Raw genomic sequence first — 101,726 nt, 5'->3', positions numbered from 1 at the left:
ATCACTTAGAAGTTATAGCTCCGTAAGCAACATATAATATGTTATCACGATTAGAATTAAATAACAAGCGTTTTTCAAAAACATTTTAATTATTTATTTCCTCACTCATTACTGAGCTACTCGCTTGCGACAACTTTACTAGTATACCAACTTACAATAGCAGATACAAGGACTTTCTGAAAAAGATTCAAAAAAAGAAGACCCGCGACACAAATCCGTGTCTGCGGGTCTTCTCTTGTTATTAAGCGTATAGTTTAGCAACTTGTTTTTGTAATTCTGGATGTGCTAAGAATTCATCATAGTTTGTTTCGGCACGATCAACTAAACCGTTAGCTGAAACTTCAATGATGTGATCTGCAATTGTTTGAATAAATTGGTGATCATGAGATGTAAAGATCAAAGCACCCTTGAAATCGATCAAGGCATCATTCAATGATGTAATTGATTCCAAATCCAAATGGTTAGTTGGATCATCTAATAGTAAGGTATTTGATTTTTGAAGCATGATCTTAGATAGGATACAACGAACCTTTTCCCCACCAGAGAGAACATTAATTTCCTTCGTTACTTCATCCCCAGAGAATAACATTTTCCCTAAGAAACCACGTAAGAAGGTATTGTCGTCTTCACCCTTAGCGGCAAATTGACGTAACCAGTCTAAGATAATGAGTTGATCATCATTAAAGGCTGAGTTCGTATCTCTTGGTAAGTATGATTGTTGACTCGTCACACCCCATGTCACTGTACCACTATCTGGTTCTACTTCACCAGCTAAGATTTGCATTAAGACAGCTGTCGCAACGTCATTTCGTGAAACGATTGCTGCTTTTTCGTCTGGCTTAACTGAGAAGCTGATGTTATCTAACACTTTAACACCATCGATTGTTTTTGAGACGTTCTCAACCCGTAAAAGGTCATTTCCCAATTCGCGTTCGAAATCGAACTTAATGAATGGGTATTGACGTGAAGAAGGTTGGATGTCTTCTAATGTAATCTTCTCTAATTGCTTCTTACGAGAAGTAGCTTGTTTTGATTTTGAAGCATTAGCACTGAAACGTGCGATAAAGTCTTGTAATTCTTTGATTTGTTCTTCTTTTTTAGCATTAACGTTTGATTGTAACTTAGCTGCCAACTTACTTGATTCTAACCAGAAGTCGTAATTACCAACAAATGTCTTGATGCGACCAAAGTCCACATCACACATCATTGTACATACTTGGTTTAAGAAGTAACGGTCATGGGAAACAACAATAACGATATTCGGGAAGTCAGCCAAGAAGTTTTCTAACCATTCAACTGAGGCACTGTCCAAACCATTAGTTGGTTCGTCCAATAATAGGATATCAGGTTTGCCAAAGAGCGCTTGACCAAGTAAAACCTTAATCTTTTGCCCTTCCATCAATTCACTCATCTTCACATGGTGTAAAGATTCATCGATACCTAAAGCTTGGAGTAATTGAGCAGCTTCTGATTCAGCATCCCAACCATTCATTTCAGCGAATTCAGCTTCTAGATCAGCAGCCTTCATCCCATCTTCTTCAGTGAATTCAGCTTTAGCGTATAGGGCATCCTTAGCTTGCATCACTTCATATAACTTCTTATGACCTTGGATCACGGTCTCTAACACTTCAAATTCTTCAAAAGCGTAGTGATCTTGATTCAAACTCGACATCCGTTCATTAGGGCCCATTGAGATGTGGCCTGATGATGGTTGTAATTTACCTTCTAATAATTTTAGAAAAGTTGACTTACCTGCACCATTGGCACCGATCACGCCATAACAATTTCCAGGTGTAAACTTCAAATTAACGTCTTCATATAACTTACGCCCAGAAAGCGTTAAGCTCATTTCACTAACAGTTATCACTTGATTCCCTCACTTTTCTTTCATGACTCTAAAAAGCCAACCGTTTCATGTGAAACGGCTGGCTTTCTACCATTGACAATATATGCTTAACTCTAACATATCTAATGACTAGTTATCAACCAGGCTATTTGACCTTAGCAATCTTACCCTGTTGAATATAGACGCTTAGAATCCCGATATCGGCTGGGTTCACCCCACCAATCCGACTTGCTTGTGCAAGTGTTTCGGGTTGAATTTTTTGTAATTTTTGACGACCTTCTGTTGCAAGACCTTCAATTGCGTCGTAATCGATATTGGCTGGAATCTTCTTGGCTTCCATCCGTTTTAACTTCGCAATCTTAGCCTTTTCCTTATCAATATATCCTGCGTATTTGACTTGGATTTCAACTTGTTCCACAACACGGTTATCGATTCCTTCAACCGCTGGAATGAATTGAATTAAATCAGCATACTTCACTTCTGGTCGTTTTAAGAAGTCACTGGCTAAAACACCATCTTTAAGTGGCGCTTCACCCTTAGCAGCTAAAAAGGCTTGGATTTCTGGCGTTGGTTTTAAGCGAATCTTTTCTAAACGTGCTAATTCAGCTTCAACCGCTGCTTTTTTCACTTCATAACTGTCAAAACGGTCATCATTGATTAAACCTAATTCATGACCCTTTTCCGTTAAACGTAAATCAGCATTATCGTGACGAAGCATTAAACGGTATTCCGCACGTGAGGTTAATAGACGGTAAGGTTCCTTAGTACCCTTAGTAACCAAGTCATCGATTAAGACCCCGATGTAAGCTTCACTTCGATCCAAGATGAATGGGTCGCGGCCCGTTTGTTTAAGGGCGGCGTTAATCCCGGCCATCAAACCTTGACCAGCAGCTTCTTCATAACCTGAAGTGCCGTTCATTTGGCCAGCTGTATAAAGATTTTCAACCACTTTAGTTTCAAGGGTTGGTTTTAATTGCCATGGTTCAACGACATCATATTCAATCGCATAACCAGGGCGCATCATTTGGGCATTTTCTAACCCTTCGATAGAATGAATCATTTTGTGTTGGATTTCTTCTGGCATTGATGTTGAGAAATCACCAACGTAGTATTCTTCTGTTTCGCGGCCTTCTGGTTCCAAGAAAATTTGGTGGCGAGGCTTATCCGCAAAGCGGACGATTTTATCTTCAATTGATGGGCAATAACGTGGGCCGACACCTTCAATCACACCGGTAAACATTGGGGCGCGGTCGAGATTATCGCGAATCACTTGATGCGTCGTATCATTCGTGTACGTCATCCAACAAGAAAGTTGGTCTTTCAAATAAGCACTATCAGGTGTTTCGAAACTAAAGTGGTTCGGTTCCTTATCCCCTGGTTGTTCTTCCGTCTTTGAAAAGTCGATCGTTGTGCCGTCCACTCGTGGTGGTGTCCCCGTTTTAAAACGCGTCAACACAAAACCGTTATCTTCAAGACTCTCTGAAAGTTTAATAGAAGGAATTGAATTATTAGGACCTGATGAATACGTTAATTCACCAATGATAATCTTGCCTCGTGAGGCTGTTCCGGCTGTTAAAATCACACTGTCAGCACTGTAACGAGCACCCGTGTTAGTCACAATCCCTTTGCAGACACCGTCTTCAACGATCAATGATTCAGCAATGCCTTGACGGAGTGTTAAGTGCTCCGTCGTTTCGATTGTCCGTTTCATTGTCCGGTGATAGGCATGCTTATCAGCTTGGGCGCGTAATGCGCGGACAGCTGGGCCTTTACCTGTATTTAGCATCCGCATTTGGATGTAAGTCTTATCGATATTGCGGCCCATTTGACCACCCAAGGCGTCAATTTCACGGACCACGATGCCTTTTGCCGGGCCACCCAATGATGGGTTACATGGCATAAAAGCCACCATATCTAAGTTAATCGTTAATAATAATGTTTCGCGGCCCATTCGTGCAGCAGCTAATGCCGCTTCGGAACCCGCATGGCCGGCACCAACAACAATCACGTCGTAGTGCGCTACGTCATATTCTCGCATGTTTTGTTCTCCTTTAATATGGTTCAAGACCTATTTACCTAAACAGAATTGGCTAAAGAGTTCCGTAATCAATTCATCTGGTGCTGAATCCCCGGTAATCTCACCGAGCTTGTCCCAACAGTTGGTCATATCGATTTGGACGAGGTCAACTGGCATGCCAGCTGCAATCCCGCTAATAACTTCATCTAATGATTGTTGTGCTTGGTTTAATAAGCCAATTTGACGGGCGTTGGTAATCATCACCGTACTTTGGCTATTTTCAATCCCACCGAAGAAGAGTTTGGCGATTTGGGCTTCCAAATCAGTCACCCCTTCACTCGTTAAAATTGACGTTTGAATCACTTCATCCGCACGAACTAATGTTTGAAGTTCATCTAAGTCCAATTGATTAGGTAAGTCAGTCTTATTTAAAATAATGATCCGTTTCTTATCAGTTGTCGCCGTGATTAGTTCGCGATCTTCAATCGTTAAAGGTTCGCTTTGGTTTAGGACCAATAAAATCAAGTCGGCTTTGGTAATTGCTGCGCGACTTCTTTCGACCCCAATCTTTTCAACCTTATCTTCGGTATCATGAATCCCCGCCGTATCAACCAGCTTCAATGGTACGCCGCGGACGTTAACGTATTCTTCCAAAACATCACGGGTCGTTCCAGCAACATCCGTCACAATGGCTTTATCTTCATGTAAAAGATGGTTTAACAAACTTGATTTACCGACGTTTGGTCGCCCAACGATGGCCGTTGCCAACCCTTCACGCAAGACTTTGCCTTGTTGCGCTGTTTGGAGTAATTCACCAATTCGCCCTTTAACAAGTTCAGCTTTTTCAAGTAAAATCCGGGTCGTCATTTCATCCGTATCGTATTCGGGATAGTCAATGTTAACTTCGACTTGCGCCAATACTTCTAAGATTTCTTGGCGTAAATTCTTAATGAGATGCGTTAAGCTCCCATCCAATTGATCAACAGCAACTTGCATTGCCCGGTCAGTCTTGGCCCGGATAAGATCCATCACAGATTCGGCTTGGGTTAAATCAATCCGCCCGTTTAAAAAGGCCCGCTTCGTGAATTCACCTGGTTCGGCCATTCGTGCACCGTAACTCATCAATAGTTGCAAGATTCGGTTAGTCGCCACAATCCCACCATGACAATTAATTTCAATCACATCTTCGCGCGTAAATGTTTTAGGCGCTCGCATGACAGAAACCATGACTTCGTCGACCACCGCATCCGTTTTAGGGTCAATAATATGGCCATAATTAATCGTATGGCTCGCCACTTTATCGAGATCCTTGCCGCGATAAACCCGTTTAATGATGGCTAAACTGTCATCTCCTGAAAGACGCACAATTGAAATTGCCCCCTCACCAGGTGGTGTTGAGATCGCCGTAATCGTATCAAATTCTGTGACTGTCGTTGGCATTATAAAAGCTTCCTTCCTAAAATAGCTGCATAAAAAAAGCGCTTAGCGTCCACCCCTCCCGTCATTGCGTAAGGGGTGGACAAAGCACTTTCACTACTTTATCGATATTTAATTAGTTTCATTATACACGATTTCTATCGACCGTCAATTGACAAGTCTTAAAAAGAACGGGCTGATTCAACCACAATTACCCGGCGATCGCCGCGCCCTTCTGAGTGAGTTTGGACGTGACGGTTGTTCGTTAAATAGCCATGAACAATCTTCCGTTCAAACGCTGGCATTGGCTCTAAAGTGACCGCCTTACCAGTTGCGACCACTTCTCTGGCCGCCTTATCCGCTAAATGTTTAACAATTGTCGCTCTTCTTTGCCGATAATCGCCAATATCCAGCATCATCAACTGTTTTCCCTTGGTGTGATGATCGTAATACGTTTGCGCTAAATATTGGAGCGCATTGATCGTCTTCCCGTGTTTGCCAATCAGCAAACCTTCCTTAGTCGTCTTTAAATGGAAGATGACTTGCTTGTGTTCTTTTGTAACGGTCATCGTAACCGGCGTGCCAATCTGTGCTGTTATGTCGGTAATGTATTGCTTTAAAGCTTCGATCGTCGCCTCACGACTCTGACGCATTGGGGCCTTTTCTGGCTGATCTGCTGGTTCAGTTGCCACGTCTTCAACGCTTGGTTGTTCCGGTTCAACTGGGGTTGGCTCAGCGACCGTTATCGGATTTAACGTAACGATTGCTGGTTGCTTACCAAAACCTAAAAAACCTTTCTTACCTTCTTCAAGGACATCAACTGTGACCTTATCACGCGTTAATTTTAACGCTGCTAACCCCGCATCAATTGCGGCTTGAATATCCTTACCTTCAAAAGTTGGCATTTTTAAACCTCCGCTCATTAAGCGTCAGTTTGTCACTGGACGCTTATTTTTATCTAATATCAGTATAACATGCCCGCTTTTTAAGCGACACTTAATCTAAATCGGTAGCGGTTAGTTCTAAAAAGAGCGCCACATCTTGGGCAATCGAGTCCGCCGCTGCTTGCCAAAATGCCGGTTGCATCAAATCAACGCCTAAGTGTTTTTGCGCCAATTCTTCAGTACTCATATTGGCTGTGTCTTGCAAGAGTGCGATATAATCCGCTTCAAAGTGCGGCACACTTTGCGCCTTGGCGTAAATTCCCATTGAAAAGAGATATCCAAATGTATACGGGAAGTTATAAAATGGCACATCATCAAAGAAGAAATGTTGTTTGTCCGCCCAGAATAATGGGTCATAATCCGTTAGCGCATCCGCATAGGCTTCCTTTTGGGCGCTCAACATGATGCCTTTCAAATCGTCAGGCGTTAGTAGTCCTTGTTGCCGCATTTCATAGAAACGATGTTCAAATAAATAGCGCGCATGAATATTCATAAACATATCGATGGCGTTCGTTATTTTTTGATCGAGTAAGTTAATCTTCGTTGCGCGATCTTGTGCTTCATTGACCGTTGCGTCGACCACGATTAATTCCGCCAACGTCGAAGCTGTTTCGGCGACGTTCATCGCGTAATCTTGGCGCCAGCCAGGTAATTGATTAATCATCATCGTATGAAAGCCGTGCCCTAATTCATGCGCCAAAGTCGAGACGCCGCCGGGTGTGCCATCATAGGTCATGAAAATTCTAAAATCATTCGTCTCGGGTAAATCGGTCATGTAGCCACCCGGTTGTTTACCCGGTCGATCTTCCGCTTCAATCCACTGCTTTTCAAATGCCGTTTGTGCGACGGCTGCCATTTTCGGACTGAAATCCCGGAAATGCGCAATGATAAATTCAGCAGCTTCGTCATACGATTTTTTAGTCATCTGGAAATCATCAACAACGACCGGTGCCCAAGTATCTTGCCAAGCTAACTGCTTTTTACCCATTAAAGCGGCCTTCCGGTTCAAAAAAGCAACCAGTGGTGCTTTATTTTGGCTGACTACCGACCACATCGCATCCAGTGTGGCTGGTTGCATCCGGTTATATTCCAGCGGTTTTTTCATAAAGTCGGTGGTCCCATGAGCTTGGTAAGTCGTTAATCTAAAACCAGCTAGGTGATTCAAGGTATCCGCCAACATTGGTGAGAAACGATCCCAAGTTTGTTGCCAATTTTTAAAAACCACTTCGCGAACTTTAGAATCTGGATCTGATTCAAACTTATTTTGAGCCTGCCCAGCTGATAAGGTTTGATCTAAATAAGGAATCTGGGTTTCCGCAACGATCGTATCGTAGTGATCACTCCAGCCTTGCAAACCATCGAGTGCCAATTGATCCAATAATTTTTCGGTTTGTTCATCTAATAAGTCCGCCCCTTGCTGGCGTTTTTCCCGTAGGTTGAACTGAATCGGCGCAAAGGCTGGTTGGCTGACTAATGTTTCGAATTGTTCAACAGTCAAGGCCACCAATTTTTTCGTCAATAAGACATCAATTTGACGGGCGGTATTTTGCAATTGATTAATCCGGTCCATCATGGATGCCACTTGTTGGTTGCGTTCGTCAACCGATTGAATCATGTTGACAAAACTGCCCGTTTGCTTCAACCCGGATTCAATTTGTTGTAATTGCATCGTGATGGCCTGCATTTGTTCAAAGGCTGGTTCATCAAACACAAATTGCCAGTCACTTGTCATTTTTAAAACAACCGGAATCTGTTGCCCCAATGCTTGGAGTCGATTTTCTAAGGCTGGTGAGGCTAAGCCCCCTTTAAAAATGGTTTCTAAATCCCATTGTTCTGAGTAAGTCATATCCTTGCCCTCCGCTTTTCAACTATTGCGCCTATTATAACGAATTTTAACGACCAGTGCGACGATTTTAAACGGCCGCCTACTAGACATTTAATTTAAATCTGTTATATTAGCGATGTAAGCAGATACATAACTGCTAGGAAGGCGATGCTGAACATGACCATTGAACAAATACCAGCCAACACATTGGCAGATTTAGCCGCATTATTAAATAGGCGTGAAGTCCCTGACGAAATCATGGCGACCGGACCAGAATTGATCCAGTACGGTCAACATCTCAAGGCTAGCCAACTATCAGATGAAGCCCACCTCGGCAGCGATCTAGGTGGTGCCGGTCTTTTAACCCTTATCGAACAAGCTAACACGGCGTTTTTCGATCACTTTCATCTCTTTGGTGATGCAGCCCCGATCGACACCAAATTAACGCGCAAAGTGGTCACGCTCTATCATCTAAAACCAATTGATGACCAGCACTTCTTATTCCGCTTGAAGCAGTTGGATTATTAAAACACAAAAAAGACCGACCAGCATAAAATGCTGGTCGGTCTTTTAATTTTAAAATTAACGTTTTTTCGTTGCTTTCTTACGTGCTTTAGCAAGTGCTTTTTCCCGATCACGTTTAACTTGTTCTTTAGCTTCACGTTCCCGACGGATCTTGAATGGATTTTGAATCACCATTGTTTGACCAACAGAAAAGGCATTTGTAACTACCCAGTAAATTGAAACGGCTGACGCAATGTTCATCGCCATCACGAAAATCATGATTGGCATTACCCAGAGCATTGCGGTCGTTGTGGCATTCTTCGTTGGTTGTGACATCATCGTTAAATATGATGTGGCAAACGTAAAGACGGCCGCCAAAATCGCCATAATAAAGTACGGATCAGCTTTACCAAGTTGCATCCATAAGAATGACCCACTCTTCAAAGCAGATGTCCGGTAGATGGCTTGATACAAGGCAATCAAGACTGGCATTTGGACCAATAATGGTAAACAACCAATCACAGGATTGACCCCTGCTTCAGCGTAAAGTTTCTGTGTTTCTTCACGTAATTTTTGTTGTGTTTCAACATCTTTAGAAGCGTATTTCTTTTGAAGGGCTTGAATTTCAGGTGCCACTTCTTGTTGCTTCATCATTGTCTTACTTTGCCACCAAGTTAATGGCAAAATAATCAACCGGATAATAATAGTAAAGGCAACGATGGCCCAACCATAACTACCACCAAAGATATCAGCTAACCACAACAGGAATCGTGAGAAGTTATAAATAATATAGTGATCCCAGAAACCAGTGCTAGCACTGCTAACAGGTGCAGTACTACACCCAGCAGCAATTAGCATAAATAAGAATAAACTAGCGACTAATAATAGTCGTTTGCGATTTTTTGAATTCACTCTCAATCCCTCACTTATTCAGAAGCAGAATCTGCTTCTTCCTTTAATAACTTAGCTAGCTTGAAGACATGGATTAAATTTTGTTTTGTTTCTGCCATCGTTAATTGGTTAGCGCCACGTCTTGCGATCACCAAAAAGTCAACGGGTTGCAACAAATCTGGTTTCAACTCCGTAATACTTTGGCGAATATAACGTTTCACCTGATTACGCATCACTGCGTTACCCACTTTTTTACCGACAGAAAGACCGACTCTAAAATGTTTTTGACCAGGTTTATCTAAGCGGTAAACCACAAAATTGCGGTTGGCCACTGATTGACTTGCATCAAAAACCGTTTGGAAATCTTGTTCTTTTTTAACACGGTACGACTTTCTCATAATTCACTCCGGCATTTCTATTAATAAATTGAGGATAATAAAAAAACCACTGAAGCATCAGTGGCCTATGCAGATAATACTTTTCTGCCCTTAGCACGGCGTCTTGCAAGTACCTTGCGACCGTTCTTAGTATTCATACGTTTCATGAAACCATGAACACGTTCTTTATGGCGTTTCTTTGGTTGAAATGTTCTCTTTGTAGTCATTAATCTGGCACCTCCTAATTGACTATGTCTATTGTTTTCTTATCTGAGAAACAACTGGCGGCAATAACCACCTATGACATTCACTAAAATATAATAGCATATTTCTATAGAAGTTAAAACACTTTCTGTAAAAAAATTCGTTAAATTTGGTTGTCCACAGATCTGAAAAATTTTGTTTTTCTTGTGGATAACCTGAATAGTCGATTTTAACATAATTTTTATCCCCAGCAAACCTACCAGAGTTATCCAGAGAATCACAGGGTGTTTATTAGTTATCCACACCTGTTTTTAACGTTGTGAATAAGTCTGAAGAACCCGCACTATGAAAGCGTCTATTTTCAATTCGTTTTTGTGGATAACTCTAAAATTGCTGTGTATTTCTCAGTTGTCCACACCCCAGAATAAAAGTTATCCGCCTCGTTGTGGATGAGTGCATAACTTTTTATTTTTATCCTGTGGATTTTGTTCTTGTTGTGGAAAACTTTTTTTTAGAATGCTAGAATGTATTTAGTCTTTCTTTATTGAGTATTTTTCAATAAAGTGGTGATTTTATGTGAGGAGGACACGCTACATGCCTGATCTTCAGGAACTTTGGAATTATCTGCAAGAAAAATTCCAAACCGATCTAACCACGGTTGGCTTTAACGCTTGGATTAAAACCGCTAAGCCGCTTGCTTTTAGAGCTAACGAACTACTAATTGAAGTGCCTTCTGTCTTGCACAAAGAATACTGGGAAAATAACTTGGCGACTAAAGTCGTTGAAGGGGCCTATGAGTTTGCGGAAATCGAGCTGACCCCTATTTTTGTGTTACCTGGTGAATCTGACAACTTAACACCGCTTGAACCAGAAGAAGAACACGTTTTAACGAAGGCTGAAACACCAACCTTTTTACGTGAAACGCATTTAAATAGTAAATATACATTTGATACGTTTGTCACTGGGAAAGGCAATCAAATGGCCCACGCTGCGGCGTTGGTGGTTTCCGAAGAACCCGGTGTCTTATACAATCCCCTCTTCTTATATGGTGGTGTTGGTTTAGGTAAAACCCATTTGATGCAAGCAATTGGTCACCAATTACTCGAATCAAAACCCGAAACGAACGTTAAGTACGTGACGAGTGAGGCTTTTGCCAACGATTTTATCAATTCGATTCAAACGAAGAATCAAGAGAAATTTAGACAAGAATACCGGAACGTCGACCTTTTATTAGTGGATGATATTCAATTTTTCGCTGATAAAGAAGGAACGCAAGAAGAATTCTTCCATACATTTAATGATCTCTATAATGATAAGAAACAAATTGTGTTGACCTCTGATCGCCTCCCAAATGAGATTCCCAAGCTGCAAGAACGCTTGGTTTCTCGGTTTAAATGGGGGTTACCAGTCGATATCACGCCACCTGATCTTGAGACGCGAATTGCGATTTTAAGAAATAAAGCCGATGCGGAACATCTGGAAATTCCAGAAGATACGCTCAGTTATATTGCTGGGCAAATCGATTCCAACGTTCGGGAATTAGAAGGCGCACTCGTGCGGGTCCAAGCCTATGCAACGATGCAAAACGCTGAGATTACAACCAGTCTAGCGGCCGACGCGCTCAAAGGCTTGAAACTCAACGGTAAATCTAGTCAGCTCTCGATTGCCAAGATTCAATCGGTGGTTGCTAAATATTACAGCTTAACCGTTGCTGATCTTAAAGGTCGCAAGCGGGTCAAAGAGATTGTGTTGCCGCGCCAAATCGCAATGTACCTTGCTCGCGAAATGACCGACAGCTCATTACCTAAAATTGGCCAAGAGTTTGGCGGTAAAGATCATACGACCGTCATGCATGCTCATGAACGGATTAGTCAAAGTTTGACAACCGATCAAAACCTAAAAGATGCCATTTTGGATTTAAAGAACACAATGAAGTCTTAAAAATGGGTTGTGGATAAAGGTAAAAGTTATCCTAAGGATTTCTCACATTTTATCCACAGGTGGAAAACTATGAGATTCTTGGCTTTCAATACTTATCCACAGGTTCCACAGGCCCTACTACTATTACTTTAAAATCTTTTAATATATATATAATATTCACCCTCGGAGGTAGCACCTATGAAATTTTCAATTAACCGCGCCCTATTTATCAAAACGCTCAATGATGTGCAACGGGCCATTTCAGCTAAAACAACGATTCCGATCCTAACAGGGCTTAAACTTGTTCTATCGCAAGAAGGCTTGACGCTAACCGGTAGTGATGCGGATATCTCAATTGAAGCAACATTGTCAGCCTCAGATGAAAAAAACCAATTAGTCGTCGAAGAAGTTGGCGAAATTGTGTTACCAGCACGTTTCTTTAGTGAAATCGTTAAAAAATTACCAGAAGATCAGATGCGAATTGCAGTTGGAAATAATTTCCAAACAACAATTCGCTCCGGTAAATCAGAATTTACAATCAACGGGTTAGACGCTAATAGTTATCCACACCTTCCTGAAATTGCAGGGCAAAATACATTTAGCATCAGCACTGATGTTTTGAAACAACTCATTCACCAAACCGTCATCGCTGTTTCTAATCAAGAAAGTCGCCCAATCTTAACTGGGGTCCACTTGGTCCTAGCCAATGGCGAAATGTTAGCCGTTGCGACTGATAGCCATCGTTTAGCACAACGTAAATTAACAGTTGCGCTTCCAAATGATGCCAATTATGACGTCATCATTCCTGGTAAGAGTTTGGTAGAACTTTCAAGAACGCTTGCGGATGATGCCGAAGACGTTGAAATTCGGATTGCTGAAAACCAAGTCCTCTTTAAAGCTGGCAACTTAGCCTTTTATTCACGCTTATTAGAAGGTAACTATCCTGATACAGCACGTTTAATTCCAACTTCATCAAGTACCCAAATCGAATTTAACGCGCCAGTCTTATTGGCCGCTATCGAACGGGCGTCATTGTTATCCCATGAAAGTCGGAATAACGTTGTCCGTTTAACACTCGACACAGAGGCTAACACAGCGATTATTTATGGTAATTCACCAGATGTGGGGAATGTTGAAGAAGCCCTTCAATTTGAAAACCTCACGGGTGAATCCCTTGAAATTTCATTTAACCCTGACTACATGAAGGATGCCTTGCGTTCATTTGGCCAAACAACAATCGTGATTAACTTTACGGCTGCTTTACGACCATTTACGTTGGTTCCAAGTGAAGATCAAGAACACTATATTCAATTGATCACACCAGTCCGGACATTCTAAAATTAAATAACAACTCAAAAACGCCTCGATGAGAGGCGTTTTTTTGTGAACTAGAATTAAAATAAATTCGGTTACAGCGATTTAAGATATTTCTAGTAGGAGAGGGGTAATTTTGTCAAAAACGCTGAGAAAGCATTTTAACCATGTTTATTTGTTTTTAGTGCTAAAAAAGTCTATAATTACTAGGTATAACGGATCGTTATTTTTCCAGTAATTAATATCGTTAAGAATGGTGGGTTAATATGACACAAGAAATTAAACTTGAGGCTGAATTCGTCACATTAGGACAACTCCTAAAAGAAGCCGGCATTATTGAAACGGGTGGCAAAGCCAAATGGTTCCTAAGAGAAAATACGGTTTTAGTCAACGGCGAACCTGATGATCGACGTGGCCGGAAGTTATATCCAGAGGATGTCATTGAAGTCCCAGATAACGGCCAATTCATCGTTAAACAACAAGAAAGATTGTAGGCAGCTATGTATCTAAGCGAACTACAACTGAATCATTATCGTAATTATGAGTCAGTTGATGTGCACTTTTCACCGGATACGAACGTCTTGATTGGTGAAAATGCGCAGGGGAAAACGAACTTACTAGAAGCAATCTACGTTTTAGCCTTGGCCCGCTCACATCGCACGAATACCGATCGCGAATTAATTCAATGGCATGAAGATTTCGCTAAAATTACCGGCTTGGTCCAACGTTCTGCAGGGAAAACCCCGTTAGAACTCGTTTTAAGCCAAAAAGGTAAAAAGGCGAAGGTCAATCATTTAGAACAGGCCAAGTTATCACAATATATTGGTCAGCTAAACGTCGTGTTATTTGCGCCGGAGGATTTAAACATCGTTAAGGGTTCGCCCGCTGTGAGACGTCATTTCATTGATATGGAATTCGGGCAGATGAGTAGCAAGTATCTCTATAATATTTCGCAATACAAATCAATTCTGAAACAACGTAATCAATATCTTAAGCAACTCCAACGGCGCCAAGCCAAGGATCTTGTTTATTTAGGTGTTTTATCGGATCAATTAGCGGCTTACGGGGCGGAAGTGACCGTGGCCCGGCGCCAGTTTCTCCAACAAATGGAAAAATGGGCCCAAAAATTGCATCAGGAGATTACGAAGGATCGGGAAGTCTTGACGTTTAAATATCAAAGTCAGATTCCAGAAGAACAATTGGATCAAAGTGTCGAAGAATTCTATCAACAATTTCAAACCTTGTATGAGAAACAACAAATCCGTGAGGTTGAACAAGGCACGACGTTGATTGGTCCCCACCGCGATGATGTTCAATTTTTAGTCAACGATAAGGATGTGCAGGCCTTTGGTTCCCAAGGGCAACAACGGACAACCGCGTTGAGTGTCAAATTGGCCGAAATTGACTTGATGAAGGCCCAAACCGGGGAATACCCGATTTTATTACTGGACGATGTGTTGTCGGAATTAGACGATTTACGCCAAACACATTTGTTGAAGACGTTCCAAAACAAGGTCCAAACATTCCTCACGACAACCAGTTTAGAGAATGTTAAAAAAGAAATTATTGCGACGCCGCGCGTGTTTACAGTCACCAACGGGGTCGTCACAGAAGAACAAGTAGAATAGTTGGCATAATAAGACGATCAAATGGAGGTATTTTTCTTGGCAGATGATCAATTGAACAAAGAAACAGAAGCCCAAATTGAGGCAAAAGAAGAACGGGCCAAATCTTATGATGCGAGCCAAATTCAAGTCTTAGAAGGACTCGAAGCGGTTCGTAAACGACCAGGGATGTACATTGGGACAACGAGTTCTCAAGGGTTACATCATTTGGTTTGGGAAATTATTGATAACGGGATTGATGAAGCGCTCGCTGGGTTTGCGACTGAAATTAACGTTGTCGTTGAACCTGATAATAGTATTACGGTGACCGATGATGGCCGGGGGATTCCAGTTGGGATTCAAGCTAAAACGGGTAAATCAGCGCTAGAAACCGTCTTTACGATTTTGCATGCCGGTGGTAAATTTGGCGGCGGCGGGTACAAAGTTTCTGGTGGGTTGCATGGTGTTGGGGCCTCAGTCGTTAATGCCTTGTCAACCGGATTAGATGCCGTTGTTACACAAGGCGGCAAGCGTTATTACATCGATTTCAAACGTGGGAAAGTTCAAACACCAATGAAAATGATCGGCGACGCACCCGAACATGAACATGGGACTAAAGTCCATTTCGTGCCAGATCCTGATATTTTCACGGAAACGACAATCTATGACGATAAAATTTTAACGACTCGGATTCGCGAATTAGCATTCTTGAATAAGGGCTTAAAATTGACGTTTACCGACAAACGGGCTGATACCCATGAAAAACTTGAATTCCACTATGAAGGTGGGATTAAGAGTTACGTTGAATTCTTAGACGAAAAGAAGGAAACACTCCTTGATGAACCAATCTATGTTGAAGGTGAACAAAACGGGATTACCGTTGAAGTGGCGCTTCAATATACGAATGATTATCGGACCAATTTGTTAACATTTGCCAACAATATCCATACCTACGAAGGTGGGACGCATGAATCCGGCTTTAAGACGGCTTTAACGCGGGTCATTAACGACTACGCAACAAAGCAAAATATCTTCAAAGCAAGTGATGCAAACCTTTCAGGGGAAGATGTTCGTGAAGGGTTAACGGCTGTTGTCTCAGTTAAACATCCAGATCCTCAATTCGAAGGTCAAACTAAGACGAAGTTAGGCAATGCGGATGCTCGTTCAGTTACTGATCGGATGTTCTCAGATCACTTTACGAAGTTCTTGATGGAAAACCCATCAATCGCTCGTCAAATCGTTGATAAAGGCTCATTGGCGGCCAGAGCACGCTTAGCTGCTAAACGCGCGCGTGAAGTTACACGGAAGAAAAATGGTCTTGAAATCTCTAATTTACCTGGTAAGTTAGCTGATAACAGTAGTAAAGATCCTGAAATCTCAGAATTATTCATCGTCGAAGGGGATTCTGCCGGCGGTTCAGCGAAATCAGGTCGTTCACGTTTAACGCAAGCTATCTTGCCAATTCGTGGGAAAATCTTGAACGTTGAAAAAGCTAGCATGGAAAAAATCTTAGCGAATGAAGAAATTCGGACGCTCTTTACGGCCATGGGAACAGGCTTTGGACAAGAATTCGATGTCGAAAAGGCCCGTTATCATAAATTGATTATCATGACCGATGCCGATGTCGATGGCGCCCATATCCGGACGTTATTATTGACGTTATTCTATCGTTACATGCGCCCAATCGTTGAAGCTGGCTACGTCTATATCGCGCAACCACCTTTGTACCGGGTTAAACAAGGTAAGATGATGCGCTATATCGATTCTGATGAAGAATTGCAAGATGTCTTAGGCACCCTACAACCAAGTCCTAAACCAGAAGTACAACGTTACAAAGGGTTAGGTGAAATGGATGCCAGCCAATTATGGGAAACAACGATGGATCCTGAAAACAGACGGATGCTCCGCGTTAACGTGGAAGATGCTGAAGAAGCGGACCAAATTTTCGAAATGTTAATGGGTGATCGTGTTGAACCAAGACGCCTATTCATCGAAGAAAATGCCGTATACATGGATCCAAAGAGTATTGATGCGTAGTAATCTACTGATCAATGAAGACTGACTGAGAGGGGTTTAATAGATTAATGGCAAACGAAAATGGCCAAGATGGTCGGATTGAAAACGTCAATTTATCTAAAACAATGCGTAAATCATTCCTTGAATACGCAATGAGTGTCATTGTTGCCCGTGCTTTACCAGACGTTCGTGATGGTTTAAAGCCCGTACAACGCCGTATTTTATACGGGATGAGTGAATTAGGGGTTACCCCTGAAAAACCTTATAAGAAGTCCGCCAGAATCGTTGGGGACGTTATGGGGAAGTACCATCCACATGGTGATTCAGCGATTTATGAAGCAATGGTGCGGATGGCACAAGAATTTAGTTATCGTTACATGTTAGTTGATGGTCATGGGAACTTTGGGTCTGTCGATGGTGATGGCGCGGCTGCGATGCGTTATACCGAAGCCCGGATGAGTAAAATGGCTGTTGAAATGTTACGCGATATCAACAAAAATACAATCGATTATGTGCCTAACTACGATGAATCAGAACGCGAACCCGCTGTTTTACCAGCGCGCTTCCCGAACTTGTTAGTCAATGGGGCAACCGGGATTGCGGTCGGGATGACGACCAATATTCCACCGCATAATTTGGCTGAAGTGATCAGTGCCATCCATATTTTGATGGATAATCCTGATGCAACAACCGCCGATTTGATGGATGCTTTACCAGGACCTGACTTCCCAACTGGTGGGTTAGTAATGGGTAAATCTGGCATTCGTCATGCGTATGAATCCGGTAAAGGGACGATTACGTTGCGGGCCAAAGTCGATGTTGAAGTTAAGAAAAACGGTCGCGAACGGATTATCGTGACTGAAATTCCTTACATGGTCAACAAAGCAAAATTGGTCGAAAGAATTGCCGAATTAGCACGGGACAAGCGTCTTGAAGGAATCACCGATTTAAACGATGAATCTGATCGCGACGGGATGCGGATTGTGATTGATGTTCGCCGTGATATGAGTGCTTCAGTGATTTTAAATAATCTCTACAAACTCACACCATTACAAACCTCATTCTCATTCAACATGGTGGCCATCGTTAACGGTGCCCCAAAAGTCTTAAGCTTAAAATCAATTCTTGAACACTACTTAGTGCATCAAGAAGAAGTGATTCGTCGTCGGACTGAATTTGATTTGAAGAAAGCCGAAGCAAGAGCCCATATCTTGGCCGGTTTGCGAATTGCATTGGATCATATCGATGCTATTATTCAAATCATCCGGAGTTCAAAGACTGGCGATACCGCTAAAGTCTTGTTGATGGAACGTTATGACTTATCTGACAAACAAGCCCAAGCTATTTTGGATATGCGACTCGTTCGTTTAACCGGTTTGGAACGTGACAAAGTTGAAAATGAATACAATAATTTGATGGCGTTGATCACTGATTTGAAAGATATCTTAGCCAAACCAGAACGGATTAAGAAAATTATTTATGATGAATTGTTAGAAATTCAAAGTAAATTTGGCGACAAACGTCGGACTGAATTATTGGTCGGCGAAGTCCTCAGTATCGAAGATGAAGACCTAATCGAAGAAGAAGATGTAGTGATTGCCTTGACGCATAACGGCTACATCAAACGCTTGCCAGCGAGTGAATTTAAAGTTCAAAATCGTGGCGGCCGTGGGATTCAAGGGATGGGTGTTCACGATGATGATTTCATCGAACACTTAATCTCAACTTCAACGCATGAAGTGCTCCTCTTCTTTACGAATACTGGGAAAGTTTACCGTGCTAAAGGGTATGAAATTCCAGAATACGGTCGAACAGCCAAGGGGATTCCAATTATTAATCTCTTAGGGATTAATTCGGATGAACGCGTTCAAACTGTGGTCAATATCGGTAAGGAAGTCAAGCCTGAACAAGCCTTGTTCTTCATTACCCGCTTAGGGACGGTTAAACGAACGGCCGTTGGCGAATTTGCCAATATCCGGAGCAACGGTCTGAAAGCATTGACCTTGCATGAAGATGATGAGTTGAGTAACGTCTTAATGACTGATGGTCAACAAAACATCTTTATCGGGACGCATAATGGTTACGCCGTTTCCTTCAGTGAAACAGCCGTTCGTTCAATGGGTCGGACAGCAGCCGGCGTTCGTGGGATTCGTCTACGCGAAGGCGACTACGTTGTTGGTTCTGACTTGTTGATTCCGGGCCAAGAAATCTTAGTGATTTCTGAAAAAGGTTACGGGAAACGAACAGCCGTTAGCGATTACCCAATCAAGGGTCGTGGTGGTAAAGGGATTAAGACTGCCAATATCACTGAAAAGAATGGCCCATTAGCCGGGATTGCAGCAGTAACTGGTGAAGAAGACATTCTCTTGATTACTGATACCGGCGTCTTGATTCGTTTCAAGGTGGCTAACGTGTCACAAACCGGTCGGGCAACACTTGGTGTGCGCTTGATTCGTGTGGATGACGAAGCGAAGGTGGCAACAATGGCCAAAGTCGAAGCTGAACCAGATGAACCTGAAACACAAAATGCAACGACTGAACCAACAGTGCCAACTGAAAATGTAACGGACACTGGCTTAGCACAAGTTGATGATTTATTAGCCCGTGCTGAAGAGAATCAAAACGAACCAAATAACGACTAATTTAAAAAAATAAAAATCGTTTTTGCGTAATTACACTTGTAAGGATTAACAAGCGTGTTAGCAAAAACGATTTTTTTAAGTTTGTATTTACGTGCTATTTATGATAGACTTTTATCTTGTGAGTATCTGTGATTTAGGCACAGGGTCTAAATCGTGAGGCTAATAGTAATATTAGTCAGTTACTCCTTGTTCTTACACAGGTAAGAACCTAAAGTCCATAAGGAGGTGAACAGTCATGGCTCAATCAAAATACGAAGTTACTTATATCATCTCAACAACACTTGATGAAGAAAGTAAAACAGCCCTTGTCAACCGTTTCGACGGCATCTTAAAAGACAACGGTGCTGAAGTGGTTGATTCAAAAGACTGGTCAAAACGTCGTTTAGCTTATGAAATCAACAATCAACACGAAGGCATTTACCATATCGTAAATGTTTTAGCTGATAATGATGAAGCTTTAAACGAATTTGATCGTCTAGCTAAGATTGATGGCGCAATTTTACGTCATATGATCGTTAAACGCGAAGACTAATTTTGAATTGTAATATTGAATAGAGGGGAGCTGACAGAATGATTAATCGAGTTGTACTCGTTGGTCGGCTAACACGCGATGTTGACTTACGTTACACTTCTAGTGGTGCTGCAGTTGGGACTTTCTCAATGGCAGTTAACCGTCAATTCACGAACGCTAACGGCGATCGTGAAGCAGACTTTATTAATTGTGTCATTTGGCGTAAATCAGCGGAAAATTTCGCTAACTTTACTAAAAAGGGCTCATTAGTAGGGGTTGATGGCCGTCTACAAACTAGAAATTATGAAAATCAACAAGGTCAACGTGTCTACGTGACTGAAGTGGTTGTCGATAATTTCTCATTGTTAGAATCACGGACAACAACAGAGCAACGGCAAGGTGATGGCGCAAGTCAGAACTTTAATAGTAATCAAAGCAATGGTAGCCAACAATCTGGATTTACCAGCCCTCAACAAACGGGTAACGCACCAGCCGCAAATAACACTCAAGCCGATCCATTTGCAAATAATGGTCAAGCGATTGATATTTCGGATGATGACTTACCTTTCTAAAATAAACTGTTTTGGAAGGAGGAACTTTCAATGGCTCAACAAAGAAGAGGCGGCAACCGTCGTCGTCGTAAGGTTGATTTCATCGCTGCTAACCACATCGAATATATCGACTACAAAGACACTGATTTATTGAAACGTTTTATCTCAGAACGTGGTAAGATTTTACCTCGTCGGGTATCTGGTACAAGTGCTAAGAACCAACGTCGTTTGACAATTGCAATCAAACGCGCACGGATCATGGGCTTATTACCATTCGTTACAGAAGACTAAAAATTAATTTTAGAGTCATCAACCAAGTTCACTTGGTTGGTGACTTTTTTAGTTTCCAAGAGGCGAACATGGGATTAAATTGCGGGCTGAGAGCGGTTTTTAATTGGTATTTGTGCTAGAATAAAGTATGATTCTTTAAGATTTAGTAAAGAACCAAGTTGTTCAAATCAAGATGTGCTGCCTAAAATACTTGTTTCTTTAGAGTTAAGGAGTTTACATGAAAAATAAAATTAAGCAATTAAAATTACCGCAGTTTTTAGATGATGCGCGCTTGCGGATGGTGGCCCTAGTCTTATTAGGGTTGACCGCCGTCAGCCTGATCTTTGCAGCGATGTTAAATTGGCTCATCGCTTTGATTTTGTTCGTGCTCTTAATTGGGACCTTAATCACCGTCTTGTACGCGATTGAGACGGTCACGGAAAATACTGCCAAGTATGTTTCGGATTTGTCCTACCGGATTAAACGGGGCGAACAAGAGGCCTTAATCAAGATGCCAATCGGAATTTTGCTCTACAATGAAAAAGGCGAAATTCAATGGACCAATCCTTATTTACAACAATACTTGGGGAATAAGGAAGTCCTTGGAAAAACGATTAAAGAAGTCGATCCGGAATTGGCCGAATTAGTCGTCCAAAATGAAGATTCCAACGAAACTAAGCTCGTTCACTGGGGCGATAATCAATTCCAGATTATCATTCAAGAAAGTATCGGGGTGGTTTACCTTCTCGATATCACGCGGTATGCGGCTATTGAAGATCGTTATGAAGACGAACAGGTTGCAATCGGCCAAGTCTTTTTAGATAATTATGACGAAATCACCCAAACAATGGATGATCAAGCTATTTCTAATCTGAATAACTACGTCACTAACGAGCTCTCTCGGTGGGCTAATCAGTTCCAAATGTTCTTAAAACGGGTTGATGATGATCATTTCTTCGTCCTCGCCTACGCCAAGTCGCTCCACGCGGCTGAAAAAGAGAAGTTTAAGATTCTCGATGAGATTCGTGAAGAAACTTCAAAACAAAACTTCCCGTTAACCTTGAGTGTTGGCTTTGCCTATGGGGAATCTGATTTAGCCGTTTTAGCGACGACTTCTCAGAGTAATTTAGATTTAGCTCTTGGCCGTGGTGGTGATCAGGTGGTCGTTAAGGCTAACGATGGTCAAGCCCGGTTCTACGGTGGTAAAACGAACCCGATGGAAAAACGGACTCGAGTGCGTGCGCGCATGATTTCGCAAGCCTTACAGGAAGTTTTCAAGCAGGTCGATTCAATTTTTGTCATGGGGCATATTCGACCTGATATGGATGCGCTCGGTGCGTCCTTTGGGATTCGACGGATTGCTGAAATGAACGGCAAGAAATGTTATGTCGTGGTTGATCAAAATAATATTCATACCGATATTCAACGTTTGTTGGAAGAGGTTAAGGGTTATCCGGAAATTGCAGTCGAAGTCCTTTCCCCTGAAGAAGCAGTGGAAAAGGCAACGGCTAACAGTTTATTAGTAATGGTTGATCATTCCAAACCATCGATTACGATGGCGCCTAAATTGTATGAGAAATTGGCGCAACGGACAATTGTGCTTGATCACCATCGTCGGGGGGAAGAGTTCCCAGAAAACCCAATGTTGGTTTATATCGAACCCTACGCCTCTTCAACGTGTGAGTTAGTGACTGAAATGTTTGAATACCAACCACAAAACGTGGCCAACATTAACAAGTTTGAAGCAACCACGATGTTAGCCGGGATTACGGTTGATACGCAGTCGTTTTCAATGCGGACCGGGACGCGGACGTTTGATGCCGCTAGTTATTTGCGGTCTGTCGGAGCGGACGCATCAATGGTCCAACATCTGTTAAAAGAAAACGTCGATAATTATATTCAAAAGAATCATTTGATTGAAACCATTGAAATGGTTGAGGACAATATGGCATTATGTATGGGGGAAGACAATCGCAGTTATGATCCCGTCATTGCAGCTCAAGCAGCTGATACGCTCTTGTCGTTATCCGGCATTGAAGCGGCCTTCGTTATTGTGAAACGCCCAGACGGCATGATTGCCATCTCGGCACGCAGTTTAGGGGACGTCAATGTTCAAGTGATTATGGAAAAACTGGGTGGCGGTGGTCACTTATCCAATGCGGCAACCCAATTGAAGGATGCGACGGTTTCAGAAGCCAAAGCTAAGTTATTAGCCGTTCTGGCCGAATTATTTGATCCAGAAGAAGCGGAAGAAAACGCAACTAACGATTAATTAAAAAGGTGGTAAACGTAATGAAAGTTATTTTTTTAGAAGACGTACGCGGTAAAGGTAAAAAGGGCCAAGTGAAAGACGTGCCAGATGGTTACGCACAAAACTTCTTAATTAAAAACGGTAAGGCTAAACCAGCCACAACAGCCGCTGTCAGTGCTTTAAAAGGCCAACAACACGCTGAAGCTAAGAATGCCGCTGCCGAATTAGCAGAAGCTAAGGTTTTAAAGACGAAGATTGAAGACGATAAAACAATTGTTGAAGTGAAGTCTAAAGCTGGCGAAGACAGCCGTTTATTCGGTTCAATTCCAAGCAAACAAATCGCACAAGCCTTAGAACAACAATACAAAATCAAAGTTGATAAACGTAAAATTGATTTACCAGAACCAATCAAAGCGCTTGGTTATCGCAATGTTGACGTCCGGATTCACCCAGATGTAACAGCGACAATCCGGGTGCACATCGTCGCAGAATAAATTTTTTAATTATCCAAAAGACCGTGATTGCAATCAAAGTCACGGTCTTTTATTATGGTGACAGGTTGTATCTGGAGAGAAATTTAAGTAAACTAGATGCAATAACGCAAACAAGCCAAAAGGAGATAAAATGGTGAATAATGAACTAATCGAACATACGCCACCGCAGAATAATGAAGCGGAACAGGCGGTTTTAGGCGCTGTTTTCATTAATAGCGACGCATTAGTTGAAGCGATGGAATACGTGACTGCCGATGATTTCTATCGTAAGGCGCACCGCCTAATCTTCGAAACGATGGTTGAACTAAATGAACGGGGCGAAGGCATTGATGCGGTGACGATCAAGAGTGAACTTGATGCCCGCAATCAATTGGAAGATATTGGTGGGATTGGCTATTTGGCTGAATTAGCCGATGCAGTACCAACCGCAGCCAACGTAGTTTATTACGCGAAGATTGTCTCTGAAAAAGCGATGCTTAGACGCTTAATTCAAACGGCACAAAATATTGTCGCCAAGGGTTACGCGCAAGATGAAGACGTGACGGATATTTTGGATACGGCTGAACAAGAGATCATGGCGGTTTCTGAACAGCAAAATAAAGCCGGCTTCAAATCAATTTCAGACGTCCTAACCACGTCGATTGAACATATCGATAAGCTCTATCAAGAAGAAGAAAGTATTACCGGTCTTTCAACGGGCTATCCAGACCTCGATAAGATCACGGCTGGGTTGCATGAAGATGAATTGATTATCTTAGCGGCTCGTCCTGGGGTTGGGAAGACCGCCTTTGTCTTGAATATCGCACAAAATATCGGCAAAATGACCAACGAAAACGTCGCTATTTTTAGTTTGGAAATGGGTGCCGAACAACTGGTTAACCGGATGTTGTGTGCAGAAGGCAGTATTGATGCCAACCATTTAAGAACCGGTCAATTAGAAGAATCAGAATGGCAAAATCTGATTATTGCGATGGGCAGTTTGTCGAAAGCCAATATTTATATCGATGATACACCCGGCGTGAAAATGGCTGAAATTCGGGCTAAATGTCGGCGTTTAGCGAAGGAAAAAGATGGTATTGGCCTAATCGTGGTCGATTACTTGCAATTGATTGAAGGTTCCGGTCAAGAAAACCGGCAACAAGAAGTTTCAGCAATCTCTCGGCAATTGAAAAAGTTAGCGAAGGAATTACGGGTTCCCGTAATTGCCTTATCACAACTTTCTCGTGGCGTGGAACAACGTCAGGATAAACGACCAGTATTATCTGATATTCGTGAATCAGGATCAATCGAACAAGATGCCGATATCGTGGCTTTCTTGTATCGTGATGATTATTATCGTGATGAACCAGGTGAAGACGGCGAGGATGGTGGCAGCCAACCAGCACCAGATCCGGAAAATGCGGATGTCGGTGAGGTCGAAGTAATTATCGAAAAAAACCGGGCCGGCGCACGGGGCACGGTAAAGCTGTTATTCGTTAAAACCTATAATAAGTTCTCGTCAATATCGTATTCGCAAGGTGAATACTAAAAGAGTGCGTTTGAGACGGTTTGACTTTGAGCATTAGCACAGCTCGGTGAATAACTACTGTAGGCAGTTGTTTGACAAGTGACGCTAAGCGCAAAAGTCAGTTTCAAAAAGCACGTTTAAATAAAGAGTGCGTTTCAGGTGTTTATATTGTGAAGGCTTAACCTAGTACCGTGAATAAGCGACGCAGTCGATTGTTTGCGGGACGTAGTTAACCGCAACAATATGCCTGAAAAAGCACGTTTAGATCAAGAGTGCGTCGTAACCCTCAGTATATGGGGTACAGAACACATTTTAGATAGTACGAAAAAAGCGTCAGACAAAAATTAATTTGTCTGACGCTTTTTATATGCTTATTGTTGATGTTTTGCTTCAATTAACGAGCGGTAGTTAACAAGGAGGTTTAAGATCACCGCTGTTAAACTGCCGACAACTAAGCCGTTACCAAGAATGGTTTGGACACTAGCTGGTAAAGCTTGTAGTAAGGTTGGGTGAATGGCAATCCCAAGGCCCATACCGATTGAAAGGGTTGCGACTAAGAGGTTACGGTTGTCTTCAAGATCAACCTTGTGGAGCATTTTAATCCCTTGAATCCCAACAATCCCAAACATGACGACCATTGCGCCCCCTAAAACTGAGGTTGGAATAATCGTGGCAACCGCACCAATCTTAGGTAAGAGACCCAAGAAGATGAGGAAGAAAGCTGAATAGTAAACAGGTTTCTTTGTTTTGATGCCTGATAATTGCACAATCCCAACGTTTTGAGAGAAGGTTGAATAAGGGAAGGTATTGAACAAGCCACCTAAGATTGCGGCTAATCCTTCAGCGCGGAAGCCGCGTTTTAAGTCATTACTTGTGATATTACGACCGACGATTTCGCCAAGTGCGAAGAAAACACCGATTGATTCAATCATCGTGGTTAAGGCTGCCAATGACATAGATGCGATTGACGTCCATTCAAACCGTGGTGTACCGAAGTAGAAGAGTTCTGGTAGTTTAAACCAGCTAGCTTGGCCAACTGGATCAAGTGAAACCAATCCGACAGCAGCGCCGACTAATGTCCCACCGATAATGCCGATTAAAATTGCAATTTGTTGAATGAAGCCGCGGCCCCAAATACTAAAAATTAAAATCAGAACAATCGTTGAAAAACCAGCGATTAAGTTTGGGACGCTCCCAAATGACTTAGCAGTAATATCGCCACCACCAAGATTTTGGAAGGCAACGGGAATTAAAGTGAAGCCGATTAAAGTAATTAATGAACCAGTAACGATTGGTGGGAATAACCAGCGTAAGCGGGCAACCACACCAGAAATTAAGAGGATGAAGACCCCAGCGCCGATAATACTACCGTACATGACGTCAATCCCTAATTGACTGTTAGTCCCGATAGCAGTTAGTGGACCGACGTATTCGACCGCACAGCCCAAGACGACGGGTAAAGCAATCCCGGTTAAAGGTGTTCGTTTCAATTGGAGTAACGTGGCGATCCCACACATGAAAATATCGACAGAGACAAGGTAAGTCATCTGTGCGGCGTTAAAGTGAAGTGCTGCGCCGACTAATAATGGAATCAGGACGTCACCAGAATACATTGCTAGAAGATGTTGCAGGCCTAAAATGGCCGCTTTAATATGAGAAAGCTTTGGAGCTGGTTCAATAGTACGTGCTGAGTCGGACTGGAAATCTGCCACAGGTGTCCCTCCATATCTATAGGTTAAAATTTATTTAATATCCAGTTTAGCACACGCTTTGGGCGACTTCAATTAGAATATGACTAAAAAACGAATATAATAATCGCATAAACTAGCGATAGTTCGCCTTTAAATGATAGGGTAGTCGCCACATTCTGATAAAACTGCTTACTTACTGAATGTTAAAACGAATAACACTGTAAAATGTTCCTAATATTCGGAAAAAATTTGTTCCACATGAAACGGAATCGATTGATGGCCGTCCCTTGTTTTTTAGACTTACTTACGTTAAACTAAATTGTATACGTGAAACAATAAATGTTCCACAGATTCAGCATACAATTAAGCTAGTAATAAGAGGAGAAGCAATGACACCAAAGACATTTGTCGCGACATTGAAAGAACATCAAATTGATGTTTCACAAAAACAATTAGACCAGTTTGAGATTTATTTCGAACGGTTAGTGGCTACCAATCAAAACGTTAATTTAACGGCGATTACAGAAAAAGAAGCCGTTTATTTAAAACACTTTTTTGATTCGGTCGCACCAACCTTATACTTGGAATCATTGAGAACGATGCCCCTCAATATTTGTGATATCGGTGCCGGTGCCGGGTTCCCATCATTACCGATGAAAATCTTGTTCCCTCAATTAAAGGTGACGATTGTTGATTCATTAAATAAACGGATTCACTTCCTAGAAGAATTAGTAGCCGAATTAGGGTTAACTGATGTGACACTCGTGCATGATCGGGCTGAATTATTCAGCCAAGTTAAGCGCCCATATCGCGAACAATTTGATATGGTGACAGCTCGTGCGGTCGCCCCAATGAACGTTTTAGCGGAATTCTGTTTACCCGCTGTTAAAGTGGGTGGGCAGTTCGTTGCTTTAAAGGCGAGTCAAAGTGACACTGAATTAGCGGAAGCCGCTTTTGCAATTGAGACGTTAGGTGGTCAGTTAAAAGAAGATATCGCGTTTAACTTACCCGAAACTAACGATCCCAGACATTTAGTAATTATCGATAAGGTTCAATCAACCCCAGATAAATATCCACGGCGCGCGGGTGTGCCGGTTAAAAAACCATTAATGGCTAAGGAGGAGAAATAATGGCAATTTCATTTTTTGGTAAGAAAAAAGAAGAAACAAGTTCAAGTGTTAATCAGGTGGTAATGGTACCAGTTGCTGCGATCGTACCGAACCGTTTCCAACCACGGAAGGTTTTTAATGCCGATCACATTGGTGAATTGGCAAGCACCATCGAACAACATGGTTTATTACAACCAATTGTTTTAAGAGAATATGAAGATCAAAAGTTTGAAATCATCGCTGGTGAACGGCGTTTTAGAGCCATTCAAACCTTGAAATGGGCTGAATTACCAGCAATCGTCCAAAAGATGGATGATCATGAAACAGCTTCAATGGCCTTGATTGAAAACCTCCAACGGGAAGAATTAACGGCAGTTGAAGAAGCAGATGCTTACCAAAACCTCATGAAGTTAAACGGTTTTACACAAGCTAGCTTGGCTGAAAAAATGGGTAAGAGCCAATCATTTGTCGCTAATAAATTACGACTATTGAAACTCTCACAACCAGTTCAAGAAGCCATCATGAATCATGAAATTTCAGAACGTCATGGCCGGAGTTTGTTGAAATTAGATGAATTCAATCAACAAATGGTCTTACACCAAATCCTAGCGGAACAATTAACGGTTAAGGATACAGAAGCCCTAGTCGCTTCAATTATTAACCCAGAACCAGCCGTTGAAGAAGAAGTGGCGGATGTTGAAGAAGAACCAGCAACCATTGAAGAATCAACAGAAACACCTAAAAAGGCTGGCAAGAAGAAGGCGCCTAAGAAAGAAATGACGACAGCTGACACGAAAGTGGCCGTTAATACCATCAAAAAATCAATCGAATTGATTGAACAAAGTGGGATTCCAGTTTCAGCAGTCGAAGACGATCAAAAAGACGTTTATCGGATCACAATCGAAATTCCTAAGAAATAGGGAGGCACATTATGGCGCATGTTATTTCAATTGCAAACCAAAAAGGTGGGGTTGGTAAAACAACAACGACCATTAATTTAGCGGTTTGTTTAGCAGATGCGGGTAACCGAGTGTTAATCATTGATTCTGATGCACAAGGTAACGCAACGAGCGGTATCGGGATTCAAAAATCACAAGTTGAAAAAGATATTTATGATGTTTTAGTCGATGAAATTCCAATTAAAGAAGCAATTTTGAAAACAAATCATCAGCACGTTGATATTGTGCCGGCAACGATTCAATTAGCCGGTGCAGAAATTGAACTAACGGCCCAAATGGCCCGTGAAATGCGTTTAAAACTTGGTTTAGAAGCCGTTTTAAACGACTACGATTACGTCTTGATTGACTGTCCACCTTCATTAGGACAACTATCAATCAACGCCTTTACAGCTAGCAATTCAATTTTGATTCCAGTCCAAAGTGAATATTATGCGCTAGAAGGCTTGAATCAATTATTAAATACGGTCCGTTTGGTGCAGAAGCATTTTAATCCGAACCTTGCAATTGAAGGGGTCTTATTAACGATGTACGATGCCCGGACAAACCTAGGGGCCCAAGTGATTGAAGAAGTGCGCAAGTACTTTGGCGATCGCGTTTACGATACAATTATTCCACGCAACACACGATTAGCGGAAGCACCCAGTCATGGGGTTTCAATCATTGATTACGATCCTAAATCTCGTGGGGCTGAAGTTTATCAAGAATTAGCCAAGGAGGTGTTAGCAGCTAATGGTCAATAAAAATGGTAAAGGACTCGGTCGAGGACTCGAAGCTGTTTTTTCAGCATTTGAGGGACCAAATAAGAATCGTGCGGATGAACTCGTTGAAGAGCTTGCCCTCGAGGATATTCGTCCTAATCCTTATCAACCACGTAAAACGTTTGATGAAGCGGCACTAGCGGAACTTGCTGCTTCCATTAAAAAATCAGGCGTTTTCCAACCGATTATTGTGCGTAAAAGCATTAATGGTTACGAATTAATCGCTGGCGAACGTCGTTTCCGTGCTTCTAAATTAGCTGGCAAAACTACGATTCCAGCGATTACCCGTCAATTCGATGAAGAAGCGATGATGGAAATTGCAGTCTTAGAAAACCTTCAACGGGAAGATTTAACACCGCTAGAAGAAGCGCAAGCCTACGACACCCTTTTGAAGAAGTTAAACTTAACGCAAGCTGAAGTGTCAGAACGCTTAGGCAAGAGTCGCCCTTACATTGCCAACTACTTACGCCTGTTGGGCTTACCAGCAGACGTTAAGCAATTGTTGCAAGAAGGCCAACTCTCAATGGGACAAGCACGGACGCTTTTATCATTGAAGAAAAAGAGTCAAATTAGCGCCCTCGCCAAGCGGACGATTGCCGAAAGCCTAACGGTGCGTCAATTAGAACAACTCGTCAACCAAATGAATCAAACCAAAGCGGCTAAAGTTGCTAAGACTAAGATTAAATCACCTTACATTCAAGCGAGTGAAAACCAATTAGTCGATAAATTCGATACCAAGGTTAATATTGCGATGAACAGTAAGGGCCGGGGTAAAATCGAAATTGATTACGGCACGGTAGAGGATTTAAACCGAATCTTGGCTTTACTAGATGTCAATATTGATTAGATTAAGGAGACATTTGTAATGTATGCATTAGGCGATCTCGTTCAGATGAAAAAACAACATGCCTGTGGCGCCAATCGTTTCGAAGTGGTCCGCTTAGGAATGGATATTCGAATTAAATGTATGGGCTGCGGACACGCGGTCTTATTACCCCGCCGGGAATTTGAAAAGAAGCAAAAGAAAGTGTTGGTTGCAGCTGCCGATGTTGATACAACAACGGAACCACATTATCAATTGTTGTCAAAAGGTCCCAATCAAACTAATTTTTAACGTAAAGGAAAGTGTAAAAAACTATGTCATTAACTGCAGGAATTGTTGGGTTACCCAACGTCGGAAAATCAACTTTATTTAACGCCATTACTAAGGCCGGAGCCGAAATGGCGAACTACCCATTTGCGACTATCGATCCTAACGTTGGGATGGTTGAAGTGCCTGACAAACGTTTAGACCGGATTCAAGAAATCATTCCCGCTAAGAAGATTGTCCCAACGACTTTTGAATTTACCGATATCGCCGGGATTGTTAAGGGCGCTAGCAAGGGTGAAGGTTTAGGGAATAAATTCTTGGAAAACATTCGCCAAGTGGACGCTATCGTGCATGTTGTTCGTGCTTTTGACGATGATAATATCACGTCTGTAACGGGGACTGTTGATCCGTTAGACGATATCGATACAATTAACCTAGAACTTAGCTTAGCCGACTTAGAAAGCGTCACAAAGCGTTATGCGCGTGTTGAAAAGATTGCCCGCACTAAGGACAAGGAAGCTTTGGCTGAATTCGAAGTTTTAAAGAAAATCAAACCCGTTCTTGAAGAAGGTGGCTCAGTTCGTTCAATCGAATTTAACGAAGACGAAGCTAAGATGGTTAAAGGGTTCTTCCTATTAACCTCAAAACCAGTCTTATACGTTGCCAACATCGCTGAAGATGCAATGGGCGATCCTGATAGCGTTGATTACGTTAAACAAATTCAAGATTTTGCAGCTAAAGAAGGCGCAGAAGTAATTGCGATTTCAGCAAGAACTGAAGAAGAAATTGCCTCATTAGATGACGCTGATAAAGCTGAATTCTTAGAAGCAGAAGGCGTTACTGAATCAGGTTTGGATAAATTAATCCGTGCTTCATACCACCTATTAGGGCTTGCAACCTTCTTTACCGCTGGTGGCAAGGAAACCCGTGCTTGGACTTTCCGTCAAGGCATGAAAGCCCCACAAACTGCCGGTGTGATTCATTCCGATTTCGAACGAGGCTTCATCCGGGCAGAAACAGTCTCATTTGCTGATCTTGACCAATACGGTTCAATGCAAGCTGTTAAAGAAGCTGGTCGTTTACGTCTTGAAGGTAAAGAATACATGGTCGAAGACGGCGACATTATCGAATTCAGATTCAACGTTTAATTTGAGGAGGAGAACAATTGGCTAAGACAGAACCAGCAGTAGAAACAGAGCAAGTGGATGTTGACGCGCTCAGTAAACAATTAAGTAAGAAAAACGCGGACTATTTATTTAAATTCAAGCGTGCTTTAAAAGAAGAAGATGTTTCAGACGAAAAACAAGCTGAAATGCTTGCTGAAATGTTACCCGAAATGCTTGAAGCACAACACAAAGGACAACCCGCAACGCAAATTTACGGGCCAGTCAGCACGAAGATTAATCAATTGTTACATGCGCCAAAAGCACCCGTTAAAACGAGTTTACAATTACAAATGCTGGATAATGCTTTGATTTTCTTGATTATGTATTTAGCTTTCAACGGGATTGCAGCGCAATTTTCAAGCAAGAATTCAAATGCAATGATTGGGATTACCTCAATCGTGATTACAGCTGCGATGGCCGGCGTTATCATGACTTATCCAATGCGCTATACACAAATGCCTAAGGAACAACGCCCACCATTCTGGAAGATGGCGTTAATCGTTGTCGGTTTAACCTTGGCCTTTGTCGCCGCGTATGGTGTGACAATCTTAATTCCAGGTTTCATGAACCCAGTCTTACCAGCATGGATTCAAATCGTGATTGCGGCATTATTAATCGTAGTCCGCATCTATATCAAGCGTCGTTATAAGATTACCGGCACTTTCTTCGGGTAGTATTGCCCGGGAAATTAAAAAGAGGGAGACAGATGAATGATTAGTATCGAAGAACGCCAATTTGGCGCCGTCAGCACGTTAATTGTGACGCCGGGTGGGCAAGAACAAATCTTGTTACCAACGGTATTTGTCTATCACGGTTGGACGCATCGGAAGGAATCTGAATTGATGTTGGCTAACTTTCTCGCTAAAGCAGGTTTTCGGGTTGTTTTACCGGATGCTAAGTATCATGGTAAACGTCACGGTAGCCAAATGTTTTCAGAATTAATGTTTGAATTCTGGCAGATTGTGATGCAATCAGTCGATGAATTTGGCCCATTAGTCGCTGCATTACAAGCGGAAGCCTTAGTTGACCCAGAACGGATTGGTGTTACTGGGACATCAATGGGTGGGATTACAACGGATGCTATTTTAGCTCGTTATCCCAACGTTAAAGTCGGTGTTGATAAGATTGGCTCACCAATGCCGGTTGCTTTTGCCAAATGGCAAACCAGTCAATTACCACAATCGATTCAAGAACGGTACCAAAATCAAATTGAAACGACACTCGCAGATTTAGCAGAATATGATTTGGCATTAAATGCTGAGCGCTTAGCGGGTCGCCCACTCCATTTTTATCACGGGACCGCTGATCCAATGGTGCCCTACCAATTTACTGCTGATTTCATCACGCAGATTACTGAAGATGAAACACCGGCAACAAAACAAGTTACATTGACGACTGAAAATAATGGTCAACATAAAGTATCTGACGAGGCCCAACTGGACACCGTCACATTTATGCAGGCCCATCTGAAATAAAAAATAGCTAGCGATTGGCCGATGTCGGTTTAATCGCTAGCTATTTTTATGCAAACAAAAAGTCGGTCTTGGGGGGACCGACTTTTTGCAGATCCGAAGATCTAAAAAGGAGTAAGGGTTTTACAGATTATTTTGGGGGGATAATCTGTGCGGTGAAGCCACGCTTCACCGGTATTTTACTTTGGAGGAGTAAAATGAAAAAGTTAAGTAGTATGAGTATAGAAAAGTATCGCTTTTCTATACTCATAACTATAATGGGGAAATGTGAAGATTCTGTGAAGCGCACTTTATAGATTTATGAAAAAAAGAATAAGGAAAGTTTAAGGTAAAAATAGTATGCTAAAATAAAGTATATTCAAAGGGATTGAGGATGAGAATCGATGACAAAAGGAACAGTTTTATTTGATTTAGATGGTACGATTGCCGACTCACAAAAGGGCATTATCAATGCCTTAGAGTACATGATTGAAGAATTGGCCTTGCCAACGCAAACGACGGCCCAATTAATTAGTTTTATTGGCCCACCACTTAACGAAACAATCATGAGAGTCTTTGGTTTAGATGAAGCAGCGACGCAACAGGCGATTAAAACATTCCAAGAATATTATGCGCCTAAAGGCTTATATGAAAATGAACTTTATCCAGGCATGCACGAAACATTGGCAGCCTTACAAGCACAAGATTTACAATTGGCGATTGCAACGTCTAAACCTGAACCTTTTGCCAAGAAGATTATCGACCACTTAGAGTTAACGCCTTACTTTAGCGGTGTCTACGGTGCAAGTGTTGATGAAACAACGCGGGTTAAAAAAGCGGATGTTATCACTTATGCGTTGGCAGAACTTGGTTTATTAACGAAGACCGAACCACTCTTGATGGTCGGCGATCGTCAAAATGATATCCTTGGTGCCAAACAAAATGAAATGGCGGCTGTTGGTGTCAGTTATGGTTTCGGGAGTATCGCCGAACTGAAAAAAGCCGGTGCGGTCCAAATTGTGACCCAACCGACTGATTTAATTACGACGTTACCCGCTAATTTGAAGCTCTAAGCGTGTTTTTGCGCATTAGCGACTAATAACATGTAGATTCGGCCAACATCACGTGAGCTACCGCGGAGTTCGTAATCCGCGATGAAGGGGACGTTAAACTGTTCGGCATAGCGTTTAGCAGTTAAGCAATATTGTTCGTTGAAATTACGATTGCCACTGCCAATCACGCCGTAACATAAATCAGCATTATGCCCATAAGCGATATATTCGCCTAAGCTGTTGGTCATCAATTCTTTGACGCCGTTATCGATACCATTGCCGCCATCTAAGTATGTGGGCACAAAAGCGTAAAAGGGTTCTGTTTCATCCTTAAAGGGGGTTGCATCTGAAATCTCAGTTAATGAAATAGTAGGCAAAGCCGGGTTAGTGGTATGTTGTTGTTGCGCATAGTCTTGTAAATCGGAAACAAAAGAACGGGTATTACCAGCTAGTGAAATATATAAAATGGATAGATTAGTGATCATTGAAGTGCCTCCTGTGAACGATACTATATACTCACTGTAGCATTTAATAATTGATATGCCTAGTCTTAAAATTTAAGGATAACTGTGAAATCGAAAGGAAAAATACGATGACAAATATGAGTCGACTTGATCAAACGCCAAAGACGACAAGACCGAATAAGGGTCTCAGCCGTTTTCTGACTTTTTTAATTTTTTGCTGTGCCTTCTTCGGGATTGGCGGCATCATTTTAAATCAAACAGTCTTAAAAGAATCATTCACCCAAGAACAACTTAATCAGCCGAAGACCTTGAAACTCGTGACAAACGAATTCAATACAGTCTTATTAGATGCGGCGCAAAAAAATGGCTTACCGCAATCGGTTCAAGTCCAATTGCTCTCAACTGCAGACGTTAAAACGGATATGACTAAGACCGTTAAGAACATCTATGCGTTCAAAGATCGGCCATTAGATAGTGATCAAATGGTTGAACAAATGGCTGGGAATTTAACAGCGGCGATTCCCAGCAACCCCATTGAACAAGCTTTAGTCAAAACGGCGGTGGCGGCTGTTCAACCACCATTGAAGACTTATTTAAATGATCAAATTCAAACGCCTTATTTGGCACCAATGGTTTCTGAATTGGCCATCATGACAAGTGTCGTTAACATAGGGATGTGGATTGCGATTATCATGGGGATCGTCTTATTAATCGTCCAATATGCAGTCAGTGGGAAGTTCCGCTACCTATTCGGGAGTTTGGGCGCAGCACTTGCTTGGAGTGGCTTATTCCTCCTCTTAGGGACTGAAACGGCCAAATTCAGTGGCTTAATTGAAGAAGTTGCCCAACGTGCTGGTGAATTCAATACTGTCATTATTGACTACGCCACAAGCGTCTTGGATTACGCTTGGCAAATCAGCCTGATCACATTGGTTTGCGGGGTTGTTTTGTGGATTCTAGCGAAGATTTTCCAGAAGGTTCGTTAACCAAAAAAAGGTGTGAGGACGAAAGTGACTTTCGTTCCCGCACCTTTTTTTATTTAATAAGCCGTGATGACAATTTAGTGGTCGAGATAATTGGCCATGTAGATCTGTTGTAGTTCGTACCCTTGTTGGGCGATATCAGCGAGTAACCAGTCTTCATCTTTGTCGATTAAACTTAATGCATCGACGTTGATTTGCCCATCCATAATCAGTGGGTATTTGATTGTTGCGTCGCCTTTTTGGGTAATCGTCAGTTGGCCGTTTTGTTCTAGAATTGCTCGTTGAACGGTCCGAATATCGCTAATCCCGGCAATTCTGAGTTTAAAAGCGAGATCTTAGGCTGACAAGCTGTTTTTGGCAGCTGTTTGGGCATCGATGTGGCCATTAGTGATAATCGTTTGGGGAACGCCGATCACCCAACGTTTAATTCGTTGATTATGTGTGGTTAGGAATTTCATGGTGAAGACAATTAGCGTCCAGATTAAGAGCACGAGGAAAAATTGGATAAACGAGATATCGGCGTTATAAATCATACCGCCGACAATCCCGCCGAGGACGTAATTTTGAAGTTGATCGATCCCACTGGAAGGGGCTAAGTTACCCTTACCAGAGAGGTTAATTTGTAAAACGAGGCAGAAAAAGCCGAGAATAAGTTTAATTGTGATATCTAAATAAGATGGCATGTGGCTGACTCCTTATTGTTGGTAGGTTATTTTAGGGTTGATGACTTGTGCTTTTTTTAGTTGGTAACTGGTAAAATTATTGTCGAAAACCACTTGATAGTAGTGCTGATGAATTTTGACGACCATATTTTGTTGAAGCGAAGTGGCATTAACGGAAACCGATTTGACCGGTACTTTCTGTGCCTGAGCAATGCTCTTCATGAACTGCGTCATTTGTGCTTGTTGTGAGTGCGCAGTATTGAGCTGTTCCACTCTTGTATACTGAATACCACCGAGCAAAACGCCGACTAAGACGAAGATAATCAAGAGGTCCCGATATTTTGAATCGGACCGGTGACGTAGGTATTGGACAAAGAAAATGAGAATTAAACTCCCAACGAGCAGTGAGAGTAATATTTTGAAATAGAACTCGAAATCATTTTGATTGATGAAATAAGAATAACGATAAAAAAGCATCGAAACGCCTCCTGGATAGATAAGTACTATAACTATTGTAGCACACTCACTGTGAGCATATAAATTGTGTAAAATCTAAATGGTGGTAAGCTAAACGTATGAAAGGGATGATTAATATGGTATTAAAAATAACAGCAGCAGCTCAAGAGAAGATTCAAAAACAGATGACGACTGATCAAGCATTATTACTCGACTTAAATGACGGTGTCGGCCCCTTCTCAAAGGTTGGTTTTTGTTCATTAGATACTGATTTTCGTTTATTAATTGTACCAAATGATGCGGATCTAAAGAGCTATACAGAAACGTTTGACTCGGAAATGGGCCCTATTCACTATAAGGCATATACGGCCGACTATTTTGACGGTCACGAGGTCCTCGATTTAGATGAAAAACGCCAAGTATTAACCTTAGTTAATAACAGCGGTGTCGTTGATAATCGGGTGCCAATTATCGTTTTTGATCATGAAAAAATAACAGAATAGGGACTATTTTAAAAAGCAGTGTCCAAAGGCGACACTGCTTTTTGCTTGCTTGTTATTTCAGGATTAAGGTGGGATAATGGCAAGAAATAGTGTTACAAAGGAGTCTTACATGAAAACGGCAATTGTAACAGATAGCGCCGCTTACCTTGATCCTCAGGTTGCGCAAGCCAATCAAATCATCGTTGTACCGATCACGGTGATTTTTGGTCAACAAACTTATTTAGAAAATATTGAAATTTCAACCACTGAATTTTACGAAAAAATGCGCACCACCGATAAATTACCAACTACGTCCCAAATTACAATGGGGCAAATGCAGATGGTTTTTGACCAACTGATCGAAGATGGTTTCGATGAAGTCATTTGTATTCATTTATCGAGTGGGATTACAAGTTTTATCAATAACCTGCAAGCTTATGCTCGCCAAGTCGAAGGTATTAGAGTTTATCCATTTGATTCGAAAGTTACGAGTGCTGGCGAAGCTTTCCTAGCATTAGAAGCAGCGCGGCTAGTGGCCCAAGGCGAAGACGCTGAAACCATCATGCCTAAATTGGCTGCTTTGCGGGAGACAATCGGTGTTTACTTCGTCGTCGATGATTTGAGCCATCTGATGCGGACCGGGCGGATTTCTAACGGGGCCGCCTTTGTCGGCAACTTATTACGGATCAAACCAATTTTAAGTTTCGATACAGCTGGCAAAATTGTTGCGTTGACCAAGGAACGGACGAAAAAACGAGCCTTTCAAAAAGTGTTAACGGATTTTGAAGCAGCCGTGGCCGCTGCTGATTATCCGATTCGCGCGTGCGTGATCGACGGGAATAACCCAGAAGAAAGTGCGCAGTGGGTTGAGACGCTGACGACCAAATTCCCAGGGATGCCAATTGAAACCAGTCATATCGGACCAGTTGTTGGGGTTCACACTGGTGAAAAGGTGATGGGCATTATTTGGAGCCGCGATTATCTAATTTAAAGCGATTAAAAAGGCATCGACAATTATGTCGACGCCTTTTTTGACTTTTAAAGTGTTGTATCTGCACGTTGTGGATTGACGGAAACTTCAAACCAATCAATGTAACCACGGTTAAATTCAGCGACCGTTAAATCGAAGCGGTCAATTGAAACAACGGAATCTTGATGTAAGTTAGCGAAGTTTTCCAAGACATAACCGGCAACGGTTACGCTATCTGATGCTTCAAAGGCTTCAATATCTGCCTTGAAGAAGCGTTCAAAATCGTAAAGCGTTGTTTTACCGCTAACGCGATAACGATTGTCATCTTCTTTGATGATATATTCATCCGAAACGTCATCGATTTCATCTTTGACAGTCCCGAATAATTCTTCGTAAATATCTTTATCGGTGACAATCCCACTCGTCCCACCGTATTCGTCAACAACGACTACAATCGGTGTTTGTTTATTAATCATTTGCGTTAATAAACTATGGATTGGTGTTGTTTCGGGAACAGAGATGATTGAGCGAAGTAATTTGCTAACGCGGATTGAATCATCGACTTGTGCTTGGCGCACCAAGTCGTAGGCGTAGACGTAACCGAGAATTTTATCTTTATCATTTTCAGCGACCACTGGGAAGCGACTAAATCCTTGTTGGAGATAATCCTTAACAACGTCTTTGACGGTATCCGTAATATCGACGACGTATAAACTAGTCCGATCGACCATCACGTCTTTGGCAATTCGATCGTTAAAATCAAAGGCCCGTTGCATGTAAACTAAATCGTTACGATCCAATTCACCACCGGTTACGGCATTTTTAGAAAGGCTGATGATTTCAGCTTGTGATAAAACATCGCTACTTTCGTCAGCAGGTGCAAAACCGATCAGTTTAACAACGCCGTTTGCGGAAACATTTAGTAACCAGACAAATGGGTAGAAAATGATGTGACAGTAATGAAGTGGCTTAGCTACAGCCATCAACATCTGCATTGGGATATCGATACTGATATTCTTCGGTACAATTTCAGTGAAGACAACTTCTAAATAGGTTAGGACTAAAACACCGGCCACTGCGCCGATAATGTGCAGGCCGCTCTCAGAGACAAGATGCGTCAAGCCTAATAAGTCAACTAACACTGTTTCGACAGTTGATTCACCAATCCACCCTAAGATAATCCCCGCAACACTGACCCCAACTTGCGTGGTTGAAAGATACTCATTGAGATTTTGAGTCATCTTAAGGGCGAGTTTTAATTTTTTAGGACTACCATTTCCGGAATGAATCGCATCTTCTAAGGCACTTGGACGTGTTTGAACGAGTGCGAATTCTGCAGCAACGAAAAAAGCTGCTAGAAAGAAGGTAACGAGCATGACGAACAGATTGGTAAATATCTGACCACTTGACAATATAATTCCCCATTTCTTAAATCATTAATGCTATCTTACCATTTTCGAACGTTCAACGGTAAATAACGCCGGTCATAAGTCTGATTTTCTGATATATCATAATGAAAATACCATAATTAATGGTGGAGGTAAACTAAATTTTGTAAACGACATTTTTTAATTAAAGGCTGTTCATATAAAAAGAGCAAACGACGTGTCAATTCACGCGGCTGCTCTTTAGAGAGAGTATCTTTAGAATGTTGCTGTATCAGGATCTTTGGCTTTACCAACAACACCGTCGAGTTGATCGATAGTTTGCATATCTTCAGGTGTTAATTCGAAGTCAAATAGTTGCGTATTTTCTTGAATGTAGTTGGCGTGAACTGATTTTGGTAATGGTAAGAAACCGTGTTGCAATGACCAGCGCAGTGCAATTTGTGGGATTGAGCGTTGGTACTTAGCAGCGAGGGTCTTCATTTCTGGCACATCAAAGATTTTACCAGTGCCAAGAGGGCTGTAAGCTTCTAATAACATACCGTTATCGCGTGAGTATTGCACCGTTTCAGCTTCCAATTCACCAGGTGCTAAGAAGATTTGGTTCACCATTGGTTGCACCTTAGCGGTCTTTTTCAAGGCTTCTAAGTGGTGTGCACGGAAGTTGCTGACACCAATTGCCTTGGCTTTGCCAGCATTGTAGAGTTCTTCCATTGCCCGCCAAGTTTCAGCATTGGCTGTTTCCCAGTTATCACGGAAATCAATTGGGTTAGGCCAGTGAATCAATAATAAATCGACATAGTCGGTTTGCAATTTTTGAAGTGATTCTTCGAAAGATTGCATTGTTAAATCGTAGCTGTGATTAGCGTTCCAAATTTTAGTTGTTAAAAAGAGGTCCTGGCGTGCCACACCACTTTCTTGGATGGCAGTGCCGACGCTGGCTTCGTTTTGGTAAGCTTGGGCAGTATCGATGTGGCGGTAACCCGCTTCAAGTGCTGCCTTAACTGATTTAATAGCTGTGTCGCCATCTGGTGTTTGCCAAGTTCCAAAGCCGAGCACGGGGATTTGAACGCCGTTTGCTAACGTATAAGTTGTTGTTAATGTCGTCATTTAAAAAGCACTCCTTCTTGAACAGAATTGATTACAGGGTTAATTTTACACTTTTGGTTTGTTTTTGAGTAGGAAAGTGCTTTTTATTGCCCGAGAAATGTTGCCGTTTGTAACGCTAATAATCGTTTTTGTAAAGCGGGATCGAGGGCGTAGAGGTAAAGACCGTTGCGGGCCCGGCTCATCAAGACGTAGAGACTATTGAGGATGATTTGAGTCTTAATCTGGGTTGGATTATCAAAGCGATTGGCACCGGCAAAAGCCGCTTGATCCTCATAGTATTCCGGTTTGATCAGTAAGCAATCTTGTTGTGGGTCATAGCCAATTGACGGGCCTAAAATGACGCCGGCATAGTTTAAATCGAAACCTTGTATTGTATAAACCGAACCAACTTCATCAATACTATCTTCACGTTCCGCCCAATAAGTCTTGGCGGTTGGTTGATACCGATCCCAGCGTAATTTGAAATGCGGGGCACTTACGTAATGGTCGTGCGGGTCATTGAGTGTTGCTGGAAAATCATAGGTTGCCAGTAACCGGGCCAAACCACTGTCTTGATTACGTTGGCGAATAGCGGCGTACAGTTGGGCTGCGCTGCGTCTGCAAAAATTTTGAATTCGAAATGTGGATCTTGGGGTAAGGACTCGATTTGCTGCTTGTGAAAGGCTTGTAACCAAGATTCAACCGAGGGATTTGCTTGAATTCGGAATTGATGGTGTAGCTGTGCTAATTGATAAGGCCCGGTTTGGAGTTTAGCGAGTAGCTGTTGTTGTTGCCAATAACTTTTGACCTTAAGGACCTGTTGTTCATCAAAAATGAGAATCGTGATGCGACTGTGCTTGCGAATCTCGTCTAACTGATTATCCTGTCTGAAGTGGTTATAAGGATCGCTGTGCGTCAATAAGAGGTGCGCTTCATCGACTAAAACGATATCGGCGCGGGTCTCTTGTTTGCTGGCCTGGTTGATAAAAGTTGTCGGGCGTTGAAAGTCTTTTTTCAAGAGCGCGTTAGTTGGTTGAACGTTATTTTGGTAGAGTTTCAACATTTCTGGATGATTAACCAGTAATTTGTTGTTGGTTTGGTACAGCGGTGAAGTCGGCGTTTTACGTGCAAGTTCTTGGAGTGTCGAGAAGACGCTGTTTAAAATCACACTTTTACCGGTTCCTGCGGCACCTTGAATTAAGAAGGTGGCGTGGTCCGCATCACGATTTTGTTCACAAAATTGGATAATTGCGATTTTGAGTTGCTGTTGCTCGGTAGTAAGTTGATTAGCCGGGCGTGTCAATTTGTAGAGGGCGCTGTTTTGGCGCTGAGCATTAGGCAAAAATAGGACTTCTTTCTAAATAACGTGATAAAAGAACCCCTGACAATGTATGCCAGAGGTTCTCTAGTAGTGATTAATCGACAAAGACTAATTGGAATTCGTGTTTTGCTAGGTCGATATTGACTGAGACGTGGCGGTTTAAGTCGGCCACAATTTGGTGGGCAAGGGTGACGCGTTCTTCGAAGCTCTGTGCATAGGCTTCAAAAACGGTACCTTTAAAATTAAAGTTTTCAGTGATAAAAATGGCATCGGTCACAAATAGCAGATTATTTTCATCGTGGCGTGAACCAGCTTTTAAGGTTGTGTCGATGTAATGATACAAGTCGGTTGGATCGAAGTTTAACGGTTTTTCCAAGATTGGTTTGATTTGAAAGCCAGCTAAATCGTCAACCATCTGCGCATTGAGCGTCACTTGTGTTAGAGCTTGATATAATTTCATAATAGACACCTTCCTTATTGTGAATTAATAAGCCAAATTTGATTGGTTAACCTTATTATAACATTTTGGGAAACGCTAGCGTGAGTCATAACCTTAGCGTGCTGCTTTAGGCCGGTAGAGCACAAAATGAACAAGCAAGGCGGCGATTTGGCAGCCAAGCGCTAGATAACAAACAGCTGCCCAACCACCGAGACTCCAAGCAAGAGCGCCGAAAAATGAGCCGGAAGCCCCACCAATGAAGTAGGCAAACATGAAGACCGTGTTATTACGACTGCTGGTAGCTTCGCCTAAGGCTTGGACCCGCGTTTGGTTGGACACCTGACCACACTGATTACCAACATCTAATAAAACGATCCCGAGCATCATAACTGGCAAATACTGTCCCCAGAAAAGGAATAAGAGGTAACTGACAGTCATCATCAAGAGACCAACTGCGATGATAAACCGCGGCGTCTTTTGATCGGCAAAGCGGCCAATCACAGGGGCTGCAAGCGCACCGGCTGCACCGAGAATGGCTAATAAACCAACGGTGCCACTGCCAAGATGATAAGCAGGACTTGCCATGTAAAAGACGAGGGTTGACCAAAAGATGCTGAGGGTCCCAAACATGAAGAAGCCGTTAATGGCCGCTTCGCGTAAAAGTGGTTGGGTGCGCACTAAACCAGGTAAGGAACTGATGGTTTGCCAATAACTAGGCCCGTTTTTGGGACGCGAATCTTTAGGTAATTTGACGGCCGCTAAGATAATCAGGCAGCCAATCGCAATGACGGCTAAAAGGTAAACCCAGCGCCAATTGACGTAGCTACTGATAATGCCACTGAAACTCCGAGAAAGTAAAACCCCCATTAAGAGGCCACTTAAAATCGTTCCGAGCACGGCGCCGCGTTTTTGGGGTGCCGCTAAAACGGCTGCATATGGAATGATAATTTGTGGGACGACTGAGGTTAAGCCAATCAGTAAGCCGGAAAGTGCGAATAAGATGAAGTTCGGCGCTAAAAAGGCGACTAACAAAGATAGTAGCGATAAAATCAGCATCCGAATGATTAAATGGTAACGACTCATGACATCGCCAAAAGGGACGATTAATAATAAGCCGAGGGCATAACCGACTTGAGTTAACATCGCGACCGTGCCAATGGCGCCAGTGTTAACGTGGAAGGTTTGGGCCACCAGAGATTGAATCGGTTGAATATAATATAGATTAGAAACCGCAACCCCCGTGATAAAAGCCATTAAAAGAATCAACGGTTGTGTGAGTTGCGTCTGTTGTTGCTTATTTTGCATGTGCTAAGGAGCCTACCTCTCTTCAAAACGTTCATTGAGAATTAATAATGCTTTGTGAAACTCGACTTGGGCTTCAGGTTCTTCTTCTTTATCAGCGGCTTGTTGCAAGAAGTCTAACATCTCCGGCGTGACATCTCTGACCAATTGGCCTAGTGCCCACGCCGCAGTCCCGCGAATAACGGGTCGGGGATCGTTATCGATTAATTGCAATAACTGGGGAATCGCAGTTCGATCTTTGACGTTGGCAAGCGCGATAATGGCGTTGCGCTGGATTGGTTTCTTTCCTCGCCACGAACCAGATAAGTGACCGAATTTAACTTTGAATTCTTTATTGCTGATTGTTAGCAATGGTTGTAACTCTGGCATTACTGCTTCTGGGTCGGGTTCCATGTCAGGATGGAAATGGAAGTCCTTGCCTTTATTAAAAGGACAAACTTGTTGGCAAATATCGCAGCCATAAATCACGCTCCGGATTTTAGGGCGAAATTCTTCTGGCATAAAGCCTTTTGTTTGCGTTTGATAAGAAAGGCACCGTGTCGCATTTAACCGACCGTCACCTAATAGGGCGCTAGGCGGACAATAATCGATACAGCGGGTACAGCTGCCACATTGGTTGGCCATAGGGGTATCAGGTTCAAACGGAATATTGGTAATGATTTCGCCGAGATAGACGAAAGACCCGAATTCAGGGGTAATCAATAATCCGTTGAGGCCGATAAAACCAAGGCCGGCGCGTTGTGCAACGGCGACGTCACTCAATTCGCCCGTATCGACCATTGGTTTGAAAGTGACTTCATCATCCTCATCGGCAAGTTCTTTGATCGCGTCGATTAATTGGGCCATCTTGTCCCGTAAGATATCGTGGTAATCAATGCCCCAAGAAGCCCGTGCAAAACTACCGCGTTTGGCACCTGTTCTGGCGGGTTTATTGTGAATCTTGGTTGGATAAGCAAGCGCGATGGCGATAATTGATTTGGGTTGGTCGAAAATCAATTCAGGATAGAGGCGTTCTTCCAGTACTTTGTGTTCAAACCCGCTGGAATGGCCATTTTTCTTTTGTTCGATTAAGCTGGCCTCTAAATAGTCAAAAGGCGCCGCTGAGGTAAAGCCAATTTTATCGATGCCAATTTCTCGACTGGCTGCGATGACTTGTTCTTTTAAAGTTGGCATAATGGGACTCCTTATTTGTTTCGGTTACATTAAGTAAATTTTTTGTAAGTCAGTTAAATCATGATTGGTTAGTTGTAATTCAGTCTTGAGGTAATTTTGAATTGTGCCGGATTCTTGGCGAATCGCCATTTGGGCGGTTTGGAGATAATCCAAGTGAACGGTCAATAAGGATTGAACGCTTTGGTAAATGCCTTGATCGGCCGTCTTTTGTTGGAGGCGCTGTAAGGACTTCTGCACAAAATCAGCCGATGCGAGGTTAGTGAGCAGGTAATCAGCTTGAATCGTCTCTGCGGGCACATTAAGGGCACTGAGTAAGAAGACAGTGGCCATGCCGGTCCGATCTTTGCCAGCCGTACAGTGGAAAAGGGTTGTTTGATGATCTTGATCGTTGGCGAGCAGTAATTCAAAAAAGCGGCGGTAAGCTTGCTTAGAATGGGGCTGATTAATCAAATTGTCATAAACCTTTTGCATCCGAGTGTGGCCGCTGAGGGGGTCCTTGCTAAAGAGTTGATAGAGTTCATCCTGACTCGCTGAATTGGCAGTTTCGTCAACAGCAAAAACAGGGAGGAATTCGTAAGTCGTATTGGCGGGTAATCGATCGGGCGCTTTGGCTTTTTCATCTTCAGAACGCAAGTCAATATCATAGCGCAAACCGTATTGATCAAGATAGTTTAAATCCGCATCAGTGAGATGGGCTAAGTTGGCTGAGCGCAGTAATTTATGCCATTTAAGCGTGCGGCCATCAGTCGTTTGATAGCCACCTAATTCTCTAAAGTTATGGCCTTTTTCGAGTGGTAAAATCCGTTGTGTCATCTCTAAAACCTCCCTATTTTCTCATAGATTTATTGTAGCATATTTATTATTGACATGACTGTCACTTGTCAAGCGTGTAGGAAAGCTCGTATGATAAGAAGAAAAGGGCGGAGACGGATAAATGATTACCTATTTCGAAATACAGACGACCGGTGAGATTCGTGAGAGCCGCTCGGAAAAAGCGGCCAATTGGATTCACTTTGAAGATCCTAGCAAGCATGAGATGCAGCATTTTGCGCGGAAGTACCATTTGCCACGCATGTTGTTTGAGGTCGCCCAAGATATCAATGAAGTGGCTCGGTATGAAACGTTTACGACGGAAACGGGTGAAACTCTCAGTCATATTTGCTTGTTAGTACCGGTCAAAACCCATGATTCTGAAAAACATGCTGAATACATTACGCGGCCGTTTTCATTTATCATCAGTGGGCAAACCTTACTGACAGTTGGGCACCAACAAAGTGAATTGGTGGCCGAGATGCAACGGATTACGGGAACTGATCAACAGGTCGAAAGCATTGTGTTACAGAGTATCTCGTTGATTTACCAACGCTATTTGACCGCTTTAGATGTGGTCGCCCAACAGATTCATCAGTTGGAGAAAAACGTCCATATTTCGACGCGGAATCAAATTTTATACGCACTCAAAGCACTTAAAAAGAGTGTCGTTTACTTGGATTTGGGTTTAAAAAGTAATCAGCAGAGCTTACCGCAGATTAAAGAGACGGCGTTATTTGAAGAAGTGGCTGATCAAAAAGATCGTCTTTACCGCATCGATTTACAGTTTGCTAAATCAGATAAGGCGATTACGACTTATCGCGCTTTGTTAGAACAATTAAGTGATTTATTATCAGATATCATTTCCAATCGTTTGAATAACATCATGAAGACGTTGACGTCGATTTCGATTGTTTTAACGGTCCCCACCATTATTGGTGGTTTCTGGGGGATGAATGTGCCAGTGCCGCTAACGCATAGTGGTAAGGGGTTTATCCTGCTATTGGGCTTATCGGGAATTGTGAGTGCCTTGGTTGGCTGGTGGCTGAAGAAGAAGGATTATTTTTAAAGGATACACTTAAGAAAACGCTATTCTTTTTGCTTGAATTGTCCGCGAAAGCGGTATATTCTTAATGTAGTATCATTGTGACATTGTGCATAAAGAGAAAGTGAGATGAACAGCATGGTTCAAGAATATAAGAGAATATTAGTACCAGTTGATGGTTCCGAAGAAGCTGAATTAGCCCTTAATAAGGCAGTTCAAGTGGCTAAGATGAATCACGCTCAAGTAGATATTTTAAATGTATTAGATACGAAACAATATGCAGGGAGTTATAGCGGCATGCTTTCTGGAGATGCTATTTTCCAAATCTCAGAAGACGCACAAAATTATCTCAATAGTTTGAAATATGATATTCAAACCAATGATAATTTGATGGACGTTGAAATTCACGTCCGTTTTGGCAATCCGAAGAATGTCATCGCACGTGATTTCCCATCAGAATACAAAACAGATTTAATTATGATGGGCTCAACCGGGTTGAACGCTGTTGAACGGATGTTAATGGGTTCTGTCACAGAATACGTTAACCGGACAGCGATTTGTGACGTGTTGATTGTGAAGACTGATGTCAATAACAATCCCTACAAAAAATAACTTTAAGTAATCAAAAAAGCCATGACAGCACAAGTTGTCGTGGCTTTTTAACGTACTTTAATGTAGAAGGGAGTCGATGAACATGGCAAGCGATAATTGGATGAATGCGACAGCAGAGCTGTTAACCTACTACGAACAAGAATGGGGCCAACCGGAACACGATGACCAGTGCTTATTTGAACTATTGTGTTTGGAAACCTACCAAGCGGGTTTGAGTTGGCAAACGGTGCTGGCAAAACGGGCGGCTTTTAGAACTGCTTTTTACCAGTTTGAGATTCAAAAAGTCGCGCAAATGACGACGACTGATATTGACCGTTTATTACAAAATCCAGCGATCATTCGCAACCGGCGTAAGCTAGCAGCAACGGTGAATAATGCGCAAGTTGTTTTAGCAATTCAACAAGAACAGGAAAGTTTTGCGCACTATCTGTGGGATTTTGTTGACGGGCAACCAATCGTTAATCGACCAAAAACGTGGGCAGACGTCCCTGCACAATCAGCATTATCGGTTGCAGTGAGCCGGGATATGAAGCGGCAGGGCTTCCAATTCGTTGGTCCAGTGACGGTTTATTCTTACTTGCAAGGTGCGGGTTTAATCGACGATCATCCCCAGCATCTGAAGGGATAGACTGTCCCTTAAATCGCGGATGGTGTATGATGATAGGGAAGATTAAAAGTCTATTTTAGATAATTTAAAGGAGTACACAAAAATGGCACAAGATAACGTTCGCCAATTAGCGGATTGGTTAGAAGAAAACATGACGGCAATTATTGATCGTAAAGTTAGCCTCAATGTTTCAGAAATTTTTGCAGTATTAGATAGTTTTGGTGTTTTGAATAATCCAGTAGCAAAATACTTGGATATTACAGAAGAAACTTACTATCAATCTGAATCAGACCATAAATTAACCTTATCAGATGACCGTAAATTATTGATGGATGTTACTGACCGGATCATGGTAACCCACGTTGATGGTATTTTAGCCGATAACAAAGTTAACTTTGAATACAGTCACGAAGCTGTTTATGAAGATCAATACTTAGTGAAACGCGACTTAGAAGTCCTCACTTACGGCTTAGCCGTGATTGGCGCTGTTGCGGCTACTGTTAAACATAACCTCATTCAAGCGGACCTTTCTAAGGATGCTGTCTTGAGTTTGGCACTTGCTGCTCAAAATATTGCGAACTGGCAAGCAAATCAATAGCATACAAACGGAGTTGGGCCAAAAATCACTTTTGGCCCAACTTTTTTAATACCCGATAGTTGCTAAACGTGTGCTATCAGTCATATCCTTGTGGTTAACGTCGAATGGCAAACGATTGCTGGTGCAATCATTCACCATTCTTTGTTAATCCTCAGGATATCCCCGACTGATAGCACACTCTTTTTTTATTTATCATAAATTAAGCGGTTTCTAGTGAAAAAAAGCAGAAAATATGGCATGATTAAACAGTAAATAAGAGTTGAGGAGCTGTTGAATAAATGACAAAAATTGCAATTGCCGGTTCTGGTGCAATGGGCAGCCGTTTTGGCTACATGCTACAAGCAGCCGGGAACGATGTCGTCTTACTAGACAATTGGGTCGAACATGTTCAGGCAATTAATACCAAGGGGTTAACGGTAGCGATTGCGGGACAAGACGTGCAACACGTTCAAATTCCAGCAGCCTTACCCACAGCGATTAAAGACGTTCAAGATGTGATTATCATCTTCACGAAATCGATGCAATTAGGGGCGATGCTACAATCGATTAAACCGCTGATTGGTGAGAAGACGAAGGTCGTTTGTTTATTAAATGGCTTGGGTCATCCCGAAACAATTGAACGCTACTTACCCAAACATAATATCTTCGTCGGCATTACGTTGTGGACTGCTGGTTTAACCGGTCCTGGGGAAATTAGCCTTAGTGGTTCCGGCAGTGTTGAACTTCAAAACGTGGCCCCAGAAGCCAAAGGTGCCGCTGAAGAATTAGTCGCGATGTTGAGTGCCGCTGGTTTACATGCGACCTATAGTGCTGATGTCTTGTTTTCAATTTGGCGCAAAGCTTGTGTGAATGGCACCTTGAATAGCCTCTGTGCTTTATTGGATTGTAACATTGCCCAACTCGGTCGGACGAGTCAGGTCAACTCATTACTGGCTTCGATTGTGGCTGAATTTTCAGCAGTGGCAGCGACCGAAGCGGTTGATTTGGATGTGCCAACAACGATTGCGCATATCGATCAATTATTTGATCCCACCCAAGCTGGCGAACATTATCCATCGATGCACCAAGATTTAATCCAACACCATCGTTTAACGGAAATTGATTACTTAAACGGCTACGTTGCGCGCAAGGGCCAAGAACGTGGCATTCCAACGCCCGTCAACCAATTGATTACCCAACTTGTGCATACTAAAGAAGCACTCGTCATCGAAAAATAAAGGAGTCCTTAAAATGACAGAAAAACAACCTTTAAACATTGAAGTCACTTCAATGCACTACCAAAAACTATTAATCGCGATTGATGATGATGATCCAACGTCATCAAAACGCGCTTTTAATTACGCTTGTACCGTCGCTAAGATGTACCAAATTCCAATGGGGATTGTCAGCATCTTAGAAACCGGCGATTTAAATATCTATCAATCACTCTCACCAAACGTGGTCGCTAAACGACGGGAAGAAATCGCCGCAGACCTAGATATCTTCGTTCAAAAGGCCCAAGAATTTGGTGTCCAAGAAGTGACACCAATTCTTGGTGAAGGCAATCCAGGCCACGTGATTGTCGAAGAAATCATTCCTGAATTCAAACCAGATCTTGTCATCTGTGGTTCGAAAACAAAACCTTCAAAACACTTAATTGGTACGCATGCGAGCTACTTATCTAAATATGCACCTAGCTCAGTAATGGTTGTCCGTTAAGAATCTAAAAGCACCCAAATAATTTTTATTTTGTTTTGGGTGCTTTTTCGATTAGAATAGGATTATCAGGAGGCAAGACTATGCTAGAATGTCCACAATGTCATATTAAATATGGTCGCAAGCTGCAGCAGTGTCCAAATTGCGGTGCGGCTGCAATCAATCACGAAACGACTCAAGCCAAACCAACCGCACTCAAGTATCACCAATTTTTACAGGTGAGTTGGCGGCAACCGCTACAAACACCATGGCGGTGGGTTAATCCCCAATTTGGCTGGGTAACTTTTGCCATCTTATTGCTGGTTAATACGGCGACGATTAGTTTATTGATGGCGGGCTGGTCCGAACAAGTCGGGGCCGTGGCCGGTGTCACTGGCACGCAAGTGATTTTACGGCAGCCAGTGGCGTTGTGGCCGCTTGAATTACGCCTCTTTTTAATCCAACTGGGTGGCTTATTAGTTCTGATAGGAACCGGGTACTTACTGAAACGGTATCTTTTAAAACAAAAAAATTTGCGCTTTGACCGCTATTTAACTGAAATCAGTGCTTACGGGAGCTTCGTCTTATTACTAACGATGGCGGCCTTGTTGGTTACTTTTGTGGCTGGCTTGATGGCGCTATGGTTAGTTGTCATCTTACTGGTGTTGAGTTATCTCTGGGTGAATATGGCGATTGTTGTGAGTTTAATCCGACAACCAATGGCGGGCTTCGATCAATTTTACACGGTCATCCTATTTGAAATTATTGTTCACTTGCTATTGCTTGTGATGAGCAGTCAGGTCGTTATGATGGGCCTTGCGAACCTCTTTTAAAAATAAAAGTGCGTATTTTGGTACACTTTTTGAAAAAGGGACTAATATAGAAAGTGTAATAAGAAATATTTAGGAGGCTTTTGCAATGGCAGTAGGTACAGCAACATTGGTTTTAGATATGAAGATGTCAGAGGCATTTGACTGGAGCGACGATGCAACAATCGTGAGAGAAGCATTATGGGACCACTACATGGAATCAAATGGTCACAATACGGATCAAACAGTTGCCGCAATGAAACCTTACCTCAGCATGAGCGATTCAGAAGTACGGACTAAAGCTGAAGCACTTTTAAAAAAATAACTGAAGACAAAAAAAGTCGCCGTGAACAAGCAATTGTTCATAGCGACTTTTTGATTGGATGAAGTGTGTGGTAGCACACACTTTTATTTTAGACGTTATACATATAAGCACGTGTCATTGGTAAATCACGGGCGCTAGCGCCTTTAGAAACGAGGTATTGAATAACATCGATATTACCAGATTCAAAAGATGAGGCACAAGCTTGGAGATAGAGATCCCACATTCTAACGAATTCAAGACTCGTTTGTTGTTGGATTTCATCACGGTGTGCGTTGAAATTGGCATCCCAAATTTCCAACGTCTTTTGATAGTGCCGACGTAAAGGTTCCATGTCAGCGATTTGTAAACCGGCATCGACAATGTGTTGCGTATTTTCAACCAAGCCTGGCACATAGCCACCTGGGAAGATATACTTGTTGATCCAGGCGTTCTTGGCGCCGCCTTGTTGACGCGTAATGCCGTGAATAAGGGCCACGCCATCGTCTGTTAAGTAATCCGCAACATCTTTGAAGTATTCAGCCAAGTTTTCTTGACCAACATGTTCGAACATGCCGACACTTGTAATGTAATCAAATGGGGCGTGTTTTAATTCACGATAATCGACAAGTTCAACGGACGCAACGTCACTGAGGCCTTCTTCGTCAATTCGTTGTTGAACAAAATTATATTGTTCTTGGCTTAAAGTAATGCCGACAACTTTTAAGTGATATTCCTTAGCGGCGGTTAACATCAATGTGCCCCAGCCACAGCCGATATCGAGCAATGTCCGATTAGGTTGTGGATTGAGTTTTTGTAGAATATGGTGCACTTTGTTGATTTGAGCGGTTTCTAAATCATCTGTTGGTTGTTCGAAATAAGCACAAGAATAAGTCATGGTTTTATCTAGCCAAAGTTGGTAGAAATCATTTCCTAAGTCGTAGTGACTTTGGATATCCTTTTTGCTAGCTTTTTCTGAGTGTGATTGTTTAGGTAAAAAGTGAATGTAACTGTGACTGCGCATAAAACTCTCTGAGCTGTTATAAGCGGCTGTCAGTAGTTTTTGAAGTGGTGCGTCACCTTTGCCTGTCACCTCAATATCGCCTGCCATATAGGCTTCCCCTAAGGCTAATGAGGCGTTGCTGGTTAGTGATTTGATGGGGATGAGTTTTTTAAAAGTAATTGCTATTTCAGGCTCTCCGGTTCCGTAGACGTCAGTACTACCATCCCAAAAGTGGACGGCGACTGGAAAATCAAAAGAGTGTTGTAGTAGTTTCTTATAAAAAGTTTTTTCTAACATTCCGAAAATCCTTTCTAGGAAAAAATTTTTAATACCAAACTAGTATACGTTTATTTTAAAAATTATGTAAGTCATAACACTTATGTAAGGTTAGATTTTTCATTATTCAATTAACGCGAAGTGTTGTAAAATGATGATATGTTTTAGATTAGGGAGGAAAACGTGTGACTTTATACCAACGATTTGTAGCGAACGAACAATTACGGCGCCTAGTAGTTCTAATGGGGATGATTGGTGTTATTTTTGCGGTTCGTTCAATGATGAATATCATCTTGTTGACGTTCATCTTTACTTTTTTAGTTACCCAATTGGTGCGCCACGTGCAGCGTTATGTTCGGATACCACCAGCCGCGGTGGTTGTACCACTCTACATTTTAGTGATTTTATTGGTCTATCTCGGGGTAACCATTTATGTGCCACAAATCGCTAAACAAACGATTAAATTAGGTGAAAGTGTTTATAATTTTTACCAGAGTCCATCCTTTGATGCCAATAAATTCATGCAACTGATCAGCCAATACATGAAACAGTTTAATTTGACCGACCAGTTAAAGCATGGTGTTTCAACCTTGGTTAACTATATTACCGGGATTGGTACGATGGGCGTGACGATTGTCTTGTCGTTTATCCTCAGTTTCTTTTATACGATTGAACTGGATAAGTTACCACAATTTGGTGGGCTCTTCTTAAAGAGTACCTACGGTTGGCTTTTCCGAGATATTGCTTACTTTGCTAAAAAATTCGTGAACACTTTTGGTGTTGTGATTGAAGCGCAAATCTTTATCGCGGTCGTTAATACGGTCCTCACAACGATCACATTGACGGTGATGAAGATGCCTAATATTCCGAGTTTGGCAATTATGATTTTCTTATTATCAATGGTCCCAGTGGCGGGTGTGATTCTGTCATGTATTCCACTATGTATCATCGCTTTTTCAGTGGGTGGTGTGCAGTATGTGATTTATATTCTGGTGATGATTACCGTCATTCACGCGCTAGAAGCTTATGTCTTGAATCCGCGCTTTATGTCGAGCAAGACACAACTACCAATTTTCTTCACCTTTGTCGTTCTCTTTGTCGCTGAACGTTTCTTAGGCACGTGGGGCTTGATTGTTGGGTTACCAATTTTCACGTTCTTCTTGGACGTCTTAGGGGTTAAAACAATTAAAACGAAATAAAAAAAGGACCCGGCATTTAGCCGAGTCCTTTTTGATTAGTTTAGTGTACTACTGATTTATGAAAGAGATTCGGGGCGGGTTAAGTTACTGTCGGCAATGATGACAGCGAGTTGATTGAGATCAACTTGTAATTCAGTCGCGATGATGAACAACGCTTTTAATGAAGGGGCAGCGCCTTTTTCCCAGCGGAAAATCATGGAGCTACTGACCTTAATATTGTATTTTTGCGTTAATAAATCGGCTAGCTGCCGCATCGTAAGATTCCGTGAAACCCGCTTATCATGTAATAGTTGTCCAAACATTAAATTCACCTTCTTACTCGCAATAAAAACTATAGTACTAAGTATATGACAAAATACGCTAAAAAGTTAACACTTTCGTACAAAATCGTTAATTGACAAGTTTATCTAGATGACGTAATATTCCTAATGTGGAGCAAAGTTTGAGAATATTCATTTGGGGGTGCCAAATTTGGCAGGAAAACTTTTCGTGCTATCAGGATATTTAAAGGGTCGTGACATCAAGCAGCAGGAAGTTGCTGATGTTTTAAATAAAACGCTAACAACTGCTAACCGTAAGATTCGCGGTAAAATTCCGTTTACCGTCAAGGAAATTCAGTTGCTACACGATCAGCTAGATGTGCCGATTCTAATCTTCTTTGAATCTTAGTTCCTAAAGAGGAATAATTAGATTAGGATTAAGCGGGGGTACCACTAGTATTTAATAATAAAAAAACGATAAGCCCTCAGGCTTATCGTTTTTTTTTAGAAACTTATTATTTTTCATTAAGTAAAGCTAATTTACCATTCACAATCATTTCGCATAAATCAGGGTAGCTAATACCAAGAACTTCTGCTTCTTGAGGAATTAATGATAATGGTGTCATACCAGGTAATGTATTGCCTTCGATGACGTATAAGCCAGTTTCAGGACTCCAGAAGAAATCGATGCGGGCGTAGTTGGTTAAACCAAGCGCGTGCATGGCATCAAGCGCCATTTGTTTCATGGCTTCGTGAACATTATCTGGTAAGTTGTTAGGTGGTGTGACGAATTTCGTCGTGTTACCTGTTACGAATTTGTGTTCAAAGTCATACCAACCGTCATTGACTTCAATTTCAATGGCTGGTAATGGTTGTTCGTTAATGACACCCAGTGAGAATTCGCGACCCTTGATGAATTCTTCGATCAAGGCTTCGTTATCAAAACGCAAAGCATCTTCGACAGCTGGTTTTAATTCAGCTTCGTTGTGGACGATATGTGTCCCAACACTTGAACCACCATTACTTGGTTTAACCACAACAGGGTATTCAAATGGCATTTCTGGCATTGGTTGATGACGATAAGCAGCGACAAAACGTGCTGTTGGAATGTTGTTGAAGAGTAAGATTTCTTTAGAAACTTTTTTGCTCATTGTAATACCAGCAGCTAATGTGTCACTACCAGTATAAGGAATTTCAAAGACATCGAGAACCGCTTGAACTTTACCGTTTTCGCCATCGCCACCATGGAGTGCGAGGAATACGATATCAGCAGTTTTACAAATTTCTAAGACATTCGGACCAAATAGTTGTGTTGAACCATCTTCGCGAAGTTTATTGATGTCGTCATCTGTTAAAACTTCATCATCAATATCATAATCTTTTTCAACGGGATCAGATGAATAAAGAGAGTCGATTGTGGCACCATCTTTCAATTCATTCCCTAAAAAAAGATCGACAAAGGCAACATCATGTCCTTTTGTTTGTAGTGCATGGGTAATCTTGTGTCCGGACGTTAGTGAAACGTTACGTTCAGTACTACGACCGCCCGCTAAGACAACAATTTTCATATGAATCTACCTCCGAGTATTTTTGGAACCTTAAGTATAGCATAAAACGCTTAAGGCGGGAATTAAAATGCTAAATTAGGGCGGTTAACTATTTTGCGTTAGCACTCGCAATGAAAGAGTGCTAATTACTTGCATTAGACGACTAACGCGTTAAAATAGAATTGTAATTAAGATAAAGAAAGGAAGTTTTAGAGATGGCAAACGAATTAATGGATCGTCGTCAAGATTGGTTAGACAGTTTAGTAGGTGATGACTTTTTCAAGAATTTCGGCAAACAATTCTTTGCAATGTCGCCTGAAACTGACAACTTGTTGAAAACAGACGTGAAGGAGACCGATAAGGATTATCAATTAACGGTTGATTTACCTGGGCTCAACAAGCAAGACATCCACGTCGATTATCAAAACAATACGTTAAAGATTAGTGCAAAACGGGATAGTTTTAACGATCACAGCGACTCAGAAGGAAACTTGATTCAAAGTGAACGTCACTATGGCCGCTTCAGTCGTCAATATTATTTACCAGAAGTTGATCGCCAAGGAATTAGCGCGAAATATGAGGATGGCGTTTTGCAATTAGTCTTACCAAAAATGGCTGAAGATACACAATCAACAAGCCAAATTGAAATTCAATAATGATTATCTAGGAGTCGCCGATTTTTGTTGGTGACTCTTTTTTTATGGCAATAATAATAATGCGTTTTCGTAAGGGATATTGTATAGTTAAAGTGGTTAATAAATGTTGAGGAGGCAGTAATATGCTAACGTTAACGCATCTTGAAAAAAGTTTTGGGGCGATGAAAGCTGTAGATGATGTATCGTTTACCGTTCAACCAGGCGAAATATTAGGGCTTATTGGGCAAAACGGTGCTGGTAAGACGACAACTTTTAGAATGATATTGAATTTTTTAACACCGGATAGCGGGACGATTTTGTGGCAAGGGCATGCATTTACCAGTCGTGACTACGATCAATTAGGTTACCTGCCAGAAGAACGGGGCCTCTATCCTAAGATGACCGTTGAACAACAAATTTTATATTTTGCGCAGTTACGCGGGCGGACCGCGGCGGAAATTAAACCACAAATTGACGAGTGGTTAGCGCGTTTTGCTGTTAAGGGCCAACGTACTGATAAGATTAAGGATTTATCCAAGGGCAATCAACAAAAGGTGCAACTGATTGCGACCTTAATTCATAAACCAGCGCTCATTATTTTAGATGAACCATTCAGTGGGTTGGATCCTGTAAATGCTGGTTTATTAGAAGATGGTATTTTATGGTTGAAGTCGCAAGGCTCGGCAATTATTTTTTCGAGTCATGATATGACGAATGTTGCCAAGATTAGTGACCGGATTGTCATGTTGCGCAATGGGCAAGTCGTGTTATCCGGAAGTGTCGATGAAGTACGAGCCCAGTTTGGCCGCACGAAACTCTTCTTGGAATCACCGTTAACGCAATCTGAACTGGAACAAATTGAAGGTGTTTCACGTGTAACACGCCACGGTCACCAGTTTGAATTGACGCTAGCTGACGAAGCGGTTGGCAAAGAGATTTTCGAACGCGCGACGCAAGCAGGTTATATTCCAGAATTTAGTCAACAAGCGCCTAGTCTAGACGAAATATTTAGATTGAAAGTGGGTGAGCAACATGACTAAATTTAAGATTATTTTTAAACAGGTTTTCTTTAAAAATATTAAAAGTCCGGCCTATATCATTATGATTATCATGCCAATTATTCTATTAGGGGTCGTCCTAGGGATCGGTAAATTGATGGACCAATCCACCGAACCAGCTAAGATTGCGGTTCTCAGTCAACAACCAGCTGAACAAGCAGCCTTGCAACAAATGAGAGGGCAAGATTACGTCATTGATACGCAAATTAAGACGCAACCGCAAGCAGCTCAAGCGTTGAAACAAGAAAAAATTGATGGTTATTTAATCATTCAGCAAGGCAATAGCCAATATTTTGAACGGAAAGATAGTCGTGATTTTGATCCGAGTGGCATTCAAAATCAGTTGAATGAAATGAATATTGTGACCCTTGCGCGGCAAGCTAACGTCCCGGCGGACCAAATTCAAAAGTTAATGACACCGATGACGGTTAAATCCGTGACCGTTCAGTTTGAAGCTGGGCAACAAAAAATTGATCAATCTAATCAAAAACAAGTGGGAGAAGGCATTTCATTAGCGATTACAGTCTTAATGTTTGTCTTTATCGTTAATTACGCGGGGATTATCGCACAGGAAATTGCGACTGAAAAAGGCTCGCGTATTATGGAAATCATTCTCTCAAGTGTCTCGGCGACAACTCAATTCTTTGCTAAAATTGCCGCTGTATTAGCATTAGTTTTAACCCAGATTGTCTTTTACATCCTAATTGGAGTGGCGGGTTATCACTACTTAAAACAACAATTACCATTATCGGCGATTTTAAAGCAAGTCGGACCGAACCTCTGGACACCACCGGTTTGGTATGCGATTAGTTTCCTAATTGTCGGCGTTTTACTCTACACAGTGATTGCAGCAATGCTAGGGTCTGTCGTTTCGCGAATGGATCAGGTGCAACAAGCCATTTCACCGTTATTAATCCTCAGTACAATCAGTTATATGTGCGGGTTTATCTTAACGACGCGTTCGGATATCGGCTTTTTAAAAATCCTGAGTTACGTACCGCTCTTTTCACAAATCATGTTACCGGTGCGTTTTGCTAGTGGTGACTTAACTGCAACAGCAGCCACGCTTGGTCTTGGCTTAGCGATTATCACGTTGATAGGCCTTACCTATTTAGCACTGATTATCTATCGCATGAACATTTTGGTCTATTCAGACAAGGGCGTGATGCGCTCATTTATGCGGTCGTTTGCAATGTTGAAGGCGGAAAGACAAAAATAAAAAAACGGTCGGAATCTTCTTTTAGAATGATGCCGACCGTTTTTGATTGCAATCGTTATCAATAATTAAAGCGCTTAGACTACCGGAAAGTAGGGCATCAATGGTAGAATTGAATTAGAATCTGATTGAGGAGGATGACAATGACAAACGTTCGAATGCAAGATGATTTTTACACGGCAGTGAATCAAGAATGGTTAAAAACAGCCGAAATTCCAGCTGATAAACCAGCAACCGGTGGCTTTGTGGCCCTGGTGGATGAAATCGATCAACAATTAACGACCGATTTTAAGCAACTTAAACAAACGGATAATGCGTTATTACAACACTTTTTAGATTATTATGCCCTAGCGGCCGACTTTAAAACTCGTGATGAACTCGGGATTAATCCGATTTTACCGTTTATTGCACGTGTCCGCTCAATTAACAATTTAACAGAATACAATCAAGGCTTGGCAGACTGGGTATTATCAGGCCTACCAACACCTTTTGGCTTGTCAGTGGATGCCGATATGAAAGATACGGCACACCACGCGCTCTACGCTGAAGCGGGGAGCTTAATTTTACCTGATAAAACGTACTACAATGAGGGGAACCAAAGTGCCGAACAGTTATTAGCAGTCTTTACCGACATGATGGTCCAACTATTACAAAAGGTTGGCTTTGCACCGGTTGTCGCGACTAAAACGGTTAAAGAAGCGTTGGCTTTTGACCGCTCACTCGCACCATTTGTGAAGAGCGCCGAAGAAGCCGCGGATTATGCAAAGCTGTATAATCCTAAACCACTAAGCGACTTTATTGCACAACAACAATCAATTGATTTCAAACAACTTTTCAGCCGCATTTTGCCAGTCCAACCTGATAAAATTATCGTGACTGAACCCGTTTATTTTGAACAATTAACTAAATTAGTCAACGATGATAATTTTGCCCAATTTAAGGCTTGGTTACTCGTAATGACCATTCGTGATTGGAGTGGTTACTTAAATGAAGAAATGCGCCAGATTAGTTCAATTTATAGTCGCGCATTATCCGGTAGTAAAGAGGCGAAGCCCCAACAAAAGAGCGCCTATTACTTAGCGCTCGGCATGTTTAATCAAGTCGTTGGGGATTACTATGGCCGTCGTTACTTTGGGGCAACTGCTAAGGCAGATGTCGAAGCCATGGTGAAAAAGATGATTAGTGTCTATCAAAATCGTCTTGAACAAAATGATTGGTTGACCGCCGAAACCCGTGAAAAGGCGATTGTGAAACTCAATCATTTAGGGATTCATGTTGGCTATCCAGAAAAAATTGCACCCATCTTTGAAAAATTGGTGACTGTACCCCAAGCTGATGATGGCACGTTATTTGAGAATACAGCTGATTTCATTCGAACGATTGAAACGGAAAATTTTGCTAAATTAACCCAACCAGTCGATCGTGCAAAATGGGAAATGGGCGCGGCGACAGTCAACGCCTACTATTCACCTTCGAAAAATGTGATTGTGTTCCCAGCAGCTATTTTACAAGCCCCATTTTATGGTTTGCAACAAAGCAGTAGTGCTAATTATGGTGGGATTGGAGCGGTTATTGCCCACGAAATTTCACATGCTTTTGATAACAATGGTGCACAGTTCGATGAATTCGGGAACTTGCATAATTGGTGGCAAGCAACTGACTTAGATCATTTCAAGACGCTATCACAAGCAATGATTGCCGAATTTGATGGCTTAGCATTTGCTGATCAAAAGGTGAATGGCAAGCTAACCGTTTCGGAAAATATCGCTGATGCCGGTGGCTTAAGCTGTGCGCTAGAAGCGGCTAAAGGTGAAGATGATGTTGATTTGGAAGCCTTCTTCGTTAACTGGGCAACAATTTGGCGGATGAAAGCCACACAACAATATCAACAATTACTATTAAATATCGATGTCCACGCACCAAATACCTTGCGGGCGAACGTCCAAGTTCAAAATCTAGCGGATTTCTACACTACTTTTGACGTTCAATCTGCAGATAAGATGTATTTAGCACCGGATAAACGCGTCACAATTTGGTAAATTAAAAAAGTGCGTTTGAAACGGTTTGGCTTTGAGCATTAGCACAGCTCGGTGAATAACTGCTGGACGCAGTTGTTTAACGAGTGACGCTAGGCGCAGAAGACAGTTTCAAAAAACACGATTAAAAAAGTGCGTTTGAAACGGTTTGGCTTTGAGCATTAATGTCGAGTGTCAAAGTTTAGAAATCAAAAAGAGGTGCATCACAAATTTATTTTGTGGCGCACCTCTTTCATTGGAAATGGGGGATTTTGAATGACAGAAAAAGAACGAATGGTTAACGGTCAGATTTACCGTGCAAATGATGCGGAACTACGGGCAGATATGAAACGGGCCCGTGTTTTAACGCGTCTTTTTAACCAAACTACGGAAGAACAACAGGCTTACCGCCGCGAATTGACGCACCAATTATTCGCTCAAAGTGGCGCCGATTTATACATTGAACCACCGTTTCGAACGGATTATGGGTGTCAGACGACAATCGGTCAACGCGTTTATATGAATTATGATTGTATTATTATTGATGTCGCGCCAGTCACAATCGGAGATAATGTTTTCTTTGGCCCCCGAGTTGGTCTATACACCGCTGGTCACCCAATCTCGGCACAAGGCCGGCGTGATGAGTTAGAATATGGCAAACCAATCACAATTGGCAACGATGTCTGGCTGGGCGGCAATACGGTCGTTAATCCGGGTGTGACAATTGGCAACAACGTCGTGATTGGTTCCGGATCAGTGGTCACAAAAGATATTCCGGATAATGTTATCGCAGTCGGGAATCCCTGTCGCGTATTACGACCAATTGATCAAGTCGAAGAGGATTACTGGGCCCGCGAAAAAGAACAGTACTTTGCAGAAATCGCTAACGATTAGTTTTCCGATGACCTACAACTTGAGCGATACAGCATAAAATTAACCAGAGGCAGATCATCAAAAGAACGGTTGTTCCTAGGGGGAAATCAAAGTGCTGCAAGCCATAATAAGCAATTGCCCCTAAAAGCCAACCACTAAAGTTGACGGCGATTGGCAATCGACGGTAGAAATAATTGAAGAAGACAATCGTGTAGAGTGGTGTGAAGGCTGCGCTAATGAGTGTGAGAAAGAGTTCATATTTGAAGAGTTGTTGATTAGCGATTAAGCCCAACCCAATCAATGTGACGACGATCCCTAAGCCATTTTCTGAATAACGGATTTTAGGGAACAGGTTTTTGAGATTAACGCCAGCAGAATAGGCATCCAAAAAGGTCGTCGTAATGGTCGAGAAGATGATGATAAATAAAATTAAAAAGCCGAAGCGACTAGTTGCTAGAAACTGATTAAAATCAGTATAGCCAGTCGTAATAATGGTTAAAAAGCCTAAGAAAAACATCATTAGACTACCAAGAAAGTAGCCGCTAGTACTCCATAAAGAGAGTGCTAGTGGCTTTTTTGAATCCTTGGTATAATCCGCAATTAATGGTAACCAAGAAAGGGCCATCGCAATACTGAGCTCGATGGCAGCCCCAAAGCTCAGTGGATTGGCACTCAGATGAGTGGTGTGACCAGCAAATTGACTGAGTTGCCAAAAAAGGCCCAGGCAAGCAACCACTAAGAGCAATACGATGGAGTTGTTTAGCTTGAAAAAGAATTGCGTTTTAATTGCCAACCAGAAAATAATTAAGCCAGCCACGATAATGGCATTCATCAGATAACTGAGGTGAGTCAGCTTGAGTTGCTGCATGGCTTGGGCGGCATTAGCAATCATGATGCCAGTCCACCCAATTAATTGAATGACGTTTAAAATCGCAAAGAGGATAAAACCGATTTTACCGTAAATTGGGTCTGTTAACTCAATCGCGTTTTGATGACGCGTGCCACCGAGAAAACTAGCCGGTAATAGCAATAAAAAGGCACCAATCAGGTGACCAATGATAATGGCTAGACTGCCTTTGACGAGACCAAGGGGCGCAATGAGTGTCCCAGTGATGATTTCCGCAATTGAAATAGCCGCTCCAAACCAGAGTAGGAATTGATTATGATTAACTTTCATGATTATTCCCTTCTGAGCTCTGCCAAGGTTGGTTTAATAGTTGGATTGCTTGGGGAATATTTTTAGCCTGTGTAATAGCAGAAATCACGGCCGCCCCCGCAACACCGGTCTCAGCAACTTGTTGGCAGTTTTTTAAACTAATGCCCCCAATTGCGACAACCGGTAACTGGCTGAGTTGCGTGAATGTTTTTAGTTGTGCTAAACCGAGTGGTGTTTTGGCATCTTCTTTAGAATTCGTCGGAAAGATGGGGCCTACACCAATATAATCGAGCGCCGGTTGTTGATGACTGCTTAGGATTTCTTGAGCAGTATGACAGGATAGCCCGGTAATTAGGCCGTGTTGCTTGGCAACTTCAATTTTAGGCCATGGTTGATCAGATTGCCCAACATGGAGTCCGTCTGCTTGCAAATCTAAAGCTAATTCTAAGCGATCATCGATAATAAAAGGCACGTGATAAGTACGACAAAGTGCTTGCGCCTTTTTGGCGTAGTCGGACCGCATTGCGTCAGTTGGTAAGCTATTTGGGCCCTTATCTCTGAATTGAAAGCAAGTAATCCCAGCTTGTAAAGCCTGGTCAAGTATAGGTAAAAAGTTTTCTCGACCAGTATCTTGTGTACCAGCCACTAAATAAGTTTGGAGTATTTCCTGGGCAATATTAGTCATGTTCAACCTCCTGATAAGCCCAATGATTTGTGGGGCCGTGACCGTGGCCGACTGCAATTGGATTGGCAATGGCCGCTTGAATGAAGGCTTTACTAATCTGAATGGCTTTTTTGAGTGGGACTTGTTTAGCTAGCTCGGCGGTTAGACAAGCCGAGAAGGTGTCACCAGTGCCGTGGGTGCGAACGGTCGCAATCCGTGGTGTGTTTAACCAGTCGTCACTACCATCAGCGTAGAGAACGTAATCACAGGCTTGGTCACTATTATCGAGATGGCCACCTTTAATGATGATATTTTTAGCACCCATTTTTTGCAGTTGCGTTGCGGCGATTTTAAAATCGGCAGTTGTTTGAATTTTTTGACCGGTTAACACCTCTGCTTCTGGTAGGTTAGGTGTTAAGACAGTTGCCAAAGGTAAGAGTTCTGATCGTAAGGTGTCAATGGCGGAGTCGGCTAGTAGAGAGGCACCACCTTTTGCAATCATAACCGGATCGAGTGTTAAGGGGCCAAAGTCGAAGCGCCGGAGGTTTTGGGCAACGACGGCGACGTGCTCAGCATCGGCGAGCATGCCTGTTTTACAGGCTCGGATCTTAAAATCGGCTGCGAGCGATTCAAACTGTTTGGTGACTAGTTCGAGCGGTAGCGGGAAGCTATCTTGAACGCCAATGGTATTTTGGGCCGTAATTGCGACGACCACGTTGGTGGCAAAGACGTGGCGTTCTTGGATGGTTTTAATGTCGGCTTGCATACCAGCACCGCCACCACTATCTGAACCGGCGATTGTTAAGGCTTGTGGGAAATTATTCATGAGTTAAGACCTCCGTGACTTGTGCATGGTTTTGAATCTCAGTTGCTGTAATGTTAAATAAACGGTCTAATAATTGCGGATAAAAAGAACCAGGTAAAGGCGTTGGCATTGCTTCGGCGACTAATTGCCCGGCAACGGCAAAGGTCGTTGCTGCGTCGATGGCCGCTTGATAAGGATTGTCAGGACTAACGGCGACAAATGCGGCGCAAAGACCAGTTAGCATATCGCCAGAGCCGACGTGGACTTGGAAAAGTGGCGTGCCATTGGCAACTTTAGTCGTGTGATGACCATCAGTGATGATATCGGTTGGACCTGAAAGTAAAATGGTTGTTTGCTGTTTTTTAGCAGCTGTTTGAGCAATTTTTACGAGATCAATTTCGCCATTGCCTGCATCAATACCATTAGCTTGCCAGTCTAAACCAGCTAGATAAGCAATTTCCCCCGCATTTCCGCGGATAATTTGGGGTGCTCCCAATGCTAAGAGTTCATCGATAATTTTCTGACGATAATGAATTGAACCGACTGCGACCGGATCGATGACGACTGGTTTAGCTTGGCGATAAGCTTCAGCCATTAAAGTCTTCATTTGGTGAATGGGTTCAGCGGATAGTGTCCCAATATTGATGCTGAGTGCCTGCGCAATAGCGACCATTTCTGGGGCCTCTTCAGGATCACTAGACATGATTGGAGATGCACCGATTATATTTTGAACATTGGCGACTTGATCGACCGTGACGCTGTTGGCAACGTTGGTGATAATCGGGTTAGCTTGTTTTATCTGGTCTAACAGTGTCTTTGACATGCAAAAAACCTCCCTTAAAATCAAAAAAACCACTTTTAGATGCACGAATGCATAGAAAAGTGGTGTTGGTTTAATAGAGAAAGGCACTTTCCTACGCAAGTCTGAACTTACAGGTTCAAAGGGATCAGGTTGTACAAACCTATCTCAGTTCTTCTAAGAACACCCCTAGTGCAAAGCGATTAAATTGTACCTTCAGTATACGTCAAATCATTATTTTTGCAACCGTTTTAATTTCAAGGCAATAATTAATGCCGTTATACGGTATAGACCAAAATATTTTCGAATTAAGAAACCGCTTTATTCCGTGACCTTAAAGGTCTATACCGACTATTAAGCGCTTGCTTATCGTTTGCATTAATGATTTAATATTGTTAACGAAATAAATGAATGAATGGAGAACACCTTATGAAGAATTACTTACAACGAATGGGTCGTTCATTAATGTTGCCTGTTGCTGTATTACCAGCAGCCGCAATTTTGATCGGGATTGCTAACTGGGTTGGCAATGGCGATTCAAATGCAAACGTCTTTACAATTTTCCTAGCAGCTGGTGGCGGCGCAATTTTAAACAACTTGCCATTATTATTTGCCGTTGGTCTAGCCCTAGGGATGTCTAAGGATCAGGATGGGGCAGCCGCACTTGCTGGTTTAGTCGCTTTCTTAGTCCCTAAGACCATTTTAGCACCTGCCTCAATTCAAGCGATGCAAGGTTTATCAGATATCGCTGAGGTGAATCCAGCCTTTGGTAAAATCGAAGGTAATGTTTTAATCGGGATTATCGCCGGTTTAATTGCAGCTGCAATGTACAATCGTTTCCACAACGTGAAGTTGCCAATGGCGCTTTCCTTCTTTAGTGGGAAACGTTTGGTGCCAATTATGGCCGCAACAGCAATGATGGTTGTTTCAGCAATCTTGTACTTTGTTTGGCCAGCTGTCTTTACTGTTTTAGTATCATTTGGTGAAGCAATTTCAAAACTAGGCTGGGTTGGTGCCGGTTTATACGGTTTCTTCAACCGTTTATTGATTCCAACTGGTTTACATCACGCCTTGAACTCAGTGTTCTGGTTTGATGTTGCTAACATTAACGATATCGGTAACTTCTTGGGCGGTGCGAAATCACTTGCTGCCGGAACAGCCGTGATTGGTAAAACAGGGATGTACCAAGCTGGTTTCTTCCCAGTCATGATGTTTGGGTTACCTGCTGGTGCCTACGCAATTTACAAGAACGCTCGCCCAGAACGTCGTAAAGCAACAGCTTCATTGATGTTAGCTGCTGGCTTTGCGTCATTCTTTACAGGGGTCACAGAACCACTTGAATTCTCATTTATGTTTGTGGCATGGCCACTCTACGTTCTACATGCAGTATTCACAGGGATTTCATTAGCCGTTGCTGCTTTCTTCCACTGGACAGCCGGCTTCGCATTTAGTGCTGGTTTAGTCGATTATGTTTTAAGTTTGAAAAATCCAGTTGCCAACCAACCATTGATGTTATTGGTTGAAGGCTTAGTCATGGCAGTTATTTACTACTTCGGTTTCAACTTTGCCATCAAGAAATTCAACTTGATGACACCGGGTCGCGAAGCAGATGATGCTGTTGATGAAGATACTGCCGGTGTCGAAACAGATGCTACTGATGACAAATTCATGATTCAAGCAAAACGGATCTACGCTGCAATCGGTGGTAAAGACAATATCAAAGTAATCGATAACTGTACGACTCGTTTGCGTCTACAATTAGAAGACACAGCCAACGTTAACCAACCGGCTATTAAGGCCGCTGGTGCCGCTGGGATTAACGTCTTAGACAAAACCAATATTCAAATTATTATCGGAACAGAAGTTCAATTTGTGGCGGATGCCCTGAAAGAACTTTATAACCACAACACACCAATCGCAACCAGCGCACCAGAACCAGCTGCTGCACCAGTTGAAGCCCCTGTTGATAGTGATATTAACTCAGGTGAGACAGATGTCTTTTACGCAGTTGCAAACGGTGAATTGATTGATATTGAAAATGTTGATGATCCAACTTTTGCACAAAAGATGTTAGGTGACGGCTACGCAGTCGTACCAACTGATGGCAAGATTGTCGCACCAGTTGATGGGACAATCATGACGATTTTCCCAACGAAACATGCGATTGGCATTAAGACGACTAATGGTTTGGAAGTCTTAGTCCACATGGGAATTGATACGGTTGAATTAAACGGTGCACCTTTTGAAGTCGCTGTTGAAGAAGGCCAAACAATCAAGCATGGTGACTTACTGGCAACCGTTGATCTTGATCAAATCGTTGCAGCTGGTAAGCAAACAGCGATGATGGTGATTATTACAAACATGCCAGCAGTTGCTTACATGAAGTTCAATAATATGGGCCAATCAGTCCAAGCTGATACAGTTGCCGTAAAAGCAACCACTAAATAAACAATCAAAAAACGCCTGACGAATTAAGTTCGTCAGGCGTTTTTGTGTGGTATAAATCATTATCCAAATAGGTTTTTAAAGAAGTTGCCAATACTATCGAATAATTTTTGAATGAAGTTACGGTTACTTTCAGTGTTTAATTTGTCGAAGACATTCTTAGCATTACTTTGAATGTTATCCATTAATTTACCGGCTTGGTTCTTAAAATCATCTGATTTAAGCGCACCAGAATCTTGAATTTTAACGAGTAAGTTAATGATTTGTGTCTTTTGGTTATTGTTGATGATTGTTGTAAGGTTATTTTGTTCTAATTGATTATTAACGATGTTGGTAATTTGGTTAACGGTTAGGTTATCACCCTTGTTAGCCATGTCTTTTTTAGCACCTGTTACGGCGTTGTTAAGTTGTGAATCAGTATAGCCGTCAGTGCCTTTGTTAGCTTGGGTAATATCACTGAGGGTGCTCATTTCGTCTTGAGCGGCGGTAACTTGTGATTGATTTAAGGTTTCACCATTTTCCGCGAAAGCGGCGTAAACGCCGGCGAGCGCACCAGAACCGTCAATTGGTACGGCAGAAGTAACGTAGATCGTCGCGTTTGTGACGCCGGCGGTTAACGCTGCGTTTTTATATTGGTTCGCGGTAATTGTTGTGATATTGTTGCTGCCGTTAAAATCGACAATCTTAACGTTAATCCCGGTATTGCTATTATTTTTTTGAATCAACGCACTAGAATAAACGTTGGAATCCGCGTTAAAAGTTTGTTGATTTTGATCGAGATATTTAACGAGGGTTGAACCGGTGACCGTTAATTCATCAGAATCGGTGATGTTAGCGGCGTTTTGAAGCGTTGAGAGGGTTTCTGATTTTTGCGTACTTGAAAGACTTGTTCCGAGTGTTGCGACTGGTTTATCCCAAGCATTACTGTCGGCAAAAACGCTGTGGGCGCTGAGACCTAAAATAGCCGTCATGACGATTGGGAGAATGTATTTGAGTTTATTAAACATAATCGTAAATCCTTTCTCAGATATAAGATACTTTCATTATAGCTAATTTAACAGGGAAAGTATCTTAATTTGCTAGACCTTTAGAATTAAGCGGTGTTTTTAATTATTTTTTAAGGGATGATCTGCTTGTGGTTGAACCAAACTCATTTCTTGGGTCTTGGTTAACTTCTCATAAAAGAGTTGGGGCTTTTTGAAAAGCCACGATAATAGGAAGTTACCCGTAAATAAGACGGGTGGTAAGGCAGCCAGACCACCCAGTAGAAGGTAGATATCTAAATGCGTTTGGCCGCTAGCAACCAAGGCATCGATGGTGATCCGCCATAATTGGAAACTAGGTAGGATGATAAAGAACAGTAAAAATTGGCGACTGAATATCCGCCAAGCAACGGCATTTTCGGCGGTGATTTTTAACCTCAAGAGCGATTTACCAGGTGTCTGTCCCCGCCAGAGGACGGGCAGTAAGACGAAGTAGAGTCCGTTTTCTAAACAATAGTAGAAAACATCATTACCAAAAGTTGGTAGTTTTAATAAACGCCAAATCGCTGTAACAATCATGCCAATCAGTGTTAAGAGACAGTAATCGATTCCCAGTGCTAATAAGCGACGGAGATAACCAACTTTTTGGCCGTTGATGTAAGCCGCTTGATCAAGTGCATCACGAGTCGGCAAGAAATAGGTTAATAAGGGTGCTAAGCCAAAGCCGATGAGTCCGCCACTCGTGTTTAGCAGTAGATCATCAACATCGAATAACCGATATGGTCGGGGGTAAATGCCATAGAGTCCTGACAGCTGGGTTAATTCGAAGAATAATGTGAGGCCAAAACTTAATAATAGGGTCTGTTTGAATGATGTCCGGAAGAAGTAACGAAGGTAAACACCAAATGGAATGGTTAAAACGATATTAAAGAGTGGTTGAATCGTCGCCGCTTGTTTTAGGGTTGCAAGATAGGTTGCCGGTTGATTCCAAACCCAGTGTGTCGTGTTAATAAATTCGCGGACAAAGGTGAACGGCACTAGGTTATAACGCGGGGTCGTCAAATGAGCGACGACTGATTTTGGTGGTAAGGGGAGTATAATGAGACAGTAGGCGGCTAATAAGTAGAAGATAAAGCTATAAATCACTAAGCTTCGCCAAAAGGTTAGTGCGCCAGAACGCCGGTAATGATAGATTAAAACCGGAATTGTGAGGGCGATTGCGACAAACGGAAAAATCGTCGCTGCGGTGATGATATTATCGAGATATAGCATTAGGCAACTCCTTGAAAGATTAAGATGGTTTAATTGTAGAGGGCAAGTTGGTGGATGTCAAAACCGTAATTATTGTTCGTGTTTAAAGCGCTGTATTAACGTTGTGTAATCATCATTAGGATTTAAAACGTTAATCAGGTAGTGTTTATTAATAAAGTTCGTGTTTTCGGTTGATTTCAAATAGCTGAGTTGGTACAATAGCTTTTGTGAGTTTAGTACTTAAATATCAGGTTAAGACAATTAACTTGAATAAAGGGGTTTATTCATATGACATCTGCAGTAGTAGTTGGAACACAATGGGGCGACGAAGGTAAGGGAAAAATCACCGACTTTTTAGGTCAGAATGCTGACGCAATCGCTCGTTATCAAGGTGGAGACAATGCAGGCCACACCATCAAATTAGGCGAAGATACTTATCATTTACAATTAATTCCATCTGGGATTTTTAACAGTGACAAGGTCAGCGTCATCGGTAACGGGGTTGTGGTTAATCCTAAATCACTCGTTGGCGAATTACGTGGTTTAGCTGACAAGAATGTAGATACAAGTCAATTGAAATTATCAGATCGGGCCCACGTCATCTTGCCTTATCACATTAAGCTAGATAGCTTACAAGAGGCCGCTAAGGGTGATCAAAAGATTGGAACGACTAATCGTGGGATCGGCCCAGCTTATATGGATAAAGCAGCTAGAAGTGGTATTCGTGTGGCTGATCTATTAGATAAAGATTTATTTGCAACTAAATTAAAACAAAACTTAGCTGAAAAAAATGCCTTATTTACAAAGATTTATGAAGTTGAAGCTCTAGATTTCGACTCAATTTTCGAAGAATACTACCAATATGGTCAAGAATTAAAACAATACGTTTGTGATACATCTGTTGTTTTAAATGATGTTTTAGATCAAAAGGGCAACGTCTTATTCGAAGGGGCCCAAGGTATTTTATTGGATATCGACCAAGGGACTTACCCATTTGTAACTTCTTCAAATCCTGCCGGTGGCGTTTCAACTGGTTCAGGGGTCGGCGCTTCACGGATTGATGAAGTGGTCGGGGTTGCTAAAGCCTATACATCACGTGTTGGTGATGGCCCATTCCCAACTGAATTATTCGATGAAACGGGTGATTTCATTCGTCAAGCAGGTCACGAATACGGCACTGTTACAGGACGTCCACGTCGAATTGGTTGGTTTGATACAGTTGTGCTTCGTCATTCTAAACGGGTGGCTGGCTTAACGCAACTTTGTTTAAACTGTGTTGATGTTTTAACTGGTTTGAAGACGTTGAAAATCTGTGTCGCTTACGAATTAGACGGTGAACGCATCGATCGTTACCCAGCAAGCTTGAGCGAATTAGCACGTTGTACACCAATCTATGAAGAATTACCTGGTTGGGATGAAGATATTACTGGCGTTAAGACACTTGAAGAATTACCAGTCAACGCGCGTCGGTATGTTGAACGCTTGCAAGAATTGGTTGATTTACCATTAGCCACATTTGCAGTTGGTCCCGATCGTGATCAAACCAACATTTTAAAAGCAATCTGGTAAGCACAGCCTAAAAAAGGGTACAAAAAAAGAGAATGCAAAGTTCGTTTTCGAAACGCGTCGTTAAACGCGCCAACAAACTTTCATTCTCATGGGTTTGGCACCAGTCAGTATTATACACACATTACCACTAAAAAGATAGTGGGAAAATTAGTTGTTTTAGAGGAGTTATTATGGGAAAAGTAAGTCGGTTCTTCGGTATCGAAGAACAACATTCAACGGTCCAACGGGAAATTCTAGCCGGATTCACCACGTTTATTTCAATGGTTTACATTTTATTTGTTAATCCAAGCGTTTTGGGTGCTTCAGGGATGGATAAAGGGGCCGTTTTCGCGGCAACAGCCTTAGCCAGTGCCATTGGGTGTTTCTTGATGGGCTTGTACGCTAAATATCCAATCGCAACAGCCCCCGCACTTGGGATTAACGCGTTTTTTAGTTATTCAGTAGTCATTGGGATGGGTGTTTCATGGCAAACGGCGCTCGCAGGTGTGTTTGTCGCTTCATTGATTTTCATGGTAATCACTATTTTTAAATTACGTGAAATCATTATTGATGCGATTCCGCGCGATCTTAAATTAGCAATTTCGGCCGGGATTGGGATGTTTGTGGCTTTTATCGGCTTACATGGTGGTGGTTTAATCGTCGCCAATAAATCAACAGTCGTGGGTCTTGGGGACTTCTCACAAGGCACGACTTGGTTAACAGTTTTTGGCTTGATTATTACAATTATTTTAATGGTTAAAAAAGTACCAGGTGCGATTTTTATCGGAATGGTCTTAACTTCTATTTTAGGGGCCGTAACGGGTTTAATTAAGTTACCAACCCATTTTGTTGCTGCTGCACCTAGTTTAAAACCAACCTTCTTAGCTGGTTTGAATCATGTTGGGGATATTAATACGGTTCAAATGTGGGTGGTTGTCTTGACGTTCTTATTAGTGACGTTCTTCGATACAGCTGGCACCTTGGTTGGATTAGCCGAACAAGCTGGTTTCATGAAGGACAACAAGATGCCACGTGTTGGGAAAGCCTTGATGTCAGATTCTTCAGCAATGTTGGCTGGTTCACTCTTGGGGACATCACCTGTTGGGGCCTTCGTTGAATCATCAGCCGGGATTGCCGTTGGTGGTCGGACTGGTTTAACAGCAGTGGTTACCGGGATTTTATTCGTCTTCAGTTTATTCTTCTCACCACTTTTAACGGTTGTGACGTCACAAGTAACGGCGCCCGCTTTAGTAATTGTTGGGGTGCTAATGGCGCAATCATTGAAGAAAATTGACTGGGAAAAATTGGAAATCGCGATTCCAGCTTTCTTAATCGTTTTGGGGATGCCTTTAACTTACAGTATTTCAGATGGGATTGCTTTAGGGTTTATCGTTTACCCAATCACGATGATTACGGCTGGTCGTCGTAAGGAAATCCATCCAATTATGTACGTGCTCTTTTTCGTATTCGTAATCTTTATGTATATTCTAAACGTCGGTTAATACGACTTAGCGGTTGGTCCTGTGGATCAGCCGCTTTTTTGTTTCTTAATTTTTGGATAAAGGCGCGGCGTTTAAATTGTTTATTTGGTGTGAATCGCTTAAATTAAAGAGGAGGTGAGTGACATGAAAATTCAAATCCTATTTTTGAAATTAGTTTGTGGCTTAGCCAGCTTACCGCTAATCTTTATCGGGTTGATTGGGCCACGGTTAACGCATAAAATTGCGCAGAACTTCCCCCAAATTCCGGGTGGCTTGTGGTTGGTCGTTCTCTTGGTTTATGGGTCATTGATCCTGGCACTTTGGGGGTTGTACCAACTCCAACGAATTTTACGCGAGGTCGATCTAGTCGGTCATTTTGGACAGAAGACACAACAAGCCCTCCGCCAAATTCAAAAAGTCGCCAGTATCAATGGCGCGGCCTACCTCTTGAGCTTACCGTTATTCTATTTAATTGCAGTCAGACAAGCGACACCGGGTGTCATGTTGATTGGCCTAGGGTTAGTTGTTATCTCACTGGCAATTGCGATTACCGCTAATTTATTTCGAAATTTAATGCATCCGGCAATTATTGTGGAAAAATAAGACTTTTTAAAATGAGTAACCGCTTTGAGATGTGATACAATAAAATAAATCAGTAGTAAAGGGGATAAATTGTTGTGCAAAAAAAGACGAAGAATCGGCTTATTAATAGTCTGCTAGCACTTTTATTGCTCATTGGTTTAATACTTGTTTTTATTGGCCCAATTCGCAATCAAATGGTTAAATCAATGGCTAATCGCCGGATGAATACGGTGACGGCCGCTCAAATTAAGAAAAACGAACATAAAAAGGCTAATTTTGATTTCAATAGTGTTAAAACACTCGATACAAAGCAAATCGTCAGCGCCGCCGTTAAGGGCGATGTGATTGTTTTAGGGAAGGTTGCGGTTCCGAGCGTCGGAATTGCATTGCCGGTCATGAAGGGCGTCTCAGAAGCAACAATGGCCCAAGGCGGTGGTACGATGAAGCCTGACCAGAAGATGGGGGCCGATAATAACTACGCCTTAGCAGGTCATTCATTTACCAACATCTTTTTACCATTGGAAAATGTTAAAGTCGGCGATATGGTTTACCTAACCGATTTACAAAATGTCTATTCATACCGCGTAAACGTTAAAAAATCGATTGCCCCTGAAGAAGTCAAAGTAATCGATGATGTCCCGGGACATAAAATGGTCACCTTAATTACCTGTGATCAAACGGTTCGTCGTTGGTGCGTCCAAGGCGAATTAGTGAAGACTGAAAAAGCGAATAAAACCAACTTAAAAGTATTTGGCTAATTAAAAAACAAAGACCCCAGTGTGGTAAATACCGCAACTGGGGTCTTTTTGTGTATCACCAAAAGGGTGTATTTTGTTCCGCAAAATGGAACAAAATACACATCGATTTCGTCTAAACCGATAGTCACCAAACCTATTTCAATTTGGTCGTGAAAAAATTATATTGTAAGCGTAGTCAAAAGAGATTAATTAGGAGATGGCCAATATGAAAAGAGATTTTATCGATACAAAGGATTATACACAAGCAGAAATTCAATATTTAATTGATTTAGGATTGCAAATTAAAAAGGATATCAAAGCTGGTGACTATCCACAATTATTAAGCAATCGCACATTAGGGATGTTATTCGAAGAATCATCAACTAGAACACGGGTATCATTTGAAACAGCAATGACCCAACTTGGTGGGCACGCCCAGTATTTAGCACCTGGTCAAATTCACCTTGGCAGTGCTGAAAGTGAATCATTAGGCGACACCGCAATTGTTTTATCACGATTAGTTGATATCTTGATGGCCCGGGTTGCAACACATGACACAATCGAAACAATTGCAAATGCAGCCACAGTACCTGTTTTGAACGGGATGACTGATTACAATCATCCAACACAAGAAATCGGCGATATCATCACAATGGCAGAACATTTACCAGCTGGTAAGAAGTTAAGCGATTGTAAAGTCGTTTTCGTCGGGGATGCCACACAAGTCTGCGTTTCATTAATGTTTGTCGCTACTAAGATGGGCATGCAATTCGTTCAATACGGACCAAAAGGCTATCAAATCAAACCAGAAACATTAGCAATCGGTCAAAAGAATGCTGAAGTTTCAGGTGGGAGTGTCTTAATCACAGAAGATACCGATCAAGCAATGAAAGATGCTGATTTTGTTTATACAGATGTTTGGTACGGTTTATATGAATCACCACTTTCATATGACGAACGGATGGCAATTTTCTATCCTAAATACCAAGTTAACGATGAATTGATGGCTAAAGCTGCTAAACATGCTAAATTCATGCACTGTTTACCAGCTAACCGTGGCGAAGAAGTGACAGATAGTGTGCTTGATTCAGATGCTTCAGTTGCTTGGGACGAAGCTGAAAATCGTTTGACAGCTATGCGCGCATTACTTGTTTATCTCATGGCACCAATTATCGATTATTCAGATGACACATTAAACAACTTAAAAGATCCAGTATTAAAAGACTTATTAAATAATCGAATCGATTCAACCAAATAGTCAGTAGACAATAGTTGATCAATAAATGAGGGTGACAATATGGAAAAGAAAAAGTTTAAACTATTTGATGCCGTATTAATGTCAGTAGTCGTTGTCTTAGTCGTTGAATCGGCTGCACCAGCTGCCGCAATCGGACCATCGCAATTCTTCTGGTGGGGTGCCTTATTACTGCTTTTCTTCTTACCGTATGGCCTAATTTCTGCGGAATTAGGGACGACATATGATGATGAAGGCGGCATTTATGACTGGGTTAAACGTGCTTTTGGTCGCAAATGGGGCGGAAGAGCAGCCTGGTTATACTGGATTAATTTCCCCATCTGGATGGCAAGTTTAGCTGTCTTATTCAACGAAGTGCTAGCACAAATTTTTCAGATTAAGATAGCGACGCCTGTTGGGATCATTATTGAACTAGTCTTTATCTGGCTTGTCACACTCATTAGTTGTTATCCAATTGCTGATAGTAAATGGATTTTGAATTTAGCGGCGGTTGCTAAAGTGGTCATTATGCTTAGTGTTGGGGCACTTGGTATTTACCATGCTGCCACGCAAGGATTAGCTAATGATTTCTCTGGGACAGCGATGTTGCCTAAGTTTGATGCGACAAGTCTCGGGTATATCTCAGTTATTTTGTTTAACTTCTTAGGTTTTGAAGTGGTTGCAACAATGGCTAGTGATATGGAAAATCCCAAGAAGCAAATTCCCCAAGCCATTATTTGGGGCGGCGTCTTGATCGCGGTCTTCTACTTATTCGCTGCTTTCGGGATGGGCGCTGCAATTCCAAGCAGTCAACTATCGACATCTGGTGGTTTAATGGATAGTATTTTATTATTGGTTGGACATCATAATTGGTTCGTGGTTTTAATCGGCATTCTCTTTATGTACACACTAGCAGCCAACTTGATTTCTTGGTCGGCCGGTGTTAACTATGTTGCATTATATGCTGCTAAGAACAATGATTTACCCCGTGTTTTCCAAAAAACGAGCGCTAAAAATGGAATGCCAGTCGGAGCAACGTTCTTAAACGGCATTATCGCAACGATTTTAGTAGTCGCCGCACCGTTTATTCCGAATCCCAATATTTTCTGGGCATTCTTCTCACTAAATGTGGTCGCTTTACTAGGGTCATATATGTTGATGTTCCCATCATTTTTAAAACTCAGAAAGATTGATCCAGATCGTAATCGGCCTTTTAAGATTCACGGTAATGCAGTGGTTATCCGATTGATGACTTATGTCCCACTAGTTTTATTGGGCTTAACATTAATCTTAACGGCGTTCCCATTAAACGGCAGTCACGCGGAGCTAAGCAGCAAGTTACCAATCTTAATTGGGACGATTGTCACTATCATTATTGGAGAAATTTGTATCAGACACGCTGAAAAACAAGTTGATCAGAAATAGAAAGGAAGTTAGTACTATGAAAACATTACAAACATCGCCTAAAAAAGACGGTTACCGCATGCCCGGTGAATTTGAAGCCCACAAAGGTGTTTATCTTTTGTGGCCAGAACGACCAGATAATTGGCGTGAAGGGGCTAAACCAGCGCAAGCAACTTTTGCCAAAGTCGCTGAAACAATTGCCCAATTTGAAAGTGTGACCGTTGGCGTTAGTGATCGTCAATATACAAATGCCCGTCACATGTTGGCTGATAATATCCAAGTTGTTGAAATGTCGAATAACGATTCCTGGATCCGTGATTGTGGGCCAACATTTGTGGTTAATGATAAAGGCGATAGTCGGGGTGTTGACTGGACATTTAACGCTTGGGGTGGCCTTGTTGATGGCTTGTATTTCCCATGGGACAAGGATGACCGCGTTGCTCAAAAGGTTTGTGAAATCGAAGGTCGTGATCGCTATCGCTTGGACGATTTCGTGTTGGAAGGTGGTTCAATCCACGTTGATGGTGAAGGCACATTACTCGTAACAGAAGAATGTTTATTATCTGATGGTCGTAATCCACAACTTTCTAAAGAGCAAATTGAAAGTATTTTGAAAGAATACCTCAATGTTGAAAAGATTATCTGGTTGAAAAAGGGTATCTACCTAGATGAAACAAACGGTCATGTTGATAACATCGCTAATTTCGTCAAACCAGGTCAAGTCGTATTAGCTTGGACAGACGATCAATCAGATCCACAATACGCAATTTCAAAAGAAAACTATGACATGCTGATCAATGAAACGGACGCTAAGGGCCGCAAGTTACAAGTTGAAAAATTATACTTGCCAAAACCAATTCTGATCACGGAAGCTGAAAGCCAAGGTGTTGATACAGTTGACGGGACGTTACCACGTTTAGCAGGAGATCGATTAGCTGCTAGCTACGTTAACTACTACACTGCAAATGGTGGGATCGTCTTCCCATTATTTAATGATCCAATGGACGCAAAAGCACAAGAAACACTTCAAAAATTATATCCAGATCGCAAGATTGTTGGTGTTCCAGCCCGCGAAATCTTATTAGGTGGCGGTAATATTCACTGTATCACTCAACAAATTCCTGCTGGTCGTTAGAATAGGGGTCTAGTGATGGCAAAAATCGTAGTAGCGCTTGGCGGCAATGCTATTTTAGCAAACGATGCCTCCGATACAGCACAGAAAAAGGCAGTCAAAGCAACTGTCAAAGCATTAATCAACTTTGTTGAAAATGGGGACCAACTAATCATTACACACGGCAACGGTCCACAAGTTGGGAATCTATTGTTGCAACAACAAGCAGCTGATAGTGATCAAAATCCCGCAATGGCTTTAGACACTTGCGGTGCAATGACTCAGGGGAGTATTGGTTATTGGTTCCAAAATGCAATGCAGGAAGAATTAGCGCTCAGAAAAATTGATAAGAGTGTGGTGGCGATGGTGACGCAAACCATCGTAGCAGCTGATGATCCGGCATTTCACCACCCCACTAAACCAATCGGTCCTTTTTATGAAGAAGCAGCGCTTAAAGGGCTTCAAGAAAAACACCCTGATTGGCAAATGATGGAAGATGCCGGCCGTGGCTATCGACGCGTGGTACCTTCACCCCAACCTGTTGAAATTAAGGAATACCCTGCAATTAAAAAAGTGATTGAAGCTGGTATTATCCCAATTATCTCTGGCGGTGGTGGTATTCCCGTTGTTAAATCTGGTGACCAATTAATTGGCACCGAAGCTGTGATTGATAAGGACTTTAGTGCCGCTAAAATTGCGGAATTAGTTGAGGCTGATCAATTAATTATTTTGACCTCTGTTGGCGGGGTGTTCTATCGCTTTGGAAAACCAGATCAAGAAGAGATTTTTGATGTCACTGCCAAAGAAATTCAAAAGCATATTGATGCTGATGAATTCGCTAAAGGCAGCATGATGCCGAAGGTCAAAGCAGCTGTTCAATTTGTTAAAAAAACCGGTAATCCGGCCGTGATTGGCGCATTAGATGATGTTCGTCAAATTATCACCGGCGATAAAGGAACCGTTATCCATCAGTAGTTTTCAAAGAAGCGACTAGTCAATTTTCTAGTCGCTTTTTGGGTTATAATCAAGCGATATGAGAGATCAGAATGGAGTGGCACAATGAAAATCGTAGGGACTACCCCTAAAGAGGACCAATACTATTTACCAGCAGAAACAAATCGCCATCGTGAATCGATTATGATGTGGCCAGAACGTTCAGATAATTGGCGTAATGGGGCCAAGCCGGCACAAAAAATATTTGCGGAAATTGCAACCATCATTAACCACTACGAACCAGTGACGATGTTAGTTTCCAAAGAGCAATATCAAAATGCACGTTATGCATTGCCCGCAGATATTCGAGTGATTGAGATGAGTTATAACGATGCTTGGATTAAGGATATCGGCCCAACTTATTTATTAAATCAAAAGAATCAAATTCGGGCGGTTGATTGGCGGTTTAATGCTTGGGGCGGCTTAGTGGATGGTCTTTATTTCCCTTGGGATATGGATGACCAGGTCGCACAGAAATTATGCGAACTAACCGGCATCGATTATTATCGCCTGGAGAAGTTTATTTTAGAAGGTTGTGCTTTCCATACGGATGGTGAAGGAACGTTGATTGTCACCGAGGAATCGATTCTTTCTGAAGGGCGCAATGGCATGCTCACTAAAACCGAAGTTGAAGCTGTTTTAAAAGCTTATCTAGGCATTGAAAAGGTAATTTGGTTAAAACTAGGTTATTTTATGGATGAAACTAACGGGGATGTTGATAATATGCTCAGTTTTGTGCGTCCTGGGGAATTATTACTGACTTGGACGGATGATCAATCAGATCCACAATATGCCAGTTCAGAAGAAGCCTATCGCATTTTAGAGGCCGCGACAGATGCTAAAGGTCGGCACTTTAAGATTCATAAATTACAAATGCCAAAGCCACTGTTTGCGACTCAAGAAGAAAGTGCAGGCGTCGATCCAATTAACGGTCTCTTGCCTCGCTATCCAGGTGATCGCTTAACTGCTAGTTATGTTAATTACTATGCGCTAAACGATGCAATCATCTTACCTATCTTTGATGATCCGCAAGATACCGTGGCGATTCAAACGTTGACGCAAATTTTCCCAGATCGCAAGATAGAACCAGTATATGCAAGAGAACTATTATTGGGCGGCGGGGATGTTCACTGTGTTGTTGCGGCAGTACCCGCACATACGGAGGCTTAAAATGAATTTTTTTGAAATTATTAATGCGAATGTTGATAAGTTGAACAAAAATGAACAGATTTTACTAGATTACGTCATTAAAAATATGGATGATATTAAAAATCGTAGTATCCGTGAATTAGCCGCGGAATGTTTTGTATCGACGACGACTTTTTTGCGTTTTGTTCGTAAAATTGGGTTCTCAGGTTATAGCGAGTTCATCACCGTCATCAAATATACAATTTTGAATCAGGATCAAACGGAAGAAGTGAATCCGTTTGTGGTGAATCAAGTGGCCTACAGAACGGAATACCTCAAGAATATTAATGAAACAGTCCGTGTCTTAGATAATGATAAGTTAAATGCAATTGTGACGCTAATGATCAAAAGGCCCAAGTTATATTTTTTCGCAAAAGGGTTTAGCAAATATGCTGCGGAATATATCGAATACTTGTATACCTTAAAAGGTTTTATTGTGATTTTTCCGAAGAATTATGAACAACGTCAGCTCGCTTATCGAAATATTAATCAAGATGATATCTTATTCGTTTTTAATTACGAGGGTGAAGATAAGGAATTAATTGAAATTTTGCAGATTATTGAGCGCAAGTGTCAGTATGCAAAGTTAGTATCAATTACGGGCGCCAATAATAACACCATTCAAAATATGAGTGACATCAATCTTTATCTGTTTACGGACGAACTTTATCAACATAAAGTTGAAATGACATCGCATGTTTCACTAATTGCCATCATGGAACTCCTCTTGTATCAATATAATGAAGTTGAAGAAAGCCAAAACTTGTAGTGAAAATATAAAAAGAAGCTTAACCACGGGCAATACCAATCCGATGGCTGAGCTTCTTTTTTATTTCCCTGGTAATAAAAAATGATAGCAATCAAAAAATAACGGTCAGTAAGCTACCAACTACAAAAATTAAAATAAATAACCAGATTATTTTACCAATTGGATGGTTAGGGTTGATTGTCAGGCCGATTCCAACGACCTTAGGAATCAAGAGGGGCTGCTTATTTCCAGGCTGTTTAGAGTAGAATTGAACTGTTTTAAAGTAGCTCAAGATAACGAGGATCGTTGTAAAAACTAAGACTAAGAGCCCAGTTAACTGTTCATTGACCAGTGATTTGAAAAAAATCGTAGCTAGAATGATGATGACCAATCCCGATAAAGTAAGCAACAAGGCATAATCTAATAAGTGTGTCTTTTTTTGTTGATTAATTAACTGGTAATCGTTAGCGACTTTATTGAGATAGTTGGTGTCTTGCTTCAACATATCGTCGAGTGATAAATCATATAGATTACTAATGGCGACCAGCATTGGGACGTCGGGATAGTTTTTACCGTTTTCCCAGTTCGAAATAGTCTGTCGACTCGTGTGAAGCTGATCTGCGACAGCTTGTTGCGTTAAATGTAGATCAATACGACGTTTTTTAAGCGTAGTGGCTAACATGATGATTCCTCCCCCAATTGAGCTTAATCATATTATAAGAAAGTAGAGAAGTATTTAAAAGCAAGTGATATTTGCATAGTACTAACTGAAAAACAATTTATTATTTTTGACTATTAATAGTCACTAAATAGTAATAATGCGATGAAATTTTCAAAATAATTAATAATAATTGTGCAAAATTTAATATAGACCGTCATTTTTGCTAGCGATATTAGATGAAACGATTGATAACAAAAGCTTTAAAGGATTATTAAAATTTTAATAAGCTTAACAAGAGTTAAGCTTTTTTGATAAAACGTTAAAGCGTATAACTTTAACGAGTCATGATGGGTGTGATAACTTATAGATACAATAAAGTAGATGAACTTAAACGGAGAGTGTACACTTGGGGTTAGGCGACGTGGTTCGATAGTTCCTTAACGGAATGTTTACAAAACGTAAATATAAGCCTTGCTAATCATCGCGTATCTTTTAAAATAAGTTTGTGCATCAAATTTTAGGAGGTAACACTATTATGAAATATGGCTATGCAAGAGTGTCTACGATGGGCCAGAATTTAGATACACAAATCGAGCAACTAAAGCAGGCCGATTGTGATAAAATCTATTCCGAAAAATTCACAGGGACGACAACTGATCGGCCTAAATTTAAGTTGCTTCTAAAAAAGTTAAAACCGGGCGATACGCTAATAGTTACAAAATTAGACCGATTCGCGCGTAATACAATTGGGGCTTTAAGTATTACGAAAGAGTTGTTTGCGCGTAATATCAAGGTGACAATTTTAAATATGGGGACCATTGAGGATACCCCCACAGGAAACCTAATGCTAATGATGCTGAGTGCCTTTGCGCAATTTGAGCGGGATATGATTGTGACGCGGACACAAGAAGGTAAGGAAGCTGCGCGGATGAATAACCCACTCTATCATGAAGGCCGGCGGCAAAAGTATACAGATCAGCAAATTGAAGGCGCACTGAAGGATGTTGAAAAAGGTTTAACCATCCAAGAGATTAGTTTAAAAACAGGAATTAGTATTTCGACGTTAAGACGTCGTGCCGTGAAGGCCTAACACAAAAGCCCGCTTATCTTCTCAGATAGGCGGGCTTTGCTGGGTGGATAATCTTTTATTTTTATATAAAAAAATAGTCATAACGATGCAATTGCATCATTATGACTATTTATCGTGTATACTTGATGGGTGGTCAGGGGTTTGAGCCTGTTCCACGTGAAAATGCCAGTATACCAGTAGTTATAGGTGTTTTATTACATAGTTTTTATGATGTGAATACGTCTTTGAATACGGTTTGTTAGAAATTCAAGAATTGGGCCAGCTTTTGAACGGCCTCTTTATTTTGGCTATTAGTAACATGCGTATAGATGTTTAAGGTCGTTTGAGCGTCCTCGTGGCCTAATCGTTCTTGTACTTCTTTGATGGATGCGCCAGCAGAGAATAGGGCGGATGCGTGAGTGTGTCTAAAACCATGAACGGTTATCTTTGGTAGGTTAGTGCCATCTGTTAGCCGTCTAAGCCATTTAGAGGGCGTATTTAATGATTTAAAAGTATTCTTAGTTGTTGCAAAGATTAGTTGGCTAGGTTGGGATGTGTTAAAGCCTAGCATGAAATATATCCGCTTTTGGTCCATCTGCCATTTACGTAAATAAAATAAGGTTTGTTTATCAAGTGAAATTAGGCGGTTACCTTTCTTGGTCTTAGTCGCTTGGATAATCTGTTTACCGCCAACACCTTGAGTTAACGTTTTGTTAATGCTTAAGGTGCCTTTTTGAGTGTCTAAGTCATCCCAAGTTAGGGCTAAGCACTCGCCACGCCTAACACCAGTGAAGGCCAATACTCGAAACAACGTGTATTGCTCTAAGTGTTCGTTAGGATCCATGAGTGCAAAGAATTGTTTGAGTTGGTTCTTATCCCAAAAGTTTTCTTGTTTGTCACCCCAAGTGTCTGCCTTTTTGGGCATAGTGACTTTAGTAGCAGGGTTATCAGTGATATAACCGCGCTTAATGACATAATCAAATATGGCTTGGACATAATTAAACCAGCGCTTATAGTTGCGTGAGGTGACTTTAAACCACTTATTTAAGGCTTGTTGGCATTGTGCCACTGTGATTGTTCTGATTCGATACTTCCCTAAAGCTGGTAAAATATGATTGTTAAACATCCCTGCGGTACGGTTCCAAGTGCTTTCTCGTACCGTGTTAATATATGAGCTATACCATTGCTTGTAGACGTCCTCAAACGTTAAGTTAATGGGTTGCTGGTCTAATTGACCTAGATTAGCTTGTAACTCCAATTTAGATAATGCTAAGCGCGCCTCTTTTCGGGTTTTAAACCCCCGTCTAGTGGTGCGTTTTTCTTTACCAGTCTGTGGGTTAATCCCCAAGTAGGCTTGGAACATATAAAACTCTTGATTGTCTTTAGTGTATTTCTTAATCGTTGCCATTGTCATTTTCCTTTCATACGCACGGGGCAGTGTGGTATGTAAAAGGAACGTTTTAAAGGTTAATGTGATTGTTCGTCTGCCATGATTCGTTTAATTTGTTTATCAAAGTCGGAATTAATATTTTGCGTTTTATTGAATTGGTCATATTCAAGGGATGCTTTAGTTTTAGCGTTAGTCATTGAAACAGAGCCGTTATTAGGCAGTACCTTATATTCTTGAAATTCTAAAAAGCGATCAATACTGTCGGCAAATTCTTGCATCGTAAAGGTGCTACGACGCTCTATTAAACCCTCGATGTAATCAAAGTAACTCGATACAGTCCGTTCAAGTTGCTTTATTTCTTTCTGGTCCAAGTAGTTCTTGGCTACTTTGGTATCTGATTTCAATATTCTACCATCTGGGGAGTGTTTCCATGTTGTTAGTCCCATATTTGGTTTATCGTGGTCAGCATGGCTACTAATGATTTCAGCACCAGTTTGGCCAGTGATTGCATAATGAAATTTATTTTGAACCGTGGCATAGAAGTTTCTAGTAACTGGGCTATCTTTATCATAATTCGTGCTGATTTCTTGGAATATATCGGTGATTTTAAACCATATACGCCGTTCACTTGCACGGATGGAACGAACGCGCTCTAGTAACTCGTTGAAGTAATCTTTATCCAGCAAGTTAGAACCTTGTTTTAAGCGATCATCATCAAGCACAAACCCTTTTATCATGTATTCTTTAAGCGTTTGAGTAGCCCACTGGCGGAAGTGTGTGGCCTGAAGGGAGTTGACACGGTAACCAACTGATATGATGGCATCAAGGTTATAGAAGTTGGTTTCTTTTGATTGTGTTTTTCCCTCCATAGCACCGTGTTGAGTGGTTGTTTCCATTTTGGAAATAACCACTTCTTTATCTAATTCATTGCTTTCAAAAATGCTAGATAGATGTTTACTAATAGCAGGTACACCGACGCCAAATAACTCAGCCATAGCCTTTTGAGTTGTCCATAGAGTTTCATTACTGATAATCACGTCAATACTGATATTGCTATTTTCTGTTTTGTAAAGTAAGAATTTGGTTTCGTTATTAGTCATATTTGCTCCTTTTGTAAGAAATTCCATCTATCTGTGACTTGGCTATAAGCATGTAAGAGAGTTGAAGTGATAAATGATTTTCTTACTGGTTATCATCAGAAGTAAATACATCTGTACGGTGAGTATTACTGCTAAATTTTGGGTTTTCATTAGATTCATGTAATTCAACCAACACTTCACAAACAACGTCATAAGGCCAAATCTTATTTATTGAAGCTTGTACGTATTTTTGAATATCTTTTTTTATATCAGATTCAAAAGCTACAGATATATCTTTTATATAAGCGCTTAATTTTGATAGCTCCTGTTCGTTTGTAGGTCGTAAGCCAATCCCAACTCTGTTCTTATTATTAGGATCTATTCCGTAATCCTCTGTATACCCACTAAATTCAATAGTGTTAATTCTAGTGTTATTTTCAAGGACGTTGATAATAAAAGTAGATTCAAAGGTGGGGATAGGGTTCATATGTGCATCTAAAGCTTCAGTGTCCGTGACATCAGGACCGACATCAAAGAAGAAATTAAAGTCAAAAGGAACATATTCAAAGAAAAAAGAAGGAGTAATATCTAACGCTTGGCATATTTTATTGACGGTTTCAATTTGAACCATCTTAGAACTATTTGTTGCCATTGCGGTTAAAGTTGTTCTAGATATTCCGGTATCGTTTGCTAATTTACTTATACGAATTTGTCGTTCGCTTAATAATACAGCTAGATTATTTCTTAACATATAAATTCCTCCGATTCACCGTAATTGTACAAGAAACTGAACTAATATTCAATTTAAATATAATATTGACTAATTAGCAAGTATGTAATATGATTATTTTTGTACAAGAAACTGAACAAAAATAATCAAAATAGAACGTTTTTAGAAAGGAACTTTTATGGATAATAATCTTTCTATGATTATCGGAGGTCGCTTACTTAATCTATCAACTATTAGCCGAGATACTGGTATTAGTCGTACTACGTTAGCTAGTATCTATTACAAACGATCCAAAACGGTTAAATTAGATACCTTAATTAAGCTATGTGATTACTTGCAAGTACCGTTGCATGATTTAATCGATTATCAACCAAAGGAGGGCTAAGGATGCCATTAGAAGTAACGTTAACCCAGCAGGCAGACACCGAGCTTAGAAAGCAAGTTTACAGCATTATAACGGAAGCTATCGAAAAGGCGCGCCGTGATAGTGACTTAGATAAACCGTTTCTAAAGAAGGGGGCTACTGCTAAATGGTTAGAGGTTGACCCTAAGACAATTACTAAGATGGTCGCTGAGGGTTTACCATGCCACTATACGGCAGGTGTTCAGTTATTTAGTAAGCAAGAAGTAAAACAATTTATCTTGGATCATGGATTATAAAAAGCACGGGGCAGTGTGGAAGTTTTACTTAGCTTAAAGCATCAAAAAAAGCATCCCCACAAGCTGGGATGCAGAAAGGTGGTGAAATGTTATGGCAGTTCTACCAACGTGGTTAGATGCGATTATATGGATGTTTGCAGGTGCGGGCATTTACGGCATTACTAGTAACTTAAAAAAATACTTTGATTTTGAATAGGTGATACATATGAAAATGGGTACAAAAAAACTCACTAGCTAAACTTTGGACGGTTACTAGTGAGCGGTATAGCTTTCAACAGGCTATTTTTGTACCCTTTCATTTTATCAAACTTTGAATTATAAGCAATTAAATTTGAACTATGAAGGGATTTTTAATTATGGATAAAACAGATGTAGCATGTAAATTAACGGCAATTAGTAGCAGATTGGCGCTAATTGGTAATTTTCTTGAGTCAGTCCAGCACGATCATACGACAAAAGAGGATTGGGCAGTAATATATACGCTGTTTAATCGAGATGGCTTAGAGAACTTATCCAATTCACTCGATGATATTAGAGAGCAGGTACAAGTCTTATCCGATAACCTAATTGAAATGGATGAGGTGGAAAGTCATGCCAATTCTGCTAAATGATGCAATGAGCTATGCCAAGCGTGGTTTACAGGTCTTTCCGTTAACGCCTAACAGCAAAATACCGCTAAAAGGTACTCAAGGCAGTAAGGAAGCTACCAGCACCCCTGAACAAGTAAAGACGTGGTGGACTAATAACCCTGATTGTAATATTGGCGTGGCCACCCGCGGTTTTATTGTACTGGATATTGATATTAACCATGTGGATGATGCAGACGGCTACCATAGTTTAGAAGTGCTGGAGGATACCTATAATAAGCTACCCGAAACGCTAACGGTTAAAACGGCTAGTGGTGGCAGACACCTATATTTTAAGCTACCAGAGGGCGTAGAATTGCCCCAGAAAATTGCATTCTTAAACGGTGTTGACATTAAGGCTAACCCTAATAATTATGTACTGCTACCACCAAGCCGAATAAACGGGGATGCTTACACGTTCGAAAATAAACAGCCAATGGCAGACCTACCCGAGTGGCTAACAGGCTTTATTTTAAAACGAAATAAAATAGAACGGGCATCCCGAGGGTTCAGTGCTAACAAGCGATATAGAAGCCGTGTGACCGAGTTAATAGAAATATTGGCACTTGGGTTTGAAACTGGCCGTAGGAATGATACAGCTGCAAAAATAACGGGTCAATTACTAGCGTATGCTGTAGACGTTAGACTTGCTTGGCAGCTGGTTCAATACGCTAATGGCAATTCTAGCGAGCCATTACTACAAAATGAACTAGAAAGAACGTTCGAGAGTATCGCAAGAAGGGAGCTGGGGGCAACGTGCAATTAGATCAGTTAGTAGCGTTACAAGAGCAAGAAGTCACCAAGCCGACTACAATGGCTGGTTTAACCAGTAGATTACAGAGATTAGGCGAACAATGGCGTGATGATCATACAGAGGTCAACGAAAAAGGTAAAGCAAAGGTGCCTAGAGTTACCCCAAGGGCTGTGGCAGACATCCTAGAAAAGGAGTGTCACTTTACCAATATAGGTGATGCAAATAAACAGCAACTTTTCATATATAACATGGCAGAAGGTTTATATATGAAAGATAAGCAGTTAATTAATCGGTTGATTTTATCCGTGGAAAGAAATTTGAATATGCGCCAATGCCGTGACGTTTATTTCTATTTAGAAACGGACTCCAAAAGGTCTAACCTAAGTGATCGTAAAGAATTAATTATTGTTAATAATGGCGTGTTTAACAAAAATACGAAGGAACTTGAACCATTCACGCCTGATCACGTCTTTATTTCAAAAATTAGTACAAATTATAACCCTAATGCCAAAGAGCCTACCATGCAAGGCTGGCGTTTTAGTAAGTGGGTTACTGAGCTTTCAGACGGGCAACGAGATAAGGAAACTTTAATATGGCAGATGATTGCAAGCGCGGTAAACGCTAATTACAGCCCTGAAACTGCTTTTTTCTTAATTGATGACGGTCGTGGCCATACTGGTAAAGGGACATTACAACAAATTCTAATAAATTTAGTTGGTGAACAAAATTGTGCCAGCTTAAAGCTAAAAGAATTTGATGAACGTTTTAAATTAGCAACCATCTTTGGTAAAGCCTTGGTGATCGGTGATGATAACGACCCTAATAGCTATGTAGATTCAGTAGCGAACTTCAAAAGTGTAACTACTGGGGATGTAGTCAGCGTTGAAAGTAAGGGCGTTGACGCTTTAAGTATTAGAATGACACCGACCATTATTCAATCAATGAATGGCGCTCCTAAGTTTAAGGACATTACAGGGGGCTTTAAGAGGCGTTTACGAGCCATTAAAATGTTACACCAATACGACACAAGCAACGTGAACCGCGATATTAAGGATAAATATATCTATGATAATCAGGTGCTTGAATACATCCTATTCAAGGCTTTGCAAATTGATTTGGATACAATCATCGAAACAACCGAGAGTAATCAAACCATCTATGAAATTGCTTTGGATAATGATAGTATTTTAGATTTTTTCGAAAGCGAAATAGTTGAATTGAGTAGTACCCGTTTACCAATTACTTATCTATTCAACCTATTTCGGTGCTGGTGTGACATTAATAATAGCCCCACAAAAATAAAACAACGAACGTTTACCACCCGCTTAATACCAATAATGGAAAAAGCTGGCTGGCAGTATAACAAAAAAGATTTAAGACCATTAGAAGGCTTTCATAGCATGGATTTAGATAGATTAAAGTGTATGGATAAAGATGGCAGATACATGGTTACTATCAACGAGCATGACAAACAAGGCCTATTTTTTAAGGAATAGCGTACTAACGTACCAACAAACGAACTAACAAAAATAACTAAGTACGTCTTATGAATGCTATTATATCAGTCTTTATAGGTTTCAGACGTACTTAACGTACCAAGTTTTACATATAGTAGTAAGAAAAAAGATTACTACTATATATTAATGTATAAAAAGAATTTTGTCGTTTTCTAAGTACGTTGGTACGCCATGCTTACAGGCAGTAAAGGACTAAGCCTATTTTGTTAGTCCCAATCTTGGTCCCAAGTACGCCTAATTAAAGGGGGAAACATGTGGGAAATAATTATATTGATAAACGTAAAGCTTTGATTAACTGGATCAATGGCAGGCGTTACTTGCTAGAACAAGCCTTTCCAGTGGTGGGACATGAATTTGAAGAAACTAACACGCCTAAATTATTCAATGAATTATCAGCAGATGAACAAGCAGTACTCGTTAATTGGGTGCTAACAACGCTAAAACCGATTAAAACTTTCAGTGGCAATCGGACATCATACGAGATTAAACATATTTTTGAACGTACACCACTTGGCTTTTATGTATTAAATGGTGCAATGAAAGGCGCGATGTTAATAGCTGGTTATCAGATTAAGAACGAAAAAGAAATAAATTGGACGTTTAATATATCCGAACGTAGCATTTCGCGGGCCTATCAACTTGGATAAGAATTTCCGATTTAGGGAATTTTATGTAAAAGAAAGAGATGTGCGTTGAGCGTGCTATATGAACGCTTGGCCCCCTAATATATAGGGGGTTGGTTAATAACCTGATAAAACCTAGGTTCTAAGTAAAGGAGTGGTTAGCACCAATGATTAAATTTACAAACGAACGACTACAAAGAATTTATGCAGTCATCCCAAAAGGTATTGAACGACCAGTAACTGCTAAAGAAATTAAGCTACAAACAGGTATTCCGATGCGTGACGTTTATAGTTGTATTAACTTACTAGTGACTAAGTATCAAGTGCCAATCGGTGGGCTTAGACAGGATAACAAACATGGCTATTTCATCGCTACTAATAAAGAGGAGTTAGCGCTGGCTATCTTACCACTAGAACGGCACACACAACGAATGACAGAACGTTTGACGGCACTGAAACAGATTGACGTTTAGGAGTTGAAGATATTGAGTAAAGTTATCTTGATTGATAATGACAAGCGAAAAGAAATTGAGTTACCAGAGTTTGGAAGTCTTACAGTTAAGTCACAACATGGTAAGATTATCTTAGTTGAGACAATCAATAAAACTAAATTAGAGTAACCCGAATAGAAAAACTAAAGGGATGAATAACTGCCAATCGGTAGCCGTTCATCTCTTTTTATATTGGAAGAACCTTAGAAAAACTTAGTGTTGGGATGTGAGTAAACTGTTTAATTTTGATATTGACGAGAACAAGAGTAAACAACAAGCAGATAAGTTATTAAAGCAGTATTGGCGTTTAAAGCACGTTGTAATAAGTACCAGCAGTTTAAGAAGTCCTTCTTACAGTCATACACCAAAATCTTTTAGCGGTGGGAACGCAACCGAGAAACGAGCGATTAAAACACTCGAGGCACGGCAGACCCTAGAATACATAGACGTGGCTTTAAGTAAGCTAACGGCGATTAACAGGGAACTGTTAAAGCTGCAGTATTTAAGCGCTGGTAAACTAACCGTGTCATATATCTGCGATGAACTAGGCATAACAGCATCAGCGTTTAGAAAGCATAAGAAGCAAGCATTATTGGAGTTTGCCGAGTCTTACCCCAGTGATGGCTTATTAATTTTTAAGGAGTGAAATGTTTATGATCATCGATCGAATAAACCGGCAAGAAAGTATTAACAACGCTAGAAAGCTGTTAAAGAGCTATAGCACGATTAGACGACTGGCCACGGTAAATACTAGACATCCCTTACACGAACAAGCTAAGCGCGATTTAAAGTGTATCCAAACGGTTGTAGGAGGAATGGAGAATACGCAAGCATCCATTATTAATATGTGTTACTTAGACGGTAGTCATAAAACAAGGCAATATATAGCGGATACGATGGGGTATAGCAGGTCTAGTTATAATCGGTTTAAGAATAGGGCGTTATTAGCTTTTGCCGAAAGCTATAATAATCAAGAGTTGCTTGTTTATAAGTAGGTTGCGCAAAATTTCGCAGGCTAGTTTATGGATTAGTAATTGAATAGGACAAGCCATTATTGGTTTATCCAATGTAAACCTACGTGAATTAGCTTTAAACCCGTGGTGGTAGCCTTTGGTGTTAAATATAACTAGACAAAAGTAGACAAAATGCCCTTTTTTTATTTCTATCCGTACAAATCAGACACCCTAAAGAGAATAGAAAATGTTGGTTTTTGTTGGACATAAAACCTAACAAAACCTAACATTAATTTAATTAGAGATTTTAGAGGCCCTAAAGAAGGAGTCACCGAATTGACGACTCCTTAAAGATGAGTTAGTATATTGCAACAGCATCTAATGCACTGATATGGTGCGTCAGATGTTTGGTATTTAACAACCGTACTTATAACTACACTTGTTAAGTAGTCAATATAGAGATAAGAGTACAGCGGAAAATTCGGCCCTAATTAATTTTAGATGCCGTTAATTTTAATGAGATGTTTCTAGAAGGAGCCCAAGCCGTTTTTGGTTTCGGCTAATTGTATGGAAGCAATCTGAGGTACTGAAACGGTAGTTTAGAAAAAGGAGGCCCTAAAATAGGGCGGTTTGTCGAACCGTGAAATAACCTGCCATAACAGATCGTTCTATTAGGTCAAAATAAAATGAGTACAACGGAAAATTCCATGCTACTCAATTAGATATAGATTGGCTCAACTTTGAGCAGATGTTTTTAGATAGAAATGTGATGGCGTAACGAACCGTTACCCCTAAAACATCGCCCCAAAACTGGGGATATCCCCTTATCTAATGAATACAGTCGCGATTTACGACAGAAACTAACGCTAGTAGTTGCTAGTATGATCCTTGACGGTCTATGTTTAATATAGGCCGTTGTTTAATGAAGTTAGTTCAAATTAAAAGACGGCCAATAATACGACCGTCTGCTATAAGTTATGTATATGCCCCGTGCGTGATTTTTGTTGAATACGTGAATACGGTTTTGAATACGGTTTGTCGTATTCACTATGAATACTAATCTGCTAAGAAGAAATAAAAAAGCCGTTATATCAATGCCTAAGCACCTTTATAACGACTTATCATGTATACTTGATGGGTGGTCAGGGGATCGAACCCTGGACCCACGGATTAAGAGTCCGTTGCTCTGCCAGCTGAGCTAACCACCCATGTGATATAATGTCTCATGCCTTACGACTTAAATATCATACCATAGGGATTGGCAATCTGTAAACAGTTTTTTTGATTTTTTTCAATAAAATTGTTGCGGGAGTAAGTAGCAACCCAATTAGGCCCATCAAATATCGTTAATGGCGGGATTATAACGGGATTGAAAACGAGACCAGATTTTGAATTGCATTCTTAAAATGAGTATAATAGAAGACAAAGCATCCAAGGAGGATACTAAAATGGCTAAAAAAATATTGGTAGTTGATGATGAAAAACCCATCTCGGATATCGTTAAGTTTAATCTAACGAAAGAGGGCTATGACGTTTATACGGCTTATGATGGGGAAGAAGCACTGCAACAAGTTGAAGAAGTTGTCCCTGACTTAATTCTATTAGATTTGATGTTACCTAAGGTTGATGGGCTTGAAGTCGCTCGCCAGGTACGCAAATCACACGATATGCCAATTATTATGGTAACAGCTAAAGATTCAGAAATTGATAAAGTGATTGGACTAGAATTAGGTGCCGACGATTACGTCACGAAACCTTTTTCTAATCGGGAACTGGTCGCTCGTGTTAAAGCCAATTTAAGACGGCAAGGTTCAACCAGTCAATCTGATAAAGAAGCAAATGAGGAAAACCATGAAATTAACATTGGCGACCTCACGATTCACCCAGAAGCTTATATTGTGTCTAAACGGGGCACGAAGATTGAATTAACGCATCGTGAATTCGAATTATTACATTACTTAGCCAAACATATTGGGCAAGTAATGACGCGTGAACATTTATTACAAACAGTTTGGGGTTATGACTATTTTGGGGATGTGCGCACAGTAGATGTCACAGTCCGTCGTTTACGTGAGAAGATTGAAGATAATCCTAGTCATCCAGAATGGTTAGTAACGCGTCGTGGTGTTGGGTACTATTTAAGAAATCCTGAGCAGGAGTAAGTTTAACGCATGAATAAAAAAATTCGGTTATTCCAATCAATCCATTTCAAGATTGCAATTGTTTTTGTCTTGTTGCTGCTAGTAACACTAGAGGTGATTGGGGCTTCGTTTGTTAAGCAATTGGAATACCAAAATGTGAAAGATTTTAAGCAGTCATTGCAAGTGACTCCCTATGTTCAAAATCAATTAAGCAATGAATTGATGAGCAATAGCGGTAATGCGAATAAAAATATCAAGGATATTATTGGCGATATGGGCAATTCTGCTGAGATTCAAGTCGTTGATAATAAAGGGACCATTCGGGGTGTCACTAATCTGAATACGCAAAGTACTGTTGGCCAAAAAACGCGTAACCCACGTGTGAAACAGGCGATTTATTCAGGGCATACGGAACAAGAAGTTGCCTATAGTGAAAGCCAGGGCAGTTATTATACGGCGATTCAACCGTTGACGGATCCCAACGGTGACAGCAATACTGTCGTTGGCGCAGTCTATATTCGTGCCAGCATGGAAGAAGTCTATAAAGGCATTTCATCGATCACGGTTATTTTCCTGACCTCGTCTCTTGTGGCAGGTTTATTAGGGATGGCTTTATCGATTGTCATTTCCCGGGCAATAACGCGTCCAATTGATGAAATGAAGAAACAAGCAATTCAGATGGCACGTGGCGATTATTCAGGCCAGGTCCGCATCTATGGACAGGATGAATTGGGCCAACTTGCGATTGCGGTTAATAACTTGTCAGTTCGGGTCGAAGAGGCGCAAGAAGCGTCCGAATCCGAGCGACGGCGACTAGACAGTGTCATGAGCCACATGACCGATGGGGTGATTGCGACTGATCGGCGAGGTAACATCACGATTATTAATGAAACCGGGCAGGACTTTCTCAATGTGACTAGCGATGGTGTATTAGGTCAATCGCTTCTAAAAGTGCTTAAAATTAGTGAAGAATACACACTTCGCGATTTATTAGAAACCCAACAAGTGATGGTCCTAGATTTTTCAGATCAACAAGATCATGACTTGATTTTGCATGTCGATTTTTCATTGATTCAAAGAGAAACAGGCTATATCACCGGGTTAGTGTGTGTGTTACATGATGTAACGGAACAACAAAAGAATGAACGTGAACAACGCGAATTCGTTTCAAATGTTTCTCACGAATTGCGGACACCATTGACGAGTGTTCGGAGTTACATCGAAGCCCTTAATGATGGTGCTTGGCAAGATCCTGAAGTCGCACCGAACTTTTTGAAGGTTACGCAAGAAGAAACTGATCGAATGATCCGAATGATTAACGATTTATTGAGTTTATCGCGGATGGACCAAGGGACAGCTAAAATGAATTTAGAATTTGTTAATTTAAATGAATTCTTTGGCTATGTACTTGATCGGTTTGATATGATGATTAAACGGGATCAGGAACACGATAACAATGCATCACCGAGAGGGACGGGCAAGTTACCAACTGATGATCCTAATAAAAAATACAGTATTACGCGCGACTTCACCAAGCGGGATTTATGGGTCGAAATTGATACCGATAAATTCATGCAGGTAGTCGATAATATTATGAATAATGCGATTAAGTATTCACCAGATGGTGGGGTCATCACTTGTCGTTTATTGGAAACCCATCGTCATGTGATCTTAAGCATTTCTGATCAGGGCTTAGGGATTCCACGTAAAGATTTAGGGAAAATCTTCGATCGTTTCTACCGGGTTGATAAGGCGCGCTCTCGGAAACAAGGCGGGACCGGTTTAGGCTTGGCAATTTCAAAAGAAGTTATCGAAGCACATAATGGGCGTGTTTGGGTTGATAGCCAAGAAGGTAAAGGCTCAACATTCTATATTTCTTTACCATACGAACCAATTGATTCTGATGGAGGTGATTGGGATGAAATTTAATAGTTTTGTGATGCGGGTCATCCTGATTGCTTCAATCGTTTTAAGTATTATTTTATCCTGGAAGATTTGGACGAATAATACACATTACGAACGACGGACAGATAGTCAAACGACGACTAAAGCGGTGAGTCGAAAGTCCGATCGTAAGATTAGCGATATCTTTTTACCCACGCAAATCCTGTGGCGGACTAATCAACAGAGTCAGCTCGTTTATAATTCAAAGGAAAGCTTAGTGCCTAAGCTGAAGGAAGCCATGAAGTTGACTAAATCAGCACGGTTTAAAGCATCTAAGTTAAGTGAAGCCAATTACTATCAGGCGATTACAACCGATGATACATTGACCTTGTTGTATCCGGACAATATTTCGTATGCGGTCTTTAAGAAGGTTTTTGACGACAGTAATAATCAATTGAGCCGGAATACGACCTTTAATCGAATCAAGATTACGATGGGGACTAAGCCGCAGTTGACGTTGATGAACGATAAGAGTCACATGATCTATCAAACGACGATGCGTCAATTTTCAGTCGCGCAGGTCAAACGAATCTTGGATCATTCAGATGTGCATTTAAACGTTAAAGAGAGTCTGTTAAATCATAAACCGTTTATTTATGTGGCCGCCAATCAGTCACTTTTACCGTACAGTTATTTAGTGAACCAACAACCTGAAAATTACTACATTACAACTTTGTTGGATCAAAAGAATACGGATAACATTGACGCTAAGGAACAAGGGGACAACGTAATCTATACAGATGGTGACAATAACGATTTATACAAGCGACTAACCATTAATCATAAAACAGGTGAAATTGCGTATGTGAAGTATGAGGATACCAAGTCGCCAACAGGTTTAACGAAGAGTTTTGAAACGAGTTTTGAAGCATTATTGAAGACCGGCAATTCACTATCCGGGATGCGTTTTTATAGTTACGATGAAGATACCAATTCGACGACCTACCGGACCTATGTTGAAGGCTTCCCAGTCTTTTACCAAACCAATTTTGGGAGTGTTAAGGTACAGTTATTGCCAACTGGTCAACGGGTTGATTTCTCAAACTATAGTTTACAAGTGCCCGTACCAGCAGGTGATAAACCAGTCACTTTACCAAGTACACAAGCCGTCTTAAATCAGATGACTAAAAATGGTTTATTACTAGAGAATATCGATAATATTCAAGTTGGGTATGAGTGGACGCAAGAAACAAGTAATGACCAAGTAATTGATCTTAATCCAACTTATTTTATTCAGTACAAGGGTGTTTGGCGTAGCCTTAGCGCATTATTAGCACAGAAAGAAGAACTAACCGAAGGGAGTTAGACAGATGGATTTTCGCAGAATTGAAATGATTTTTATCGCCATTTTTATTGCGCTCGATATCTATTTGTTTATGTCGCTTAGTGGTAGTCAAACGACCAATTCGGCTTCTATTACGAATCGTTCGCAAACCAGTCAGATTTTAAAAGATTTAAAGGATGATCAGATTACCGTTAATCGGTTATCGAATCAAAAACGAGAAAGTTATTATTTAGCCAGTCGACAAGCTGATCAGACGGGCTTGGAAGCTGCTAGCGCCAAGTTAACCGGGCAGACGGCGTCGTTTGATAAATCTAGACTAACCCTGACAAGCGTACTCGACAAACCGTTGAGCTATAAAAAGGGGCGGGCATCTTCGGCTATCAATGCTTTCTTGAAAGATGGCAATAATGTTTACCAGGCTGATCAGTACCGGTATTCAAAAGCATTATCAAGTAATCAACAAGCTGTTTACGTTCAAAAGGTGCCGGGCGGACAAATGATGGACGAACACGGGCAGTTAATTTTTACATTAGATAACGGGCAAATCAGTCAGTATACGCAAACTTACATCAATAAGGTGCAAATTTTACGTGAAAAAGAAATGACCAAAATTTCTGCGCAAGGGGCAGTTGTCGATTTATACACTGACAACGAAATTCCGAATAATTCCAAGATTTTGTGGGTTCAATTAGGCTATAGCGCCTTATTAGATGCCAATAGCAGTACGGTTTATGTACCAGCCTGGCAAATCGCCATTGAAAATAAGAGTACCAAAAACGTCGTCGTTAAGCGCATCAATGCGTTCACCGGCACCTTAATAAAGAATCGCAGCGAAGTAACATCATAAGAATCAGTGAAAAAGCCAAGGGGATAGCGGATAAATGGTAGAAAAAGATGAAATGCGGGTTAGCGTCTTAGCCAGCAGTAGTTCAGGCAACACAACTTTTATTGAAACACCAACTCAAAAAATATTAGTCGATGCGGGGATGAGTGGCAAACGGGTTCAGGATTTAATGCATAGCATTGGTCGGGATTTAAAAGAGGTTGATAGTCTACTAGTGACGCACGAACATCGCGATCACAGTAGCGGTGTTGGCGTCTTAGCCCGCCGTTACGGGATTGATGTGTACGCCAATCAACCGACTTGGGATGCGATGGCGTCAATTATTGGCACCGTCCCTGATGAACATAAGCACGTCTTTGAGATGGGCAAAACCAAAACACTCGGCGATATCGATGTTGAAAGTTATGGTGTGTCACACGATGCCGCTGCGGCGCAATTCTATCAATTTCATCATAACAACCGGGCCTTCGCAATCTTAACGGATACGGGGTACGTTTCGGATCAAATCAGAGGCACTATCGAAAATGCGGATGCCTACTTGGTGGAATGTAATCACGATTTGGAAATGTTACGGATGGGAAAATATCCGTGGTCGCTTAAACAACGGATCCTTAGTGATACTGGACATCTGTCTAACGAAGATGGCGCTTCAGCCTTAATGGCTTTTATGGGGCAACAAACAAAACGCGTTTTCCTAGGCCATTTGAGCCAAGAAAACAATATGAAGGAGTTGGCACACTTAACGGTGGCGTCAATTTTAGAACAACATGATTATGGTGTTGGCACGGACTTTGAAATTTTAGATACAGATCCAGCGATTGCGGACCCTTTATTTGTTGTTTAGGGATAAAAGCGTTAAAATACCGCTATAAAAACAATTTAAAATTCGTAACTTGTTCATGAATTTTTCAAATTTAAATTTTATGATAGAGATAATCAATAAACAGAATAAAATTAGAAAGTTTGGGTGATTTAGTATGAATCAAAATTCAGGATTAATGAAAACAGCGATTGTTGTGGTTATTTCAGCGTTGATTGGTGGTGGCGCAGCCTATGCCGGTTTTTCTCGACTCGGCAATTCGGCCAATGACGTCACGACTGCAACGCAGACGCCTACTAAAGCGGGGGCAACTAAGATTAGTAACATCAAAGTGAACTCATCATCACAAACGACAACCGCCTTCCAAAAGGTTAATACATCAGTTGTATCCGTTGTGAACTTACAAAAACAACAACAATCAACCGGTGACCTGAGTTCATTATTTGGTTCAGGGAGCACTGACAGCAATAGCAGTTCTTCTAAGAGCAGTAGCAGTGATTTAGAAGAATCCAGTGAAGGTTCAGGTTTAATCTACGAGAAAAAAGACGGCAAAGCTTACATCGTGACGAATAATCACGTGGTTGCTGGTTCTGATAAAATCGAAGTCATTTTGAGTGATGGCACAAAATTGGAAGCTAGTTTAGTTGGGACAGATGCTGTTTCTGATTTGGCTGTCTTAAAAATTAACGGGACTAAAGTGAAGAAGACGGCAACGTTTGGTGATTCAGATAGTATCAAAGCTGGTGAATCAGTTCTTGCGATCGGCTCACCATTGGGCTCAGAATACGCAACTTCTGTCACACAAGGGATTATTTCTGCTAAGAAACGGACCATTGATGTGACAGACGAAACAACCGGCCAAACAACTGGTCAAGCAACTGTTATTCAAACTGATACAGCGATTAACCCTGGGAATTCAGGTGGCCCATTAGTCAACATGGCTGGTCAAGTCATTGGGATTAATTCAATGAAATTAGCTTCAAATGGTGAAACGTCTGTTGAAGGGATGGGCTTTGCTATTCCAAGTAACGAAGTCGTTAAAATTATTAACCAATTGGTGGCTAACGGGAAAGTGGTTAGACCAGCACTTGGGATTAGTGTGATTGATTTAACCAATATTTCATCAACACAACAATCTTCAGTACTAAAATTACCATCATCCGTTAACAGCGGGGTAGTAGTGGCCTCAGTAACAAGCAATTCAGTTGCTAAGAAGGCTGGTATCAGTAAGTATGATGTGATTGTCGGCTTAGGCGGCAAGACGGTTTCAAGTGTGGCAGACTTACACACAATTCTATATAGTTACGCAATGAACAGCACAACTGAAATTCAGTACTATCATAATGGCAGCTTGAAAAAAGCGAATGTTAAACTCACACAAGCAGCTTCATCAGATAGTACGACAACAACTAAACAAACGAACTAAAAATAAAGACGCGCGACCGGATTCTTCCGATCGCGCGTTTTTTTTGTGGCGCTAAATTAAAAAAGAAGTTCGTCAAGGGGGCCAAGTAGTCGAATTGTTAAGTTTTAAAAAAGTCAATGTGGATAGCCAAAAGGAGGTAACATTAGATGTCTGTGGATAAGTCTGTGGATTGTGGGTATAACACGGAAAAATAAGCACCAATGTTATCCACAAGCTAATAAACGGAAAGTGGATAACTTTTTAAAATTAAAATAAACAGACTTAAAATGCTGATATAATAGCTTTTTTAAATGGATACACAGTAGTGCGAATAATTAAAAATCGGTGGATAACTTTTTTTGTTAGAAAGCGTTCCAAAAATTGTGATTCGATTATTTAGTGGTTGGTAAAATTTAAACCACAAGACTTGGGACGAACACTTGTGCATATGTGGACAACTTTTGTGGATAACATGTACTTTTCGGTGAATTACTGTGAATAGCTTTTTTTTAGAATCAATTTCGCCTAAAATAGAAGTATTAGCTAGGAGGACGTTATGAATATCAAAATTATCACAGTTGGGAAACTGAAAGAAAAATACTTGAAGGCGGGCATTGCGGAATACGCCAAACGCTTAAGTAAATTTTGTAAGTTTGAAATCATCGAAGTGTCAGACGAAAAGGCACCGGAATCTTTGAGCGAGGCTGAAATGACGACCGTTAAAGATAAAGAAGGCGAACGGATCTTAGCCAAGGTGAAGGATAAGGAACACGTGATTGTGTTAGCCATTCACGGCAAACAACGTGCTTCAGAAGAATTCGCAAAAGAAATCCAAGATTTGGCAACCTATGGCACATCAGATATTACCTTCATTATTGGGGGCTCACTCGGAACAAGTGATGCTGTTAATAAACGCGCTAACGACGCCTTATCGTTTGGCAAATTGACGTTACCACACCAATTGATGCGCTTAGTTCTAACGGAACAAATCTACCGGGCGTTTATGATTAACCAGGGATCGCCGTATCATAAATAAGAAAAATTGAGAGCCCAGACAAAATTTGTCTGCGGTTCTTTTTTATATCCATCAAAGTGACATATTATGTCGGGGCAATTTTATATACTTTAGTTATCGAGATGCGTAATCTCAACTAAGGTATTTGGGGGCTATTAGTATGAATAAGAAATTAACGGTTGGTTTAGCAACGGCGACGCTTCTTTTGTTGGCGGCGTGTGGGCAACAGGCTGATTCAACGAAGACAAGTAGCAACAGTCACAGTACGGCGCAGTCGGAAAAACGGACTAAAAAGCAAAGTGAATCAAAATTGCGGGCCCAAAGTAGCGCCAAAAAACAGGCTTCAGAAGCGTCAGCTAAAGCGATGAGCGAGTCTCGTGAAAAGGCCGCGCTTGCAGCATCAACAGCGGCAGCTCAAGCGGCTGAAGCTGCAAGTAGTGCATCCGCTAGTGAACAAGCGGCAGATGGAAGTTCAGCGTCTGCTGTCCAACAAGCATCAGCAATGACAGCTTCTAAAGCCAGTGAATCACAACAAGCAGCGGAACAAGCGATTAAACCGGTCACGCAAGCAGAGGCGATTGAAGCTGCTAAGAAGGCGTTTAATGGTATTGATATTATTGTTTCGCATAACGGCACTTTCAGTAGTCAACCTGATGGTTCAATGACGGCCCACGATTACTCTGGGGCACAAGGAGAGGATTTTTGGACTTTCACGCCGAATGCGGATGGCACGATTACGGTTCTTTCGAAGTTTGGCTCTGTCAAAGGTGGCGAACAACAAATCGAAACGCATGTTGTTCCAAGATAATCACCAACTCAAAAAGCGCGCTAAGACAATTTGTCTTAACTGAAGTGAACCCTAAATATTGGACGAAACTTTAAGCAGCTTTCTGGGTTGTAAAAATTCGGTATTCAACCGGACTTTTACAACCCAGTTTTGTTTTAA

Annotated in this window: 99 protein-coding genes, 1 tRNA gene, 2 pseudogenes and 1 riboswitch; of the genes and pseudogenes, 69 read left to right on the top strand and 33 right to left on the bottom strand. The window is 41.4% G+C overall.

The window, feature by feature from the left end; translation table 11 throughout:
- Nucleotides 1–241 precede the first annotated feature (241 nt).
- The 5 genes from NDN60_RS04195 to NDN60_RS04175 all read right to left on the bottom strand — a co-directional run bounded on the left by NDN60_RS04195 (nt 242) and on the right by NDN60_RS04175 (nt 8,069).
- Nucleotides 242–1,867, bottom strand: a complete 1,626-nt coding sequence (locus tag NDN60_RS04195; RefSeq protein WP_016264305.1) for an ABC-F family ATP-binding cassette domain-containing protein — start codon at nt 1,865–1,867, stop codon at nt 242–244.
- 124 nt (nt 1,868–1,991) lie between these two features.
- Nucleotides 1,992–3,884: a tRNA uridine-5-carboxymethylaminomethyl(34) synthesis enzyme MnmG gene (mnmG, locus tag NDN60_RS04190; protein WP_076632512.1), complete on the bottom strand. Its 1,893-nt coding sequence runs from the start codon at nt 3,882–3,884 to the stop codon at nt 1,992–1,994.
- A gap of 30 nt (nt 3,885–3,914) precedes the next feature.
- Nucleotides 3,915–5,303: a tRNA uridine-5-carboxymethylaminomethyl(34) synthesis GTPase MnmE gene (mnmE, locus tag NDN60_RS04185; protein ID WP_011375560.1), complete on the bottom strand. Its 1,389-nt coding sequence runs from the start codon at nt 5,301–5,303 to the stop codon at nt 3,915–3,917.
- Nucleotides 5,304–5,461: 158 nt separating this feature from the next.
- Entirely contained in the window at nt 5,462–6,184 is a 723-nt protein-coding gene (gene jag / locus NDN60_RS04180) for an RNA-binding cell elongation regulator Jag/EloR (protein ID WP_076645806.1), read from the bottom strand.
- Between the two features lie 91 nt (nt 6,185–6,275).
- A complete protein-coding gene (locus tag NDN60_RS04175) occupies nt 6,276–8,069 on the bottom strand; it encodes a M3 family oligoendopeptidase (RefSeq protein ID WP_076632511.1) in 1,794 nt (597 codons plus the stop codon).
- A 156-nt stretch (nt 8,070–8,225) separates the two neighbouring features.
- Here NDN60_RS04175 and NDN60_RS04170 point away from each other — a divergent pair, with 156 nt between their 5' ends.
- Nucleotides 8,226–8,576: a hypothetical protein gene (locus NDN60_RS04170; RefSeq protein ID WP_011375563.1), complete on the top strand. Its 351-nt coding sequence runs from the start codon at nt 8,226–8,228 to the stop codon at nt 8,574–8,576.
- Nucleotides 8,577–8,630: 54 nt separating this feature from the next.
- Here the strand turns inward: NDN60_RS04170 and yidC are convergent, their stop codons facing one another.
- The 3 genes from yidC to rpmH all read right to left on the bottom strand — a co-directional run bounded on the left by yidC (nt 8,631) and on the right by rpmH (nt 10,047).
- The gene (gene yidC, locus NDN60_RS04165) at nt 8,631–9,410 is read right to left on the bottom strand and encodes a membrane protein insertase YidC (RefSeq protein WP_049762132.1); all 780 of its coding nucleotides are present in this window, start codon (nt 9,408–9,410) and stop codon (nt 8,631–8,633) included.
- Between the two features lie 68 nt (nt 9,411–9,478).
- A complete protein-coding gene (rnpA, locus tag NDN60_RS04160) occupies nt 9,479–9,841 on the bottom strand; it encodes a ribonuclease P protein component (RefSeq protein ID WP_011375565.1) in 363 nt (120 codons plus the stop codon).
- Between the two features lie 65 nt (nt 9,842–9,906).
- Nucleotides 9,907–10,047 (bottom strand): 50S ribosomal protein L34, encoded by a 141-nt coding sequence (rpmH, locus tag NDN60_RS04155; RefSeq protein WP_004265830.1) that lies wholly within the window; start codon nt 10,045–10,047, stop codon nt 9,907–9,909.
- A 571-nt stretch (nt 10,048–10,618) separates the two neighbouring features.
- Here rpmH and dnaA point away from each other — a divergent pair.
- The 12 genes from dnaA to dnaB all read left to right on the top strand — a co-directional run bounded on the left by dnaA (nt 10,619) and on the right by dnaB (nt 25,125).
- Complete coding sequence (gene dnaA / locus NDN60_RS04150) at nt 10,619–11,965, top strand: chromosomal replication initiator protein DnaA (RefSeq protein WP_011373719.1); 1,347 nt, start codon at nt 10,619–10,621, stop codon at nt 11,963–11,965.
- 177 nt (nt 11,966–12,142) lie between these two features.
- The gene (dnaN, locus tag NDN60_RS04145) at nt 12,143–13,282 is read left to right on the top strand and encodes a DNA polymerase III subunit beta (protein ID WP_099947566.1); all 1,140 of its coding nucleotides are present in this window, start codon (nt 12,143–12,145) and stop codon (nt 13,280–13,282) included.
- 242 nt (nt 13,283–13,524) lie between these two features.
- Nucleotides 13,525–13,752: a S4 domain-containing protein YaaA gene (gene yaaA, locus NDN60_RS04140; RefSeq protein WP_016264312.1), complete on the top strand. Its 228-nt coding sequence runs from the start codon at nt 13,525–13,527 to the stop codon at nt 13,750–13,752.
- A 6-nt stretch (nt 13,753–13,758) separates the two neighbouring features.
- Nucleotides 13,759–14,886, top strand: a complete 1,128-nt coding sequence (recF, locus tag NDN60_RS04135) for a DNA replication/repair protein RecF (protein WP_099947155.1) — start codon at nt 13,759–13,761, stop codon at nt 14,884–14,886.
- 36 nt (nt 14,887–14,922) lie between these two features.
- Nucleotides 14,923–16,899: a DNA topoisomerase (ATP-hydrolyzing) subunit B gene (gene gyrB / locus NDN60_RS04130; protein WP_372799676.1), complete on the top strand. Its 1,977-nt coding sequence runs from the start codon at nt 14,923–14,925 to the stop codon at nt 16,897–16,899.
- 47 nt (nt 16,900–16,946) lie between these two features.
- A complete protein-coding gene (gene gyrA, locus NDN60_RS04125; RefSeq protein ID WP_076645812.1) occupies nt 16,947–19,520 on the top strand; it encodes a DNA gyrase subunit A in 2,574 nt (857 codons plus the stop codon).
- A gap of 235 nt (nt 19,521–19,755) precedes the next feature.
- Entirely contained in the window at nt 19,756–20,052 is a 297-nt protein-coding gene (gene rpsF / locus NDN60_RS04120) for a 30S ribosomal protein S6 (RefSeq protein ID WP_011373725.1), read from the top strand.
- Between the two features lie 38 nt (nt 20,053–20,090).
- Nucleotides 20,091–20,603, top strand: a complete 513-nt coding sequence (gene ssb, locus NDN60_RS04115) for a single-stranded DNA-binding protein (RefSeq protein ID WP_011373726.1) — start codon at nt 20,091–20,093, stop codon at nt 20,601–20,603.
- A gap of 30 nt (nt 20,604–20,633) precedes the next feature.
- Nucleotides 20,634–20,873, top strand: a complete 240-nt coding sequence (gene rpsR, locus NDN60_RS04110; RefSeq protein ID WP_004265822.1) for a 30S ribosomal protein S18 — start codon at nt 20,634–20,636, stop codon at nt 20,871–20,873.
- 217 nt (nt 20,874–21,090) lie between these two features.
- The gene (locus NDN60_RS04105) at nt 21,091–23,124 is read left to right on the top strand and encodes a DHH family phosphoesterase (protein WP_016264315.1); all 2,034 of its coding nucleotides are present in this window, start codon (nt 21,091–21,093) and stop codon (nt 23,122–23,124) included.
- 20 nt (nt 23,125–23,144) lie between these two features.
- On the top strand, nt 23,145–23,597 hold the full coding sequence (gene rplI / locus NDN60_RS04100) for a 50S ribosomal protein L9 (RefSeq protein WP_011373728.1): 453 nt from the start codon (nt 23,145–23,147) through the stop codon (nt 23,595–23,597).
- A gap of 130 nt (nt 23,598–23,727) precedes the next feature.
- Nucleotides 23,728–25,125: a replicative DNA helicase gene (dnaB, locus tag NDN60_RS04095; RefSeq protein ID WP_016264316.1), complete on the top strand. Its 1,398-nt coding sequence runs from the start codon at nt 23,728–23,730 to the stop codon at nt 25,123–25,125.
- Between the two features lie 350 nt (nt 25,126–25,475).
- Here the strand turns inward: dnaB and NDN60_RS04090 are convergent, their stop codons facing one another.
- Nucleotides 25,476–26,816 carry a nucleobase:cation symporter-2 family protein gene (locus NDN60_RS04090; protein ID WP_011373730.1) on the bottom strand — a complete coding sequence of 447 codons (1,341 nt, stop codon included), beginning with the start codon at nt 26,814–26,816 and terminating at the stop codon, nt 25,476–25,478.
- A gap of 368 nt (nt 26,817–27,184) precedes the next feature.
- Between NDN60_RS04090 and rsmG the strand changes: the two genes are divergently transcribed.
- From rsmG to NDN60_RS04045, 9 genes are all read left to right on the top strand, one after another.
- A complete protein-coding gene (rsmG, locus tag NDN60_RS04085; RefSeq protein ID WP_011373731.1) occupies nt 27,185–27,925 on the top strand; it encodes a 16S rRNA (guanine(527)-N(7))-methyltransferase RsmG in 741 nt (246 codons plus the stop codon).
- A complete protein-coding gene (gene noc / locus NDN60_RS04080; protein ID WP_076647658.1) occupies nt 27,925–28,824 on the top strand; it encodes a nucleoid occlusion protein in 900 nt (299 codons plus the stop codon). The genes rsmG and noc overlap by 1 nt, the downstream gene beginning before the upstream one ends.
- An 11-nt stretch (nt 28,825–28,835) precedes the next feature.
- Nucleotides 28,836–29,603, top strand: a complete 768-nt coding sequence (locus tag NDN60_RS04075; protein ID WP_099947567.1) for a ParA family protein — start codon at nt 28,836–28,838, stop codon at nt 29,601–29,603.
- On the top strand, nt 29,593–30,468 hold the full coding sequence (locus NDN60_RS04070) for a ParB/RepB/Spo0J family partition protein (RefSeq protein ID WP_011373734.1): 876 nt from the start codon (nt 29,593–29,595) through the stop codon (nt 30,466–30,468). Before NDN60_RS04075 ends, NDN60_RS04070 begins: the two co-directional genes overlap by 11 nt.
- 18 nt (nt 30,469–30,486) lie before the next feature.
- Entirely contained in the window at nt 30,487–30,735 is a 249-nt protein-coding gene (locus NDN60_RS04065; RefSeq protein WP_099947568.1) for a DUF951 domain-containing protein, read from the top strand.
- A gap of 23 nt (nt 30,736–30,758) precedes the next feature.
- Nucleotides 30,759–31,859, top strand: a complete 1,101-nt coding sequence (gene ychF / locus NDN60_RS04060) for a redox-regulated ATPase YchF (RefSeq protein WP_011373736.1) — start codon at nt 30,759–30,761, stop codon at nt 31,857–31,859.
- A gap of 17 nt (nt 31,860–31,876) precedes the next feature.
- Nucleotides 31,877–32,551: a DUF1129 domain-containing protein gene (locus NDN60_RS04055; RefSeq protein WP_056946775.1), complete on the top strand. Its 675-nt coding sequence runs from the start codon at nt 31,877–31,879 to the stop codon at nt 32,549–32,551.
- Between the two features lie 36 nt (nt 32,552–32,587).
- Nucleotides 32,588–33,352: a prolyl oligopeptidase family serine peptidase gene (locus tag NDN60_RS04050; protein ID WP_099947569.1), complete on the top strand. Its 765-nt coding sequence runs from the start codon at nt 32,588–32,590 to the stop codon at nt 33,350–33,352.
- Nucleotides 33,353–33,732: 380 nt separating this feature from the next.
- Nucleotides 33,733–34,401 (top strand): HAD hydrolase-like protein, encoded by a 669-nt coding sequence (locus NDN60_RS04045; protein WP_056946767.1) that lies wholly within the window; start codon nt 33,733–33,735, stop codon nt 34,399–34,401.
- On the opposite strand, the gene nrdI is transcribed toward NDN60_RS04045, so the two are convergent.
- Nucleotides 34,398–34,865: a class Ib ribonucleoside-diphosphate reductase assembly flavoprotein NrdI gene (gene nrdI / locus NDN60_RS04040; RefSeq protein WP_172952577.1), complete on the bottom strand. Its 468-nt coding sequence runs from the start codon at nt 34,863–34,865 to the stop codon at nt 34,398–34,400. The genes NDN60_RS04045 and nrdI overlap by 4 nt on opposite strands.
- A 107-nt stretch (nt 34,866–34,972) precedes the next feature.
- Here nrdI and NDN60_RS04035 point away from each other — a divergent pair, with 107 nt between their 5' ends.
- Nucleotides 34,973–35,830 carry a hypothetical protein gene (locus tag NDN60_RS04035; RefSeq protein WP_099947570.1) on the top strand — a complete coding sequence of 286 codons (858 nt, stop codon included), beginning with the start codon at nt 34,973–34,975 and terminating at the stop codon, nt 35,828–35,830.
- A gap of 74 nt (nt 35,831–35,904) precedes the next feature.
- Here the strand turns inward: NDN60_RS04035 and NDN60_RS04030 are convergent.
- Together NDN60_RS04030 and NDN60_RS04025 are read right to left on the bottom strand one after the other, a co-directional pair.
- Nucleotides 35,905–36,510 (bottom strand): annotated as a pseudogene (locus tag NDN60_RS04030) (DUF421 domain-containing protein).
- A gap of 12 nt (nt 36,511–36,522) precedes the next feature.
- Nucleotides 36,523–36,966, bottom strand: coding sequence for a DUF3290 domain-containing protein (locus NDN60_RS04025; protein ID WP_011373742.1), 444 nt, complete (start codon nt 36,964–36,966; stop codon nt 36,523–36,525).
- Between the two features lie 116 nt (nt 36,967–37,082).
- Between NDN60_RS04025 and NDN60_RS04020 the strand changes: the two genes are divergently transcribed.
- Nucleotides 37,083–37,448, top strand: coding sequence for an iron-sulfur cluster biosynthesis family protein (locus NDN60_RS04020; protein ID WP_011373743.1), 366 nt, complete (start codon nt 37,083–37,085; stop codon nt 37,446–37,448).
- Between the two features lie 109 nt (nt 37,449–37,557).
- Nucleotides 37,558–38,418 (top strand): DegV family protein, encoded by an 861-nt coding sequence (locus NDN60_RS04015; protein WP_056946758.1) that lies wholly within the window; start codon nt 37,558–37,560, stop codon nt 38,416–38,418.
- 47 nt (nt 38,419–38,465) lie between these two features.
- Here the strand turns inward: NDN60_RS04015 and NDN60_RS04010 are convergent, their stop codons facing one another.
- From NDN60_RS04010 to NDN60_RS03980, 7 genes and pseudogenes are all read right to left on the bottom strand, one after another.
- Nucleotides 38,466–39,809 (bottom strand): hemolysin family protein, encoded by a 1,344-nt coding sequence (locus NDN60_RS04010; RefSeq protein WP_011373745.1) that lies wholly within the window; start codon nt 39,807–39,809, stop codon nt 38,466–38,468.
- Between the two features lie 231 nt (nt 39,810–40,040).
- A complete protein-coding gene (locus NDN60_RS04005) occupies nt 40,041–40,892 on the bottom strand; it encodes an aldo/keto reductase (protein ID WP_099947571.1) in 852 nt (283 codons plus the stop codon).
- A gap of 83 nt (nt 40,893–40,975) precedes the next feature.
- A pseudogene (locus tag NDN60_RS04000) lies at nt 40,976–42,039 on the bottom strand (DUF2075 domain-containing protein).
- 247 nt (nt 42,040–42,286) lie between these two features.
- Nucleotides 42,287–42,652 carry a hypothetical protein gene (locus NDN60_RS03995; protein ID WP_011373748.1) on the bottom strand — a complete coding sequence of 122 codons (366 nt, stop codon included), beginning with the start codon at nt 42,650–42,652 and terminating at the stop codon, nt 42,287–42,289.
- A gap of 93 nt (nt 42,653–42,745) precedes the next feature.
- Nucleotides 42,746–43,936 carry an MFS transporter gene (locus NDN60_RS03990; protein WP_231953178.1) on the bottom strand — a complete coding sequence of 397 codons (1,191 nt, stop codon included), beginning with the start codon at nt 43,934–43,936 and terminating at the stop codon, nt 42,746–42,748.
- A gap of 12 nt (nt 43,937–43,948) precedes the next feature.
- Complete coding sequence (gene queG, locus NDN60_RS03985; RefSeq protein ID WP_076981414.1) at nt 43,949–45,106, bottom strand: tRNA epoxyqueuosine(34) reductase QueG; 1,158 nt, start codon at nt 45,104–45,106, stop codon at nt 43,949–43,951.
- Between the two features lie 24 nt (nt 45,107–45,130).
- Nucleotides 45,131–45,919 (bottom strand): tyrosine-protein phosphatase, encoded by a 789-nt coding sequence (locus NDN60_RS03980; protein ID WP_076632364.1) that lies wholly within the window; start codon nt 45,917–45,919, stop codon nt 45,131–45,133.
- Between the two features lie 121 nt (nt 45,920–46,040).
- On the opposite strand from NDN60_RS03980, the gene NDN60_RS03975 reads away from it, so the two are divergent.
- The 8 genes from NDN60_RS03975 (at nt 46,041) to NDN60_RS03940 (ending at nt 51,586) form a co-directional block, all read left to right on the top strand.
- Entirely contained in the window at nt 46,041–46,985 is a 945-nt protein-coding gene (locus NDN60_RS03975; protein ID WP_076632363.1) for a magnesium transporter CorA family protein, read from the top strand.
- 114 nt (nt 46,986–47,099) lie between these two features.
- The gene (locus NDN60_RS03970) at nt 47,100–47,573 is read left to right on the top strand and encodes a universal stress protein (protein ID WP_025016421.1); all 474 of its coding nucleotides are present in this window, start codon (nt 47,100–47,102) and stop codon (nt 47,571–47,573) included.
- An 82-nt stretch (nt 47,574–47,655) separates the two neighbouring features.
- Nucleotides 47,656–48,201, top strand: a complete 546-nt coding sequence (locus NDN60_RS03965) for a DNA-3-methyladenine glycosylase I (RefSeq protein WP_076632369.1) — start codon at nt 47,656–47,658, stop codon at nt 48,199–48,201.
- Between the two features lie 82 nt (nt 48,202–48,283).
- Nucleotides 48,284–48,778 (top strand): hypothetical protein, encoded by a 495-nt coding sequence (locus tag NDN60_RS03960; protein WP_076632362.1) that lies wholly within the window; start codon nt 48,284–48,286, stop codon nt 48,776–48,778.
- Between the two features lie 278 nt (nt 48,779–49,056).
- The gene (locus NDN60_RS03955) at nt 49,057–49,995 is read left to right on the top strand and encodes a 2-dehydropantoate 2-reductase (protein ID WP_011373756.1); all 939 of its coding nucleotides are present in this window, start codon (nt 49,057–49,059) and stop codon (nt 49,993–49,995) included.
- Nucleotides 49,996–50,008: 13 nt separating this feature from the next.
- Nucleotides 50,009–50,476, top strand: a complete 468-nt coding sequence (locus tag NDN60_RS03950; protein WP_016264340.1) for a universal stress protein — start codon at nt 50,009–50,011, stop codon at nt 50,474–50,476.
- Between the two features lie 80 nt (nt 50,477–50,556).
- On the top strand, nt 50,557–51,285 hold the full coding sequence (locus NDN60_RS03945) for a DUF6574 domain-containing protein (protein ID WP_056946733.1): 729 nt from the start codon (nt 50,557–50,559) through the stop codon (nt 51,283–51,285).
- A gap of 85 nt (nt 51,286–51,370) precedes the next feature.
- On the top strand, nt 51,371–51,586 hold the full coding sequence (locus tag NDN60_RS03940) for a P8 family protein (RefSeq protein WP_011373759.1): 216 nt from the start codon (nt 51,371–51,373) through the stop codon (nt 51,584–51,586).
- Between the two features lie 88 nt (nt 51,587–51,674).
- Here NDN60_RS03940 and NDN60_RS03935 read toward each other — a convergent pair whose 3' ends face one another.
- Nucleotides 51,675–52,862, bottom strand: coding sequence for an SAM-dependent methyltransferase (locus tag NDN60_RS03935; protein ID WP_011373760.1), 1,188 nt, complete (start codon nt 52,860–52,862; stop codon nt 51,675–51,677).
- A 164-nt stretch (nt 52,863–53,026) separates the two neighbouring features.
- Between NDN60_RS03935 and NDN60_RS03930 the strand changes: the two genes are divergently transcribed.
- Nucleotides 53,027–54,040 carry an AI-2E family transporter gene (locus tag NDN60_RS03930; RefSeq protein WP_025016419.1) on the top strand — a complete coding sequence of 338 codons (1,014 nt, stop codon included), beginning with the start codon at nt 53,027–53,029 and terminating at the stop codon, nt 54,038–54,040.
- Between the two features lie 56 nt (nt 54,041–54,096).
- On the opposite strand, the gene NDN60_RS03925 is transcribed toward NDN60_RS03930, so the two are convergent.
- Nucleotides 54,097–54,342: a helix-turn-helix domain-containing protein gene (locus NDN60_RS03925; protein WP_025016418.1), complete on the bottom strand. Its 246-nt coding sequence runs from the start codon at nt 54,340–54,342 to the stop codon at nt 54,097–54,099.
- Nucleotides 54,343–54,511: 169 nt separating this feature from the next.
- Here NDN60_RS03925 and NDN60_RS03920 point away from each other — a divergent pair, with 169 nt between their 5' ends.
- On the top strand, nt 54,512–54,709 hold the full coding sequence (locus NDN60_RS03920) for a helix-turn-helix domain-containing protein (RefSeq protein ID WP_056946823.1): 198 nt from the start codon (nt 54,512–54,514) through the stop codon (nt 54,707–54,709).
- A 106-nt stretch (nt 54,710–54,815) separates the two neighbouring features.
- Here NDN60_RS03920 and NDN60_RS03915 read toward each other — a convergent pair whose 3' ends face one another.
- Complete coding sequence (locus NDN60_RS03915) at nt 54,816–55,868, bottom strand: D-alanine--D-alanine ligase family protein (RefSeq protein WP_056946828.1); 1,053 nt, start codon at nt 55,866–55,868, stop codon at nt 54,816–54,818.
- Nucleotides 55,869–56,062: 194 nt separating this feature from the next.
- On the opposite strand from NDN60_RS03915, the gene NDN60_RS03910 reads away from it, so the two are divergent.
- From NDN60_RS03910 to NDN60_RS03890, 5 genes are all read left to right on the top strand, one after another.
- Nucleotides 56,063–56,503 (top strand): Hsp20/alpha crystallin family protein, encoded by a 441-nt coding sequence (locus NDN60_RS03910; RefSeq protein WP_011373765.1) that lies wholly within the window; start codon nt 56,063–56,065, stop codon nt 56,501–56,503.
- A gap of 122 nt (nt 56,504–56,625) precedes the next feature.
- Entirely contained in the window at nt 56,626–57,522 is an 897-nt protein-coding gene (locus NDN60_RS03905) for an ABC transporter ATP-binding protein (RefSeq protein ID WP_011373766.1), read from the top strand.
- Complete coding sequence (locus NDN60_RS03900) at nt 57,515–58,759, top strand: ABC transporter permease (RefSeq protein WP_076632004.1); 1,245 nt, start codon at nt 57,515–57,517, stop codon at nt 58,757–58,759. The genes NDN60_RS03905 and NDN60_RS03900 overlap by 8 nt, the downstream gene beginning before the upstream one ends.
- Before the next feature lie 140 nt (nt 58,760–58,899).
- The gene (locus NDN60_RS03895; protein WP_099947572.1) at nt 58,900–60,795 is read left to right on the top strand and encodes a M13 family metallopeptidase; all 1,896 of its coding nucleotides are present in this window, start codon (nt 58,900–58,902) and stop codon (nt 60,793–60,795) included.
- 252 nt (nt 60,796–61,047) lie between these two features.
- Nucleotides 61,048–61,665 carry a sugar O-acetyltransferase gene (locus NDN60_RS03890; RefSeq protein ID WP_099947573.1) on the top strand — a complete coding sequence of 206 codons (618 nt, stop codon included), beginning with the start codon at nt 61,048–61,050 and terminating at the stop codon, nt 61,663–61,665.
- Here NDN60_RS03890 and NDN60_RS03885 read toward each other — a convergent pair.
- From NDN60_RS03885 to thiM, 4 genes are read right to left on the bottom strand one after another with little or no spacing between them, the layout of a single operon-like run.
- A complete protein-coding gene (locus NDN60_RS03885) occupies nt 61,655–62,821 on the bottom strand; it encodes a putative hydroxymethylpyrimidine transporter CytX (RefSeq protein ID WP_099947574.1) in 1,167 nt (388 codons plus the stop codon). The two genes, NDN60_RS03890 and NDN60_RS03885, sit on opposite strands and share 11 nt — an antisense overlap.
- The gene (gene thiE / locus NDN60_RS03880; protein WP_016264348.1) at nt 62,811–63,485 is read right to left on the bottom strand and encodes a thiamine phosphate synthase; all 675 of its coding nucleotides are present in this window, start codon (nt 63,483–63,485) and stop codon (nt 62,811–62,813) included. The genes NDN60_RS03885 and thiE overlap by 11 nt, the downstream gene beginning before the upstream one ends.
- A complete protein-coding gene (gene thiD, locus NDN60_RS03875; protein WP_096585770.1) occupies nt 63,478–64,290 on the bottom strand; it encodes a bifunctional hydroxymethylpyrimidine kinase/phosphomethylpyrimidine kinase in 813 nt (270 codons plus the stop codon). The genes thiE and thiD overlap by 8 nt, the downstream gene beginning before the upstream one ends.
- On the bottom strand, nt 64,283–65,092 hold the full coding sequence (gene thiM, locus NDN60_RS03870; RefSeq protein ID WP_096585767.1) for a hydroxyethylthiazole kinase: 810 nt from the start codon (nt 65,090–65,092) through the stop codon (nt 64,283–64,285). Before thiM ends, thiD begins: the two co-directional genes overlap by 8 nt.
- 71 nt (nt 65,093–65,163) lie before the next feature.
- Nucleotides 65,164–65,269, bottom strand: a riboswitch (TPP riboswitch).
- Between the two features lie 228 nt (nt 65,270–65,497).
- Between thiM and nagE the strand changes: the two genes are divergently transcribed.
- Nucleotides 65,498–67,516, top strand: coding sequence for an N-acetylglucosamine-specific PTS transporter subunit IIBC (nagE, locus tag NDN60_RS03865; RefSeq protein WP_099947164.1), 2,019 nt, complete (start codon nt 65,498–65,500; stop codon nt 67,514–67,516).
- Nucleotides 67,517–67,575: 59 nt separating this feature from the next.
- Here the strand turns inward: nagE and NDN60_RS03860 are convergent, their stop codons facing one another.
- Nucleotides 67,576–68,520, bottom strand: coding sequence for a DUF1002 domain-containing protein (locus NDN60_RS03860; protein ID WP_011373775.1), 945 nt, complete (start codon nt 68,518–68,520; stop codon nt 67,576–67,578).
- Between the two features lie 99 nt (nt 68,521–68,619).
- A complete protein-coding gene (locus tag NDN60_RS03855) occupies nt 68,620–69,768 on the bottom strand; it encodes a VanZ family protein (protein ID WP_056946866.1) in 1,149 nt (382 codons plus the stop codon).
- A gap of 267 nt (nt 69,769–70,035) precedes the next feature.
- Here NDN60_RS03855 and NDN60_RS03850 point away from each other — a divergent pair, with 267 nt between their 5' ends.
- The 10 genes from NDN60_RS03850 to NDN60_RS03805 all read left to right on the top strand — a co-directional run bounded on the left by NDN60_RS03850 (nt 70,036) and on the right by NDN60_RS03805 (nt 80,794).
- Complete coding sequence (locus NDN60_RS03850) at nt 70,036–71,316, top strand: adenylosuccinate synthase (protein WP_011373777.1); 1,281 nt, start codon at nt 70,036–70,038, stop codon at nt 71,314–71,316.
- Between the two features lie 170 nt (nt 71,317–71,486).
- Nucleotides 71,487–72,797 carry an NCS2 family permease gene (locus NDN60_RS03845; RefSeq protein WP_056946869.1) on the top strand — a complete coding sequence of 437 codons (1,311 nt, stop codon included), beginning with the start codon at nt 71,487–71,489 and terminating at the stop codon, nt 72,795–72,797.
- 123 nt (nt 72,798–72,920) lie between these two features.
- Nucleotides 72,921–73,379, top strand: coding sequence for a DUF2975 domain-containing protein (locus NDN60_RS03840; RefSeq protein WP_056946872.1), 459 nt, complete (start codon nt 72,921–72,923; stop codon nt 73,377–73,379).
- A gap of 74 nt (nt 73,380–73,453) precedes the next feature.
- The gene (locus tag NDN60_RS03835; protein WP_011373780.1) at nt 73,454–74,116 is read left to right on the top strand and encodes a class A sortase; all 663 of its coding nucleotides are present in this window, start codon (nt 73,454–73,456) and stop codon (nt 74,114–74,116) included.
- Between the two features lie 205 nt (nt 74,117–74,321).
- Entirely contained in the window at nt 74,322–75,353 is a 1,032-nt protein-coding gene (gene ptcA, locus NDN60_RS03830; protein ID WP_099947166.1) for a putrescine carbamoyltransferase, read from the top strand.
- 39 nt (nt 75,354–75,392) lie between these two features.
- Nucleotides 75,393–76,754 carry an APC family permease gene (locus NDN60_RS03825; protein ID WP_099947167.1) on the top strand — a complete coding sequence of 454 codons (1,362 nt, stop codon included), beginning with the start codon at nt 75,393–75,395 and terminating at the stop codon, nt 76,752–76,754.
- Nucleotides 76,755–76,770: 16 nt separating this feature from the next.
- Entirely contained in the window at nt 76,771–77,868 is a 1,098-nt protein-coding gene (aguA, locus tag NDN60_RS03820; protein WP_099947168.1) for an agmatine deiminase, read from the top strand.
- A gap of 15 nt (nt 77,869–77,883) precedes the next feature.
- Nucleotides 77,884–78,819: a carbamate kinase gene (arcC, locus tag NDN60_RS03815; protein WP_099947169.1), complete on the top strand. Its 936-nt coding sequence runs from the start codon at nt 77,884–77,886 to the stop codon at nt 78,817–78,819.
- A gap of 84 nt (nt 78,820–78,903) precedes the next feature.
- The gene (gene aguA / locus NDN60_RS03810; RefSeq protein WP_099947170.1) at nt 78,904–80,007 is read left to right on the top strand and encodes an agmatine deiminase; all 1,104 of its coding nucleotides are present in this window, start codon (nt 78,904–78,906) and stop codon (nt 80,005–80,007) included.
- A gap of 1 nt (nt 80,008) precedes the next feature.
- On the top strand, nt 80,009–80,794 hold the full coding sequence (locus NDN60_RS03805) for a MurR/RpiR family transcriptional regulator (RefSeq protein WP_099947171.1): 786 nt from the start codon (nt 80,009–80,011) through the stop codon (nt 80,792–80,794).
- Between the two features lie 91 nt (nt 80,795–80,885).
- Here NDN60_RS03805 and NDN60_RS03800 read toward each other — a convergent pair whose 3' ends face one another.
- A complete protein-coding gene (locus NDN60_RS03800) occupies nt 80,886–81,455 on the bottom strand; it encodes a helix-turn-helix transcriptional regulator (RefSeq protein WP_016264359.1) in 570 nt (189 codons plus the stop codon).
- A 514-nt stretch (nt 81,456–81,969) separates the two neighbouring features.
- Between NDN60_RS03800 and NDN60_RS03795 the strand changes: the two genes are divergently transcribed.
- Nucleotides 81,970–82,524, top strand: coding sequence for a recombinase family protein (locus NDN60_RS03795; protein WP_011373789.1), 555 nt, complete (start codon nt 81,970–81,972; stop codon nt 82,522–82,524).
- A gap of 238 nt (nt 82,525–82,762) precedes the next feature.
- On the opposite strand, the gene NDN60_RS03790 is transcribed toward NDN60_RS03795, so the two are convergent.
- The 3 genes from NDN60_RS03790 to NDN60_RS03780 form a co-directional block, all read right to left on the bottom strand.
- Nucleotides 82,763–83,911 carry a site-specific integrase gene (locus NDN60_RS03790; protein WP_099947575.1) on the bottom strand — a complete coding sequence of 383 codons (1,149 nt, stop codon included), beginning with the start codon at nt 83,909–83,911 and terminating at the stop codon, nt 82,763–82,765.
- A gap of 59 nt (nt 83,912–83,970) precedes the next feature.
- Nucleotides 83,971–84,993: a virulence RhuM family protein gene (locus NDN60_RS03785; protein ID WP_099947576.1), complete on the bottom strand. Its 1,023-nt coding sequence runs from the start codon at nt 84,991–84,993 to the stop codon at nt 83,971–83,973.
- Between the two features lie 82 nt (nt 84,994–85,075).
- On the bottom strand, nt 85,076–85,723 hold the full coding sequence (locus NDN60_RS03780) for a helix-turn-helix domain-containing protein (protein WP_099947577.1): 648 nt from the start codon (nt 85,721–85,723) through the stop codon (nt 85,076–85,078).
- A 157-nt stretch (nt 85,724–85,880) separates the two neighbouring features.
- Here NDN60_RS03780 and NDN60_RS03775 point away from each other — a divergent pair, with 157 nt between their 5' ends.
- From NDN60_RS03775 to NDN60_RS03735, 9 genes are all read left to right on the top strand, one after another.
- Nucleotides 85,881–86,087, top strand: coding sequence for a helix-turn-helix domain-containing protein (locus tag NDN60_RS03775; protein ID WP_099947578.1), 207 nt, complete (start codon nt 85,881–85,883; stop codon nt 86,085–86,087).
- Between the two features lie 2 nt (nt 86,088–86,089).
- Complete coding sequence (locus tag NDN60_RS03770; protein WP_099947579.1) at nt 86,090–86,362, top strand: hypothetical protein; 273 nt, start codon at nt 86,090–86,092, stop codon at nt 86,360–86,362.
- Between the two features lie 356 nt (nt 86,363–86,718).
- The gene (locus tag NDN60_RS03765; RefSeq protein ID WP_099947580.1) at nt 86,719–86,973 is read left to right on the top strand and encodes a hypothetical protein; all 255 of its coding nucleotides are present in this window, start codon (nt 86,719–86,721) and stop codon (nt 86,971–86,973) included.
- Nucleotides 86,954–87,754: a bifunctional DNA primase/polymerase gene (locus NDN60_RS03760; protein ID WP_099947581.1), complete on the top strand. Its 801-nt coding sequence runs from the start codon at nt 86,954–86,956 to the stop codon at nt 87,752–87,754. Before NDN60_RS03765 ends, NDN60_RS03760 begins: the two co-directional genes overlap by 20 nt.
- Entirely contained in the window at nt 87,745–89,238 is a 1,494-nt protein-coding gene (locus NDN60_RS03755) for a DNA primase family protein (RefSeq protein WP_099947582.1), read from the top strand. The genes NDN60_RS03760 and NDN60_RS03755 overlap by 10 nt, the downstream gene beginning before the upstream one ends.
- A 275-nt stretch (nt 89,239–89,513) precedes the next feature.
- Nucleotides 89,514–89,906: a hypothetical protein gene (locus NDN60_RS03750; RefSeq protein WP_099947583.1), complete on the top strand. Its 393-nt coding sequence runs from the start codon at nt 89,514–89,516 to the stop codon at nt 89,904–89,906.
- Nucleotides 89,907–90,049: 143 nt separating this feature from the next.
- The gene (locus NDN60_RS03745) at nt 90,050–90,355 is read left to right on the top strand and encodes a hypothetical protein (protein WP_099947584.1); all 306 of its coding nucleotides are present in this window, start codon (nt 90,050–90,052) and stop codon (nt 90,353–90,355) included.
- A gap of 12 nt (nt 90,356–90,367) precedes the next feature.
- Complete coding sequence (locus tag NDN60_RS03740; protein WP_261797885.1) at nt 90,368–90,502, top strand: hypothetical protein; 135 nt, start codon at nt 90,368–90,370, stop codon at nt 90,500–90,502.
- A gap of 97 nt (nt 90,503–90,599) precedes the next feature.
- Nucleotides 90,600–91,019, top strand: a complete 420-nt coding sequence (locus tag NDN60_RS03735; RefSeq protein WP_099947585.1) for an ArpU family phage packaging/lysis transcriptional regulator — start codon at nt 90,600–90,602, stop codon at nt 91,017–91,019.
- 1,442 nt (nt 91,020–92,461) lie between these two features.
- On the opposite strand, the gene NDN60_RS03730 is transcribed toward NDN60_RS03735, so the two are convergent.
- Nucleotides 92,462–92,534, bottom strand: a tRNA-Lys gene (locus NDN60_RS03730).
- A 240-nt stretch (nt 92,535–92,774) separates the two neighbouring features.
- Here NDN60_RS03730 and yycF point away from each other — a divergent pair.
- The 8 genes from yycF to NDN60_RS03690 all read left to right on the top strand — a co-directional run bounded on the left by yycF (nt 92,775) and on the right by NDN60_RS03690 (nt 101,588).
- Nucleotides 92,775–93,488, top strand: a complete 714-nt coding sequence (gene yycF, locus NDN60_RS03725) for a response regulator YycF (RefSeq protein WP_011373790.1) — start codon at nt 92,775–92,777, stop codon at nt 93,486–93,488.
- 9 nt (nt 93,489–93,497) lie between these two features.
- Complete coding sequence (gene walK, locus NDN60_RS03720; RefSeq protein ID WP_011373791.1) at nt 93,498–95,396, top strand: cell wall metabolism sensor histidine kinase WalK; 1,899 nt, start codon at nt 93,498–93,500, stop codon at nt 95,394–95,396.
- Nucleotides 95,386–96,717 (top strand): YycH family regulatory protein, encoded by a 1,332-nt coding sequence (locus NDN60_RS03715; protein WP_099712956.1) that lies wholly within the window; start codon nt 95,386–95,388, stop codon nt 96,715–96,717. The genes walK and NDN60_RS03715 overlap by 11 nt, the downstream gene beginning before the upstream one ends.
- Before the next feature lie 4 nt (nt 96,718–96,721).
- Nucleotides 96,722–97,543: a two-component system regulatory protein YycI gene (locus NDN60_RS03710; RefSeq protein WP_056946883.1), complete on the top strand. Its 822-nt coding sequence runs from the start codon at nt 96,722–96,724 to the stop codon at nt 97,541–97,543.
- 34 nt (nt 97,544–97,577) lie between these two features.
- Nucleotides 97,578–98,384: an MBL fold metallo-hydrolase gene (locus tag NDN60_RS03705; RefSeq protein ID WP_011373794.1), complete on the top strand. Its 807-nt coding sequence runs from the start codon at nt 97,578–97,580 to the stop codon at nt 98,382–98,384.
- 133 nt (nt 98,385–98,517) lie between these two features.
- On the top strand, nt 98,518–99,786 hold the full coding sequence (locus NDN60_RS03700; RefSeq protein WP_056946885.1) for a S1C family serine protease: 1,269 nt from the start codon (nt 98,518–98,520) through the stop codon (nt 99,784–99,786).
- 535 nt (nt 99,787–100,321) lie between these two features.
- Nucleotides 100,322–100,801, top strand: a complete 480-nt coding sequence (gene rlmH / locus NDN60_RS03695; protein ID WP_011373797.1) for a 23S rRNA (pseudouridine(1915)-N(3))-methyltransferase RlmH — start codon at nt 100,322–100,324, stop codon at nt 100,799–100,801.
- A gap of 139 nt (nt 100,802–100,940) precedes the next feature.
- On the top strand, nt 100,941–101,588 hold the full coding sequence (locus tag NDN60_RS03690) for a hypothetical protein (protein WP_076981366.1): 648 nt from the start codon (nt 100,941–100,943) through the stop codon (nt 101,586–101,588).
- Nucleotides 101,589–101,726: the final 138 nt, after the last annotated feature.

This window comes from Latilactobacillus sp. (genome assembly GCF_033176295.1).
Taxonomy (GTDB): Bacteria; Bacillota; Bacilli; order Lactobacillales; family Lactobacillaceae; genus Latilactobacillus; species Latilactobacillus sakei.
This window is presented reverse-complemented; position numbering and strand designations above follow the sequence as displayed.

Excerpts from the sequence above, each read along its gene's own strand:
- rnpA (WP_011375565.1), bottom strand. The coding sequence starts at position 9,841 with ATGAGAAAGTCGTACCGTGTTAAAAAAGAACAAGATTTCCAAACGGTT.
- yidC (WP_049762132.1), bottom strand. The coding sequence starts at position 9,410 with ATGCTAATTGCTGCTGGGTGTAGTACTGCACCTGTTAGCAGTGCTAGC.
- NDN60_RS04015 (WP_056946758.1), top strand. The coding sequence starts at position 37,558 with ATGAAAACGGCAATTGTAACAGATAGCGCCGCTTACCTTGATCCTCAG.
- NDN60_RS03780 (WP_099947577.1), bottom strand. The coding sequence starts at position 85,723 with ATGTTAAGAAATAATCTAGCTGTATTATTAAGCGAACGACAAATTCGT.
- rplI (WP_011373728.1), top strand. The coding sequence starts at position 23,145 with ATGAAAGTTATTTTTTTAGAAGACGTACGCGGTAAAGGTAAAAAGGGC.
- NDN60_RS03995 (WP_011373748.1), bottom strand. The coding sequence starts at position 42,652 with ATGAAATTATATCAAGCTCTAACACAAGTGACGCTCAATGCGCAGATG.
- NDN60_RS03705 (WP_011373794.1), top strand. The coding sequence starts at position 97,578 with ATGGTAGAAAAAGATGAAATGCGGGTTAGCGTCTTAGCCAGCAGTAGT.
- recF (WP_099947155.1), top strand. The coding sequence starts at position 13,759 with ATGTATCTAAGCGAACTACAACTGAATCATTATCGTAATTATGAGTCA.
- NDN60_RS03805 (WP_099947171.1), top strand. The coding sequence starts at position 80,009 with ATGAATTTTTTTGAAATTATTAATGCGAATGTTGATAAGTTGAACAAA.
- NDN60_RS03785 (WP_099947576.1), bottom strand. The coding sequence starts at position 84,993 with ATGACTAATAACGAAACCAAATTCTTACTTTACAAAACAGAAAATAGC.
- NDN60_RS03910 (WP_011373765.1), top strand. The coding sequence starts at position 56,063 with ATGGCAAACGAATTAATGGATCGTCGTCAAGATTGGTTAGACAGTTTA.
- NDN60_RS03895 (WP_099947572.1), top strand. The coding sequence starts at position 58,900 with ATGACAAACGTTCGAATGCAAGATGATTTTTACACGGCAGTGAATCAA.
- walK (WP_011373791.1), top strand. The coding sequence starts at position 93,498 with ATGAATAAAAAAATTCGGTTATTCCAATCAATCCATTTCAAGATTGCA.
- NDN60_RS03975 (WP_076632363.1), top strand. The coding sequence starts at position 46,041 with ATGATTACCTATTTCGAAATACAGACGACCGGTGAGATTCGTGAGAGC.
- NDN60_RS04025 (WP_011373742.1), bottom strand. The coding sequence starts at position 36,966 with ATGCTTTTTTATCGTTATTCTTATTTCATCAATCAAAATGATTTCGAG.
- yaaA (WP_016264312.1), top strand. The coding sequence starts at position 13,525 with ATGACACAAGAAATTAAACTTGAGGCTGAATTCGTCACATTAGGACAA.
- thiE (WP_016264348.1), bottom strand. The coding sequence starts at position 63,485 with ATGACTAATATTGCCCAGGAAATACTCCAAACTTATTTAGTGGCTGGT.
- NDN60_RS04105 (WP_016264315.1), top strand. The coding sequence starts at position 21,091 with ATGAAAAATAAAATTAAGCAATTAAAATTACCGCAGTTTTTAGATGAT.
- NDN60_RS03775 (WP_099947578.1), top strand. The coding sequence starts at position 85,881 with ATGGATAATAATCTTTCTATGATTATCGGAGGTCGCTTACTTAATCTA.
- NDN60_RS03885 (WP_099947574.1), bottom strand. The coding sequence starts at position 62,821 with ATGAAAGTTAATCATAATCAATTCCTACTCTGGTTTGGAGCGGCTATT.
- NDN60_RS04020 (WP_011373743.1), top strand. The coding sequence starts at position 37,083 with ATGGTATTAAAAATAACAGCAGCAGCTCAAGAGAAGATTCAAAAACAG.
- NDN60_RS03770 (WP_099947579.1), top strand. The coding sequence starts at position 86,090 with ATGCCATTAGAAGTAACGTTAACCCAGCAGGCAGACACCGAGCTTAGA.
- NDN60_RS03935 (WP_011373760.1), bottom strand. The coding sequence starts at position 52,862 with ATGTTAGAAAAAACTTTTTATAAGAAACTACTACAACACTCTTTTGAT.
- NDN60_RS03945 (WP_056946733.1), top strand. The coding sequence starts at position 50,557 with ATGCTAGAATGTCCACAATGTCATATTAAATATGGTCGCAAGCTGCAG.
- noc (WP_076647658.1), top strand. The coding sequence starts at position 27,925 with ATGGCAATTTCATTTTTTGGTAAGAAAAAAGAAGAAACAAGTTCAAGT.
- dnaA (WP_011373719.1), top strand. The coding sequence starts at position 10,619 with ATGCCTGATCTTCAGGAACTTTGGAATTATCTGCAAGAAAAATTCCAA.
- NDN60_RS03760 (WP_099947581.1), top strand. The coding sequence starts at position 86,954 with ATGCCAATTCTGCTAAATGATGCAATGAGCTATGCCAAGCGTGGTTTA.
- NDN60_RS04050 (WP_099947569.1), top strand. The coding sequence starts at position 32,588 with ATGATTAGTATCGAAGAACGCCAATTTGGCGCCGTCAGCACGTTAATT.
- thiM (WP_096585767.1), bottom strand. The coding sequence starts at position 65,092 with ATGTCAAAGACACTGTTAGACCAGATAAAACAAGCTAACCCGATTATC.
- NDN60_RS03980 (WP_076632364.1), bottom strand. The coding sequence starts at position 45,919 with ATGACACAACGGATTTTACCACTCGAAAAAGGCCATAACTTTAGAGAA.
- ssb (WP_011373726.1), top strand. The coding sequence starts at position 20,091 with ATGATTAATCGAGTTGTACTCGTTGGTCGGCTAACACGCGATGTTGAC.
- NDN60_RS03845 (WP_056946869.1), top strand. The coding sequence starts at position 71,487 with ATGGGAAAAGTAAGTCGGTTCTTCGGTATCGAAGAACAACATTCAACG.
- rpmH (WP_004265830.1), bottom strand. The coding sequence starts at position 10,047 with ATGACTACAAAGAGAACATTTCAACCAAAGAAACGCCATAAAGAACGT.
- dnaB (WP_016264316.1), top strand. The coding sequence starts at position 23,728 with ATGGTGAATAATGAACTAATCGAACATACGCCACCGCAGAATAATGAA.
- NDN60_RS04065 (WP_099947568.1), top strand. The coding sequence starts at position 30,487 with ATGTATGCATTAGGCGATCTCGTTCAGATGAAAAAACAACATGCCTGT.
- NDN60_RS03715 (WP_099712956.1), top strand. The coding sequence starts at position 95,386 with ATGAAATTTAATAGTTTTGTGATGCGGGTCATCCTGATTGCTTCAATC.
- NDN60_RS04075 (WP_099947567.1), top strand. The coding sequence starts at position 28,836 with ATGGCGCATGTTATTTCAATTGCAAACCAAAAAGGTGGGGTTGGTAAA.
- mnmE (WP_011375560.1), bottom strand. The coding sequence starts at position 5,303 with ATGCCAACGACAGTCACAGAATTTGATACGATTACGGCGATCTCAACA.
- ychF (WP_011373736.1), top strand. The coding sequence starts at position 30,759 with ATGTCATTAACTGCAGGAATTGTTGGGTTACCCAACGTCGGAAAATCA.
- yycF (WP_011373790.1), top strand. The coding sequence starts at position 92,775 with ATGGCTAAAAAAATATTGGTAGTTGATGATGAAAAACCCATCTCGGAT.
- NDN60_RS03840 (WP_056946872.1), top strand. The coding sequence starts at position 72,921 with ATGAAAATTCAAATCCTATTTTTGAAATTAGTTTGTGGCTTAGCCAGC.
- NDN60_RS03850 (WP_011373777.1), top strand. The coding sequence starts at position 70,036 with ATGACATCTGCAGTAGTAGTTGGAACACAATGGGGCGACGAAGGTAAG.
- rsmG (WP_011373731.1), top strand. The coding sequence starts at position 27,185 with ATGACACCAAAGACATTTGTCGCGACATTGAAAGAACATCAAATTGAT.
- nrdI (WP_172952577.1), bottom strand. The coding sequence starts at position 34,865 with ATGATCACTAATCTATCCATTTTATATATTTCACTAGCTGGTAATACC.
- queG (WP_076981414.1), bottom strand. The coding sequence starts at position 45,106 with ATGCCAACTTTAAAAGAACAAGTCATCGCAGCCAGTCGAGAAATTGGC.
- NDN60_RS03855 (WP_056946866.1), bottom strand. The coding sequence starts at position 69,768 with ATGCTATATCTCGATAATATCATCACCGCAGCGACGATTTTTCCGTTT.
- NDN60_RS03940 (WP_011373759.1), top strand. The coding sequence starts at position 51,371 with ATGGCAGTAGGTACAGCAACATTGGTTTTAGATATGAAGATGTCAGAG.
- rlmH (WP_011373797.1), top strand. The coding sequence starts at position 100,322 with ATGAATATCAAAATTATCACAGTTGGGAAACTGAAAGAAAAATACTTG.
- NDN60_RS03825 (WP_099947167.1), top strand. The coding sequence starts at position 75,393 with ATGGAAAAGAAAAAGTTTAAACTATTTGATGCCGTATTAATGTCAGTA.
- NDN60_RS03955 (WP_011373756.1), top strand. The coding sequence starts at position 49,057 with ATGACAAAAATTGCAATTGCCGGTTCTGGTGCAATGGGCAGCCGTTTT.
- rpsF (WP_011373725.1), top strand. The coding sequence starts at position 19,756 with ATGGCTCAATCAAAATACGAAGTTACTTATATCATCTCAACAACACTT.
- aguA (WP_099947170.1), top strand. The coding sequence starts at position 78,904 with ATGAAAATCGTAGGGACTACCCCTAAAGAGGACCAATACTATTTACCA.
- NDN60_RS03965 (WP_076632369.1), top strand. The coding sequence starts at position 47,656 with ATGGCAAGCGATAATTGGATGAATGCGACAGCAGAGCTGTTAACCTAC.
- NDN60_RS03960 (WP_076632362.1), top strand. The coding sequence starts at position 48,284 with ATGGCACAAGATAACGTTCGCCAATTAGCGGATTGGTTAGAAGAAAAC.
- NDN60_RS03900 (WP_076632004.1), top strand. The coding sequence starts at position 57,515 with ATGACTAAATTTAAGATTATTTTTAAACAGGTTTTCTTTAAAAATATT.
- ptcA (WP_099947166.1), top strand. The coding sequence starts at position 74,322 with ATGAAAAGAGATTTTATCGATACAAAGGATTATACACAAGCAGAAATT.
- NDN60_RS03795 (WP_011373789.1), top strand. The coding sequence starts at position 81,970 with ATGAAATATGGCTATGCAAGAGTGTCTACGATGGGCCAGAATTTAGAT.
- aguA (WP_099947168.1), top strand. The coding sequence starts at position 76,771 with ATGAAAACATTACAAACATCGCCTAAAAAAGACGGTTACCGCATGCCC.
- nagE (WP_099947164.1), top strand. The coding sequence starts at position 65,498 with ATGAAGAATTACTTACAACGAATGGGTCGTTCATTAATGTTGCCTGTT.
- NDN60_RS03890 (WP_099947573.1), top strand. The coding sequence starts at position 61,048 with ATGACAGAAAAAGAACGAATGGTTAACGGTCAGATTTACCGTGCAAAT.
- NDN60_RS03690 (WP_076981366.1), top strand. The coding sequence starts at position 100,941 with ATGAATAAGAAATTAACGGTTGGTTTAGCAACGGCGACGCTTCTTTTG.
- NDN60_RS03925 (WP_025016418.1), bottom strand. The coding sequence starts at position 54,342 with ATGTTTGGACAACTATTACATGATAAGCGGGTTTCACGGAATCTTACG.
- NDN60_RS04035 (WP_099947570.1), top strand. The coding sequence starts at position 34,973 with ATGACAAATATGAGTCGACTTGATCAAACGCCAAAGACGACAAGACCG.
- rpsR (WP_004265822.1), top strand. The coding sequence starts at position 20,634 with ATGGCTCAACAAAGAAGAGGCGGCAACCGTCGTCGTCGTAAGGTTGAT.
- NDN60_RS03765 (WP_099947580.1), top strand. The coding sequence starts at position 86,719 with ATGGATAAAACAGATGTAGCATGTAAATTAACGGCAATTAGTAGCAGA.
- NDN60_RS03745 (WP_099947584.1), top strand. The coding sequence starts at position 90,050 with ATGATTAAATTTACAAACGAACGACTACAAAGAATTTATGCAGTCATC.
- NDN60_RS04005 (WP_099947571.1), bottom strand. The coding sequence starts at position 40,892 with ATGACGACATTAACAACAACTTATACGTTAGCAAACGGCGTTCAAATC.
- gyrA (WP_076645812.1), top strand. The coding sequence starts at position 16,947 with ATGGCAAACGAAAATGGCCAAGATGGTCGGATTGAAAACGTCAATTTA.
- mnmG (WP_076632512.1), bottom strand. The coding sequence starts at position 3,884 with ATGCGAGAATATGACGTAGCGCACTACGACGTGATTGTTGTTGGTGCC.
- thiD (WP_096585770.1), bottom strand. The coding sequence starts at position 64,290 with ATGAATAATTTCCCACAAGCCTTAACAATCGCCGGTTCAGATAGTGGT.
- NDN60_RS03710 (WP_056946883.1), top strand. The coding sequence starts at position 96,722 with ATGGATTTTCGCAGAATTGAAATGATTTTTATCGCCATTTTTATTGCG.
- arcC (WP_099947169.1), top strand. The coding sequence starts at position 77,884 with ATGGCAAAAATCGTAGTAGCGCTTGGCGGCAATGCTATTTTAGCAAAC.
- NDN60_RS03790 (WP_099947575.1), bottom strand. The coding sequence starts at position 83,911 with ATGGCAACGATTAAGAAATACACTAAAGACAATCAAGAGTTTTATATG.
- NDN60_RS04045 (WP_056946767.1), top strand. The coding sequence starts at position 33,733 with ATGACAAAAGGAACAGTTTTATTTGATTTAGATGGTACGATTGCCGAC.
- NDN60_RS03800 (WP_016264359.1), bottom strand. The coding sequence starts at position 81,455 with ATGTTAGCCACTACGCTTAAAAAACGTCGTATTGATCTACATTTAACG.
- NDN60_RS03905 (WP_011373766.1), top strand. The coding sequence starts at position 56,626 with ATGCTAACGTTAACGCATCTTGAAAAAAGTTTTGGGGCGATGAAAGCT.
- dnaN (WP_099947566.1), top strand. The coding sequence starts at position 12,143 with ATGAAATTTTCAATTAACCGCGCCCTATTTATCAAAACGCTCAATGAT.
- NDN60_RS03700 (WP_056946885.1), top strand. The coding sequence starts at position 98,518 with ATGAATCAAAATTCAGGATTAATGAAAACAGCGATTGTTGTGGTTATT.
- NDN60_RS04175 (WP_076632511.1), bottom strand. The coding sequence starts at position 8,069 with ATGACTTACTCAGAACAATGGGATTTAGAAACCATTTTTAAAGGGGGC.
- NDN60_RS03950 (WP_016264340.1), top strand. The coding sequence starts at position 50,009 with ATGACAGAAAAACAACCTTTAAACATTGAAGTCACTTCAATGCACTAC.
- NDN60_RS04070 (WP_011373734.1), top strand. The coding sequence starts at position 29,593 with ATGGTCAATAAAAATGGTAAAGGACTCGGTCGAGGACTCGAAGCTGTT.
- NDN60_RS03860 (WP_011373775.1), bottom strand. The coding sequence starts at position 68,520 with ATGTTTAATAAACTCAAATACATTCTCCCAATCGTCATGACGGCTATT.
- jag (WP_076645806.1), bottom strand. The coding sequence starts at position 6,184 with ATGCCAACTTTTGAAGGTAAGGATATTCAAGCCGCAATTGATGCGGGG.
- NDN60_RS03915 (WP_056946828.1), bottom strand. The coding sequence starts at position 55,868 with ATGAAAATTGTTGTCTTAGCGGGCGGTCGTAGTACTGAACGTAACGTT.
- NDN60_RS03970 (WP_025016421.1), top strand. The coding sequence starts at position 47,100 with ATGGTTCAAGAATATAAGAGAATATTAGTACCAGTTGATGGTTCCGAA.
- NDN60_RS03990 (WP_231953178.1), bottom strand. The coding sequence starts at position 43,936 with ATGCAAAATAAGCAACAACAGACGCAACTCACACAACCGTTGATTCTT.
- NDN60_RS04170 (WP_011375563.1), top strand. The coding sequence starts at position 8,226 with ATGACCATTGAACAAATACCAGCCAACACATTGGCAGATTTAGCCGCA.